Origin of the sequence: Stappia sp. WLB 29, from assembly GCF_023507705.1 — a bacterium.
In the GTDB taxonomy this organism is placed as follows: Bacteria; Pseudomonadota; Alphaproteobacteria; order Rhizobiales; family Stappiaceae; genus Stappia.
Window position 1 is genome coordinate 113,023 of record NZ_JALBGD010000008.1, and the last position, 115,343, is coordinate 228,365.

The window sequence follows — 115,343 nt, forward strand, 5'->3', positions numbered from 1 at the left end:
TTGCCGGCGTATGGTGCGTCACGGCAAGCGTCGTCGGCTATATTCGCGAACCCGCCGGTCCGCTGTCGCGCCTGATCATCTTCGCGTGCGGTGCGGCATTGCTGATGCCGACCGACCTGTTCCCGGGCGCGCTGCTGGTCAACATCGCCGGCCTAGCGGCGATGGTCGCGATGCTCCTGTGGTCGAGCAGGAGCAAGGCCGTGTCGGTGCCCGCCCGATAGGCGGATGCGGGGCCGGCTGGTCTCATTCGGGCTGTTCGGGATCGGGGGCGACCCCGGCCCGCTGCAGGACGGCGCGCAGCTGCTTGATGAACGTGTAGCCTGCCGGGCTCAGCGAGCGGCTGGCGGGGTAGACGCAGGAGATCTTGCGCACGATGTGCGGCTGACCGAGAGGCAAGGCAACGACATGCGTGTTGTGAACTCCGAGAATGGTGTAGCGCGGCAGGATCGCGATACCCAGGTTCTCGGCCAGCATGCCGAAAATGGTGGTGATTTGCTCCACCTCCCACTGCGGCTGGAAGTCGACGCCCGCGCGGGCGAAGCCCAGCTCCACCAGTTCGCGCAGGCCGCTGCCCCGCACCAGCGTGATGCAGGGAAACCGGACGGCCTCGCGCCAGTCGGGAGCCTCGCTCGCCGTGAGCGGGTGGTCCTTCAGGCAGAATATCATCATGTCTTCGCTCAAGAGCGGCATCGACCGCAGGTCGGTCTGGCCCGGCGTCATGGTTCCGATGCACAGGTCGACCCGGCCGTCCATCAACCGGATCAGCATCTCGTCGTTGGTGACGTCGGAGATTTCCACCTTGATGCCGGGATGGAGCTTTGAGAAAGCGGCGATCGCGCGCGGCAGGATGGTCGCGGCAAGGAAAGGGGGCGCGGCGAGGCGCAACCGGCCTTCCCGCAGTTCGGTCAGGTTGCGCACATCCGAAAACGTCTGCTCCAGTTCCTCGAACGTGCGCAGCGCACCCTTGCGAAAGGTCCGGCCGGCTTCGGTCAGCTCGACCCGGCGCGTGGTCCTGTCGAACAGGCTGGTGCCCAGTTCCGTTTCGAGATCGCGGATGATCTGCGAAAGCGTCGGCTGGCTCAGGCCGATGCGTTCCGCCGTCCGCGAGAAATTGCAGGTGTCGGCCAGGACGAGGAAGGCGTTGAGCTGTCGGAATGTGATCTTCATGCCGTCCCACTTTATCAGACAATCACCAGGGATGTGGCGCGGCCCGTCGCACGCCTGCCGAAGGAAGGAGCCAGGATGACCCTCGAGGCAAGGGACGCGGAAATTATCTTGCACGGCGCGCGGCTCGTCGACCCTGCGGGGGACGATCCGGCCGGCGATGCGATTGCCGTCGGCGGCGGGCGCATTCTCGCGCTGGGCCCGCACGAGCAGCTGAAGGCCCTGGCGACGCCCGCGACCGTCTCGCTTTGCTGCAAGGGCCTGTCCCTGATGCCGGGCATGATCGACGGCCACGCCCATCTCGACCGGGAGGGGCTGAAGACCGTACTGCCGTCCATTTCCGGCGCGCGGTCGATTGCCGAAATCCAGGCGGTCTTGCGGGAGGTGGCCGCGCGCACGCCGCCGGGCCGGTGGATCGTGCTGTCGCCCTTGGGCACGCCGCCGCTGTTTCTCGACGGCTGGTCCGGCCTTGCCGACGGGCGCTGCCCGGATCGGCACGATCTCGACGCGGCCGCGCCCGATCACCCGGTCTGGATCCGCCCCGCCTGGGGCTACTGGAGCAACAAGGCGGATCTGGTCTGCGTGGCCAATACCGCCGCCCTGAGCCTCGCCGGCGTCGGCAGGGACACCCCGTCGCCGCATCCGCTGGTCGAGATCCACCGCGAAGCGAACGGAACGCCGGACGGGCGCTTCAGCGAGGCGACGCGCATCTCCATCGTCGAGACGACGCTGATGTCCGCCGCACCCGGCTTCGACGTGGCGACCAGAACCGATGCGCTGGCCCGCTCGATGGATACCTACGCCCGCTTCGGCACGACCGGCGTCTACGAGGGACACGGCGTCGCGCGGGAGGTCATCGCCGCCTACGGCGCCTTGCGCGGACGTTGCAAGCCCGGCATGCGGGCGACACTGGTCGTCAGCCCCTCCTGGTCGAATGTCGATGCCGCCGCCGACATGGCTGCGCTGATCGCGGACTGGACGCGATGGGCGAAGCGGGACCTCGACGACGACGACCGCCTGCGCATCGAAGGCATCTACGCCGAGATCGACGAAACCGGCGAGGGGCTCGTCCGGGCGAAGGGCGGATGCTGTACCGGCTGGGCGGGCTTCCATCTCGACAGCGGGGCACCGCGCGCGCGGATCCGCGAGCTGCTGCTGGAGGCAGCCCGGCAGCGCCTGCGCGTCTCGACCATCTTCGACGACGTCATGGGGCTGATGGAGGAGGTGAACCGCTCGCAGCCGCTCGCCGGGCTGAACTGGGTCCGCGGCCATGTCGCGACCCTGGACGACCGTACCCTCGGGGCCATTCAGGACATGGGCCTGATGCTCGTCACCCATACCAACCGGCACATCGCCAAGGGCGGCTCCGCCCATCTTGCGCGCCTCGGGCCCGATCGCTGCGACGAGATCGTGCCCATGCGCAAGATCCTGGATCGCGGCATTCCGGTCGCCCTCGGCTCGGACAATCTGCCCCCGTCCTTGCTGCATCCGGTGGCCGACCTGGAGCTGCGGCGCGACCACGGCACGGGCGAGCGCATTGCCCCGGATCAGGCCCTGACCCGCCGCGAGGCGCTGGCGCTGGCGACCGCCGGCGGGGCGAACCTCCTGCTTCGCGGAGACGAGCTCGGGCGGCTCCAGCCCGGCCATCTCGCCGACATCGTCGGCTTTCCCGGCGACATCCTGACGATGGAGGCCGACGAGTTGAGGCATCTCGAGGCGCGCCTGGCCCTCGTCGGCGGCCGGATCGTCTTCAACGACGGCTAGCTGCGGAGGCTATGAAGGTTGTTCGCCCGCGTGCATCGCCCCGGCTGCGAGGCTAGTCCGCGTCCGCGCCGCCGGGCCCGCCTGCCTTGCTCGCCTTGCGGATGCGGCTGAAGCTCATGGCGATATGCGCGCGCCGCACATGGCCGGCGGCGGCGAGGTCGCCATGCTCCACCGCCTCGGTGATGTCCGTCACCTCGCGCTGGAAGGTGGTGAACTCGGTATGGATCAGCTCTTCGAAATTCTTCAGTCGTGAGGCCGCCTTCAACCAGATCCGCGCCGTCTGGTAATAGAGCCGCTCGCTGATCTCGCGCAGCGGCGCATTGGTCGTCAGAGAGTTGAACAGGTGGAAGAAGTCCATGTTGATCCGCGAGAAGGTGCGCGGATCGCCCTCATGCACCATCTCGTCGCAGCGCGCGCGGATCTCGCGGAAGCGGGCGATCAGCGCCGCGTCCACCGGGGTGGGCGACAACTTGCCGACCAGTTCGGCCAGCTCCACCCGCAGCTCGTAGACCTGCGCCAGCGCGTCGACCTCGATGTCGGTGACGATGGTGCCGACCCCGTGCACCGAGCGCAGCAGCCCCTCCGCCTCCAGCTTCACCAGCACGCGGCGCACCGGCGTGCGCGAGACGCGGAATTCCTCGGCCAGATCCTCCTCGCGCAGCCGGCTGCCGGGCGCATAGTCGAGCAGGCAGATCCGCATTCTCAAGGTCTGGTAGATCCGCTCGAACCGGCCGCGCGCGCCTTCTTCCGCCGGCCGTCCGGCACCCTGGTCCACCGTCATCAGGCCTGTCCGCTCCCGTCGCATCTGTGCGCGCCGCCTGTCCGGCGGGGCCGCGTCTTGTCCGGCATTTCCGCTCTCCCGGCAAGCGTCTTGCCGTCGCGTAGCCTTGCGGGAAAGGCGAGCTTTCCACAATCCGTCCAAAGCCTTGGTTGCGACCCTGGAGGGGGCGTCGTTCCCTGTAATGTGTACATCTGGCGGCGTCCTTGAAAGGATCGCAAGGAAGCCGCTCCGTCATTTATGCAAATTCCGTTGACACAGTCTGACGCAGCATGATGTTGTGCACAACATAAGAAGCAAGAGTTGGTGGAACAGAGGAGCTCAACCATGAAAAACACGATCTTTAAAGGCCTTGCCACGCTTGGCATGGCCGCGCTCGCCTTTGGCTTTGCCGGCAGCGCAAACGCCCAGTCGCTGCTGGAGCGCGCCGAGAAGGGCGAGCCGATCCGCATCGGCTTCGCCAACGAGGTGCCCTTCGCCTATCCGGGCGAGGACGGCAGCCCCAAGGGCTTCGTGAACGCCTATACGATCGGCGTTCTCAAGACGATGGGCTTCGAGAACATCGAGCCGGTGCAGACCGAGTGGGGCGGCCTCATTCCGGGCCTCAACGCCAACCGCTTCGACATCGTCACCGGCGGCATGAACATCCTGGCCAGCCGCTGCGAGAACATCGCCTTCTCCGAGCCGATGGCCAAGGTCGGCGACGGCTTCATCGTCGCTCCGGGCAATCCGAAGAACATCAGCGACTATGCCAGCCTGGTGGAAAGCAATGCGGTGATGGTCACCGGCGCCGGCTATTCCAACATCGAGGCCGCCAAGGCCGCGGGCGTGCCGGAATCCAACATCATGCAGGTGCCCGGACCGACCGAGATCCTGGCCGCCGTGCGTGCGGGCCGCGCCGATGCGGGCGCCGGCACCTACTTCACCATGAAGCAGCTCGCCGACAGCTCGAACGGCGCCGTCGAGGCGTCCGATCCGAACGCCATGCCGGAAGACTCCTTCAACTGGGCCGGCATCGGCTTCCGCAAGGCCGACCAGGCCTTCCTCGACAAGTTCAACGAGGCTCAGGCCAAGTATCTCGGCTCGGAAGAGATGCTCGCCGCCGTCGCCGAATATGGCTATGGCGAGGGCTCGCTGCCCGGCGATCGGACCACCGAGTGGGTCTGCGCCAACCGCTGACATGACGACGACGGCGTGCGGCGGGCCGGCTCTGCCAGCCTTCCGCCCCGTCTCCCGCATCCGGGCAGGGGATCCTGCCCGGGCTTTGCGGCCTTGAACAAGGTCTGACAGCAAGGGCTGGGCGGCATGTCCTATTTCGAATTCCTCGGCCAATACGGCGACCGGATCGCCAGCGGCACGCTCATCACCATGGCGCTGACGGTCCTGTCGGCGCTGCTGGCGGTGGCGATCGCCGTGGCCGCGGGCCTGATGCGCATGGCGCCCAACATGGCGGTGCGCGGCTTCGCCACCGTCTATATCGAGATCTTTCGCGGCACGTCGCTGCTCGTCCAGCTCTACTGGATCTTCTTCGTGCTGCCGCTCTTCGGCATCACGCTGGAAAAGTTCACGGCCGGCTTCGTGGCCGTGGGCATGAACCTCGGCGCCTACGGCGCGGAGCTGGTGCGCGGCGCCATTCTCTCCGTGCCCAAGGGGCAGTGGGAAGCGGCGCTGGCGCTCAACATGTCGCCGGCCAAGCGGATGATCCGGGTGATCCTGCCGCAGGCCGTGCTGATCATGCTGCCCTCCTGGGGCAACCTCCTGATCGAGCTGCTGAAGGGCACCGCGCTGGTCGCGCTGATCTCCGTCGCCGACCTGATGTTCCAGGTGAAGCAGATCAACGGCACCACCTTCATGTCGGCCGAGAGCTTCGGCACCGCGCTCATCATCTACTACGTGTTGGCCCGCTTCATGATCACCCCGTTCATGCGCTGGCTGGAGCGGGTCATGATGCGCAAGATGGGGAGGGCCTGAGCCATGTTCGACTGGCGCTGGGACTTCACCTTCGAGATCCTGCCCCGGCTGATCGTCGCCACCGGCAACACGCTGCTGGCCGCCGGCCTCGGCTATGCCATCGCGGTCGTGCTCGGCCTCGTCTTCGCGCTGGCGCAGCGCACGCCGTTCCGTCCGCTCACCATGGTGGTGCGCGAGGCGGTGGAGTTCATCCGCTCCACGCCGCTCGTGCTGCAGATTTTCTTCGTCTTCTATGTCGGCCCGCAATTCGGCATCCGCCTGTCGCCCTGGACGGCCGGCATGATCGCCATCGGCCTGCACTATGCCGCCTACCTCTCCGAGGTCTATCGCGGCGGCCTGGAAAGCGTGCCGAAGGGCCAGTGGGAGGCGGCCAAGTCGCTCAACCTGTCGACGGCGCGCACCTACTTCCGCGTCATTCTTCCCCAGGCGCTGCCGCCCTCGCTCGCCGGCATGGGCAACTATCTCGTCGGCATCTTCAAGGACACGCCGATGCTGTCGGTGATCGGCGTCGCGGAGCTTATGCACACGGCCAACGCCATCGGCTCGGAGACCTACCGCTTCCTTGAGCCGTTCACGCTGGTCGGCATCATCTTCCTCTGCATTTCGCTGCCAACGGCGGCCTTGATCCGGGTCTTCGAGACCTGGGTGCGCCGCAAACTCGGATTGGGCTGATGGACACCACAGACGTTTCCGCCTTTCCCTTGAGGCTCGAGGGGGACGCGATCCCGATGGTCAGCTTCAAGAAGGTCACCAAGTCCTACGGCAACCTGGTGGTGCTGGACTCGCTCGACCTCGACGTCGCCGAAGGCGAGATGGTGACCGTCATCGGTCCCTCCGGCTCGGGAAAGACCACCGTGCTGCGCATGCTGATGACGCTGGAGACCATCAACGGCGGCGTCATCTATGTCGACGGCGAGCCGCTGACGCACATGGAGCGCGACGGCAAGCTGGTGCGCGCCGACAGCCGCCACTTGCGCAAGATGCGCTCGAAGATCGGCATGTGCTTCCAGCACTTCAACCTGTTCCCGCACATGACGGCGCTGGAAAACTGCATGGAAGGTCCCGTGCATGTGCTCGGCATGTCGAAGAAGGAGGCGCGCGAGCGCTCGGAGGAGCTGCTGGCGATGGTCGGCATGGCCGAGAAGCGCGACCAGCACCCCTCGCGCCTGTCCGGCGGCCAGCAGCAGCGCGTGGCCATCGCCCGCGCGCTCGCCATGCGGCCCAAGGTGATGCTGTTCGACGAGGTCACCTCGGCCCTCGATCCGGAGGTGATCGGCGAGGTGACCAACGTCATCCGCCGGCTGGTCGCCGAGCACAATCTCACCATGCTGATGGTCACGCACCAGATGGGCTTCGCCAAGGACATTTCCGACCGCATCTGCTTCTTCTACAGCGGTCGGATCGAGGAGCAGGGCTCGCCGGAAGAACTGTTCGGCAATCCGCAGAAGGAGCGCACGCAGCAGTTCCTCAGCGCGGTCAAGGAGGCGAGTTGAGCATCCAGCTTGCCGACATTCTCGCCGCGCGGCGCACCATTGCCGGTGTCGCCGCGCGCACCCCGATGGTGCCCTCGCTCGCCGTGGACGGGGAGCTCCTGCTGAAGCTGGAGACGGCCCAGCCCATCGGCGCATTCAAGCTGCGCGGCGCATTGAACGCCGTCGCCGCCGTGCCGGCGGGCGCGCCCGGCGTCACCTGCTGCTCCACCGGCAATCACGGCCGCGGCGTCGCCTTCGCCGCGCGCGCCGCCGGCCTTCGCGCCGTCGTGTGCATGTCCGAACTGGTGCCCGGCGCCAAGGTCGAGGGCATCCGTGCGCTGGGGGCGGAAGTCCATATCGCCGGCCGCAGCCAGGACGATGCCCAGGGCGAAAGCCTGCGGCTGGTGCGCGAGGAGGGGCTCATTGAGATCCCGCCCTTCGACGATCCGCTGGTGATCGCCGGCCAGGGCACCATCGGCCTCGAAATGCTGGAGGACCGCCCCGACCTTGCGGCGATCCTGGTGCCGCTGTCCGGCGGCGGGCTTGCCGCCGGCGTTGCGCTTGCCGCAAAGGCGATCAAGCCGTCGATCCGCCTCATCGGCGTTACCATGGACCGCGGCGCGGCGATGCACGCTTCCATCCGCGCCGGCCGTCCGGTCGAGGTGGTGGAGGTGGCGAGCCTTGCCGATTCCCTCGGCGGCGGCATCGGGCTGGAGAACCGGCTGACCTTCGCCATGTGCCGGGATCTGCTGGACGACTGCATCCTCGTCACCGAGGACGAGATCTACGACGCCATGCAGGCGCTCTACTACGAGGACCGGATGGTGGCCGAGGGCGCCAGCGTCGTCGGCATCGCCGCGATGCGCTCGGGCCGCCTCCCGCCCGTTTCCGGACCGCTCGCCACCATCCTGACGGGCCGCAATGTCGACATGACCACCTTCACCGAGATCGTCGCCGGGCGCGGCGTCCGCCTCGGCGAGGTGGAACTGAAAGGGCGCAGCTATGGCGCATGAAGTGACCGTCCTGACCGCCGGCGAGCTGCGCGGGCTGGTGCAGCTGGATCTTGCCGCCGTCGATGTGGTCGAGCGGGCCTTCGCCGCGCTCGCTTCCGGCACGGTGGTGATGCCGCCGATCCTGTCGATGGCGATCCCCGAGGCCAATGGCGAGGTCGACGTCAAGACCGCCTATATCCCCGGCTTCGACGGTTTCGCGATCAAGGTCAGCCCCGGCTTCTTCGACAATCCGAAGCTCGGCCTGCCGAGCCTCAACGGGCTGATGATCCTGTTTTCCGCCAAGACCGGCCTTGTCGAGGCCCTGCTGCTCGACAACGGCTACCTGACGGATGTGCGCACGGCCGCCGCCGGTGCCGTCGCCGCGCGCCATCTTGCGCCCTCGAAGGTCGAGACGGCGACCGTCATCGGCACCGGCATCCAGGCGCGGCTGCAGATCGAGGCGGCCCATCTGGTGCGCCCGTTCTCCCGCGTTCTCGTCTGGGGCCGCGACATGGCCAAGGCGGAAGCCTGCGCCGCCGACATCGCCGAGCGGCTGAAGATTACCGCCGAGGCCGTCGCGGACCCGGCCCAGGCCGTGGCGCAGAGCCAGCTCGTCGTCACCACCACCCCGGCCGAGCACCCGGTCTTCAAGGCCGAATGGCTGCATCCCGGCCTCCACATCACGGCGATGGGCTCGGACCAGGCCGGCAAGAACGAGATCGACCCGGCAGCGCTCGCCACCGCCGATCTCTATGTCTGCGACCGGGTCAGCCAGTGCGAGGCCCTCGGCGAGCTGCGCAGCGCCATTGCTGCGGGCCTGTGGCAAGGCGGCACGCCGCCGGAGCTCGGCGAGATCGTCACAGGCCGCCATCCGGGCCGCCGCTCGGACGACGAGATCACCCTCTGCGATCTCACCGGCACGGGCGCGCAGGACACCGCGATCGCCACCTCGACCATCGCTGCCGCCCGCAAGGCCGGCGCCGGCTCGACGATCCTGACCTAGGTCGTGGACTCATAATTGTGCTGGAAACGGCGCCCTTCGGGTATGCCGGAACCCGCCGGCAACAGCGTCGCAAGCCCTTGAAAACCTGATGGTTTCCTGCGGCCTTGCTCCTTGTATCCGATCGGGTTCGGGCATACCGTTTCTCGCCAGAATTATGAGTTCACGACCTAGCCGGCTGCGGTGGAAGTGGCAGCCGCCGGCCGCAGCAGCTCGGCCAGCACCAGCGCGCTCGCCACCACCACCAGGATCGGCGTCGCTCCGAAGGCGGCGGGCAGTAGGTAGAACGAGCCGACCAGCGCCGCACCGAGCAGCAGCGCCATCTGCAACCCGGCAATGGTTGCGACCGGCATGGTCTCCAGTCCCCGGGCGGCGTCCGCCGGGCGCACGGGCACGCGCAGATAGGCCTTGAGGAACAGCGGCACCAGCAGCGCGGTCAGCACGAAATGCGCCGCGTGGAGCGGCCAGCCCATGGCGCCGACCTCGTCCGGCAGCACCGACCACACCAGCAGGACCAGATAGTTCGCTGCGGTGCTTGCCAGCACCGGCGGCCACAGCAGCAGGGTCAGCCAGGCGGACGGTGCCGCGCCGGTCTGTCGCGCCGTCGTCTGCAAGCCTCTGGCGACGGTGATCGCCGCAGCCGTTGCCACCGCGACGAAGGCGAGGGGGACCAGCAGGTCCATCGGCAGGCCGGACTGCAGGAACATGCCGGAGCGGTACTGCGCGAAGGCCATCTCGAGTTCCGACGGCAGGCTGGCGATCATGGGAAAGACCATCAGCAGCAGGATGCCCTGTCCGGCCCCCGGCAGGCGGAGGCGTCCGGCCAGCCAGATCAGCACCGCGGTCGCGCCGCAATAGGCGGCAAGGCTGGCGACCAGTCCGCCGGTGGACAGGTCCCGCAGCAACCGGCCTGCCTGCATGGCCTGCAGCGCGCCGGCGCCCTGCGCCAGCGTCATCAGCAGGGCAATCAGGCCGGTGATGGCGACCAGCACCTGCGCGTTGCGGGCCGAGGCCGCCTGCCAGCGCGCCAGCGGCGGGATCAGCAGGCGGGCGATCTCCACATGGACGATGGCCACCAGCAGCGGCCCGGTCCACAGGGCGAAGATCGAGGCCGTCCGGATCGAGCCGCCGCCCATGAAGCCGTCGTGGTAGTCGAGCCGCTGCGCATCCACCCCGGGAATCGGGATCCACAGTCCCATCAGATAGATGGCCAGCGCGGCGGCAAGCGGCCACAGCACCGGCCAGAGCGTCCGGGAAGGCGCGGTGGCGGACGGGGAGGGCGGGGCAGACGAGATCTCGCTCATCGTGATCCTGTGTGCGGACGGGGCCTTTGCGAAGTGCTTGCGCCCGTTCTCGGGCACAATCCTAGTGTGGTGAATTTGAAATACGCCTCATTTTGCGGCAACCGTCGGAGCGTATTTCAAATTCGAAAACCACACTAGAAACATAAACATGCTAGTCACCCTTTTGAATCTGAAGTTCGTACAGAGCTTGCTGCCAAATGTGACGAACTTCAGATTCGGGTGACTAGCGGTCCGCTTGCCGCACCTGCAAGGGGTGCGAGTGCGCTCTCAGCCTGCCCCGCCTCCCAGTTGCGCCTCCAGCGTGTCGAACGCCTTCTGGAAGACGTTGCCGTGCACGTTCGGGATCAGTTCCAGATCGTCCTGCGGCGAGGCGGTCCAGTCGGCGGTCCACACCGCGAAGGTGTGGTCCCGGTCGGTGACCGGATAGAGCCGCGCGCCGGCATGGTAGTTCAGCCAGGGCATCGGGCTTTTCAGGATGCGGTAGCGGAAGGCCCGCTCCGTGTCGGACAGATAGGTCAGCTGCTCCCACAAGGCGCCTTCGCCGAACAGGAAGTCGCGCACGCCCGACACCTTGTCGGAGCGGGCGCCCTCCAGCATGTGCATCTTGGTGATGTCCTCGTGCCAGCCGCCCATGCCGGCAAAGTCCCGCATCTTCGCCCAGACCCGGTCGACCGGCGCGGTGATGGTGCTGGAGGTGAACACCTTGGCCGGCCGCAGGCCCTGCCAGCGCTCGGCGCCGTCCGGCGCGCTCGCCCCCGAAAGCTTCTTGGCAAGCGCGGCAAGGCCGGCGGCGAAGACGTCGCGCGAGACGATCTCGGCGAAGCGCCCCGCATCCTCCGGCTTTTCGTCGAAGGTTGCCCACCACTGGACATAGGTGCGCTCGCCCTTCGTCTCGGGGATCAGCTCCATGCCGGCGACATAGTTCTCCACCGGAAAGGCCGGCGTCTCAAAATTGTAGGTGAAGCTGTAGCGGCTGTCGTCGAGCGACAGCAGCCGCTCGCGCACGAAGGTGCCGTCGGAAAGCGTGAAGGCGCGCACGCAGCCGACCACGTCGGCGGCGAGCCCGTCCTCGATGGCGCTTTCGCGCACGCCCGGGTTCCAGTCCGGCAAGCCGTTGAAGTCGCGCACGCATGCCCAGACCGTCTCCACCGGCGCATCGATCATGGTGCTTGCGAAAGCCCTGGCCATGGATGGTCCTCCCAATCAGAAGTTGAGTTGCTTGAAGCGCCGGGTCTGGTCGATCAGTGCCGATTCCGCCGGCAACCGCTCCATCGAGCTGGCGCCGTAGAAGCCGTTGCAGCCCGGCGTGTTGCGCAGCACGTATTCGGCGTCCTCCGGGTTGGCGATCGGCCCGCCATGGCACATCACCAGGATGTCCGGACGCACGCTGCGCGCCGCCTGCGCCCAGGCGCCGATGTCGCGCACGCAGTCCTCCAGGGTGCGCGCGGTCTCCGCGCCGATCGAGCCGCCGGTGGTCAGGCCCATATGGGCGACCAGGATGTCGGCGCCGGCCTCGGCCATCGCGATGGCTTCTTCCGAGGAGAAGACATAGGGCGTCGTCAGCAGGTCCTTTTCGGCGGCCAGCCGGATCATCTCCACCTCGTGGTGGAAGCCCATGCCGGTCTCCTCCAGGTTCTGGCGGAACATCCCGTCGATCAGCCCGACGGTCGGGAAGTTCTGCACCCCGGCGAAACCGAGCGCCTTCAGCCGGTCGAGGTGGTCGTGCATGATCACGAAGGGATCGGTGCCGTTGACGCCGGCCAGCACCGGCGTGTGGTCGACCACCGGCAGCACCTCGCGCGCCATGTCGAGCACGATCTCGTTGGCATTGCCGTAGGCCAGCACGCCGGCCAGCGAGCCGCGCCCGGCCATGCGATAGCGGCCGGAATTGTAGATGACGATCAGGTCGATGCCGCCGGCCTCTTCGCATTTCGCCGAAAGGCCGGTGCCGGCGCCGCCGCCGATGATCGGGACCCGGCGCCGGGCCATGTCCTGGAACCGGTCCAGAAGCTCGCGGCGCGTCGGCCGGGCGGGGCGCGGGGAGGTCTTGGGGGTGGGTGCTTCGTTCATGACGCGATCTTTCGGAATTCGGCGACCGCCGCATCGGCGAAGGCCGGATCGTTGATGTTGAAGGGCAGTTCGATCAACTGGCGCTTGGGGGTGGCGATGAAGGTGTCCCGGATGGCGGCGAACAGCGCCGCATCGGCCTCCGGGTCGTGGAAGGGCATGCCGGGCGCGTCGATGGCCGAGACGCCGCCGAGCGGCAGCAGGAAGCGCACCTCGCCCTCGCAGCGGTTCAGCCGTTCGGCAATCCACCGGCCGATGGCCGCGTTCTCCTGCGCCGTGGTGCGCATCAACGTCACCTGCGGATTGTGGACATAGAGGTTGCGGTCCCGGTACTTCTCCGGAACCGTTTCCAGCGCGCCGAAATTCACCATGTCCACCGCCCCGACCGAGCCGACATAGGGCAGGCGGGTGCGCGCCACCGCGCCGAAGCGGTCCTGCGTGCAGGGAAACACCCCGCCCATCAAAAGGTCGGGAACCTCGGTCGTGGTGGTGTCGATCATCCCTGCGAGCAGGCCGGACTCCGCCAGCTTCTCCATCGACTGGCCGCCGGTGCCGGTGGCGTGGAAGACGTAGCACTCGTAGGTGTCGTCCAGTCGCTGGCGCAGCTGGTCGACGCAGGTCGTGGTGACGCCGAACATGGTCATGCCGACGCCCGGCCGGTCGCCGCTCGCCTTCGGCGCCTGCCACTGCGCCATGCCGGCGGCGGCATGGGCGGCATTGGCGATGATCTGCCGGCTGATGGCGTTGAGCCCGGCGACATCGGTGACCGAATACATCATGGCGATGTCGGTCGGTCCGACATAGGGCGCCACATTGCCGGAGGCGACGGTGGAGACCATCAGCTTGGGCACGCCGACCGGCAGCGCCCGCATCGCCTGCGTCACCAGCGCCGTGTTGCCCGACCCGCCGAGGCCGAGCACCGCGCCGATGTCCTGCCGGGCGGTGAGCCAGACCGTCAGCGCCTCGGCCATCGCGCCGACGGCCGCGCCCCGGTCGGTGCCGCCGAGCACGGCATCCGCCCCGCCCGGATGCTGCGCGGCGACCTCGCGGGCGGGCACGTCGGCCACGTCCGTCTCGCCGCGGGTTCCCACGTCCACCAGCACCGCATCGACACCGGCGGCCCGGATCAGCGACCGCGCATAGGCCAGCTCCTCCGCCTTGGTGTCGCAGGTGCCGACAACATAGACCGTCCTGCCCATCAAGCTGCCTCCCGCTTCTCAGTGTCCATGGCTGACGCCGAGATAGCGGCGCTGGGCGTCGCGGTCGGCCTCCAGGTCTCGCGCGGGCATGGTCGTGGCGATCCGGCCGGTGACCATGATCGCGACCTGGTCGGAGACCGAGGTCGCAACCCGCATGTTCTGTTCCACCAGCAGCACGCCCATGCCTTCCGCGGCGATGGCGCGCAGCGTCTCGATCAGGTGGTCGACGATCACCGGCGCCAGCCCTTCGGAGGGCTCGTCCATGATGACGATGCGCGGGTTCATCAGGAGCGCCCGCGAGATCGCCAGCATCTGCTGCTCGCCGCCCGAAAGCTGGTTGCCGCCGTTGCGGCGCCGTTCGGCAAGGCGCGGGAAGGTCTCGTAGACCCGCTCCACCGTCCAGGCGCCCCTGGTCCGCCCGGCCACCAGCAAGAGGTGCTCGTGCACCGAAAGGGAAGGGAACATCCGCCGCCCCTGCGGCACCAGGGCGATCCCGCCGCGCGCCACCCGGCTGGGGCCGAGGCCCAGCAGCGGCCGCCCGTCCAGCGTCACCGAGCCTTTCTTTGCGGCCACCATGCCCATGATCGCGTGGCACAGGGTCGACTTGCCCATGCCGTTGCGCCCGACCAGCGACAGCGGCGCCCGGTCGAGCGACAGCGTCACGCCCTGCAGGATCACCGCCTGGCCGAAATTCACATGCAGGTCGTCGATCTCCAGACGGCCGCCCATCAGTGTTCGCCTCCAAGATAGATCGCCTGCACCAGCGGATCGTCGGCGATGCGGTCGGGCGTGCTTTCCACCACCACCTCGCCGTCCTTCATCACCGTGACCTTGTCCGAGTTGGGCAGGGCGACATCCATGTCGTGCTCGATCAGGATCAGGGTCAGTTCGCGCGGCAGGTCGCGGATCAACTTGACCAGCTCCGGCCGCTCTGCCGCCGAAAGGCCCGCCGCCGGCTCGTCCAGCATCAGGAGCCGCGGATCGGAGGCGAGCGCCATGCCCACCTCCACCTGCCGGCGCTGGCCGTGCGAGATGGAATCGATGCGCGCCCCGGCGATGGTGTCGACGCGCACCTGCTCGGCCAGGCGCCGGGCCTTGGCCAGCGCCGGGTCGCCATGCCCCGCCTTCCATAGCGACAGGCGCCCGGGCATCGCCCCGCGCACGGCGAGATAGAGGTTCTCCAGCACGCTCAGCCCGGTGAACAGCAGCGAGCTCTGGTACGTGCGGCCGATGCCCAGCCGCGCGCGCCTGTGCGGCTGCAGGTGGGTGATGTCCTCGCCGAACAGCAGGATGCGCCCGGCGGTCGGCGGATGGTCGCCGCAGATCGTGTTGAACAGCGTGGTCTTGCCGGCCCCGTTGGGGCCGAGGATCGCGCGCCTCTCGCCCGGCGCGATGGTGATCGACACATTGCTGACGGCCTTGAGCGCGCCGAAGCTGCGGGCGACGTTTTCCGTCACCAGGGCAGGGGTCGCGGCATCCGTCGGCGCCGCCGCCTCCGTCCGGCCCTTGCGTGTCGTCGTGTCCAGCATCTGGTGTCTTTGCCTGTTGGTCTCGAAAGGGAGCCTCCTCCCGCAGCAGGCGGGAGGAGGCAGCTCGGGAGGGGCCTCAGTTGGCCGGCGGGCAGTCCGGATTGTCGCGCGAGGGTGCGCCGAGCGCCAGGAACGCCTCCCGGTCCATGCCCATCGTCTGGGTCACGCCCTCGGTCTTGCCGAAGGCCTCAGTCCGCAGCGTGCCGCCGTCGTCGACGATCCGGGTCAGGAAGATGTCGGAGATCGCCTGCCGGTTCTCGTCGAGCCGGACATTCGCCCCCATCGGGTTCTTGAACTCGACCTTGGCCAGCGCCTCCTGGAAGGCCTTCTGGCCGTCCGACAGGTCGCCGTCCACCTCGTCCAGCGCCAGCAGCACCGCCTTGGTGTTGGTGTAGTAGTTGAAGGCATGGATCGAGGGCGAGTCGAAGCCGTCGGGGAAGCGCTCGCGATAGGCGGCGACCCATTCGACCCACATCGGATCCTCGTTGAGATCGGCGATCGGGCCGGCCGCCAGCATGCCCTCCATCAGCCGCTGGTGCGGGCCGCGGGCGCTGAGCAGCGTCTGGTCGGCGGTGATCGAGCCGCCGATGATCGGCAGGTCGCCGCCGGCCTCGGCGTACTGCGTCAGGAAGGCGAGGGCGTCGGTGCCGCCCTGGATCAGCACGATGGCGCCGGCATCGCTCGGGATGTTGGCGATGATCGAGCCGAAGTCGGTGGTGTTGAGCGGCGACCACAGCTTGGTCACCGCGCCGCCCGCCTCGCAATATTCGAGCATGAAGCCCATCGCCTGCGCATAGGGGAAGGCGTAGTCGGCGGCGACCAGCGCGACGTGTTCGACCTTCATGTCGTTGTAGACGTGGTTGCCGAGGCCGGCCATCCACTGGGTGCCTTCCGTGCTGAAGCGGAAGAAGTTCGGCGACGCATCGCGCAAGGTCGTGTCGGCGGCGCCCGACGAGCCGTTGACGATGGTCTTGCCCTCCAGCGTGCGCGAGTAGTCGCGCAGCGCGATGCCTTCCGCGCCCGACAGCGGGCCGACGATGATGTCGACATTGTCCTGCTCGATCAGCTTGCGGGCGCGGGCCAGCGCCACGTCGGCCTGGGCGTTGGAGGATTCGCGGATCCACTCGATCTTCTTGCCGTCGATCGTGTAGTCGACCTCCTCCAGCGCCATTTCCATGGCGCGGTAGGCGTCCTGGCCGCCGGTGGCGAAGGGGCCCTCCAGCGTGGTGATCGAGCCGAGCCTGATGACGTCCTGCGCGGCGGCGGCACCGATCCCCGCCAGTGCGAACAGGCCGGCGGCCAGCGCCGTCGCGGTCTTCAGTGCCAGTTTCTTCCTGAGCATGGTCTTCTCCCCTTGTGGTATTTCCGGCTTGGTCTTCTCGGCCGTTTCTCCTCCGCGGCCGGGCTCCGGTGGTGCCGGCCTTGCGGCCGGTGTCTGCCTGCGGCGCCGGAGCCGGGCTGCCGCAGGAATTCCTCAGTGCGGCGTGCCGCCGTCTCCCGCGTCCTTGCGCTTGCCCCGGCCGGCCAGGCGCTTGCCGAGCCCCAGCACGCCGTCGGGCGAGGCCACGACGATGCCGAGGAAGACGAGGCCGATCAGCGTGTTGAAGCGGTCGCGGTCGTAGATCGTGGCGGCGAACGTATCGATCAGCGTGAAGATCACCGCGCCGATGAACGCCCCGACCGGATGCCCCAGCCCGCCGATGACCGACATCACCAGTACGTTGACCGTCGCCGTCATGCCGATGGAGCCGGGCGTGATGCCGATATTGTAGAAGGTGATCAGCACGCCGCCGCAGCCGGCGATGAAGCCCGCCATGGCGAAGGCGGCGATCCGGTGGACGGCGACGTCGAAGCCGAGCGCCGCCACCCGGCGCGGGTTGTCGCGGATGCCCTGCAGCACCAGGCCGAACGGCGTGCGCACCACATAGAGCACCATGAGATAGAGCAGCGCGGCGAGCGTCAGCGACACGTAATAGAACACCGTATGGGCGCGGAACGGCTGGCCGAAGAGCTCCGGCCCGACGACATTGCGGATGCCCTCGTAGCCGTTGAACCAGTCGATGTTGGACTGGGCGAACAGGCTGAAGCCGACCGCCAGCGCCAGGGTGATCATCAGCAGGTAGATGTCGCGGGTGCGGATCGCGATCAGCCCGACCACGGCGCCGGCGAGGGTCGCGGCCAGCACGGCCAGCGGCATGGCGAGCCAGTAGCTGACGGCGCTCTGGCTGGCCGGGATCGCCGTCGGCGCCAGGATCGCCACCGTGTAGCCGGCGATGCCGGCGAGCATCGTCTGGGCCAGCGAGATGAAGCCGCCATAGCTCGCCAGGAAGGTGATCGACAGCGCCACGATGCCGTAGATCAGCGAGCGGCCGAGAATGCCGCTCAGCCAGAAGTCGGGCAGCAGCAGCGGCATCGAGACGAGAATCGCCAGCACCAGCGCGGTGAGGGTCCAGTGGCTGCGGGACATCAGGCTCATCGGCCGGTCCTCCCGAGCAGGCCCTGCGGGCGGACCGCCAGCACGGCGACCATGATCGCGAAGGTCAGGATGACCGAATAGGTCGGAAACAGCGCCTGGCCCCATTGCTCGGCGACGCCGATCAGGATCGCGCCGATGGCCGTGCCGCCGATGGAACCCATGCCGCCGACGATCACCACGACCAGCGAGGTCAGCAGGAACTTGACGTCGACCCCGAGCGCGACCGGCTGGGCGGTGGCGCCGATGACGCCGCCGAGGCCCGCGAGCCCCGCGCCGAGCGCGAAGGTCGCCACCGCGATCAGCGGCACGTTGACGCCGCAGGCGGCCAGCATCTGCCGGTCGTCGACGCCGGCCCGCACCATGATGCCGAGCCGCGTCTTGTTGAGCAGCAGCCACAGCCCGACGCCGACGGCCAGCGCAAGGCCGATCTGGAACAGGCGGAAGGTCGAGTAGCGGCCGATCACCGGCACCGGCGTCGGGCCGAACAGCGCGTCGGGCGCGAAGAACTGGAACGGATTGCCGCCGAAATGCGCCAGCAACTGGTCGGCTATGATGATCGACAGGCCGATGGTCACCAGCGCCTGCCGCAGTTCCTGTCCCTGCATCCAGCCGAGGAACACGACCTGCATGACGACGCCGGCCACCGCTGCGGCGGCGACGCCGGCCAGCAGCCCGGCATACCAGGCATAGCCGGCCGTGGCGTTGGAGGCGTAGAGGCTGTCGAAGACGGCGAACCCGACATAGGCGCCGATCATGTAGAGCGAGCCATGCGCCATGTTTACCGTGCGCATCAGGCCGAATATCAGAGAGAAACCGCTGGCGACGATGAAGTAGAGAGCGGCCAGCGTCAGGCCGTTCAACGTCACCGTGATCATGAACTGAAGCGACAAAAATCCCTCCCGCGCGAAAGATCGTCGATCTTCCGCCCAAAGTTTTTGTTTCTTGTGAGGGAAAGTTCCGGCTCCTCCCAAAACCTCCCGTTCTGCCGAGGATATTTACAAGAGAGGAAGATCCGTGCCAGAAGCATATTTCGATGATTTTGGGTAAGAATGGGTAAGATGGGTCAGCGATCATGCCGTTGAAACTGCCGATCCTGGCCCGCCCGCCGGCCGGGGCGTTAGAGGGAGACGTCCTGCTCGCGCCCTTCATGGACGAGGTCGCGCCGGCCCATCGCGAGCTTGCCGGCGTCCTGCCGGTGGGCGACGTCAATGCCGCCATGCTGGAGGTGCTGCGGCCAGGGGCCCCGGCGCCTCGGGGCGGGCGGACGATTGCCGGCCTGATGCTGGTCGATCCGTTCCTGCGCCTGCGCGACATGACGCTGGCACTGTCCGCCGCCGGTGTCACCGCGGTCGCCAACTATCCGACGGTACAGCTCATCGACGGCGAGACGGCGCGCGTCTTCGACAGCGCCGGGGCGGGCGTCGCGCGCGAGATCGCGGTGCTGGCCGCCTTCGCCGAGGCCGGCTTCGAGACCGTCGCCTTCGCCGCCTCGCTCGACAGCGCCCGCGCCATGCTGCGCCACGGCCCTTCGCGGCTGGTGCTGCATCCGGGTCTCGCGCTTGCCGACTGGCGCGAGCGGGCCGCCTCCAGCCTTGCCATCGCCCACATGATCCCGACCTTGCGCGACCAGTGCGACACGCCGCTTCTGGTCTATCGCCCGCATGGCTTCGGCAACGAGCTCGACCAGGCGGAGGCGCTGGCCGACGGGCTTGCCTGGAACGCCGACTGAGCGGTTCTCAATCCAGCAGGCCGGCGCGTCGCATCTTGTTGTAGAGCGTCTTGCGCGAGATGCCGAGAAAGGTCGCCGTCTCGCCGCGGCGGAAGCGGTGGCGGCGCAGCGCGTCGAGGATCCAGTCCTTTTCGGCGAGCGGCGTCGTCGCGCCTTGCGCCCCGTCCGAGGCCTCGATCACCGCCCGCAAGACCTGCGAGCCGATCACCCGTCCCTCGTTCATCACCGCCGCCTGTTCGACGACGCGGCGCAGTTCCCGCGTGTTCTCCTGCCAGTCGTGGGCGAAGAGCACCCGGTAGCCGTCGGCCGAAATCTCCAGCGGCCCGAGCTGCCGCGCCTCGCCGATGGCCTCCAGATAGGCGCGCGCATGGGCGGGAATGTCCTCGGGCCGGTCGCGCAGCGGCTGAACGTCGATGCGCCCCGGCTGCAGCCGCGCGGCGAGGGCCTCCGCCAGCCGGCCGTCCGCGAGATCCTCAGGCGCCGCGATCAGCACCAGCCGGCCTTGCGGTGTATGGCTGCGGGTGCCGCCGACGCGCTCGGTCTCGCCGCGCTCCAGCCAGGACAGGATGTGCTGCTGGGCCGCCTCGTCCAGCGCGCCGGCATTCTCCACCACCACCGTCGCCTCGCGCGCGTCGAGCGCGCCGTTGCGGCGCACCCGGCCGAAATCCGCCTCCGCGCCGAACAGCATCTCGGCCGGCGGCACCTCGCGGTCGGCGCCGTTCAGCACGCTCAAGCCGCCCTTGCGATTGGCCAGCGCATGCAGGCTGCGGGCGAGGGTGGTGCGCCCCAGGCCCTTTTCGCCGACGATCAGGATCGGCAGGTTGGTGCCGGCGAGCTTCACCACCTGCTCCAGCAGCCGGGCGACGGCCTTCGACTGGCCGGCAATCCCGGTCAGCCGTGCCGCGCGCATCGTCTCGCGCGACTGCGCCGCATCCGCCTGCTGCAGCACGCTGAAGGCCTTGAACGCCGAGGTCTTCTGCATCACCGAGATTTCCAGCGGCATGCGGTCGAGCGTCGAGCCGCCGACATAGCCGTCGGCGCGCGCGTCCCGGCACACCCGGTACATGTCGTCCGGGCTGACGATCGGCCCGCCCTCGACCACGCAGATCGTCTGCGGGCTCTCCTGCCGCACCTCGGAAAAGATGCGCCGGGCCCGGTCGGCCGCCTCCTCCAGCGTGAAGGCCTGCGCCAGCGCCCGCGTGCCGCCGGCGTTCCAGCCGAAATTCAGGCACAGGATGTCGACGCCGGTCTGCAGCAGCTGCTGGATCTCCTTGCGGCTCTTGGCATAGCCGAAGGTCGCGAGGCCTTGGTGCTTCGCTTCCCTGAGCAGTTCGACCTCGCGCGCGTAGCCCAGGCCCGCTTCCTCCAGCGCCCGCCGGAAGCGCCCGTCGTAATGGATGCTGGTCGGGAAATTGGCGATGCCGTGATAGCCGGCGGCGGCGAGCTCTGCGACGAAGGCACGCAGGTCGAGCCTCGGGTCGAAGGCGGAGGCACCGAAGAACACCGGCACGCCGACCCGGTCGAGGATCTCTCGCCGGGCGAAATGGTCGGTGAAGCGGTTGGCATTGTCCAGCGGCAGCATGGCGGCGATGGAGGTCGCGCCCATCACCCGGTAACGGCCGGCATTCAGCGCCAGCAGGAAGTCCGCACCGCCCCGCTCGGCCGCCTCGGCGGTCATGCCGACGCCGATGGCCGCCCCCACCAGGGGCTCGACGCTGCCTTTCGAGCGCAGCTGCTCATGCCAGGAAAACATGCCGCCGGACCGGATCGATGGATGAACGCAGGATCGTCGTGCAAACGGTAGGGGCGAACGCGCCGGCACACAAGCCGCGCGGCGCCCGCCATCTGCGCCTGCGCGGGCCGGCCGCCGGCCAGCCTCGCCGGCCTCGTGGCCAGCGAGCGGCGCTGCCGGCGGCGACCATGGAGGCCGCACACGCCGTCAGGTCCGGGGATATCTTCAAACGGGCGCGGGGATATCGGGAAACGCCGGGCGGGGACAAGTCGGCACGGCGCCCGGGTATATCTCGAGAGTCTCGCCGCGCGCGGGGCGGTGCCGGGCGAATCCCTCGGCCGGAGGCCGCCAGATGGGGAGTGGGCGGGGACAAGTGCCCGCGCGCCGTCCCGTTCCGCCGGTCTTTTCGCCAGCGCCGACCCGCTGTCTCCACCGCCTCGGCGATTGCCGATTTCGAGACGAGATTCCCAATTTCGAGCGATTTCGAGACAGGATTTTGCAAAATCCGTCTCAATTTTCGAGACGGCCGTTACACCGGTTTTCGGCGCCTCAGACGCCGCTGCCGCGCAGCGCCTTGTAGACCCGGCTGGTCGGGCGGATGCCCATCTCGTGCTCGATGAAGGCGACCGCGTCGAGCAGCGGTTCCATCGAGATTTCGCAGTCGTAACAATCGCCTAGGAGCAGGTAGAGCACGTCCTCGGTCGCAACGTTTCCGGCCGCTCCCGGCGCGAAGGGGCAGCCGCCGAGCCCGCCGGCCGCCGCATCGACGGTCCGAATTCCGAGCCGCAGGGCCTCGGCGACATTGGCGATGCCCATACCGTAGGTGTCGTGAAAATGCGCGGCGAGCTCTGCGACAGGAACGTGTTCGGCCACCGCCTCGACGACCGCGGCGATGCGCGCCGGCGTCGCCTTGCCCAGCGTCTCGCCGAGCGAAATCTCGCCGCAGCCCATGTCCTTCAGCGCCCGCGACACCTCCGCCACCGCCGCCGGGACGACCCGCCCCGCATAGGGGCAGTCGGTGATCGTCGAGACGTAGCCGCGCACGAAAAGCCCGGAATTCCTCGCCTTTTCGACGAGCGGGCGGAAGCGGGCGAGCGACTCGGCAACGGTGCAGCCGATGTTCTTTTCCGCAAACGCGTCGCTTGCGGCGGTGAACACGGCGACCGAGCGGGCGCCGTGCTCGATCGCCTGGTCGAGGCCGCGTTCGTTGGCGACCAGCACCATGTCGCCGTCCCGCTCGCGCGAGCCGGTCGCGGCCATCACCTCGGCGGTGTCGGCCATCCGCGGCACGGCCTTGGGCGAGACGAACGAGCCGACCTCGATGCGCCTTGCGCCGGCCCGGCGCAGATGCTCGACGAGGCCGATGCGCGCCGCCGTCGCGATGGGCTCCTTGCGGGCCTGCAGCCCGTCGCGCGGGCCGACTTCGACGATCTGAACGCGCTCGCCCATTTTGCTCTCCTTGCCCCGCGCGGCTTACTTGCCGGCGCGAAGCCGCGCCAGGATCTCCTCGGCGACGTCCTGGCGAACCTTGCCGAGCGCCTTGAGTTCGCTCGCCACCTGGTCGATCTCGTCCCCGACCGCGCCCACCAGCAGGGCAACGTTCTGGGCGTGCAGCGCCATGTGGCCCTTCTGGATGCCGGTGGTCGCCAGCGCCCGCATCGCGGCGAAGTTCTGGGCGAGGCCGATGGAGACGATGATCCGCGCCAGCTGGTCGGCGGTCTCGACGCCCAGCAGCTTGAGGCAGGCCTGCGCAGTCGGATGGATCTTGGTGGCGCCGCCGATCAGGCCGACGGCCATCGGCATTTCCAGGATGCCGACCAGATTGCCGTCCGCGTCCTCCTCCCAGCGCGACATCGAGCCGTAATGGCCGTTGCGCGCGACGAAGGAATGGGCGCCGGCCTCGATGGCGCGGGTGTCGTTGCCGGTGGCCAGCACTACCGCACTGACGCCGTTCATGATTCCCTTGTTGTGGGTCGCGGCGCGGTAGGGGTCCGCATCGGCGAAATGGTAGGCCGAGATCATGTCGTCGCGGACCTGTTCGCCGCCGATCTCCTCCAGCGGCCACACGGCGCGGGCGCGCACCACGCGGCGGTCGGCCAGATTGGTCAGGATCCGCAGCAGGCTGCGGGCGCCGGTCCACTCCACCAGCCGCGGCGCCAGCGCCTCGGCCATGCTGTTGACCGCGTTGGCGCCCATCGCGTCGCGCGTGTCGACGATGATGTGGACGATGGTCATCGGCCCTTCGGCCGTCTCGATCACCCGCACCTCGATGTCGCGGAAACCGCCGCCGAACTTGACCAGCAGCGGGTCGGTCTCGTTGCAGATGGTCCGGATCTCGTCCAGCCGCTCATAGACCTTGAGGCGCACCTGCTCGGGGTCGCTGGCACCCAGCAGCTGGATCTGCGCGGCCATCACCGGGCCGGACGAGGAGGTGAAGAAACCGCCCGTCGGCCGGCAGCGCTTGGCCGCGTTGCACACGGCGGCGATCACGGAGGACTCCTCCGTCGCCATCGGCACCAGCACTTCGCGGCCGTCGACGATCATGTTGGTCGCGACGCCGATGGGAATGGCGATGCTGGAGATCGCGTTCTCCACCAGCCGGTCGGCGAGCTCGATCCGCCCTTCCGCCGCCTGGGCGAGGCTGGCGATCGCCTCGTTGCCGAGACCCGCCTTGGCGGCGACCGCCTGCAGGCGCTCAGTCGGCGTCATCTTGTGAAGACCTTCGATACGGGAGGATCGAGCGTCGCTCATGGTCAGTCCTGTCCTGGGTGAGTTCTTACTGGATCATGGATCGCGGCAGCCACAGCACCAGTTCGGGGAACATGGCGCAGATCAGGATGCCGAGGGCCTGGAGGAGCATGAAAGGGATGATGGCGCGGTAGACCGTACCCATGCCGATGCCGGCGGGCAGCACCCCCTTCATGTAGAAAAGCGTGTAGCCGAAGGGCGGCGAGATATAGGCCATCTGCGCCGACACGAGAAACAGGATGCCGAACCACAGCCGGTCGAAATCGAGAAAGTCGATGACCGGCAGGAACACGGGCACGCACAGCAGGATGATGCCGATCTCGTCCAGGAACATGCCCAGGAAGAACAGGATCGCCAGCATCACCACCAGCACCACCCAGCGATTGGCGTCGAGGTCCTGGATGAAGCCGAGCAGGAAGTCGGCCCCGCCCGTGCCGGTGAAGATCGCCACGAAGGCGCGCGCGCCGATGGTGATCCACAGGATCATCGTCGTCACCTTGACCACGTCGAGGGCGACGCCGGTCAGCAGCTCGCCGTTGAAGCGCCGCTCGATCAGCGCGGAGACGAAGGCGAGCGCGACGCCGACGGCGGCGGCCTCGGTCGGGGTGGCGATGCCCATGTAGATCGTGCCGAGCACGCCGACGATGATCAGCATCGGCAGGATCAGCGACTTCAGCGCGCCGATCCGCATGGCCCAGGTGATGTCGTCGCCGTCGGTCTGGCGCGGGGCGATCGACGGGTTCAGCGCCGAGCGCAGCACGATGTAGCCGATATAGAGCGAGGCCAGCAGCAGGCCCGGCACCACGCCGGCAATGAACATCTGGCCGATGGAGGCCTGCGCCGTCACCGCGTAGACGATGGTGATCACCGACGGCGGGATCAGGATGCCGAGCGTGCCGCCGGCGCAGATCGTGCCGATGGCCAGTTCCGGCTGGTAGCCGCGCTTCAGCATCGACGGCAGGGCCAGCATGCCCATGGCCGCGACGGCCGCGCCGACGATGCCGGTCATCGCGGCGATGATCGTGCAGATGGCGACGGTGCCGACGGCAAGGCCGCCCGGCAGGCGCCGCGACCAGATCTCCATCGCCTTGTAGAGGCTTTCGATCACGCCGGAGCGCTGCAGCACGCTGGCCATCATCACGTAGAGCGGGATCGCCAGCAGCGATTCCGACCGCATCGTGTCGTAGAGGTTCAGCACCGTCACGGTAAGGGCCGAGGGGCCCCACAGGACGACCGTAAAGAACAGCGCCAGCGAGCCGAGAACGAAGGCGAGCGGCAGGCCGGTGAGCAACAGGCCGACCAGGCCGCTGAACATCACCAGGAGGACGAGTTCGGAGCTCACGGGCGGGCCTCCTTGGCGGTGGCCGCGGGCGGCGGCGTGCGCAGCGCCATGGCCGCTTCCACGAGCGCCTGGGCGAACAGCATCAGGAAGGCGAAGGGCACGATGAACTTGATCCACCAGATCGGCGGGTTCCAGGCGGAGAAGCTGGTCTCGCCGAGCTGGAAGGCGTTGAGCGCCAGCGGCCAGCTCACCCAGCCGAGGACGGCGGCGAAGACGGCGATCACCAGAAAGCCGAAGATTTCAAGAGCCTGTCGGGTGCGCGGGGAGGCGTGCTCGGAGACGATGTCGACGGCGACATGCCCGCGCAGGTGCAACAGGTATGGTCCGGCCAGCATGAAATGCGGCCCGAACAGGAGCGTGCTCGCCTCCATCGCCCAGACGGTCGGGGCGTTGAAGGCGTAGCGGGCCACCACCTCGTAGAGCAGCATCGGCACCACGGCGAAGATCGCGAGTGCGGCAATGCCGAAGAGGATCCGGTTGAGCCCGGTGACGACGTTGAAGAGTAGGTTCATGGAGAAAGCCTGCTGTCGGTGACCGTCTGCTGTGGGTCAGGCAGGACGCAGCAAACGGCGGGCGACGCAAGCGCGCCGCCCGCCGGGGAGGAAGGGCTCAGAGAAGCCCCAGAGACTGCATGAAGGCGGTCTGGCTCTCGACGATTCGGGTGGCGAGCGCGTCACCCTTGGTCGCCTTGTTCCACGACTCCACGGCCTTGCTGCGCGCTTCGGCGATGTCGGCCGGGTCGAGCTGGATGATCTCGACGCCTTGCTCGCGATACTTGTCGAGGACGATGGTGTCCTGGACGATGATGCGCTGGCGCAGCGAGCCGGAGATCTCGCGGGCCGCGACCGCCAGGGCCGCCTTGAACGAGGCCGGCAGCGCGTCGTAGGCGGCCGTGTTGGCCACGTAGCTGGTAGCGGTGGTCGGCTGGTGCACGCCGGGCAGGATGATGAACTTGGCCACTTCGCCGAGACCCGCCTCGAAGTTGGCGGTCAGGTCGCCGCGGTCGGCAAAGTCGATCAGGCCCTTCTCCAGGCCCGAATAGACGTCGGCGGTCGCCATCGGCGTCACGGCAACGCCGAGGTCGCCCATCACGGCGGAGGCAAGGCCGACGAAACGGCCCTTCTTGCCGGCCATGTCGGCAATGCTCTCGATCTTGACGGTCGAGTGCATCGGCTCCTCGCCGTAGACGGTCGGGGCGATGTAGAACAGGCCCGCCTTGCCATAGGCTTCGCGCGCCATGTCGAGACCGCCGAGCTCGTAGAACCACGCCTCGTACTGGTCCGGGTTCGGGAAGCCGAACGGAATGGTGGAGGTGAAGGCGAAGGACGGAATCTTGCCGGCCTCGTAACCGTCGAAGGTCTTCATCATCTGGAAGGCGCCGCTGCGCACGGCGTCGAACGCCTGTGCCGCCGGGACGAGCTGGCCGGCCGAAAACAGCTTGATGTCGAACTTGCCGTCGGTCAGCTCCGCAACGCGGGCGACGAAGGCCTTCTCGAACTCGAACGGCGTGGTGCCGCCGTCCCACAGCGCCTGCATGCGCCACTCGACGGCTTCCTGCGCGCGGGCGACCGCGGGCATGGCAAGCACGCCGCCGCCAATGGCGGAAGCGGCCAGGAAACGGCGTCTGGAAACATCCTTCATGTGCATCCTCCCGGATAGTCGGTTTGTTATATCTCCAAACTGTCCTAAGAATGACTGGGACAATCAAGGGACAGTTCCTGTCAATTTTGCGATGACTGTCCCAGTAAATCGACTGGGACAATATCCGGGAAACGCAGCATGCCGAGGCTTTCGAGAGCAGACACGATCGTCCAGCATGTCAGCGGGTTGCTGTCTGCCGGTGCCTACAAGGCGGGCGAGCGGCTGCCGTCCGTGCGCCAGGCCGCACGCGAGCACGGCGTTTCCAAGAACACCATGGCCGAGGCCTATGACCGGCTGGTGGCGCGGGGCCTGCTCGAATCCCGGGCCGGCTCCGGATATTACGTCGCCCAGTTCCAGCCGCCGCGCCAAGTGCCGCCGGCCGCCCATGTGGCCGCCGCCGTCGACGTGGTGTCGCTGCTGCGCGAACAGCTCGACCAGCATTACGAGGTGCGCCCCGGCGACGGCCGCCCGCCGCCCTTCTGGATGGAGGGCTCGGAGCTCAAGCGCTATTTCTCGGTGTTCAAGGCGGCGGGTCCCGCCTCCGTCGACTTCGGCTACGGCAGTTCCTGGGGTTATGCGCCCTTGCGCGAGCGCCTGCGCGTCCTGCTGATGGAGCGGGCCATCGCGGTGCAGCCGGACGGATTGCTGCTCACCCACGGGGTCAATCACGGCGTCGACCTGATCATCCGCCACCTGATCGAGCCCGGCGACACGGTCTTCGTCGACGATCCCGGCTACTATCCGCTGTTCGGCAAGCTGACGCTGGCCAAGGCGAAGATGGTCGGCATCCGTCGCCTGCACGACGGCCCGGACCTGGACGACCTTGCCGCGAAGCTTGCGATCCACCGGCCGAAGATCTTCTTCACCCAGTCGCTGGCCCACAATCCGACCGGCGGTTCGCTGTCGCCGGCGGTGGCCTTCGGGTTGATGCGCCTTGCCGAGCGCTGGGGCTTCCTGCTGGTGGAAAACGATGTGCTCGGCGACATCCTGCCGGCGACGCTGCCGCGCCTTGCTGCGCTCGACCAGCTCAACCGGGTGCTCTATGTCGGCACCTTTTCGAAGACCTTGTCGGCGAGCCTGCGCTGCGGCTTCGTCGCCGGCCACCCGTCGATCATCTCCTCGCTCGGCAATCTCAAGATGCTGACGACGGTCGCAACCTCCGACTATGTCGAGCGGTTCGTCTTCAAGCTGATCCAGGACGGCCACTATCTGAGGCACCTGCGTCGGCTGCGGGCGCGGGTGGAGGAGGCGCACAAAGCCTCGCTGGTGCAACTGGAAGCGCTGGGGCTGACGGTGCGCGCCAGCGTGACGCCGGGCTTTTATCTGTGGACGGAGTTTCCCGAAGGCATCGACGAGATGGACCTCTGCCGCAAGGCGGCGGAGCGCAGCATCTTCCTGGCGCCGGGCAGCGTCTTCACGCCCGACCGCTCGGCGCCCGAACGGGCAGGGCGCGGCCGCGCGGCAATCCGCATCAACGTCGCCTACGGCACCAATCCGCGCTTCATCGACTTCCTGCGCGACATCATGGCCGGGCGCTGACGGCGACCGGAACGGCCTCGTGGTCGGCCAGCGCGGCGCGCAGGGCAACCGGGTCGACTTCGGCGCCGGTGAAGTGGCGGAACGCGTCGATGCCCTGGTGGAAGAACAACTCGTAGCCGCTGATGATCGTCGCTCCAGCCGCCTCCGCACCCCTCAGGAAGTCCGTGTCGATGGGCGTGTAGACCGCGTCGAACGCCCAGGACGCGCCGCGCATCAGGCCCGTGTCGATGGGGCTTCCCGGATTGCCGGTCATGCCGACAGGGGTGCAGTTGAGGAAGCCGTCGGCTCCCTCCGCCGCCTCTTCCGCCGTCTCCACGTGGCGTGCGCCGGGCAGGATGCCGCCCTCCTGCAAGGTGCGGGCAAGGGCTGCCGCGCGGGCCGTGTCCCGGTCGAAGATCCGCAGGTCCTCGGCACCCAGCGTGGAGAGTGCGAAGGCGATGGCCTTGCCCACCCCGCCGGCGCCGATCATCGCGACGCGGCCGGGAGAAGCGGCTCCGAACCCGGCGCGGAAGGCCGAGATGAAGCCGGAATGGTCCGTATTGTGCCCCTCCGGCCGCCCTCGTCCGAACAGCACCGTGTTGCAGGCGCCGATGGCGCGGATTCGGGCGTCGGGGACGAAAAGCTGCGCCACCACCTGCTCCTTGTACGGATAGGTGATGTTGATGCCTCGATAGCCCTCCTCGGCGCAGCGCCGGAAGACCTCGTCGAAGGGATGCCCGAGATCGCGCGGGATCAGCCGCTCATAGGTCACATCGAGCCCGCAGAGCCGCCCTGCCTCCACATGCAGGCGGGGCGAATGCGAGCGGGCGATGTTGTCGCCGATGAGGCCGAGCCTGATGACGGCCATGATGCTTCCCTCTGGCGCTGTCCATGACGAATGGCCGGAGGGTAGTCGCTGGCGGGCGAGCTATCAACGAGTGTTTTTATTTTTATCGGATATTTTCAATTTCGTGTGTTGAGTCTATCGGATCGTTCCGGTCGCCAGCGCGTGTTCGACGCCGCCCTCCACATGGCGGACCAGCACGGCCCGGGCCTGCTCGGCATCGCGGGAAATGGCGCATTCGCGCAAGATCCGGTGCTCCTCGGCGGCGATCTCGCCGCGGAAGGAGAGGGCGATCATCTGGTAGCGCAGGTATTTGTCGAAAACGCCGGCATGGGTCTCCATCAGCACGGCCGAGCCGCAGGCGGAGATCAGCGCCTGGTGGAACTCCCAGTCGTAGCGCTTCCAGACCTCGGTCTGGCTGCGGTCGCCGCCCTGCATCCGCTGCTCCAGCGTTGCCAGCTTGTGATGCGCCGCGACCACCCGGCCTTCCCATTCCATGTCGCCGGCGGCAAAGGACAGGGTCAGCGCATGGCTTTCCAGAAGCAGGCGCAACTCCGCGATTTGCTTGAGGTTTTCGGCCGAAACGGGGGCGACTTCGAAACCCCGCTGGCCTTCCGCGACGACGAGGCTTTCCGACGACAGGCGGTTCAGGATCTCGCGCAGGGTGCTGATGCTGGCGCCATAGGCATCGCGCAGCCGGTCGAGTTTGAGCTTCTGGCCGGGAGCCAGGCGGCCGAAGATGATGTCGGTGCGGATCCGGCGATAGGCGTTCTCGCCGATCGTCTGGGTCTGGTCGCCGTCGTTGGCGGAAGCGTCGTGTTTCATAGGATCGTGATAATGTCGGATCGTCTGCATGGCAACGAGCTTGCTTCTTCGCAGGACAGGGCAGCAACGGCATGGCGTGCGGCTGCGCAGGATTCGGCGGTCGCAAGCGGGTCCCGCTCGACAGGAAAACGCATTTCTCAGCTCGAAGCGAGAAATGATGTAATCGAAAATGTCATATATTTTTGCAATTGCCTATTGATGCGAGGTCCCTCTAGTGGCATGACTCCCGTACGACGGGCCGGCGACGCGGGCCGCCGTCAAAAAAAATGGCTTGGGAGGAGTGCCATGTTCACTTTGACACGACGGTCGCTGATCGCGGCCGGCACTGCGCTGGCGATTGCCGGGTTTGCCGCCACCACAGCGACGGCCCAGGACAAGGTCCAGCTTCGCTTTTCCGCCGTCTTCTCGGACCAGGACATCCGGGCCGGGATGATGCAACGCTTCGCCGAAGGCATCGGCGAAGGCTTCGATTACCAGGGCTATTACGGCGGTACGCTGTTCAAGCAGGGCACCGAGCTCGTCGCCCTGCAGCGCGGCAACCTGGAGATGGGCAACATCGCGCCCCAGGACATTTCCAACCAGATCCCCGAATGGTCGGCGCTGACCTCGGCCTATCTCTTCCGCGACGCGGATCACCTGCGCACCTTCTTCGCCAGCGATGTCGGCAAGGAGATGTCGCAGATGGTCGAGGACCGTCTGAAGGTGAAGATCCTCGGCCCGACCTATTTCGGCTCCCGGCAGGTCGGCCTGAAGAGCGACAAGAAGATCGAGACGCCGGCCGACATGGCGGGTATCAAGCTGCGCATGCCGCCGGGCGAGGCCTGGCAGTTCCTCGGTCAGGCGCTCGGCGCCAACCCGACCGCGATGGCCTATGCCGAGGTCTATACCGGCCTGCAGACCGGCGCCATCGACGGCCAGGACAACCCGCTGCCGAATGTTCAGAACATGAAGTTCTACGAAGTGATGTCGCAGATCGTTCTGACCTCGCATCTGGTCGGCTACGACCTCTTGACCATCTCGCTCGACACCTGGAATGCCCTGTCGCCCGAACAGCAGGCGAAGGTACAGGAATCCGCCGATGCGGCCATCGCCTGGAGCACGGCGGAGCATCTCAAGCGGGAAGAGGAGCTTGTTGCCTTCTTCAAGGAGCAGGGCCTGCAGATCAACACGCCCGATGTCGACGCCTTCCGCGCTCATGCTCAGAAGATGTATCTGGAGTCCGACCTTGCGAAGGACTGGCCCGAGGGCCTGATCGATCGTATCAACGCACTTTGACCGGTGCTGCGGGGGAGGGCACGTGTCCTCCCCTTGCCTGTGTGCCGCGCCGTCGACCTCGCCCCGAACAGTCCGGAGGCTCGCATGCGGATCGCCCAGATCGGCCGCTTCCTGTATCGCCGCGCGGAGAACCTGCTCGCCTTGATGCTGGCGGTGATGTTCATCGCCTTCCTGTTGCAGATCGCCTTCCGCTACCTTCTCAACCTGCCGACCGGCTGGACCTCGGAACTGACCGTGGTGATGTGGCTGTGGCTGGTTCTGTGGGGCGCGGCCTTCGTCCTGCGGGAGGATGAGGAGATCCGTTTCGACCTGCTGCAGTCGGGCGTCGGGCCGCGGGCGCGGCGGATCATGACGGCCGTTGGCGCCCTCGCCCTGATCGGGCTCTACCTGTTGTCGCTGCCCGCCGTCGTCGACTACGTGACCTTCATGAAGGTGCAGTCGACCGCCTATCTGAAGATCCGCTTCGACTATCTGTTCTCGATCTATGTGATCTTCGCGGTTGCCGTGCTCGTCCGCTACCTGTGGATCCTCTGGCGCATCCTGGCAGGGGGCGGCAAAGGCAGCGGCAATGGCGACAGCGGCGGCGCCGCGCCGACGTCGGAGGGGCAGGCGTGATCGATCCCTTTGGCGCCTGCATCGTCACGATCCTCGGGCTTGCCCTGCTCGGGCTGCCCATCGGCCATTCGATGATCGCCGGCTCGATCCTCTATCTCTATCTCGCCGGCCTCGACATGGGCACGGCGGCCGAGCAGCTGCTGAACGGCATGTACACCAGCTACGTGCTGCTTGCCGTGCCGCTGTTCATCCTCTCGGCCGAGATCATGAATTCCGGCTCGATGACGCTGCGCCTGCTCGACTTCTGCAACGCGCTGGTCGGCCGGTTCCGCGGCGGCCTGGCGCAGGTCAACGTCATCCAGTCGATCATCTTCGCCGGCATGTCGGGCTCGGCCATCGCCGATGCGGCCGGCGTCGGCAAGATGATGCAGAAGATGATGACCGAGGGCGGGCGCTACCCGGCGAGCTTTGCCGCCGCGCTCACCGCCGCGACCTCCGTGATCGGGCCGATCATTCCGCCGTCGATCCCCGTGGTGCTCTACGCGCTCGTCTCCGATGCCTCCATCGGCTACCTGTTCCTCGGCGGCATGGTTCCCGGTCTGCTGATGGGCGGCACATTGATGCTGCTGGTGGTGCTGACGGCGCGCCGCCGTGCCTTTCCGGTGGAAACGCCGGTCCCCTTGCGCGAGATCCCCGGCATCACCGTCAAGGCGTTGCCGGCCTTGATGATGCCGGTGGTGCTGCTCGGCGGCATCTATTCCGGCATGACGACGCCCACGGAAGCCGCCGCCATCGCCGCCGCCTATGCGTTCCTGATCTCGGCGCTGGTCTACCGTTCGGTGACGCCCGCCAGCGCCTATCGCTCGGTCCTGTCGAGCGCCCGCACCACTGCCTCCATCGGCATGCTGATCGCCGGCGCGCTGGTTTTCAACTATGTGGTGACCGTCGAGAACATCCCGCGCACCCTGACCGTGTTCATCCAGGGCCTGGACCTGTCGCCGCTCGCCTTCCTGATCCTCGTCAACATCCTGCTGCTGCTGCTCGGCTGCCTGCTGGAGGGCACGACGATCATCCTGATCGTGCTGCCGGTGCTGATCCCCACCGCAAAGGCGCTCGGTATCGACCTGGTGCATTTCGGCATCGTCAGCGTCGTCAACATCATGATCGGCCTGATCACGCCGCCCTACGGCCTGCTGCTCTTCATCATGACCAATATCGGCAAGGTAAGCCTCGGCTCGCTGGTGCGCGAGGTGATGCCGTTCCTCTACGCGCTGCTCTTCGCGCTGGGGCTGATCACGCTCTTCCCCGATCTCGTCCTCTTCCTGCCACGCCTCTTCGGATACCAGGGCTGAACCCATGTCTGCACCGATCTACGTTCTCAATGGTCCCAACCTGAACCGCCTCGGCACGCGCGAGCCTGAAATCTACGGCCGCACCACGCTCGCCGAGGTCGAGGCGATGTGCCGCGAGGCGGCCGGCGGCCATCCGCTGGAGTTTCGCCAGTCCAACCGCGAGTACGAGATCATCGACTGGGTCCACGAGGCAATCGACCGGGAGGCGGCGGGCATCGTCATCAATCCGGCGGCCTTCACCTTCACCTCCATCGCCATCCTCGATGCGCTGAAGATGTTTCCCGGGCCGCTCATCGAGCTGCACATCTCCAACATCCACCGGCGCGAGGAGATCTATCACCGCTCGCTGGTCTCGCGCACGGCGACCGCCGTCATCGCAGGGCTGGGGGCGCAGGGCTACCCGGTCGCGGTCGGGGCAGTGCTGGAGCTCGCAGCGCGGCGCAAGGCCGCCTGAGCGATCAACAGCTCAGGCCGTTTCCAACAGTTTGGCGAGGCGCCGCAGGTTACCGCCGAAGGGCGACAGCACCGCGCTGATGCGCGAGGGCGACGCCTCGTCGAGGTCCTGCCGGATGATGGCCGCAAGGCTGCCCGTGGCGCTGAGGTCGACGTAATGGGCGCCGCCCTGCGCCTCGATGGCCGCAACGCTGGCACCGAGCCGCATCGGCTCGCGGACGATCCGCCAGGCGAGATCCGGAACGCCGGGCTTCACCGGCGCACTGAGGCAGGCCGACCAGACCGGCCAGAACGGGCTTTCCAGCCGCTCGGCCGCCGCATCGCCGACGACGGCCGCCCGCGCCGGCTCGATCCAGCTCGAGTGAAAGGCAAACGGCACCGGCAGGCGCTGGAACGGCGCATCGAGCCGGGCGAGGATCGCCTCCACCTCGGCGACGTTCTCGCCCGGCATCGCCAGGACGTGGTGGCGTTCGGCATTGATGCCGGCAAGCTCGCTCAAGGCGCCGAGACGGGGCTCGCTCTCGCGCAAGGACGGCGGGCCGAGCACGGCGATCAGTGCGCCGGGCGTGCAGCTTTCCAGGAACAGGCGCGGCTGGCGAGCGACGGCGGCAAGGGCCGTTTCGAACGGCACCATCCCGGCAACGCTCATGGCGGCGAATTCCCCGAGGCTGACGCCCAGCAGCATGTCGGGGCGGATCCCCTTGTGCTGCAGCAGCTTGGCCATGGCGAACTGGGTCATGAAGATCGCCGGATGGGTGTGCTCCAGCCGATCGAACGGCTCGCTGGCGCGCCGTCCGCTCGCATGGACCTCGGCAAGCGGCGAGATGCCGTGCCGGTCGCGCACGATGGCGTCGCCGATTTCCATCCATTGCCTGAACACCGGTTCTTCGGCAAGAAGGTCGGCGGCCATGTGGTAATACTGGGAGCCCTGGCCGGCGAAGCAGAAGACGAGCGGCAGGGACTTGGGAGCAGGCGGCATGCAGCAATCCTGGCAGGGCGGTGCGAAGCAGGAGGGATCTATCTCGCACGGCCCGCCCTTTCGCGACAAGCTCGAGGCGGGCGTCGATCACGTCACCGTCTGGTGGCTGGACCTGAAGAGCATTCGCGAGGACGACTGGCAGATGCTGGAAAGCCTGCTGGAAGACAGCGAGCTGGAGCGCTCGACCCGCTTCCACTTCGACCGCGACCGGGACGTCTATATCGCCGCTCATGCGCTGACGCGCGGCCTCCTGACCTGGTGGACCGGCTTGCCCGCGCGCGACTGGCGCTTCACCGCCGGTGATCACGGCAAGCCGGAGGTGACGCCGCCGCCCGGCCTGCCGCGGCTCCGGGTCAACCTTTCGCACACGCGCGAACTGGCGGCCGTCGCCTTGACGGTCGACAACGATGTCGGCGTCGATGTGGAGTGGCTGCAGCGGGTCAACGACGTCGACCAACTGGCCAAGCGCGTCTTCGCCGCCGACGAGCGCGCGCTGCTGGCCGCAACGCCGAGCGAGCGCAAGACCGAGATCTTCCTCACCTTCTGGACGCTGAAGGAAGCCTATGTGAAGGCCATCGGCAAGGGGCTGTCGCAGCCGCTCGATGCCTTCGCCTTCACTCTGGAGCCGCCGGTGATCCGTTTCGACGACATCGAGGCGGACGACGCGGCGCTCTGGCGTTTCCGGCACCTGCGGCCGACGGACCGCCACAAGTTGGCGGTCGGCGTGCGACACCCGCATCCAGAACGGCTGTCGATGGAGATCGGCGAGGCGCCGCTCGACTACTTGCGGAACCTCGGCGCGGCGAACTCGTCCTCGACCTGATCGGGACCGGGCAGCACCTCGCGGATATAGGCGGCCATGCCGCGCGACTGGTCCCACTGGCGCGGATAGCCGAGCGAGACTTCCTCGAAGCGCGTGCCGTCGCGCCAGTCGGTGCGCCGCACATGCAGATGACCGGAGACCACGGCGCGCGCGTTGAACCGCCGGTGCCAGTCGGCGGTCGCCCGCGTTCCGCACCAGGGCGTGAAGCGCGGCGCACGCGGAATGTGGATGAGGTCCTCGCGCAGCGGATAATGGTTGATCAGCACCGTCGGCATGTTCGGGGGCAGGGCGGCCAGCCGCGCCTCCGTGTGCCGCAGGCGCTCCGCGCACCAATCCTCGCGCGAGGCGAAGGGGGCGGGATTGAGGAACATCTCGTCGGCGCAGACCGAGCCCATTTCGCGCGCCCAGCCGACGACGCCGTCGCGGCTGACATATGCCGGGCGGAAACTGTAGTCGTAGAGCAGAAACAGCGGCGCGATGGCGCAGGGGCCACCGTCGCCGGTCCAGATCTGGTACGGGTCCTCCGGCGTGACGACGCCGTGCGCGCGCGCCGTCTCGACGAGGCGGCGGTAGCGCTCCTCGCCGACCAGCGCCGGCAGGCCGGCCTCTTCCGGGATCGCCCACAGGTCGTGATTGCCCGGAACCCAGAACACCCGCGCGAAGCGGCGCGTCAACTCGGTGAAGGCGAGCCGCATGTGCTCGAACCGCTCGCCGACATCGCCGGCGAGAATCAGCCAGTCGTCGGGATAGTCCGGCAGCGCGACCAGGGCCTCGCGGTTGGCCGGGCTGGCAAGATGCAGGTCGCTGATGGCGCGGAGTTTCATGCGGGGGCCTTGGCGGGAACCATGTCCGGGATCGTTCCTTGACCCCTGTTTTCACATGGGGAACACTCGCTGCCGACGTCAACCCCTTGAGGCACGTCGTGATTCCCCTTCGTGGACGGACGGCCCCCGTGACCTTGAAGACTGCCCATCTGCCCGACGGCCGGGAAATCGCCTGCATCAACCCTTACGAGGTTGATTTCGCGGTGCACGAGATCTTTTCCCAGGATCTTGCAGTGCATGGCCTGAGCCTGCCGCAGGACGGCACGGTTTTCGATGTCGGGGCGAATATCGGCCTGTTCTCGCTCTACACGCTGCAGCAGGGGCCGTCCGCGCGTGTCTTCGCCTTCGAACCCGTGCCGCAGGTCTTCGCCGCGCTGGAGCGGAACCTCGAGGCCGCCGGGGCTCAGGCCGTTGCCGTGCCGCTCGGTCTCGGCGCCGCGGCCGGGGAGGTGGAGTTCGACTATTTTCCCGGCGTTGCGGCCCTGTCGACGGCGCATAGCGATGTCGGCGAGCGGATGGCCGGCGGCATCCGCCACCTTCTGACCGGCAACGCCGGCGAGGCGGTGCGCGCGGTGATCGAGCGGACCGGCGCGGGCGAACTGGCGCAGACGGACGGCTTTCTCGATACGCTGCTTCGGGTGGAGCGGGTGCGGGCGCGCATCGACACGGTCTCGTCGCAGATGGCGGCCTACGCTGTAGAAGCGATCGATCTTCTGAAGATCGATACGGAAGGCGCCGAGGAGGAGGTGCTGGCCGGCATCGACGAGGCCGACTGGCCGCGCATCCGCCAGTTGATGGTCGAGGTGCATCTGGGCCGGCCGAAGCTGGAGGAGATCGCCTCCGGGCTGATGGCGCGCGGTTACCGGGTGACGACCGACACGCATCCGCTTGCCGAGGGCGGGGCGGCGGTTTTTCATCTCTACGCGGCACGATAGGAGCAGGCGGGGCGCATGAGCGAGCAAGGCACTGCCGCGACGGGCGAGGGGATCGACTGGTGGTCGATTCTGACGGACCGGGCGTTCCTGGAAAATCCCTATGACGAGTTGAAGCGGCTGCAGGCTCTCGGCCCCGTCCATCTCGATGCGGCCTCCGGCGTCTATTTCGTGCTCGGGCACCGCGCCTTCCTGAAGGTCGCGAAGTCCTCGGAGCTCGGCCGCGACACCCGCCACTGGAAGAACGGTTGGACCGCGCCCGATTACCGGGTGCACGATCCCGTCGGCTACCGGCTGTTCAGCGAGTTTCAGCCGCAGATGATCAATTGCGACGGCGCCGAGCACGCCCGCATGCGCAAGGTCTACGAGCCGGCCTTCCGCTCGCAGGCGGTGCGCGACGTCGGCGCTCTGGTCGAGGCCGAGGCCGCGCAGCTGCTCGATGAGATGCCTCGCGAGGGCACGGTCGATTTCATCGAGGCCTTTGCCGGCCCCTTACCCCTGCGGGTCCTGTGCAAGCTTTTCGACATTCCGCAAAGCCTCGACGAGACGGTCGCGCGCTGGAGCGCCTCGCTGATCCGCATCGGCGATATCCTGATGACGCCGGACCAGAAGAGCGAGGCGCTGGAGGCGCTGACCGAGTTCAAGGCCTTCCTGCGCGAACACATCGCCGCCCGCCGCGCCCGGCCGGGCGACAGCCTGATGGACCTTGCGATCCGCGCCCATGACGACGGCACGCTGGACGAGGAGGAGACGCTGACCAATCTCGTCTCCATGCTGGTCGCGGGCCACGAAACCACGGTGACGCTGATCGGCAACGGCCTGCTGCTGCTGCTTCGGCATCCCGGTGAGATGGCGCGACTGCGCGCCGACCGGAGCCTGCTGCGCACCGCCATCGAGGAGTTCCTGCGCATGGAGCCGGGCGGTAACATGATCCTGCGGGTGGCGCGCGAGGATGTCGACGTCGAGGGCACGCTGATCCCGGCCGGAGCCCCTGTGCTCGGGCTCGTCGGGGCGATCAATCGCGATCCTGCCCGCTTCGAGCGTGCCGACGAGGTCGATATCGGCCGCCCTGCCAACGCCCAGCTCACCTTCGGGTCTGGCCCGCATGTGTGTATCGGTGCGCCGCTGGCGCGGCTCGAGGCGCAAATCGCCTTTTCCGCGCTGCTGGACCGCTATGGTTCCATCGAACTGGCGGGCGAGCCCGAGTGGCGGCTCGACCGGCTGAATGCCCGCGGGCTCGGCCGCCTGCCGATCCGCGTTGGAGGTGCTGCATGACCCGTGCCGTCGGGATCGAGGCGATGAACGTCTATGGCGGCATGGCATGCCTCGACGTGAAGGAACTGTGCCTGCATCGCGGGCTCGACATGCCCCGGTTCGAGAACCTCTTGGTTCAGGAAAAGACGGTGGCGCTGCCTTACGAGGACCCGGTTACCTTCGCGGTCAACGCCGCCCGGCCTCTGATCGATACGCTGGCGCCGGAAGAGCGCGCCCGCATCGAGATGGTGGTGACCTGCACCGAGTCCGGCATCGACTTCGGCAAGTCGCTCAGCACCTATGTGCATGCACATCTGGACCTGCCGTCCAATTGCCGGCTCTTCGAGATCAAGCAGGCCTGCTATTCGGGCACCGCCGGCTTGCAGATGGCGGTGAATTTCCTGCTCGCCCAGACGTCGCCCGGCGCCAAGGCCCTGGTGGTTGCGACCGACATTTCCCGCTTCGCGCTGGCCGATGCCGGAGCGGTGGAGGAATGGGCCTATTCGGAGCCGAGTTCCGGCGCCGGCGCGGTGGCGATGCTGGTCTCCGACACGCCGCATGTCCTGCGCATCGATGCGGGAGCCTACGGCAATCACGCCTTCGAGGTGATGGATACCTGCCGTCCGGGTCCCGACACGGAGGCGGGCGATGCGGACCTGTCGCTGATGGCTTATCTAGACTGCTGCGAGGGTGCGTTCCGCGACTACAGCCGCCGGGTGGAGAATGCGGACTTTCGCGACAGCTTCGGCCAGCTGTGCTTCCACACGCCGTTCGGCGGCATGGTCAAGGGCGCCCACCGGCACCTGATGCGCCGGCTCTACAAGGCGCCGCCCAAGGAGATCGAGGCCGACTTCCAGTCGCGTCTTGCGCCGAGCCTTGCCTTCGGCAAGCGGGTCGGCAACACCGCCGGCGGCTCGGTCTTCGTGGCGCTCGCCGGCATGCTGGAGACGGTGGAGATCGACGCGCCGATGCGGGTCGGCCTGTTCTCCTACGGCTCGGGCTGCTGCTCGGAATTCTACAGCGGCGTCGTGACGCCGGAGAGCGGCGCGCGGCTGCGCGCGATGCGCATCCCGCAGGCGCTGGATCGCCGCCATCGCCTCACGATCACGGAATACGAGACGCTGCTCCGCGGCGAGAGCGTCGTGCGCTTCGGCACCAAGGACGCGGAGCTGAACCATCAGATCGTGCCGGACGCCTGGCCGGTTGATGCGGCCGGTGATCGGCTTGTGCTGGATGCGGTCGTCGGCTACCACCGCAAGTATATCTGGATCTGAGCCGGGCCACCGAGACAGCGGCGGGCCTGGAAAGGGGGCGAGTTGGACAGCGACCGGATTGCCGAGATCATCATCGCCGAGATTCGCAGCACCGTGCCGGAGCTGGAGGCGCAGCCGATCACCCGCGCCGATTCCATGACCGATCTCGGGGTCGATTCCATCGAGCGCAGCGAGATCATCCTGGCGACGCTGGAGGCCATCGGCCTGAAGGTGCCGATGGTCCAGCTGCACGGCCCGCGCAATATCGGCGAACTGGCCGATCTCCTGCATGCCAAGTCCGCAGCCTGACTCGCAGCCGCTTGTCGTTACCGGCATCGGGGTCGCAAGCGGTCTCGGCCACGGCAAGGACGCGTTCCGCGCCGGACTTTTCGAGGGGCGGGGCGTCTTTGCGCCGCTTGCCCGTCCCGGCCGACAGCGCGACGACGGCAGCCCGGAGTTCTTCGGCGTCGAGATGCCGGATCCTCCTGCCATCCTGCCGCGCCGGGTCGAACGTACCGCGGGCCTGAGCGGGCGCGCGGCGGTCGCCGTGCTGGACGAGGCCTGGCGCGAGGCGGGCCTGGACCGCATCGTCCCTGAGCGTATCGGCCTTGTCGTCGGCGGATCGAACCTGATGGCGCGCGAGCAGTTCCTGAGCCTGCGCGACTACGCCGAGCGGCTCGATTTCCTGCCGCCGCGCCACGGCCATGTCTTCCTCGACACCGATATCTGCGGCCTGTGCGCCTCGCAGTTCCCGATCCGCGGCTTCGCCCACACGATCGGCGCGGCCTCGGCGAGCGGCGCGGCCGCCATCGTAGCGGCGGTCGAGGCGGTGCGCAGCGGCAGGGTTGATGCCTGCATCGCCCTCGGCGCGTTGCAGGACGTTTCCGCGTTGGACCTGCAAGGCTTCCGGGCGCTCGGCGCGCTGGGCGCGGGACCGGTCTGCCGGCCGATGGACACGGGCCATGGCGGCTTTCTTTACGGCGAGGCCTGCGCCGCGCTGGTCGTCACCCGGCCGGAGCACGCCGGAAGCACGGTCTATGGCCGCGTGCTGGGCACTGGCTTTTGCACCGATGGCAGCCGAGGCCCGGAGCCGAATTCCGACGGGCAGGTGCGTGCCGCGCAAGACGCGCTGGCCGCGGCCGGACTGACCACCGCCGACATCGACTATGTCAACGGCCATGCCACGGGCACGCCGTCCGGCGACGACGCCGAACTCGAGACCCTGCGCCGGCTCGGTCTCGGTCACGCGCGGGTCAACGCCACCAAGTCGATCATTGGGCACGGGCTGAGCGCGGCCGGCACTATCGAGGCGGCGGCCGTGCTGATCCAGATGCGCGAGGGCCTGCTGCACCCGACGCTGCATCTCGAGGCGCCGCTGGACGAGGCTTTTCGCTGGGTGCGGGGCGCGGCGCAAGAACACCGCGTCCGCCACGCGCTGAAACTCTCCTTCGGCTTCGGCGGCAGCAACGTCGCGCTGGTCTTCGGGACGCCCGAGGAAGAGACGGCATGAGCGGGTTTTCGACGCTCTCCTGCAGCATCGCTCAAGGCATCTGCCGCATCCGCTTTGCCCGGCCGGAGGCCGGCAACAGCATCACGCCGCAGATGGTGGCGGAGCTGCACGCCGCCTTCGACCTTTGCGCGGCGGGCGAGGGGCCGGATGGCCGCGCGGTCACGGTCGTGGTGCTGGAGGGCAGCGACGACGTCTTCTGCATGGGCGGCGACTTCGACGCTGTCGCCGAGGACGCCGCGCCCATGGACCCGGCCCCGCTCTACGACCTCTGGCTGCGCATGGCGCGCGGGCCCTTCGTCACGGTCAGCGTGGTGCGCGGCAGGGCCAATGCCGGGGGCGTCGGACTGGCGGCGGCCGCCGATATCGTGCTGGCGGACGAGACCGCGAGCTTTGCCCTGTCGGAGCTGCTGTTCGGCCTGTATCCGGCCTGCGTGCTGCCGTTTCTGACGCGCCGTGTGGGTGTGCAGCGCGCCCGCTACATGACGTTGATGACGCGGCCGGTGGGCGCGCGCGATGCCCTGTCCTTCGGGCTTGTCGATGCGCTTGGCGAGCGGGCCGACGAACTGCTGCGCCAGCACCTGATGCGGCTGAGGCTGCCGGGGCGGGCGGGCATCGCCCGCTTCAAGGCGCATGCGGGCGCGGGGCTCGATGACCTCGAGAGCCAGCGCGAAGCGGCGCTCGCCGCCAATCGCGAGATGTTCGCCGATCCGCAGATCCGGGCCGATATCCGCCGCTATGTGAGGGACGCCAAGTTCCCCTGGGAGGCGTGAGGCGCCGCCTCCATGCGCAGATCCACCGCGCGTTGCAGGGGCGGCAGAGCGCTTGACCCGACTGCCTGCCCGAGCCCTTGCCGCTGCACGAAGAAGCGGTCGAGCAGGGCTATGGACAGCAGGAACAGGAAGGTCTGGTTTTCCTTGGTGCTGACCTCCTCGGCCGGCTTGGTCAGCACTTTGGTGGCAAGGCGCTGGGCGAATTTCGCATTGAGGAAGGGCAGGTTCGCCAGCTCGCTCTCCGACAGGACGAGATCGAGATAGTCGGGCCGGCGCGCGGCGAAGGCCGCCGCGTCCGGGGCCCGGTACGGGAACTTGCGCTTGTCGGCGACGGCGCCCGGCAGCCGGTCGCGGAAGGCATCGCGCAGCAGCCGCTTCTCGGTGAACCCGTCATCGAAGCGCAGGTTGACCGAGGAGGCCAGCCCGATCACCGAGGGGTCGAGGAACGGGCAGCGGTTCTCCACCCCGTGGGCAAGGCTCATCCGGTCGCCCTGGGTCGACAGCAGGTAGCCGGGCAGCAGCGTCTTGTATTCCAGCCATTGGGCCTTTTCGACCGCGCTCATCGAGCCGAACGCCGGACTGCCGGCGACAAGCGCGGAAATCTCGGCGAAGGGATCGCCCGGCGCGTTCAGCAGGCGGGCCGAGAACTGGCCGTTCTGAAAGCGCAGCTCGTGCGAAAAGAGGCCCGGCATCTTCTCGGCCGAGAACTGGTGGTAGAGCCCGGTGACGGCGGCGATGTCCTTCGGCCCGTAATGGGCCAGATGCGGATACAGCCGCTCCAGCCGGCTCCGGCGCATGTCTTCGGGAAGCTCGCTCCACGCGGCGCGCAGCAACGTTTCCTTGAAGAGGTCGTAGCCCAGGAACGCCTCGTCGGCGCCTTCGCCGCTGAGAATCACCTTGATGCCGGCCTCGCGGGTGCGCTGCGACAGCAGGAACATCGGGATGAAGGCGCTGCGGAAGGCCGGCACTTCCGCGTGATAGACCGCATCGGGGCAGGCCTCGGCGATGTCGGCATGGCTGATGCGGCGGGCGTGATGGCGCGTGCCCAAATGCTCCGCGACGAGGCGCTGCTCAGCGGATTCGTCGAACTCCGCGTCCTCGAACTCGACCGAGAAGGTGGAGAGCGGATGCGGGGTCAGCTCGCGGGCGAGCGCGGCGACGATGGCAGAATCCACTCCGCCGCTGAGATAGACGCCGACCTCGACGTCGCTGCGCAGCCGCAGCGACACAGCATCCGTCAGCTGCGCGCGGATCCGTCTGACCGCTGCGCCCTCGCTGGCGACGGCCTCGGTCGGCGCGAAGGACAGCTCGTCATAAACGAACCGCTCGATCCGGCCTTCGCGCACCCTTGCCCATTCTCCCATCGGCAGGCTCTCGATACCTCGGAAGCCCGACTGGTGCGGCAGCGGTGTCCACTGGCCGAGAATGGAGGCGAGCTGCTGCGGATCCTGCTCGAACCGGAAGTCGGAAACGGCGAGGAAGGCCTTCATCTCGGAGGCGAAGAGGATCGTTTCGCCGTGCCTGGCGAGGAAGAGCGGACGCTTGCCGTAGCGGTCGCGGGCCATGAACAGCTCCTGCCGCTGGCGGTCGTAGAGCGCGAAGGCGAAGCCGCCGTTGAAGCGCGTCAGGCAGTCGGGGCCCCAGGCGATCCAGGCCCGCAGCACGACCTCCGTGTCGCAGGCTGTGCGGAAGACGTGGCCGAGGCCGACAAGCGTTTCGCGCAGTTCCCGGTAATTGTAGACCTCGCCGTTGTAGCAGAGCCAGTAGCGCCCGCTTTCGTCGCTGATCGGCTGCAGGCCGGCGGCCGGATCGAGGATCGCCAGCCGCACCGTGCCCATGGCAAACCCGTCGTCCACCACATAGCCGGCGCCGTCCGGCCCGCGATGGGCGATTGCCGCCAGCATGCCGGTGACCTGTTCGGACGGATCCTCGCAGGAACCGTCGAAGCGGAATAAGCCGGCAATGCCGCACATGACGTCGCGTGCCCCCTGGTCGGTCCCTGCTTGCTGGCTATGACGTGGTGCGATCAGCCCGTTGCGCGAGCGGCGACCTTTCGGGCAACCGTCTCGCGGATCTGGACAAGGCTCACCAGCACGTCGCCGGTCATTTCCTGCTCCGTGAAGCGGATGTCGAATTCCTGCTCCAGGAATCGGATCAGCTGCACGTAGCCGAAGGAGTCCATCACGCCTTCCTTGAACAGGTCGGAGTCCTCGGGAAACGAGTCGTCGAACTCGATCAGGAACTGTTCTTCGATGAAATCCCGAATTTTGTCCATGCGTCCTGATCGCCTGCAGTCGGGCTGGGAAGCCGTTCGGTGTCCTGTGGAGATCGGACATGCCGGGCGCCTGCCATCTGCACCCCTGTCGTCTCCCGCAAGTGCTCCGCACGACGCGGAACGCCCTTACGGTAGCGAATAAGTGTGCGCCGCAACAGTCTTTCCGCTACCTGTAAAGGATGGCTTGTGGGAAAGGCCTCAATGCATGCAGGGTGTGAAATCCCGGACGCGCCGACAAGGCCCGCACTTGCAAGCGGCGAGCGTGCTGAATAGCATTCAGCCCGGCGGTCGTGCTGCCGAAAATGGCGAAACACCAGTGACATCGGACCCGTGACCATGGCGCTGCCGGCAGGCCGGATACGCTGTGTGGCGGGGTATGCGGCATCGGGACAAGGGCAGTCACCGTGGTTTCATCTGCATGAACATCTTGCGGCTGCTCAGAACCGGCCCGCCGGTGAACCGCCGGTCGATCCTGCTGATCACCAGCTTGGCGGGGCTTGGCAACGCCGGCCTTGTCGGTCTCATCAATGAGGCGGCGGAAAAGGCGGTTCTGGCCGAGCCCGTCGGCGCCCAATTGCTGCTCGTCTATGTGACGATGCTTGCCTTCGTGCTGCTGTCGAGCCGCGCCTCGCTGCATGAGGCTAACCGTTTCGTGCAGTCCCGGCTGGAGGCGACGCGGCGGCGAATCGTCAGCAAGATCCGCCGGGTCGACCTGCGGACGCTCGAGCGGCTCGGCCATGGCGACGTCTTCGTCACCGTCTCGCAGGAGACCGACCACCTGTCGCAGACCCTGCCGTTGCTGATCGGCGCGGCTCAGAACGCCTTCCTGCTGGTCTTCCTGCTGCTCTACGTGGCGACCCTGTCGTCGATCTCCTTCCTCGTCGTGACCGTATTCCTGGCCGCCGGGCTCTATCTTTTCTGGCGGCGCCAGAGCGCTCTGACCGGTGCGCTGGCAGAGGTTCATCACCGGGAAGCGGACATGCTCGACAGCCTGTCCCATTTCACGCTGGGCTTTCAGGAAATCCGCCTCAACGCCGACAAGAACGACGCGCTGCAGGCGCATTTCGCGGACGTCACCTCGCGGTTGCGCCAGGTCGTGGTGGGTTTGGGCGACCGTTGGGTCGCCCTGCTGCAATTCGCCAATGCCTTCATCTTCCTGCTGGTCGGCGTCGTCGTGCTGGTCCTGCCGGTGTTCTTCCAGGGCTATACGGACACGATCTACAAGATCACAGCTGCGACGGTCTTCGCGCTCGGCCCCATCGCGGCGATCACCTCCGTCGTGCGGCTGATCGCGCGCGCCGAGGCGGGCCTTGCCCATGTCTACGACCTGGAGCGGCGCCTCGATTCCGGCCTGACGCCGGAGCCGAAAGGCACGGCGCGGGCGCCCTCGCGTTACCGGTCGTTCCGCACCATCGAAATGCGCGGCGTCACGTTCAGCTATCTCGACGACCAGGGAACTGCGCTCTTCACCGCAGGCCCCTGGAACCTGACGCTCAAGCGCGGCGAGATCCTGTTCCTGACGGGAGGCAACGGCAGCGGCAAGTCGACGGCACTGAAGCTGCTGTGCGGGCTCTACACGCCGGACGGCGGCGAGATCGCCTGCGACGGCGCGTTGGTGAGCGCCGAGACGCGGCGGGACTACCGGGAGATCTTTTCCAGCATCTTCACCGACTTCCATCTGTTCGACCGGCTCTACGGGCTGGAGCACGTCAAGCCGCGCGAGGTCGAGAGGCTGATCGCCCGCATGGAGCTCGACGGTAAGGTGCGCTTCGAGGACGGGCGCTTCTCCACCACGGATCTGTCGACAGGCCAGCGCAAGCGGCTGGCGATGATCGTGGCCTTGCTGGAGGACCGCGAGGTCTATCTCTTCGACGAGTGGGCCGCCGATCAGGACGCCCATTTCCGCGAGGTCTTCTATACCGAGTTGCTGCCCGACCTTAAGGCGCGCGGCAAGACGGTGGTGGCGGTGACCCATGACGACCGTTTCTGGTCGTGCTGCGACCGGCGGCTGGAGCTGGATCTCGGGCACCTTGCCGATGTCAGCGGGGAGGCGTGAGTATGGAACTCGTCGCCTTCATCCGCGCATCCGGCCGCCGCAGGCTCCAGCTGATGTTCGCCCTCAGCCTGCTGGCGGGAATCGCCAACGCCGCCCTGATCGTGGTGATCACCACCGTCGCGGAACGGGTGGCGCGGGCCGAGCATCCGGGCCTGATCGCCTGGGCGGCCTTCGGTGTGCCGTTCCTCGTCTATTATCTTGCCAACCAGTTCGCCCTGGTACGTGCGACGACGCTGATCGAGGACAGGCTGAACGAACTACGGCTGGAGCTGACGGAAAAGCTGCGTCAGTCGGAGCTGCTGACCGTGGACCGTATCGGCCGGGGCCGCCTCTACGGGCTGATCGCCAAGGAAACCAACCACCTGTCGGTGACTTTCCCGCTGATCATGGACGCGATCCAGCAGATGGTTCTGCTCGCCGTGGCGCTGCTCTATCTGCTCTATCTGTCGCCGCTCGCCTTCCTCTGTTTCCTGTTGGCGGTGGTCGGCGGTGTCTACGGCTACAAGGCGATCAACAACCGTTTCGGCCGCATCCTCGGCCTGGTCGAAAAGCTGCAGGCGCAGATGCTCGACGCGATTGCCGATATCATCCATGGCAGCAAGGAACTGCGCCTCAATGCCCAGCGCAGCGAGGCCGTCTCAAAGGCCTATCGCAAGCGCTCCAATGTGCTCGAGTTGATGCTGGTGCGCACCATCGACCATTGGGTGTCGCTGATCCTGCTCGGCAGCCTTGTCACCTTCGTGCTGCTCGGCGTCGTCGCCTTCGGCTTTCCCGCGCTCGTGTCCGGCCACACGGTGATCGTGTTCCAGCTGGTGCCGGTGCTGCTTGTCTGCCTGGGGACGCTGACGAAAACGGTCGCCCAGTCGCCGATGTTCATGCGTGCGGAGTTCGGCCTGCAATCGATCATGGCGGTGGAACGCGAGCTCGATGCCTCGAAAGGGATCTCGACGCACGAGGCGCGGCAGAACGCCCATGCCTTCCAGTCCTTCGAGACCATCGATTTCCGGGAGATCGGCTTCAGCTATCCGGCGGAGCAGGGGACGGGCTATCACGTCGGGCCGCTGTCGCTGACCCTGTCTCGGGGCGAGGTCGTCTTCCTGGTCGGAGGCAACGGCAGCGGCAAGTCGACGGCGCTGCGGATGATGTGCGGCCTCTATCCGCTGTCGAGCGGACGCATCGACGTGGACGGCCACGCGGTCGAGGGGCCGGCAATCGGCGGCTACCGCGAGCTGTTCTCGGCGATCTTCGTCGACTTCCACCTGTTCGACCGGCTCTACGGGCTGGAGCGCGTCGATCCGGACCGCGTCAACGCGCTGATCGACGAGATGGGGCTTGCCGGCAAGGTCCGTTTCACGGACGGCCGCTTTTCCCAACTGCACCTGTCGACCGGGCAGCGCAAGCGCCTGGCCCTGATCGCCGCGGTCCTGGAAGACCGGCCGGTCTACGTCTTCGACGAATGGTCGGCGGAGCAGGATGTTCATTTTCGCGAATATTTTTACGAGACGTTTATCCCGAAACTCAAAGCGGCAGGAAAACTTGTCATCGCGGCAACACACGATGAGCGATATTGGGGCGTGGCCGATAGGGTCATCAAGATGGATCTCGGTCAGATCGAATGGGTGAAGGACCAGGCCGGGTTGGAGGAGCAATGAAGGCCTTCATGTTTCCAGGGCAGGGCGCGCAGCGCGTTGGCATGGGCGAAGGCCTGTTCGAGGCCTTCCCGCAGTTCGTTGCCGAGGCCGACGCGGTCCTGGGATATTCGGTTGCGCAGCTGTGCCTGGAAGGGCCGATGGACCGGCTCACCCGGACCGAGTTCACCCAGCCAGCGCTTTATGTGGTCAACGCGCTGACCTATCTTCGCCATGTCCGCGAGAGCGGCGAGCGGCCGGACTATGTCCTCGGCCACAGCGTTTCCGAGTATGTCGCCCTGTTCGCCGCAGGAGCGGTCGACTTCGCCAGCGGCCTGTCGATGGTGGCACGGCGCGGCGCGCTGATGGGCGAGGCGAGCGGCGGGGGTATGGCCGCGGTCATCGGTCTCGATGCCGACGGCATTGCGGCGGTGATCGAGCGCAACGGCCTCAGGGACGTCTTTGCCGCCAATTACAACACGCCGCACCAGGTCGTCGTCTCCGGCAAACGGGAGGCGGTGGTCGCTGCCGAGCCGCTGTTCCGCGAGGCCGGCGCCAGCCACTATGTCGTTCTGCCGGTGAGTGGCGCCTTTCACACGCCCTATATGGAGGCCGCACGCACAGCGTTTGCCGAGCATCTTGCGGGCCTGACCTTCAACGCGCCCCAGATCCCGGTCATTTCCAACGTCACGGCACGACCGCACGAGGCTGGAACGCTGCGCGAGCGGATGATCGAGCAGATCACCGCACCGGTGCGCTGGGCCGAGAGCATCCGCTATCTGCTGGCCAAGGGGGTCACCTTCGCCGATGTCACCGAACTGGGGCCGGCCGGCAGTGCCGTCGTCAAGCCGATGGTGAAGCGCACGGAACTGGAGGCCGGGCCGCTTGATGCCGGCATGCTGGCGCGCGAGGAGGCGGAGGCGGCGGTTGCCGCAGCCAGGATCGCCGAACCGAAGCCTGAGGCCGTTCGCAAGGCGCGGGATGAGAGCGAGCCGCCCCGGGTCAACGGCCATGCGTCTTTCCGCTTTCGCCCGGAAAACCTGGGCTCGCGGGCCTTTTGCGAGGTATTCGGGCTCGAATACCCTTACGTCGCCGGCGCGATGTACCAGGGTATCGCCTCGGTCGCTCTGGTGGAGCGCATGGCCCGCGCCGGGTTGCTCGGTTTCTTCGGGGCGGGCGGCCTGCCGATGGCGGAGGTGGAGCGCGCGATCCTACGCCTGCGCGACGCGCTTCCCGAGGGTGCGCCCTACGGCGTCAACTTCATCGCCCATGTGAACCGTCCCTATCTGGAGGACGACCTCACCGATCTGCTGATCCGGCACGGCGTCGATATCATCGAGGCGTCCGCCTTCATGGAGGTGACGCCGGCGCTCGTGCGCTACCGCGCCGCCGGGCTCGAAGACCAAGGCGGTGGCCGGATCGCCGCGCGCAACCGCATCATCGCCAAGGTTTCCCGGCCCGATGTCGCCTCGCAGTTTCTGGCGCCCGCGCCCGAGCGGCTGCTCGGCAAGTTGCTCGCCAGCGGTGCAATCACCCCTGACGAGGCCAGCCTGCTGCGCCGGGTGCCGATGGCCGATGCCATCTGCGTCGAGGCGGATTCCGGCGGCCATACCGACCAGGGCATGCCCTTCGCGCTGATCCCGGCAGTGCTCAAGGTGCGGGACGAGGCTCAGGCGCGCTTTGCGAAATTCGGCCCGATCTTCGTCGGATCGGGCGGCGGCATCGGCACGCCGGAAGCGGCGGCTGCCGTCTTCATGCTGGGCGCCGACTTCATTGTCACCGGCTCCGTCAACCAGTGCACCGTCGAGGCCGGGACCAGCGATGCGGTCAAGGACCTGCTGGAAGGCATCAATGTCCACGACACGGCCTATGCGCCGTCGGGCGAGATGTTCGAGCTGGGCGCCAAGGTGCAGGTGCTGAAGAAGGGTCTGTTCTTCCCCGCCCGCGCCGAGAAGCTGGTCTCGCTCTACCGCCAGCACGAGAGCCTCGACGAGATCGACCCGAAGCTGCGCCAGCAGATCGAGGAGCGCTATTTCCGCCGCAGCTTCGACGAGGTGTTCCGCGATGTGGCGAAGAGCTATCCGGCAGCGGAGATCGAGCGCGCGGAGCGCTCGCCCCGCCACCGCATGGGCCTTGTCTTCCGCCGCTATTTCAAGGACACGACCACTTGGGCGCTCACCGGCGATCTCGACCACAAGGTCGACTTCCAGGTGCATTGCGGCCCCGCGCTCGGCGCGTTCAACCAGTGGGTCGAGGGCAGCGAACTCGCCTCCTGGCGCAACCGCCATGCGGACGCCATCGCGGCGCGGCTGCTGGAGGGAGCGGCCGACGTGCTCGGCCGCCGGCTCTCAGTGATGATCGGCGGAGGAGGCGGTAGCCGATGAGCCGTGAGGGGGGAAGGAAACCGGTCGCGATCATCGGCGTCGGGCTGCGGCTTCCGGGCGCGGACCGGCTGGCGACGTTCGGCGCGCATCTGGCCGCCGGCCGCTCGCTGATCTCGCAGGTGCCGGCGAACCGCTGGAATGCAGAGGAACTGCTGGGCGACCCGGCGCGGGGCAACCGGACCAGCAGCATCTGGGGCGGCTTCGTCGAGGATGCGGATTGCTTCGACGCCTCGTTCTTCGGCATCTCGCCGCGCGAGGCCGCCTGGATGGATCCGCAGCAGCGCTTCGCGCTGGAGATGGCCTGGCATGCGATCGAGGATGCGGGCTATCGCGCCTCCGATCTCGCCGGCACGCGGACGGGCGTCTACATGGGCGTCTGCCATTGGGACTATGCGGAGCTTCTGGAAAAGCACCTGCCGCATGTGGATGCCTATCTGCCGACCGGTATCGCCTTTTCGATCATTGCCAACCGGGTCTCGCATTTCCTCGACCTGCAGGGACCCAGCATCACCAACGACACGGCCTGCGCCGCGTCGATGACCTCCATTTATGAGGCAGTACGGGCGCTGCAGGGCGGCGAGTGCGACATGGCACTGGCCGGCGGCGTCAACCTGATCTGGTCGCCCAACCATTTTGTCGCCTTCTCCAAGGCCGGGATGCTGTCGAAGACGGGGCGCAGCAACGCCTTCGACGATGCGGCCGACGGCTACGTTCGGGGCGAGGGCGGTGCCGTGCTGCTGCTGAAGCCGCTGGGGCAGGCGCTGGCAGACGGCGATCCGATCCATGCGGTCATTCGCGGCATAGGCGTCAATCACGGCGGGCGGACGAACTCGCTCACCGTCACCAATCCGCGCGCGCAGGCGGCGCTGATCAAGGCCGTGCACCGCGAGGCGGGCGTTGCGCCGGACAGCGTTTCCTACGTGGAGGCGCACGGCCCGGGCACGCCGCTGGGCGACCCGATCGAGATTTCCGGCCTGAAGGAGGCGTTCGCCGACCTGCACGCCGAGGCGGGCACCGCCCCGCGCGAGGCAAGCTGCGGCATCGGCTCCGTCAAGACCAATATCGGCCATCTGGAAGGCGCGGCGGGCGTCGCCGGCATCGTCAAGGTGCTGGTCGCGCTGGCCCGAGAGGAACTGCCGGGCAATGTCGGCTTCACGGCGCAGAACCGGCTGGTCGACCTGGCCGGCACGCCGTTCCGCATCCAGAAGGAGGCAAGCCCTTGGCCGCGCACCGAGGGCGCGCCTCGGCGTGCCTGTGTCAGTTCCTTCGGCTTCGGCGGCAGCAACGCGCATGTCTTGATCGAGGAAGCGCCCGAAGCGGCGGCCGCTCCGCTTGCCAGCGAGGCAGAGGTGCACCTGCTGCCGCTGTCGGCGACGGATGAGGAGCGCTTGCAGGCGCTTCTGGGTGAGCTGCTGGCGGCCGTCGAGGCGCCGGAGGCTCCCGCTCTTGCCGACCTTGCCCATACGCTGCGGATCGGGCGGGCACCGCTCGAGGCCCGGACCGCGTTCCTCGTCCGCGACCGTCAGCAGCTCGCAGATGCCCTTCGTGCCCGTCTCGGCGGGAGCGATCATCCGGCCGTGGTGGACGCGTCGGCAGAGGCAACCGGCGAGCCGCTGCATGATCTCGCCTTGCGCTTTGTGTCGGGAGAGGATGTCGACTGGCTGTCCGCCGGACTGCCGAAGGGCAGGCGGGTACGCGCGCCGCTCTACCCGTTCGCGCGCGAGCGGCACTGGATGGACGAGTCGCTCGGCGTGAAGGACGACCGGCCGGTGCCGCATCCGATCATCCACCGGAACATCTCCGGCTTCGCCGGTCCGGTCTTCAAAAGCTCCTTGCGCGGGCCGGAGCTCTTCTGGGCCGATCACAAGGTGCGCGGGCGCCAGATCCTGCCGGGCGTCGCGGCGTTGGAGATGGCCCGCGCCGCCGCCGATCTCGCCGGAGCGGAACTCGGCGGCACCTTCGCGCTGGAGGATGTGGTCTGGTCGCGGCCGATTGCGGCGCGCGAGACGCCGGTGACGGTCGAGACGCATCTGACGCGGCAGGCGGATCGTTGCATCGGCTTTACGATCCGCGCCGCAGAAGGCGAGGGGCATAACGTGCGCGGCACGATTTCGCCGATGGTGGAGGCTACCCCGTCCGAGCCCGTGCTGGCGGAGCTTCAGAGCGAGCTGCGCGAGGATGTGCCAGTCGCCCTTTGCTATGAGCGCCTGCGGGCAAGCGGTGTGGATCACGGTCCCGCGTTCCGGGCGCTGGCACGGGTTACCCGAGGCGGGGGCCGCGTTCTTGCGCAGCTGAAGCTGCCGCGGCGGCTGCATCCGACGCTCGCCGCCCTGCCGCTGCATCCGGTGATGCTGGATGCCGCGATCCAGGCCTGGATCGCGCTGGACGATGCGCCGCCGAGCGGCGCGGCCGTGCCGTTCGCCTGTCGCCGGGTGGTGGTGCACGGGGCCTGCGAGCCGGTTATGTGGGCGCTTGTCGCCGAGCGCGGAACGCCAAGTGCGACCGCCGCCGTGCGCCATCTCGATATCCATATGCTGGACCGCGACGGCAATCCGCGGGTGAGTTTCGAGGACTTGGCGCTGCGGATCGTTGCCGCTGGCGAGGCAATGGCGGAGGGGCCTGCGACGACCGAGACCGCCGACGACCTGCCCCTGGTGCTGGCCGAAAGCCGCTGGCGGCCCGCGCCGGCCGGCACCGGCCGGGCTGGCGAGCGGGATGTCTCGGTGCTGCTTGCGGGCTTCGAGGAGGCGAACTTCGCCAGAAACCTGTCGGAGGCCAGCGGGCAGAGCGTGAGCGTGCTCGCCGGCGTTCCGGACGCCGATGATCCGGCGGCGGCCGCCATCGGTCTCTTCAAGGCCCTGCACGCGCGGATCGTCGAGACGATGCGCGACAAGCCGCGCCGCCCGCGGCATTTCCTTGTGCTGGCACCGGAGAGCCTGCCCCAGTCGGTCACGGCTCCGCTGGCCACGCTCCTGCGCACGGCCGCGACCGAGAACCCGAAGATCTCGGGCGCGCTGGTGCGGATCGAAGGCCCGGCGGATGCCGGACGGCTCACCGGGATCCTGCGGCAGGAGGCGCTGGCCGCCGACACCTTCACCGAACTGCGGTACCGCGCCGACGGCACGCGCGAAGCGCTGCGCATCGATCCGGTGGACCTCTCCGCTTCGCCGCAAGAGATGCGGTGTGAGCCGGCGGGCGTCTACTGGATCACCGGCGGCGCCGGCGGTCTCGGGCTGATTCTCGCCGGCTGGCTGGCCGAGCGGGGCGCACGCAACATCGTCCTCAGCGGACGCAGCGCGCAGGACGACAGCCGTTTCGAGGCGCTGCGGCAAAGCGGTGCGACTGTCACTTATGCCGTGTGCGACATGGGGGATGCGGCGGCGGTCGAGCACCTGGCGCAGCGGATCGCCGGCGAGATCGGCCCGCTCAGGGGCGTCATCCATGCGGCGGGGCTGCTCGACGACGGCTATATCCTGACGCAGGCGGGGCGGGATTTCGCGCCCGTTTTCGCGCCGAAGCTCGCCGGCACGCTCAATCTCGACCGGGCGACGCGGGATGCGCCGCTCGACTTCCTAGTGCTGTTTTCCTCCGTCGCGGCCCGGTTCGGCAATGCCGGACAGGCGGCCTATGCCGGCGCCAACGGCTTCCTCGACGGCTTTGCCACTGAGCGTGCGGCGATGGTCGGGCGGGGCGAGCGGCACGGGCGGACGCTTGCCGTTGCCTGGCCGCTCTGGGCCGAGGGCGGCATGAGCGTCGACATGCCGACGCTGGAGGCGATGGAGCGCCGCTTCGGCATGGTGCCGCTCCCGAGCGAGGCCGGCCTTGCGGCTCTGGAGCGGCTGCTTGTCGCCGGGCAGGCGCCTTGCGCCACCGTGCTTTACGGCGATACGGCGCGGATTGGGGCGTTCCTCGCCGAGCGCGAGGGTGCGGTGGAAAGGCAAGACGCACCGGCCCCCTCGGGCGCACCGCAGGCAGCCGGCGACGATGCGGCTCTCGCCCGACAGGGCGCGCTCTTCGTCCGCGATATCCTGGCCGATGTCCTGGAACTCGATCCCGCACGCATCCGCCTCAACCGCAAGCTCGAGGAATACGGCCTCGACTCCATCTCCATCGTCGAGACGACGAACCGTCTGGAGGAACGTCTGGGCTCGCTGTCGAAGACGCTGTTCTTCGAATATGTCGACCTGGAGGGGGTGGCCGGCCATCTGGTCGAGAACCACCGCGACGCCCTTGCCGCAGCCCTTGCCGAGGAAGGGCTGGGTGAGGCTGCACCGGCCGAGCCGCTGGCGCCGGCTCCCTCCACCGTTGCCGCGATGCCGGCGCGTACTCAAGCGGGACCGAGCGTCTCGCAGCCGGAGAGCGGGACCGATGCTCACGCCATCGCCATCGTCGGCCTGTCGCTGCATGTCTCCGGCGCGGCGACGCAGGACGAGTTCTGGGAGATGCTGGCCGGTGGCATCCACGGTTTCCGGCCCTATCCTCAGGAGCGCTGGGACCATGCGGCCCTGCGGCATCCCGAGCGCGATGTTCTCGGCAAGACCGTGGTCCGCACGGGCTGCTTCCTCGACGATATCGACCGGTTCGATCCGCGCTATTTCCGCATTTCCCAGACGGAAGCGGAGCTGATGTCGCCCGAGGTGCGCCTGTTCCTGCAGGCGAGCGTCGAGGCGTTCGAGAATGCCGGCTACTCGCGCGAGACGCTGCAGCGGCGCCATGGCGGCGAGGTTGCGGTCATCGTCGGGTCGATGACCAACGAGTACGACCTCTACGGCTTTCAGAACATGCTGATGCGCGGCTCGCCCGCCAGCGGCAGCTATACCGGCACCGTGCCCAATATGGTGTCCTACTATTACGGCTTCACCGGCCCGTCCTATTTCCTCGACACCATGTGCTCGGCCGCCTCCACCTGTGTGCACGAGGCGGTGCACATGCTCCGCTCGAGGCGCTGCGAGATGGCGCTGGCCGGAGGCGTCAGCCTGCTGCTGCATCCGCAAAAGCTCATCGCCACCTCGCAGGAGCACTTCACCACCAAGTCGGCCGATGTGATCCGTGGCTACGGCGTCGGCGCGGAGGGAACCATCCTCGGCGAGGGCGTCGGTGCGCTGGTGCTGAAGCGGCTCTGCGATGCGGAGCGCGACGGCGACCATATCCACGGCGTCATCATCGGCACCGGCATCAGCAATGCCGGCGTGCGCAACGGCTTCACGGTGCCCAATCCGCACCAGCAGGCGGTCGCAATCGAGCGGGCGCTGGACGATGCCGGCATCACCGCCGATACGGTGAGCTATATCGAGGGGCACGGATCGGGTACGGCGCTCGGCGATCCCATCGAGGTGAAGGCCCTGACGCAGGCCTTCCGCAAGCACACCGATGCGGTCGGCGCCTGTCCCATCGGTACCGTGAAGAGCAATGTCGGCCATCTGCTCGGCGCCTCCGGACTTGCCGGCATCGCCAAGGTGGTGGTTCAACTGGGCAAGGGCATGCTGGCGCCCTCGCTGCATGCCGAGACGCTGAACCCGGACATTCCGTTCGCGTCCTCGCCGTTCCGCGTCCAGCGGGAGCTTGCGCCCTGGCAACGCCCGCTCGGGCGCGACGGGCGGGAGCTGCCGCGACGTGCCGGCGTGACCTCCATCGGCGCGGGCGGCATGAACTCGCATATCCTGATCGAGGAATACAGGCCGCGCCCCAGATCGAGCGGGCAGGCCGGACCGGAATTGCTGGTGTTCTCGGCGATGAACCAGGAACGCCTCGTGGCGCTGGTCCGCCGGCATCTTGCCTGGATGGAGCAGCATCCGGATGCGGATCTCTCCGACATTGCCTTCACGTTGCAGGTCGGGCGGACCGAGCTGCCGTGCCGGTTGGCCTTGACGGCGAGCGATCTGGCCGACGCGCGCCGACGCCTTGCGGATTTCGCTGCTGCGCCCGGTGCGCAGGGGGCCTGGCACCATGTCCGCTCGATCCTCGATGTCGATCCGCCGGAGGACATGGAGCAACTGGCGGCTGCCGTCGCCGCACGTGACCTCGATCAGGTCGCCCGCGACTGGACGCATGGCGCTTCCATCGACTGGTTCGCTCTTTGGTGGGACCGGGAGCCGCGCCGCGTGCCGCTGCCGACCTACCCGTTCGAAAAGGTCCGCTGCTGGTATCCCGAGCAGCCGGACGCGCCCTCGGTGGTCAATCCGCTGGGATCGCGGCTGAAGCTGCATCCCTTCGTCGGGCGCAATGTCTCGACGCTGTCCGGCCTGCGCTACGAGACCGATATTCATCTCGGCGAGCTGCTGGACTATGTGCACACGCAGGGCCGCCGGCAGACGGTCCTGCCGATGGTGGCGGTGGAGACGGTCGCGGCCCTTGCGCGGATCGCCGGACTTGCCGGTCCCGTTTCGGTTGAGGGGCTACAGGTTCTCGGTCTGCCCGACTGGCCTGCAGTCAAAACTCTCGTCCTGACGCTGGAGCCGGCGGGCGACGGGTTCCAGGCTCGTGTTGTCGCGTGCGATAGAGAGGCGACTGAGACGCCCTGGCTGCAGGGGCGGGTTGCAACCGGCGCGGCGTGCGATGGGCAGGTCGATCTCGACGCCCTGAAGGCTGCCAGCACCGAGGTGCTGGATCACGCGCGGATCTATGGCGACCTTGCCCGCAATGGCCTCGGTTTCGGTCCCTATCTGGAGGGGATCGCGCGCGCCTTCCGTCTTGCCGGTGGCGGCCTGCTCTGCGAGCTGCGCGAGGACGCGCCGCAGCAGGACTGGTTCCGCAGGAACCTGGCCCTTCCCTCGACTGCTCTCGGTGCGGCCTGGCAGGCACTGCAGCTGCTGACCGGCGGCGGCGAGGCGCTGGTGCTGGCGGGCATCAGTCGCACACAGCTTGCGGGCGGCGATGTCGCTGCCGTGCTCTGCCAACCGGGCCGCGACAGGGTGTTCGACTTTTCATTCCTGGATGCGACGGGAGGCATGGTCGCGCGCTGCGAGGGCGTCGCGACCGTCCCTCTGGCTGAATTTGCTGCAGCACCGTCCACCCCGGCACCCCAGCCGGCAAAGTCCCTCGCACAGGGCAGCGGCGAGACGGCGGACCGGGTGGCGCAGGAGCTTCGCCGGATCGCCGCCGGGATCCTGAAGTTCAACCCGGATGATGTCGGGCTGCGCGAGCCCTTCCACGATCTCGGCTTCGATTCCATCTCGCTGACGCGCTATGCCGGCGAGATCGGCACCGACTTCGGGATAGAACTCTCCCCGGCGATCTTCTTCGAATGCGAGCACGTCGAGGCCTTGGCCGAGCATCTCGTGCGCCGGCATGGGATCGCACCGCCGGTCGAGACTGCTCCTGCACAGCCCGTCCGCGCCGCGCCCTTGGCTGCAGCCCCGGTCCAGACCGTCTCGCAACCGGCGGCGAGGTCGACGGAGCAGGGGACAGACAGCTGTGTCGCGATTGTCGGCATGGCCGGTCGCTTCCCCTGCAGCCCGGATGTCGACAGCTTCTTCGACAACCTGCTGGCCGGGCGTGACCTGACGGGTGACCTGCCGCTCGAGCGGTATGGCGAGGCCTATCGCGACCGCGTCTTGGCGGCGTCCTTCCCTCGGCGAGGTGGGTTCCTGTCCGATATCGACCGCTTCGACGCCGCTGCGTTCCGCATCTCGCCGGCAGAGGCCGAGCGGATGGACCCGCAGCAGCGGCTGCTGCTGGAGACCGCCTGGCATGCGGTGGAAAACGCCGGCATCGAACCGTCCGACCTGCCGAAATCGACGGGCGTCTTCGTCGGTGTGACCAGTCTCGACTATGCGGCGCTGCTGGCGGCTCACGGGGTTGCGGCGGATGGCTATGTCGCGACCGGAAACTCGCTCGCCATGGTCGCCAACCGCGTGTCCCATGCCTTCGACCTGTCCGGCCCGAGCGAGGCCATCGACACGGCCTGCTCCAGCTCGCTGGTCGCCCTGCTGCGCGCCGCACAGGCGCTGAAGGACGGGCGCTGCGAGGCGGCGCTCGTCGGCGGCGTCAATCTCTGTCTGGCGGCCGAAGGCTTCGAAGGACCGCACAATGCGGGCATGCTGTCGCCGGACGGACGCTGCAAGAGCTTCGGCGCCGGTGCGGACGGCTATGCCCGCGGCGAGGGCGTCGCGGTCCTCATGCTCAAGCGGCTGAAGGATGCCGAGCGTGACGGCGACCACATTCTCGGCACGATCATCGGCGGCGCGCAGAACCATGGCGGCCGCGCCGGTGCCCTGACTGCGCCCAATGCGAAGGCGCAGGCGGCGCTGGTCGAGGAGGCGCTGGCCGGCATCGACCCGGCAACCATCGGCTATATCGAGACGCATGGGACCGGCACCCATCTCGGCGATCCGGTCGAGGTCAACGGCCTAAAGCGGGCCTTCGCCGCCCTGACTGGGCACGAAAGCGTCGCGGAGCCGTATGTCGGCCTCGGTACGGTCAAGTCGTCCATCGGTCATCTGGAAGCGGCGGCGGGGCTTGCCGGTGTCGTCAAGGTGCTGATGGCGATGCAGCGGGGCGAGCTGCCGCCGACGCTGCATTGCGACGAGGCCAATCCGCATGTGGAACTGGCCGGCAGCCCGTTCCGTCTGGTGCGCAGCCGCGAGGCCTGGCCTCGGGCCTTCGACGCGACCGGCGCTCCTTTGCCGCGCCGGGCTGGCATCAGCAGCTTCGGCTTCGGCGGTACCAATGCTCATGTGGTGCTTCAGGACCACGTGGGAGATGGTCCGCCGAAGCGCCGGCCTTTGCCGCCGCGCCGCTTCGCCGCCACGCGTTACTGGATTCCCGGCGTCGTGCCCGTGACCGAGACGCTGACCTTCGTGCCGGAATGGCGGGAGCAGGAAGCTCCGGTCGGCGTCTTCCAGGGCCGGCGCATCGTCGTTGCCTGTGGGATCGATGTCGAGGCGCGTCCCGGATGCGAACTCGTCACGCTTGCCTCCAGCAGGGGCGGTCCCGGCACGCGCTATGCCCAGGCTGCCGCGCATCTGTTGGGCCTGCTGCGCGACCTCGCGAGGGAGCCGGGCGAGGGCAGGGTGCTGGTGCAGCTGGCGCTTTCGCCGGCGCGCGAGGGAGCCCTGCTTGCGGGCCTCGGCGCAATGCTGGACACCGCTGCCATTGAGGATCCGCGCATTCTCGGACAGGTGGTCGAGCTTTCCGAGGGTCTTGCGCCCGATCATGCCGCCCGCTTGCTGGCCTCCGAGGTCGGGGCGCCGGCGGGCGAGCGCATTCGTCATGCGAACGGCCGGCGGTTCGTGCGCGGCTGGCGGGAGGCCCCGGCAGCGGCGAAGCCGTTCGCCTGGCGACCGCGCGGCGTGGCGCTGGTCACCGGCGGCATGGGGCGGCTTGGCCGGCTGGTCGCGCGCGATATCGCAGAAACGGCGAAGGGGTCGGTTCTGGTGCTGACCGGCTCCCGGCCGCTCGACGCGGAACGCGAGGCGTTCCTTGGTGAACTGAGGGCGCTGGGCGCGGTCGGCGGCTACCGGCAGGTGGACATGGGCGATGCTGACGCGGTCGCAGACCTCGTGTCCCATGTGATCGAGGTGCATGGCAGGCTCGACACGGTGGTGCACTGCGCCGGTACGCTCCGCGACGGGCATCTGGCCTGGAAGCGGGATGCGGACCTTGCCGAGGTTCTCGCGCCGAAGGTGACCGGCACGCTCGCCCTGCGCGAGGCATGCAGCAGGCTGGATCTCGACGCCTTCGTGCTGTTTTCCTCGCTGGCCGGGTCGTTCGGCAATGCCGGGCAGGCGGATTATGCCGCCGCCAATGGGTTCCTCGACGCCCTAGCCGGGCAGTCGGGCGGCCGGATCGCCTCCATCGGCTGGCCGCTGTGGCGTGACGGCGGCATGGAGGCCGGCGGCGAGGTGCAGGCGGCGCTGTTCGAGCGCATGGGCCAGCGGCCGCTGGAGACGGAGGCGGGCCTTTCCGCGTTGCACGCCATTCTCGGCGCCGGCCATGCGCAGGCCGCTGTGATTGCCGGCGATGCGGCGCGCGCTCGCCGCTTCTTCGTGCAACGGGACGCTTCCGAAGCCCTGCCGGTTGAGCCTCGGGCCGTGACGGGCGGCGGCGCCGTGTCCTCGCAGCTTGTCTCACGCACGATCGCCCGGCTCGGCGAGCTGTTCGGGAAGATCAGCGGCCATCCGGTTGGCCGCATCGATCCGCAGGCGCCGCTGGAGGACTACGGCATCGACTCTCTTGTGATCACCCGGCTCAACAGCGATTTGGGGGGGATCTTCGAGGCGCTACCGAAAACCCTGTTTTTCCAGTATCGCACGCTTGCCGCGATTGCGGGTTGGCTCGCGGAGCGCCAGCCGGAAGCCTGCCGCCGCTGGACCGGTGTCACGGATGCTGCCGAGCCTGTACCCGCTATCGCACCGCCGGCAAAGGCAGTTGCCCCCTCGCGCGGTGCGCCGATGGAACGCAGCGAGCCGATTGCCGTCATCGGCCTTGCCGGTCGCTATCCCGGCGCCGAGACGCTGGACGCGTTCTGGGAGAACCTTCGGGACGGCCGCGATATGGTCGGCGAAATCCCGGCCGAGCGCTGGAGCCTTGAGGGCTTTTTCGAGCCGGATGTCGACGAGGCCGTCGCCTCGCAGCGCAGCTATTCGCGCTGGGGCGCGTTCCTAGAGGACTTCGCCGGGTTCGACCCGCTGTTCTTCCGCATTTCGCCGAGGGACGCGGCGGCGATGGACCCGCAGGAGCGCCTGTTCCTGATGTGCGCCTGGGCGGCCTGCGAGGATGCCGGCTACACCCGCGCGCGGCTGAAGGCTGTGGCCGGCGGCCGCGAGGGTGCCGATGTCGGCGTCTTCGCCGGGGTGACCAAGACCGGCTACGCGCTGTACGGCCCGTTCCGGGGCGAGGGCGGAGCAATGGTGCGCCCGGCCACGTCCTTCGCCAGCGTCGCCAACAGGGTCTCGCATGCGCTCGATCTCGCCGGGCCGAGCCTGCCGGTCGACACGATGTGCTCCTCGTCGCTGACGGCGATCCACGAGGCTTGCGAGCAGCTACGGGCCGGTCATTGCTCCATGGCACTGGCCGGCGGCGTCAATCTCTACCTGCACCCCTCGAACTATGTCGAACTCTGCGCCTCGCACATGTTGAGCCCGAGCGGACGCTGCCACAGTTTCGGCGCAGTGGCCGACGGCTTCGTGCCCGGCGAGGGCGTAGGCTGCGTGTTGCTGAAGCCGTTGTCGCGCGCGCTGGCCGATGGCGACCGTATCCATGCGCTGATCCGGGGAAGCGCGATCAACCACGGCGGGCGCGCGAACGGCTACACGGTGCCGAGCCCGGCGGCGCAGCGCGACGTGGTGCGCGCCGCGCTCGACCGTGCCGGCCTGTCGGCGCGCGATGTGAGCTATGTCGAGGCGCACGGCACCGGCACGGTGCTCGGCGATCCCATCGAGGTCGACGGGCTGACCCAGGCTTTCGCGCCGGATACGGCCGAGACGGGCTTCTGCGCGCTGGGGTCGGTGAAGTCCGCCATCGGGCACCTCGAGGCGGCCGCCGGCATCGCCGGGTTGACCAAGGTGATCCTGCAGATGCGCCACGGGATGCTGGCGCCGACGCTGCATGCGGAGACGCCGAACCCCAATCTCGACCTTGCCGCAACGCCCTTCTCGCTCCAGAGGCAGGCGGCGGAGTGGCGGGTGGACGGCCCGCGCATTGCCGGCATCTCCTCCTTCGGGGCTGGCGGCGCCAACGCGCATGTGATCGTCGAGGAATGGCGGGGCGAGCCTGCAAGCGCCGCGCCCGCACCCGCGCCGCAGGCCATCGTCCTGTCGGCGCGCACGCCGGAGCAGTTGCGCTCCCAGGCGGAGAACCTTTTGGCGGCGCTGCGCTCCGGTGCCGCGACGGGCGCGCCTGCCGCGCCGCAGACAGTTGCGGCCGGCATCGCGAACGATCTTGCCGCCGTGCTCGGCGTCGAGGTGGCAGATATCGATCCGGGCGAGAGCTTCGACGCGTTGGGGCTGGAGGGGCCGGAGCTGCTGGCGCTGCGGCGCCGGCTTGAGGAGCACTTTTCCGCCGCCCGGCTGCCGTCGCTCGACCGGTTCGCCAGCATCGAGACGCTGGCCGAGACTTTGGCGGGCCAGGGGCTCCCGGCGGAGAGCAGGACAGCCCTCCCGCTGGACGCGGTCGCCTACACGCTGCAGGTCGGGCGCGAGGCCTTCGCCCATCGCCTCGGCATCGAGGCGGCGAGCATCGACGAACTGGCCGCGCGACTGGACGACTGGCTGAAGGGCAAGGCGGGCGCCGGCATCCATACAGGAGAGGCGAAGGGCGTCGACGGATTGCTGGCGACCCTGCGCGGCGACGGCGTGTTGCAGGAACTCGCGGAGCGCGCCTGGCAGGAAGGCCGGCTCGACAAGCTGCTGGCCCTTTGGGTCGAGGGCATCGATATAGACTGGGCGCGCCTGCCGCGCAGCACTCGTCCGGCCGTCGTGTCGCTGCCGACCTATCCTTTCGCGCGGGACCGCTATTGGCTGCCGCAGACCGAAGCGCCGGCGGGCGGAGAGCTGGAACGGGCGATCACCGCAGCGCAGGGCGACGAGCGGCTGGAGGCCGAGCAGGACCGGCTCGACCGGCTTGTCGCCTCGGTGCTGGCGGCGCAGCTAGCCCGGGTGCCGGAGGGAGCTGTCACGCAGGATCTCCGCCGCTGGTATCGCGCCGCGCGCGATCTGTTGGCGCGCGAAGGTGGGGAAGCCCTCTCCGAGGAAGACGCCTGGAGCCGCTGGCACACCAGCCGCGAGGCGGGCGGTCTTGCACCGCAGATGCGCCTTGCCGAAGCCTCGCTTGAGGCCCTGCCGGACATCCTGACGGGGGCACGCAAGGCAACCGACGTGCTGTTCCCGCAGGGCTCGCTGGAGCTGGTCGAGGCAGTCTACAAGCAGAACGCGGTTGCCGCTCGGTTCAGCGAGGCGCTCGCGCAGGCGGCTGCGAAGGTTGTCGGCGCAAGCCGACCGGAGCGCCCCTTGCGCATCCTGGAGATCGGCGCCGGGACGGGCGGGACCAGCGAGCCGGTCTTTGCAGCACTCGCGCCGCTCGCCGGCCGCATCACTGAGTATTGCTACACCGATGTGTCGCGCGCCTTTCTGATCCATGCCGAGCGCAGCTATGTGGGCCGAGTGCCGGGTCTGCGGACGGCGCTTCTGGATATCGAAAAGCCGCTCGCCGGGCAGGAGGTCGAGCCCGGGCGCTACGATCTCGTCATCGCCGCCAATGTCCTGCATGCGACGGCCGATATCGTGCGTACGCTGAAGACAGTGCGCGAAACCCTCGCGCCGGGCGGCGTGCTGCTGGTCAACGAGACGAGCAGGGCGACGCTCTTCACCCACGTGACCTTCGGCCTGCTGGAGGGCTGGTGGCGCTTTACCGACGGCGAGCGCCGTATTCCCGGTACGCCGTCGCTGGCGCCCGAAAGCTGGGCCTCGGCCCTGCGGGAGGCGGGCTTCGACTGGATCACCGGCTCCGGCGAGGCTGAACGACGCCTCGGCCAGCAGCTCTTTGCCGCGCGGGCGATCGGAGCCAGTGCGTCGGCTGCGGCGCCTGCGGAAAAGCCGGCTGCTGCCTCGGTGCCGGCATTCCGTCCCCAGGCGCCCGTCAGCGAGGCGAGCCACGACCTGCGCGGCCTCTTGCGCAGTATCGTCGCGACGACGCTGAATGTCGCGCCCGAGAGCATCGACGTGATGCGCAGCTTCGCGGACTACGGTCTCGACTCGATCCTCGGCGCGGAGTTCGCCCATCGCCTGCGCAAGGCGCTCGGCATCCCGTTCGACCAGACGCGCCTGTTCGATTTCGCCAGCGTCGGCCAGTTGGAAGCCTTCCTGCGCCGCGAGCATGGCGAGGCGCTGGCCGCACTGAACAGGACGGATGCCGCGTCTGCCATGCCGCTCGCCGCGCCGGCCCCTGTTCCGGCACGCTCGGCGGAAAGCGAAGCCGAGCCGATTGCCATCATCGGCGCCAGCGGACGTTTTGCCGGGTCGGAGACCGTCGAGGAGTTCTGGCGGCACCTGATGGCGGGAGACGATCTCGTCGGCCCCGTCACCCGCTTCGATCTTGCCCCGCATTACCGGGATGTGCCGGAGGGCGGCTACGGCCGGCACGGCAGCTTCATCGAGGGCGTCGACCGCTTCGATGCGGTGTTTTTCGGCATCTCAGGCCTTGAGGCGACCTGGATGGACCCGCAGCAGCGGCTGTTCCTGGAGGAGGCCTGGAAGACGCTGGAGCATGCCGGTCATGCGGGACCCGATATCGTCGGATCGCGCTGCGGCGTCTTCGTCGGCTGCGCCCATGGCGACTATCAGGAACTGTTCCGCGAGCAGCCCCCGGGCCAGGCGTTCTGGGGCAACACCACGTCGCTGATCCCCTCGCGGCTCTCCTATTGGCTGGATCTCAGGGGGCCGGCGATTGCGGTCGATACCGCCTGTTCCAGCTCGCTCGTTGCCGTCCACATGGCCTGCCGCAGCCTGCGCGAGGGCGAATGCGACATGGCGCTGGCCGGCGGCGTCTTCGTCCAGAGCTCGCCGCGCTTTTTCCTCTATGCCAATCAGGCCAACATGCTGTCGCCGAGCGGCCGCTGCGCGCCCTTCGGGGCCGGCGCGGACGGCATCGTGCCGGGAGAGGCGGTGGCCGCCGTCCTGTTGAAACCGCTGTCGAAGGCGCTGGCCGACGGCGACACGGTGCACGGTGTCATCCTGGGCAGCGGTACCAATCAGGACGGCACCACCAACGGCATCACCGCCCCGAGCGCGCTGTCGCAGGAGCGCCTGATGCGCGAGGTCTACGAGCGCTTCGGCATTGATCCGGCGAGCATTACCGTCGTCGAGGCGCACGGCACGGGCACGCCGCTTGGCGACCCCATCGAGCACGCGGCCCTTGTCCGTGTGCACGGGGGCGGGCAGGCGGGTGCAAAGCTGCTCGGTTCGGTCAAGGCGAATATCGGCCACGCCACCACGGCCGCCGGTATTGCCGGCCTCATCAAGGCGCTCTGGAGCTTGAAGCACCGGACAGTGCCGCCGGTGCTTCATTTCGGCGGCGGCAACCCTGGCATCGATTTCTCGCAAAGCCCGTTCCGGGTGAACGGCGAGCCGCTCGCCTTCCCCGCACGTGACGGGACGCCCCGCCGGGCCGCGATCAGCTCGTTCGGCTTCGGCGGCACCAACGCGCATGCCGTCCTGCAGGAAGCGCCCGCCCAGCCGCAGGCGGCAAGCGGACTGCCGTCGTTCCTCTTCGTCTTTTCTGCGCGCAACGAGGCACTGCTGCGCCATCTCGCCGAGCGCATGGCCGCTCACCTGGAGATGACAGATGGCAGCGAGGCCGCCGACATTGCCCACACGCTGCTCGTCGGCCGGCGTCCCATGGCCGAGCGGCTGGCCATCGTTGCCGTTGGGACTCGCGATCTTGCCGCGAAGCTGCGTGCATGGGCGACTGGCGAGAGCGCGGAGGGGATCCACCGCGCATCGGCATCGCCTGCGGATGAGAGTGGCAATGCAGCGCTTGCGGACGATTGCCGCCGGATTGCCGGTGCCCTTGCCGTCTCGCAAGGAGCGGATCCGCAAGCGTGGCGCGACGGGCTGCAGCACCTGGCCGGCGCCTGGGTCCGGGGCGCCGAAATCGAAGGGGCGGGGTTGTTCGGTGGTGGGCGCCGCCGTGTCCCGCTGCCGGCCTCGCCGCTTGCCGGCAAGTCCTATTGGGTGACCGAGAGACCGCGCCAGGATCTCACGCAGCCGGCCTCTCGGGCCGTGGCGGCCGAAGCGCCTCGCACCGCGCAGCGATCCGCGCCTGTTGCCTCTGCCGTGCCGGGTATGCCGCTGCGCCTTGCCGATCCGGCTGCGCTGGCCGGCCCCTATGCCGCAAGCGCAACGGCCATGGCTCCGGTGGCGCTTGCGCCGCTGGAAGCCGCCATTGTTTCCCCTGCGGCGCAGCCTCCGCAGGAGACGGGCGGGGTGCGCCTTGCCGGCGATCGGGACGGCGTGCGCCGGCTGGAGCTGACGGGGCGCTGGAACGCTGCGACACGCCGCGATCTGGAGCGTGCCTTGCGCGAGGCGGGAGAGGACGAGACGCTCCGCGTTGTCGTCGTCCAGGGCGGCGAGGCGTGGAGTTCTTCCGGTGCAGCCGCCGGCGGTACGCTCACCACCGCGCTGCTCGACTGCCCGTTGCCGGTGGTCGCTGTCCTCGACGCCCGGCTCGGGGGAGACGGCACGGCATCCGCGCTGCTGGCGGATTTCGTCGTCCGTGCCGAGAACGCAACCATTTCGTCCTTGCCGGTTCTGCCCGAGGGGCTGCCCTGGCAACTCGCGGCGCGCCGGATCGAGACGGGAGTGGAGGCCGTTGCGGCGCAGAGCGTCGAGACAACGGCGAGGGAGCTTGCCGCATCCATCGCCGGTGCGCCGCGCGAGGCACTGGTGCTGCTGAAAGCGCATATGCGCAAGGCCCTGCCGCGGCTTGTCGGCGCGGGGCTCACGGGATCGCAGGAACGTAGCCGCCTGCGACAGCTCATGCGGCATGCGGACACCGCCAGTCCGGTTGCGATCCAGCCGCGCCGGGTGCCGCTTGCGACATCCGTGATGCAGCTGGAGGCGTTCCCCGATGGCGTCGTGCTGCTGCGCATGCTGGAGCGCGCGGGCCGCAACACCTTCACGACCGCCTTCATGGACGGGATCGAGGAGGCCTTTGCCGCCATTGCGACGATGCCGGAGGCCAAGGTCGTCGTCCTGACCGGCCATGACGGTTACTTCGCCTGCGGCGGGACGTCCGAGGGCCTCACCGAGTTGCAGGCCGGCGAAGCGCGCTTCACCGACCGACGGATCTACAGCCTGCCGCTGGCCTGTCCGCTGCCGGTGATCGCCGCCATGCAGGGGCACGGCATCGGCGCGGGCTGGTCGCTCGGGCTCTATTGCGACGCGGCGATCCTCGCCACCGAGGGCCTCTATCACAGCAATTACCTCTGGTACGGCTTCACGCCGGGCGCAGGCGCGACGCTGATCTTCCCGCACCGGCTGGGCGACGATCTCGGCCGGGAAGTGCTCTTCAGCGCGCGCGAGTATCGCGGCCGCGAACTGGCCGGCCGGGCGCGCCATCTCGATGTGCTGCCGGCCGCGCGCGTGCTGGACGAGGCGCTGGCGCGGGCGCATGCACTGGCCCGGCAACCGAAGGCGGAGCTCGTTGCCGTGAAGGCGGAAGGGGCGGCCGTCATCGCCCGGCATCTCGATCAGGTGCTGGAGCGCGAATTCGCCATGCACGAGACGACCTTCATCGGCAGTGACCGCGTCCGCGCCCGCATTGCGGAGAAATTCGGAGAAGCGTTGCCCGCACCTAGGCAGCAGCCGGCGCTCCCCTCTGCCGGGCGTGCCGACCCGCGGCCGAATGTCCGCGAGCGGCTCGTCGCCTCGCTCGCCGAGGACCTGATGATCGACGTGGGCGAGATCCGCGACGATGCCGGCTTCCTGGATCTGGGTCTCGACTCGATCCTCGCGGTCACCTGGATCCGCAAGCTGAACGCGCTGTTCGGGATCGAACTGTCGGCCACCGCGGTCTATGCGCACCCGACGGTCGGCGGGCTGGCCGATCACGTCGCAAGGCTTGTCCCGTCCTCGGCAATTCCGCCGCCCGAGCGGGCAGTGTCGGAGCCGGCAGCGCCTGTTGCCGAGGCGGCGGCGCCCGTGGCGAGCGGCGCCGGGGCGCATCATGCAGAGATCCGCGAGCGGCTTGTCGCCTCGCTCGCCGAGGACCTGATGATCGAGGCGAGCGAGATCCGCGACGACGCCGGCTTCCTGGAATTGGGTCTCGACTCGATCCTCGCGGTCACCTGGATCCGCAAGCTGAACGCGCTGTTCGGCATCGACCTGCCGGCGACCGTGGTCTACGCGCATCCGACGGTCGGGGCGCTCGCGGCCCATGTCGCCGGGCTCGTCCCGGTCAACGCTGCTGCGCAGCCCGTCGCCCCGGTCATGGCCCCGGCAGTTCCCGCGCCAGCCGGCGTCGCGGCGCCTGCCCGCAAGGTCGACGAGCCGCCCGCCGTCGCGATCATCGGCGCATCCGGCATCTTCCCCAAGGCCGCCGATCTTGAAGCCTTCTGGCGCAACATCCACGAGGGACGCGACTGCATCGAGGAGGTGCCGGCCTCCCGCTGGGATGTCGCGCGCTTCTATCATCCAGACCCGGCGCATCCCGGCTCGTCTTATTGCAAGTGGATGGGCGCGCTCGACGGGATCGAGTTGTTCGATGCCGGCTTCTTCGGCATCACTCCGCGCGAAGCGGAGCTGATGGACCCGCAGCAGCGGCTGTTCCTGCAGGTCGCCTGGCATGCGATCGAGGATGCGGCCATCGACCCGCAGTCGCTGGCGGGCCGAAACTGCGGCATCTATGTCTCATCCGGCCCGAGCGGCTACGAAGACCTGATCGAGGAGCGCAACGCCTACAGCCTGCTCGGCAGTTCCGGCTCGATCCTCGCCGCGCGCATGTCCTACCTGCTGGACCTGCGCGGCCCGAGCCTGTCCATCGACACGGCCTGCTCCAGCTCGCTGGTGGCTATTGCCGAAGCCTGCGAGAGCCTCATCGCCGGCACTTGCGACATGGCGCTGGCGGGCGGTGCCTGCGTTCTCATTGGCCCGAAGATGTTCATCGACACGTCCAAGGTCGCGATGCTGTCGAAGGACGGGCGCTGCTTCACCTTCGATGCGCGCGCCAACGGCTTCGTGCCGGGCGAGGGCGTCGGCGCCGTGCTGCTGAAGCGGCTGGACGACGCCTTGCGCGATGGCGATCCCATCCGCGCGGTCATTCGTGGGTGGGGAACCAACCAGGACGGCCGCACCAACGGCATCACCGCGCCCAACCCGCAGGCCCAGACTGCGCTGATGCGCTCGGTGCAGGCCCGCTTCGGCATCGATCCGGCAACCATCGGTCTCGTCGAGTGCCACGGTACCGGCACGCCGCTCGGCGATCCCATCGAGATCGAGGGCCTGCGAGATGCCTTTCGCGATGTGCCGGCGGACGCCGACTGCCGGATCGGCTCGGTGAAGAGCAATATCGGCCATCTACTGGCCTCCGCCGGTGTTGCCGGCGCGATGAAGGCGATGCTCGCCCTGGAGCAGGCCGAGCGGCCGCCGGTGGTGAATTTCGACAGCCTGAACCCGCATATCTCGCTTCAAGCCACGCCCTTCGCGCTGACCCATCAGGCGGAGCCATGGCCGGCGAAGGGGAGTGCGCCGCGCCGCGCCGCCGTCAGCGCCTTTGGCTTCAGCGGCACGAATGCGCATCTGGTCCTCGAGGAGGCGCCGACCCCGGCGCGCCGCTCCGCAACGCTGGGCCCCTGGCTGCTGGTTCTGTCGGCGCGCGGCCGCGAGCGCCTGCAGGACTATGCTGCAGGTCTCGAGCGCTTCGTCGCCGCGCATCCCGATCTCGATCTCGGCGCGCTGGCGCAGACGCTCCAGGTCGGGCGCACGGCCTTCGCCAGCAGGCTGGCCGTCGCCTTCGCTGGCCGAGAAGACCTGCTGCGCGCGCTTGCCTCGGTCGCGGCGGGGCATCCGCTTGACACCATTCACGTCTCCGATGGCGACCGGTCCGCGACCGCGCCGTTCGAGACGGACGACGATGCGAAGGCGCTTGTCGCGCGCTGGCTTGCGTCCGGCGAGATGGACCGCCTGTCGCGCGTCGGCGAGCTCTGGGCCAAGGGGCTTGCCATCGACTGGTCGATCCTGCCGCCAAAAGGCCGTCTCCGCCTGCCGGGCTATCCCTTTGCCCGCGAGCGCTATTGGGTCGAGCCGGGCGAGAACGCCGCGCCCGCCGCACCGGCAACCGTCGTGCCGCCCGCGCTGCAAGCCCATCCGATGCTGGACGGTGCGACTGCCCGGGGCGAGATCGCGCGCTTCTCCATCTCGCTCACCGGGGACGAGCCCTATCTCACCAGCCATCTGTCCGCCGACCGGCGGCTGGTTCTCGGGCTCTTCCTGCCCGAACTGGCACGCGCGGCGCTGGAGCGCGCCGGCAGCCGCCCGGTGCATGGGCTGCGGCATCTGCTGTGGGGGAGCCCGCTCGCCGTCAACGGCCACCCGAGGCATCTGACGGTTGTGGTCGGCGACGACGGGCAGGGGCTTTTGTATCGTGTCGTGGCGGACGGCGAGGAAGCCGACCCCTGGCATTTCGGCGCGGCTGTTGCGAGCGAAGAGCTTCTGGAACGACCCGGCCGGGCGGAAACGCCGGCCACCGGTGCCGGCACCGACCTCGGCGATGCCTATCGGGCCTTTGCCGAGCGCTGCGCCATCCATTCGGGACCGGCAGCCCCCGAGGCCGCGAGTGTCGGCAGGGTGAGCCTCGTCGGGGATCGCCTCGTTGCCGAGCTCCGGCGTCCGCGCGGCGAGGCGGGCACATCAGGCGGCATGTTGTTCGATCCGGCATGGCTGGATGCCGCCTGGCGGCTGCTGGCCTTCCGTCTCGGCGGGCATCTGGCGGCGCCGGCGACGGCCGGTGCCCTCCGTCCGCCCGTCGCCATCGAGAGCTTGGCCGCATGGGCGAGTGCCGGCGAGCGGGCCGTGCTTCATATGGAGGGCGGCGATGGTCGCCCATTGGTTCTTTCGCTCTACGACGAACAGGGTAATGCGTGCATGGTGATGCGGGACGTGCGGCTCGGGTCGCTGGAAGCCGGCGGCAGCCGGATTGCTCTGGCCGGGGAGGGTGTGCGATGAGCGGCAAGATCGCGATCATCGGCGGCGGCCCGACCGGCATCGGCGTCGCGCGCGAGCTGATCGAGGATGGGTTTGCGGTCGATCTCTACGAGGCCGAGGCCGATCTCGGCGGCGTGTGGAACGCGGAGGCTCCTTGCGGGCGCGCCTACGCCTCGCTTCACCTGATCTCGCCGAAATTCAACACCCAGGTGCCGGATTTCCCGATGCCGGAGGACTATCCACCATACCCCAACCATCGCCAGATGCTGGCCTATATCCGCGACTATGCCCGCGCGCACGGCATCTACGAGCGCGCCCGCTTCAACGCGGCCGTGGAGCGGCTCGATCCGGCGGCCGGCGGCTGGCAGCTGCGCTCCGCCGCGGGGCATGCGGAAACCTATCGCCTGGTCGTGGTCTGCAACGGGCTGCAGCGGGTGCCGCGCCTGCCCGATACGAGCGGGCTCGGGACCTTCACCGGCACCATCCTTCATGCCCGCGACTACAAGAGCGCCGAGCAGCTCAAGGATCAGTGCGTCCTGGTCGTGGGCGGCGGCAATTCCGGCTGCGACATCGCCGTCGATGCGGTCCGGACGGCCGCTTGTGTCCATCACAGCACCCGCCGTGGCTACTACTACCAGCCGAAATTCATCAACGGGAAGCCGACCCCGCAATGGATGATGGAGCTCGGCAACAAGTTCGCCACCCGCGAGGAAACGCTGGCCTATATCGAGGAGGTGTTCCGCTTCGCCGGCTATGACGGCGCCGACTACGGGTTGCCGCGCCCGGACTATCCGCTGGATGCGGCCCATCCGGTGATGAACTCGCTGATCCTCTACCACATCGGCCATGGCGACATCGTACCGAAGGGCGACATCGTCTCGCTGGAGGGGCGCAGGGTCACCTTCGCAGACGGCAGTGCGGGCGAGTTCGACACGATCCTCTACGCCACCGGCTACAGCCGCGATTTTCCCTTCCTCGACCGCGACCTGCTGGAGTGGAAGGGCGAGATCCCGGACCTCTTCCTGCATTCCACCCCGCGCAACCACGACACCCTGCTGTTTATGGGCTTCATCAACGCGGCCGGCGGGCTCGGCGACGGGCTCAAGACGCAGGGGCTCTTCGTGCGCAACTATGCCCGGGCCCTTTTCGCCCGCAGCGCCGGGCTCGAGCGCTTCCTGGCAGCGAAGAAGACCGACCGGCCGGACCTGGGAGAGGGCTATTTCATCGACAGCTACCGCCACCAGTGGGAGGCGGACCTGTGGAAGCTGCTGGCCCACATGCGCCGCTATCGCGACATGCTGGCGGAAGGCGATCCGGCGCCGGGCGGTACACTGACGGAGACGCTGGCCCAATGACGGACGAGCGGCGGCCCGAGGACCTGAAGGCGCGTATGGCGCGGCAGCTCGAACAGGAGCTGGTCGAGCGTGCCCGCGCGCGCGCCGCCTCGCGCCGGCCGGAGCCTGGGGATGTGAGCGCGCCGTCCGCGCCGACAACGCTTGCCGCCCGGCTTGCCGAGGACGTCCACCGGCTGGCATCGCAGGCGCTGCGCATCCCTCAGGACAAGCTCGATCCGACCGAGAACCTTGCCAATCTCGGCATCGATTCCATTGCGATCACCGAGGTGATGGCGCGCATCTCGCGGCACTTCGCGATCACTGTCGCGCCGACGACCTTCTTCGAGGCGAAGCACCTCGACGATCTGGCGGCTATCCTGCTCGCCCGCTACGGCAAGGCGGTGGAGGCTGCCTATGCGGCCCGTCCGTCCGAGCCGGTGGCGGCCCAGCCGGCTGCGACGGTCGCCCCGCCGCACTCGCCTCCGACGGCTGAAACCGATGGAACCGCCGATGTGCCGGAGGCATGGCTTGCCCGCCACCGCGCCTTTGCAAAGGGGGAGGGGATCGCACGCGTCGGCGAAGCGGTGCGGCCCGTCCAGCAGCCTCTGGCGACCGCGACCGGCCAGCAGGTTCCCATCGCGGTGATCTCGATGGAGGGGCGCTTTCCGCAAAGCCCGGATCTCGAGACCTTCGCCGCGCATCTGGCTGCCGGGCACGATTGCATCGAGGAAGTGCCGGCAGACCGCTGGGACTGGCGGGCCGTCCATGGCGATCCGAAGAAGGGACCCTTCACGGATGTGAAATACGGCGGCTTCACGCCGGGGCACGACCTGTTTGACGCCGCTTTCTTCAACATCTCGCCGCGCGAAGCCGAGCTGATGGACCCTCAGCACCGGCTGTTCATGGAATGCGTCTGGAGCCTGATCGAAAAGGCTGGCCATGCACCCGGCTCGCTTTCCGGGCGCAAGGTCGGGCTGTTCCTCGGCATCAACCTGCTCGACTATACCGACATGGTGAACCGGGCCGGCATCATGGATGCCCAGCAGCTCACCGGCCTCGGCCACGCCTTCTGCCCCAACCGGCTGTCCTTCCTGCTCGACATTCACGGGCCGAGTTCGGTCATCGACACGGCGTGCTCCAGCTCGCTCGTGGCGATCCATCGCGCGATCATGAGCATCCGCCATGAAGGCTGCGAGATGGCCATCGCGGGCGGCTCGAACCTGATGCTGTCGCCGATGCAGCACATCATGTTCTCGCAGGTCGGGATGATCACCCCCGACGGGCGCTGCAAGACCTTCTCGGCCGCCGCCAACGGCTATGCCCGCGCCGATGGCGTCGGTGCGGTGTTGCTGAAGCGGCTCGACGCTGCCGAGCGCGACGGCGACCCGATCCTCGGCGTCATCCGCGCTTCCGTCGAGCATCATGGCGGCGGGGCGACCTCGCTGACCGCGCCGAACCCGAAGGCCCAGGCCCGTCTGGTGGCGGAGGCGCATCGCCTTGCCGGCATCGACCCGCGCAGCGTCAGCCTGATCGAGTGCCACGGTACGGGTACGCCGCTCGGCGATCCGGTCGAGGTGGAGGGGCTGAAGACCGCCTTCGCCGAGCTCTACCGCGAGCAGGGTCTGCCCGCGCCGGAGGTGCCGCATATCGGCCTCGGCTCGGTCAAGTCGAACATTGGACACGCGGAAACCGCGGCCGGTGTTGCCGGGCTGATCAAGGTGCTGCTCGCCATGCGCGCCGGCACCCTGTTCCGGAGCCTTCATTGCGAGGAGCCCAACCCGCTGCTGGAGCTGGAGGGAAGTCCCTTCTACCTGCTGCAGGCTGCGCGGAGCTGGGACCGTCCCGTCGTCGACGGTGTCGAGCAACCGCGCCGTGCCGGGCTCAGTTCCTTCGGCGCGGGCGGCGCCAATGTCCATATGGTGATCGAGGAATATCGCGGGCCGTCGCCTGTGGCGGCGCCCACGTCGTCTCCAATGATCGTGCCCCTCTCGGCCCGCACGCCGGACGCGCTTGTCGAGGCCGTGCGCCGCCTGCGGCCGCATGTGGCCGGCGCGAATCTCGGCGATCTTGCCTGGACGCTGCAGGTCGGGCGCGACGCGATGCGCGAGCGGATCGCCTTCGTCGCCCGCGATGCCGACGACCTTCTCCGCCAGATGGATGCCGTACTGGCGGGGGAGGGCGGCGACGCGCTTCGCGGCACGGTTCCACGCGGCCGGCGTGCCGACGAAACGCTGCTTGACCCCATCGACCGCGATCCGCTCGAGATTGCGCGTGCCTGGGCCGGCGGCGCCGACGTCGACTGGCGGCAGCTGCATGCGGGCGCGCCGCGCCGGCGGCTGGCGCTTCCCTCCTATCCGTTCCAGCGCAAGCGCTACTGGCTGCCGCTAGAAGCCGCGCCGGCGGCTGTCGCGCCCGGCCTGTCGCCGCAACCGGCCGGCGCCGACACGTTCGAGATCGACCTGACGGGGCACGAGTTCTTTCTTGCCGACCACCGGATCGGCGGGCACCCGGTCCTGCCCGGCGTTGCCTATCTGGAGTTGGTGCGGGCAGCGGCGGTAAAGGCAGGGATCGGACAGCCGCTCCTGCGTCAGGTCGTCTGGATGAGCCCGCTTGCCGTGGAAAGCCCCGTGCGGGTGCGGGTCGTCTTCACGCAGGCTGCCGATGGTGCCCGCCGCGCCGAGGTGCTGAGCGTTGCCGCCGGCGAGGAGCCGCGCCTGCATGCGCAGATGCTGGTGGCCGATGGCGTGTCTCAAGCCCCGGCCGCTGCCGATCTTGCGGCTTTGAGCCTCGCACATCCGAGCGCCATCCCGGCGGCGCGGGTCTATGCTGCTTTCGATGCCATGGGTCTTGCCTATGGGCCGGGGCACAGGGCGATCCTGTCGCTTGGCCTTGGGCGGGACGCGAATGGCGAGCGCTCCGTGCTGGGCCATCTCCGCCTGCCGGATGCGGTGGCGGCGACGGCCAACGCCTTCGCCCTGCATCCGAGCCTGATGGACGGCGCCTTCCAGGCCGCCATCGGCCTCGTCATGGAGGAAGACGGCACGGCGCCGAAAGGCGCGGCGCTGCCCTTCGCCATCGAGGCTGTCGAGATCTTCGGCCCGCTCGACACCGACCTTTGGGTGCATATCCAGCCGCGCCCCGCATCCGGCGGCGATCCTCGTACCCGGCGCATGGACCTGCTGCTGCTGGACGGAACGGGCGCGGCGCGCGTTGCCTTGCGCGGCTTTGCGACCCGCAGCTATGTCGAGGCGCCGCCTCAGGAAACCCCCTGCTTCGTGCCGGTCTGGCGCAGCGTCGAGGGGGAGGGCGGAGCGAGCCGGCCCGCCCGGCACCTCGTGCTCGTCGCATCGGAGGCTGCCAACCGCGAGGAACTGGCCCGGCATCTCCCCGGCGCCGAGATCAGACCGCTTGCGGGCGCGCCCGGACAGGATCTTGCCGCACGCTTCGAGGCTGCGGCCCTCGACCTGCTCGACGTGCTGAAGGCGCAGACGGGCGGTGTGCTCGTGCAGGTGCTGGTGCCGGGCGGGGAGGGTCACGAGGCGCTCTCCGGCCTGGTCGGTCTGCTGCGCAGCGCCGCGCGCGAACAATCCGGGCTGACCGGCCAGTTGATCGCGCTGGCGACGGATCTCGATCCCGCGTCGGTCGCCGGGCGTCTGTTGCAGGCTGCAAGCCATCTTCCGCTCGACCGCTTCCGCGCCGGGCCGGACGACCTTGCGGTCGAGATGTGGGAGGAGACTGGGGAAGAGGCGAGCGGCAAGGGCCGCGAGAGCGCCTTGCCGCTGCGCGACGATGGCGTCTACCTGGTCACTGGCGGAACCGGCGGGCTCGGCCGGCATCTGGCGAGGGCGATCCTTGCCGCCGCTCCGAATGCGAAGGTGGTGCTTGCCGGCCGCAGCGCGGCCGCCGCGCATGCCGAAGGCAGATTGTCCTATGCGGGGGTCGACCTTTCTGATCCGCAGTCGACACAGGCTCTGGTGGACGGCGTCCGCGCACGGCACGGGCGTCTCGACGGCGTGTTCCATGCCGCAGGCGTGTTGCGCGACGAAGCGCTGAAGAAGAAGACGGCGACGCAGCTGCGGGAGGTCTTCGCGCCGAAGGTGCGCGGCCTCGTCACTCTCGACCGGGCCCTGGGTACCGATCCTCTCGACTTCCTGGTTCTCTTCTCGTCGATCTCCGGCGTGCTGGGCAATCCCGGTCAGGCCGACTATGGCGCGGCCAACGGCTTCCTCGACGGGTTCGCCGAGGATCGCGAGGCACGGCGTCGGCGCGGCGCATGTCACGGCCGTACGCTCTCCGTCGCCTGGCCGCTATGGCGCGATGGCGGCATGGGCATGGATGCGGCGACCGAGGCCTTGATGCGCCGGACCACTGGCCTCGTTCCGCTGGAAACCGGCGCCGGGATCAAGGTGCTGGCCGGACTGCTGGCCGACGAGATCGCGCCGGGCGCCGCCCGCCTGCTGGTCACGGCAGGCGAGCGCGAGCGCATCCGCGATCTCGTCTGCCGCGAGGTCACCCAGCCTACGGCGAAAGCGGAGCGCGCGCCGAAACCTTCCGTTGCAACGTCGGTCGATACGGGTGATCTCCGGCAGCGGGCCCTGCGCGCGGTCTCCGAGGAGGCCGGTGCGATCCTCAAGGTCGCGCTCGGCGATCTCGACCCGGATGTGGAGCTGACCGAATACGGCTTCGATTCCATCAGCTTCACCCAGTTCGCCAACCGGCTGAACGACCGCTTCGGCCTCGACCTCACGCCGACCCTGTTCTTCGAGCATCCGGTGCTGGAAACGCTCGCCGCACATCTGGCGGAGCGCCATGCCGAGGCGATGATCGCCGTCCTCGGCGGTGCGCCGGCACCGCAGCTCGCGCAGCCGGTTGCCCCAACGGATCCCGCGCCGGCACCTGTCGCCGCGACCGTCTCTCGCCCCGCTGCTGCCGCTGAGATTGCCTGCGGTGCCGTTGCCGTCATCGGCATGAGCGGCATCTTCCCCGGCGCTGCCGATGTCGCCTCCTTCTGGCACAACCTCCTCGAGGGGCGCGACTGCATTTCCGAGGTGCCGGCCGAGCGCTGGGACTGGCGCGACTGGTGGGGCGATCCGCAGCGCGAACCCGGCCGCACCAACGTCAAATGGGGCGGCTTCATCGGCGAGCGGCTTGCGGAGTTCGACGCCGCCTTCTTCGGCATTTCCGCACCCGAAGCCCGGATGATCGACCCGCAACAGCGCCTGCTGCTGACCGAGGCCTGGCGTGTGATGGAGGACGCCGGCTACGCGCCCTCGCGTCTTGCCGGCTCGCGCACCGGCGTCTTCCTCGGTACGGCGGATACCGGCTACAGCCGGCTGGTCGCGGCCTCCGGCAGCGGCGTCGAAGGCTACTCGATGACCGGCCTGGCGCCTTCGCTCGGGCCCAACCGGATCAGCTACTACTACGATTTCCACGGCCCCAGCGTTGCCGTCGAGACCGCCTGTTCCAGCGCGCTGGTCGCGGTACACCGCGCCGTCGAGGCGATCCGCTCCGGCCATTGCGATGCGGCGATTGCCGGCGGCATCAACGCTTTGCTTCTGCCGGAAGCCTTTGTCGGGTTCTCGCGCGCAGGCATGCTGTCGCCCGACGGGCGCTCCAAGCCGTTTTCGGATGCCGCCAATGGCTATGCGCGCGGCGAGGGCGTCGGCCTCGTGTTCCTGAAGCCGCTGGAGGCGGCCGAGCGCGACGGCGACGACATCATCGCCGTCATCCGTGCCTCGGCGGAAAACCACGGCGGCCACGCCGCCTCGCTGACGGCGCCCAATCCGAAGGCCCAGGCCGAACTGCTGCGCAGCGCCTATCGCGCCGCCGGCTTCGATCCGCGCACCGTCGGCTATATCGAGGCGCACGGCACTGGCACGCCGCTCGGCGATCCCATCGAGGTCGAGGCACTGTCCGCCGCCTTCGCCGATCTCGTGCAAGAAGCGGAAGGGCGTTTCGGCGCCGGCGTTGCGCCGTCCTGCGGCATCGGCTCGGTCAAGTCCAACATCGGCCATCTGGAGCTTGCCGCCGGCATTGCCGGGCTGATCAAGGTGCTGCTGCAGATCCGGCATGGCACGCTGCCCGCCACGCTTCATTGCGACCGACTGAACCCTTACCTCAAGCTGGAGGGCAGTCCCTTCTTCGTCGTGCGCGAGGCTCAGGAGTGGCCCCGCGCCCGCGACGCGTCGGGGCGCGAGCTGCCGCGCCGGGCGGGGGTTAGTTCCTTCGGCTTCGGCGGCAGCAATGCCCATGTGGTGCTGGAGGAGCATGTCGCCGCGCCGGTTGCGCAGCCGGCCGACACCGGAATGCCGGCCGTTCTGATCCTTTCCGCCCGCAGCGAGGACCAGCTGCGGACGATGGCCAGCGATCTGCGCCGCTATCTCGACGAGGCGGGAGAGGCGGTGTCGCTGGCCGATGCCGCGCACACGCTGCAGGTGGCGCGCGATGCCATGGAGCACCGGCTGGCCTTCGTCGCCAGCGGTCGCGCTGACGCAATCAGGCGGCTCGACGCTTTCCTTGCCGGCGAGGAGGTGGGCGGACTGCATCTCGGCCGGGTGCGGGCGAACCGCGCCGTCATTTCGGTGCTGGAGGGGGATGCCGACCTCCGGCAGGCGGCCGCCGGCCTCGTCTCGCGCGCCCGCCACGACGAGCTGCTGGCCCTGTGGGTGCGCGGGCTCGACGTGGACTGGACGCAGCTTCCCGGCAGCGCCGGGCGCAGGCGCGTGCGGCTTCCGGGCTATCCTTTCGCGGGCACGCGCCACTGGGTGCGCGGCACCGAACCCGTACCTGCGAACGCCGCAAGCCTGCTGCTCGAGGGGAGCGAGAGCTTCCTGCGCGACCATCTCGTCGGCGGCCGCAAGGTCCTCCCCGGCGTCGTCCAGTTCGAGCTTGTGCGGGCCGAGCTGAAGCGGCGCGGCCTTGCCGGCCTGCCGCTGGAGTTTACCGGGCACACCTGGCTGCGTCCGGTCGTGGTCGACGCGGCGCCCGTGCGGCTTCAGGTCGAGATGGACGAGACCGGCGACAGCTATCGTATTGTGACCTCCGGTCGCGAGGGCCGGCAGGTGCATGGCGAGGGCCGCGTCCGCGCGGCGTCGGACATCGTGCTGCCTCCGGTCGATCTCGATGCCCTGCGCGGGACCATGTCCGGCGCGGTCGATCCGTCCAGGCTCTATGCCCGGTTCGAGGCGCTGGGGCTCGGCTACGGCCCGGCCCATCGGCCGATCACCCGTCTTGCGACCGGCAATGGTCGCGTGCTTGCACGGCTGGAGCTTCCGGCAGCAGTGACGGACGATATGGCTCTCCATCCGTCGATGCTGGACGGTGCGCTGCAGTCGCTGCTGGTGCTGACAACGGGCGACGATGCGGCGCTCGCCGTTCCTTATGCGCTGCGCCGGCTTGTCGTCCTGGGCCCGACGGAGCCGGTGATGTGGGCGGTCGGCGAACGGGACGGTGCCACCCACACCGTCCGGCTGTGCGACGAAACGGGCCGTATTCTTGCGCTTTTCGAGGGCTTCGCCGCCCGCGCCGTCAGTGCGCCACCGTCCATCCGTCCGCCGGTGGAGGAGGCACCGTCCGCGAGGCCGGCCGAGATGTCTGCTGCGGCCCTCGACCGCGTCACTGCAATCGCTGCGCGCGTGCTGGAGGTCGACCCGTCCGTTCTCGACACGGAGACGGAACTGGGCGAATTCGGTTTTGATTCCATCACGATGACGGGCTTTGCAGCCGCCATCAACGACGAACTCGACCTCTCGCTGACGCCGGCGGATTTCTTCGAATTCGCAACGCTTGCCCGTCTCGCACGCCATGTCGCGGCCCTCGCCGGGCCCGATCTGGTGGCGGCCACCGGTGCGGCATCGGTTCCGGCGAAGCCGTTGCCCGCCGTCACAAACTTTCCGCCGGAGGTCGAGGCACCGCGTCCTATCGCTAGCGAGACCTTCGCCGAGGACGATCCGGTCGTCATCGTCGGGCTGAGTTGCGCCTTCCCGCTGGCGCGCAACGCCGACGCCTTCTGGCAGAACCTCGTGTCAGCGCGCGACTGCATCACCCGCATTCCGCCCGACCGATGGGACTGGCAGGAGGTCGACGGCGACCCGAAGGCGGATCCAGGCAAGACCAACATCCATTGGGGTGGTTTCATCGACGGCGTGTTCGAGTTCGACCCGCTGTTCTTCAGCATCTCGCCGCGCGAAGCGAGGCTCATGGACCCGCAGCAGCGGCTGATGATGATGCATGCCTGGAACGCCATCGAGGATGCCGGCCATTCGCCGCGCGATCTCGCCGGGCGCAAGGTCGGGGTCTTCGTCGGCACCTCGTCGAGCGGGTATCGGGAGATCATCGGCGAGGACACCGGCGGCGAAGGGTATGTCGCCACCGGCGCGGTGCCCTCGGTCGGGCCCAACCGCATCAGCTACTTCCTCGACCTGCACGGGCCGAGCGAGCCGGTGGAGACCGCCTGTTCGAGCTCCCTCGTCGCCCTGCATCGCGCGGTCCGCTCGATCCGCGACGGCGACTGCGAGATGGCGCTGGTCGGCGGCGTCAACACCATCGTCACGCCGGAAGCGCATATCAACTTCGCCAAGGCCGGCATGCTGTCGCCCGACGGGCGCTGCAAGACCTTTTCCGACAAGGCCAACGGCTACGTGCGAGGCGAAGGAGCCGGCATGATCCTGGTTCGCCGGCTGTCGGATGCGCTGCGCGACGGCGATCCGATCCTGGCTGTCGTTCGCGGCACGGCGATCAATCACGGCGGGCGGGCCAACTCTCTGACCGCGCCGAACACGCAGGCGCAGGCCGATCTGCTGCGCAACGCCTATCGGGATGCAGGCGTCGATCCGTCGACCGTGAGTTATATCGAAGCTCATGGTACCGGAACGGCCCTAGGCGACCCGGTGGAGATCAATGCGCTCAAGGCAGTCTTTGCCGGCGACCGCGCGCAAGGCTCCTGCGGCATCGGCTCGGTGAAAACCAATATCGGCCATCTGGAGCTCGCCGCCGGCATCGCGGGCGTTGCCAAGGTGCTGTTGCAGATGCGGCATCGCCGGCTGGTGCCGAGCCTGCATTGCGAGACGCTGAATCCGTATATCGAGTTTGCCGGCTCCCCGTTCGAGGTTGTCCGGCAGGGGCGGCCTTGGACGGCTTTGCGCGATGCTGCGGGCCGCGAGTTGCCGCTGCGGGCGGGCGTCAGCAGCTTCGGGTTCGGCGGCGTCAACGCTCATGTGGTGTTGGAGGACTACCCCTCCGCGCCGCCCTCCGCCGCCGCAGTGCCCACACCGCAGCTCATTGTCCTGTCCGCCCGCGATGCCGCGCGTCTGGAGGACCGGGCGCGGGATCTTGCGGAGGCACTCGAGAGCGGGCGCTTCACGGACGCGGATCTTGCCGATATCGCCTTCACCCTGCGTGCCGGCCGGGCGCCGATGAAGCAGCGTCTTGCGTTTGTCGCGTGCTCGCTGGCGGACGTGATCTCTGCGCTGAGGACGTTCCTGGAGGGCGCCCCGATGCGGGGCCTTCACCTCGGGCAGGCGCGTACGGAGGTTCGCCTCCCACTGCCGCAGTCGCTCGAGGAGTGGGCGCAGCACTTCGTGCAAGGCGGCGACCTTGCCGGTTTCGGCGAGGCTGCGGGCGCGCATCGCCGCGTCCGCCTGCCTGCCTATCCCTTCGCCCGCGAGGTCTACCGTGTCGCCGCACCGGCCGTATCTGCCGTGCCGACAGCGGCGCGCGACCCCGTAGTGTCCGAGCCCGCCCACAGCCACTTCACCCGCCGTTTGGAGGCATCGGCCTTCTACCTGCGCGATCACCGGTTCCGCGACATGCCGATCCTGCCGGCCGCGATGGGGCTTGAGCTTGCCCGAAGCGCCTTCGTGGCCGCCGGTGGGTGCGATCCCGTGCGTCTTGAGGGTGTGACATGGCGCCGGCCGCTGGAACTCGCCTCCGGTTCCGTAGAGGTGCGGCTGCCGTTGGACGAGGGCGAAGCTGGTGCCAAAAGCTTCCGTTTGCTTTCGGGCACCGACACCGAGCACATGCGCGGCAGCGTCGTCCCCCGGCCGGTCGGCTCTGCGCCGGCGCATCTCGACCTTGCCGCGCTGCGTGGCCGCTTCCCGCGCATGCTGGACCGCGACTGGCTCTACGCCAGCTATGCCGCGCTCGGCCTCTCCTACGGCCCGGCCTTCCGCTGTGTGGTGGAGATGCAGGCCGGCGAGGGCGAGGCTCTGGCGCGGCTGCGGCTGCCGGAGGCCGCCCGTGGCGGCGAGGCGTTCCATCTGCACCCCTCGATGCTCGATGCCGCCTTCCATGTCGCGCTCGGCCTGTTCCACGGCGAGTCCGGCGGCACGGCGGCGCTGCCCTTCGCGCTGGACCGGATGGACGTCTTCGGCCCGACCGACGAGGAAATGTGGGTGCATCTGCGCGAGCAGCCGGCCGCAAACGGTCTGCGCCGCATCGACATCGATCTTGCCGATATGGCAGGCGATGTCCGCGTCGCGATCCGCGGCTTCACGCTGCGACTGGTGAGAGACGCGCCGACGCCGGAGGAGACCCGCACGCCGGAGGGGGAGGAAGCTGCTGCCCCGCTGGCCGTAAAGGCCGAGCGTTACCTCGCGGAGGTCGTGGCGCGCGAGACCGGGATCCCGGTTGCGGAAATCGATCCGCAAGCCGCTCTCGAGGCCTACGGCATCGACTCCCTGCTGATCACCCGCCTGACCGACGAACTCGGCAAGGTGTTTGGTCCGCTCTCCAGCACCCTGTTCTTCGAGCACCAGACGCTGGCCGCGCTGGCTCGCCACTTCGCTTCCGCCCATCCGCAGAAGCTCGCCGAGATCGTGGGAGAGACGCCCACCGACGCGCGCCCGGCGATTGCCGCTCTCGCTGCTCCGCCCGCCCGTGAGCGCATGGGCGAGGCAAGGGACGAGCCCATCGCCATCATCGGCCTGGCCGGGCGCTATCCCGGCGCGCGCGATGTCGAGGCGTTCTGGCAGAACCTTGCCGCGGGGCGCGATTGCATCGCCGAGATCCCGGCCGACCGCTGGGACCATTCAAGGTTCCACAATCCGGAGGGGCGGGATGGGCTACCGCGCGGCAAGTGGGGCGGTTTCGTCGACGATTTCGACCGCTTCGACCCGCTGTTCTTCAACATCTCGCCGCGCGAGGCGCCTTACATTGATCCGCAGGAGCGGCTGTTTCTGCAATGCGCCTGGGAAACGCTGGAAGATGCCGGCTACACCCGCGCCAATGTTGCACCGGCCGCAGAGGGCATGGCGGGCGGCGATGTCGGCGTCTTCGTCGGCGTCATGTACGAGGAGTATCAGCTCTACGGCGCGCAAAGCACCGCCGCCGGCCGGCCGCTCGCCCTGTCCGGCAGCGCGGCCTCCATCGCCAACCGGGTCTCCTATTTCTGCGATTTCCACGGGCCCAGCATGGCCGTGGACAGCATGTGCTCCTCCTCGCTGACGGCGATCCATCTCGCCTGCGAGGCCCTGCGCGCCGGCGATTGCCGTGTTGCCCTTGCCGGCGGCGTCAACCTGACCCTGCATCCCAACAAGTATCTCGCGCTGGCGCAGGGGCGCTTCCTGTCGAGCACCGGGCGCTGCGAGAGCTTCGGCGAAGGCGGCGACGGCTACGTGCCGGGCGAGGGTGTCGGCGCGGTGCTGCTGAAGCCGCTGTCGCGTGCCGTCGCCGATGGCGACCGCATCCACGGCATCATTCGCGCCTCGGCGCTCAACCATGGCGGCAAGACCAACGGCTATACCGTGCCGAACCCGCTGGCGCAGGCCGCCGTCATCGGCCGCGCCATGCAGCGCGCGGGCGTGCGCGCCGGGGACATCGGCTATGTCGAGGCGCACGGCACCGGCACCAGCCTCGGCGACCCCATCGAGATCGCCGCCCTGTCCCGCGCCTATCGCCGGGAGACCGATGCTTGCGGCTTCTGTGCCATCGGCTCGGTCAAGTCCAATATCGGCCATGGCGAGAGCGCTGCCGGCATCGCCGGCCTCACCAAGGTGCTGCTGCAGTTCCGCCATGGCCGTCTGGCGCCTTCGCTGCATTCGGCAAGGCTCAACCGCGAGATCGATTTCGCCGCCTCGCCCTTCCGCGTCCAGCAGCGCCTGGAAGAGTGGCCGCGCCGCCGGGACGGGCAGGGTAACGAGCTGCCGCATCTTGCCGCTCTGTCCTCCTTCGGGGCCGGCGGCTCGAACGCCCATCTGATCATCGAGGACTATCCGGCGCCATTTCTCCAGGAGGTTGCCCCCTCCCGCGCGGTCTATCCGTTCTCCGCCCGCGAGGCAGGGCAGCTGCGGCAGGTGCTGGAGCGGTTCCGCGCCCGCCTCGACACCTTGTCCGAAGCGGATCTTCCTGCCGCCGCTGTGACCCTGCAGGACGGGCGCGAGGCCTTGGAGGACAGGCTTGCCGTCGTCGCTGGAGACAAGGCAGAGCTGGCCCGTCTGCTGGACGCGGCGCTGCAGGGAGGCGAGGGGGCCGGTATCTGGCGTGGCCGTGCCGCGCGCGGCCGCTTCGACGATATGCTGTCTGCATCGTTGGAGGCCGCCGCCGCAGCCTGGGTTACCGGCACGCGGATAAATTGGCAAAAGTTGCGCGGCGGCGCCCGCCCCGTTCGCATCGGCCTGCCGACCTATCCCTTTGCCCGGGAACGCTACTGGCTGCCAGAGCGCGCCGCCGTGGATCATCGAGCACCGACGCCGGCGCCGGCCCTGCCGCTGCTGTTCCGTCCGCACTGGCGGGAGACGGACCCGCCGTCCGCCGCAAGCGCCCCGGCTCGGCATGTCGTGGCGCTCTGCGAGGCGCCGGACGAGGTCGCCTCCCGCCTGCGCAGGCAGATGCCGCAAGCCCGGATCGTACAGCTGGAGAGCGGGAGCGTCGATCAAGGCGAGCGCTTTGCCGATCATGCCGCGCAGCTGCTTTCTCTGCTCAAGGAGGAGGTGACGAACCACTCGGGACCCACCGTCCTGCAGACCGTGCTTCCTCTCGAGGATACGCTCGCCGAAGGGCTTGCCGGCCTGCTGCGCTGCGCGCGGCTGGAGCATCGCGATCTTGCCTGCCAGGCGATTGCGCTCGATCCCGTCCGGCCCGATCTCGCGGGTCTGCTGGCGCGCGAGGCCGCCCTCGCACACACCGATCACGACATCCGCTACAGCCCGGACCAGCGCCTGGTGCGTGTGTGGCGGGAGATCGAGGCCGACGTCCAAGCGCTGGCCGTGCCGTGGAAGCCGAAGGGCGTCTATCTCGTTACCGGCGGGGCCGGCGGCGTCGGCCTGCACGTCGCCGCCGACATCGCTGACAAGGCGCCGGGTGCGACTGTCTGGCTCATCGGCAGGTCCGCGCGCTCGGCGGCGCTCGACGAGCCCCTTGCTCGCCTCGGGCCGCGCGCCGTCTATCGTCGGGCGGATGTCACCGACCGCGCGGCGTTGCGGGCGCTCGTTGCGGAAATCCGCGCGGCGCACGGCCGTCTCGACGGCGTCGTCCATGCGGCCGGCCTCACCCGCGACAGCCTGATCGCCAACAAGTCCGAGGCCGATCTGCGCGCGGTTCTCGCCCCCAAGGTCGCCGGCACCCTGGCGCTCGATGCGGCGCTTGGAAGCGAGTCGCTCGATTTTCTGCTGCTCTTCGCCTCCGCGTCCGGTGCCCTTGGCAATCCGGGTCAGGCCGACTATGCCGCGGCCAACGCGTTTCTCGATGCCTTCGCGCAGGAACGAAACCGTCGGGTCGGGAAAGGCGAATGCTGCGGCCATACGCTCTCAATCGACTGGCCCTACTGGCAGGACGGCGGCATGCGTCTTCCTGGTGCGGTGGTCTCCGCGATGGAGCGGCAGGCGGGCGCCATACCGCTTGCAACCGATGCGGCACTGGCAACGCTTGCCTTCGCCTTGCCGCGCAAGGGCGACGACCAGCTTCTCGTGCTCTCGGGCGACAAGAGCCGTCTGCGCGCGCTCGTCCAGCCGCCTGACGAGGGGACGGTCGCCCCAGCGCCGCCCGCCCGCTCGGCGGCGGTTCCCGTTCGAGCGGCAGCGGCGGAAACCGTCACCCTTGATGCAGCTCCCTCCGTGAGCGAAGCGGTTCTCGACGCAGTGCGGGCGTGTTTCTCGCAAGTCCTGAAGATCCCGGCCGAGCGGTTGGGGGCGGACGAGACCATCGACCGCTTCGGTGTCGATTCCGTTTCGGCGCTGGACATCGTGGCAGCGCTCGAAACCCGCTTCGGCCAGCTGCCGCCGACGCTTCTCTTCGAGCATCCGACCATCGCCCGGCTGGCGGCGGCTCTTGAGGAGATGGGGCAGGGTAAACTGGCCGCGACCGTCCAGGAGGCGCCGGCTCCCGCGCCTCCCCCCGCAGCCCCCGCCATCGCTTCCGACGGCATCGCCGTGATCGCCGTTGCCGGACGCTTCCCCGGTGCGCGAACGGTGGAAGAGTTCTGGCAGGCCTTGGAAGAGGGGCGCGACTGTGTCCGCGAGGTGCCCGCCGAACGCTGGGATGTCGAGGCGACCTGGTCGCCGCGCAAGGGCCAGCCGCTTGCCAGCCACTGCCGCTGGGGCGGTTTCATCGACGATGTCGACCGTTTCGATGCCGGCTTCTTCGGCTACAGCCCGCGCGAAGCCGCGCTCGCCGATCCGCAGGAGCGGCTGTTCCTGGAGACGACCTGGCACCTGCTGGAGCGCGCCGGCCATACGCGCGCCCGGCTGGGCAAGCGCTACGGCAACCGCGTCGGCGTCTTCGTCGGCGCCATGTACCAGCACTACAAGGCGCTGGAGATGGATGCGGAAAGCCGGGCGCTGCTGCTGCTCTCGTCCTATTCGGCGATTTCCAACCGCACCTCGTTCTTTTTCGACCTGCAGGGGCCGAGCGTTGCCGTCGACAGCATGTGTTCTTCCGGCCTTCAGGCCGTGCATCAGGCCTGCCAGAGCCTGAAGGCGGGCGAGTGCCGGCTGGCGATCGCCGGCGGCGTCAACCTGTCGCTGCTGCCGGAAAAATATGTTGGGCTCAGCCAGGCAGGCCTTGTCGGCAGCCATGCCGCCAGCCGCAGCTTTGCCGGCGGCGACGGCTATCTTCCTTCCGAGGGCGTCGGCGCGGTGCTGCTGAAGCCGTTGGCCGATGCGCTGGCCGATGGCGACACCGTGCTCGCCGTGATCCGCGCCAGCATGGCCAACCATGCCGGCCATTCCGCCGGCTATGCGGTGCCCAATGTCGATGCGCAGGCCCGACTGCTTGCGGAAAACCTCGATGCGGCCGGCATCGATCCGCGTTCCATCGGCTATGTCGAGGCCGCCGCCAACGGCTCGTCCATCGGCGATGCCATCGAGCTGAGAGCGCTGGGCCGGGTCTTCGCGGGGGGGCAAGGCATTCCGCTCGGTTCGGTGAAGGCCAATCTCGGTCATGCGGAGGCCGCCTCCGGCATGGCCCAGCTCACCCGGGTCCTGCTGCAGTTCCAGCATCGCCGTCTCGTGCCCTCGCCCGGCCTGCCGGCCCTTGAGGCCGCCGGCTCTCCCTTCGCCGGAATGCCGTTCGTGCCGCAGCTGCGGGCCGAGCCCTGGCGTCCGCGCATCGTCGATGGCGAGGCGCAGCCCTTGCGCGCGAGCGTCAGTTCCTTCGGCGCGGGCGGGTCCAATGTTCACCTGGTGCTGGAGGAGGCGCCACGGGCGGCCGCCGCCGCCAGCACCGACGAGCCCGCCGGTCCCTTCCGCTTCCCCGTCTCGGCCCGCACGCCGGACCAGCTCGCAGCGATGCTTCGGCAACTGGCCGACTTCGCGCGAAGCACCCCAAGCCTTTCGCTGGCCCGCCTGTCGCGCACGCTGCGCTTCGGTCGCGAGACGATGGCCTGTGGCGTCGAGCTGACCGCCGCCTCGGTGAACGAGCTTGTTGCCGGACTGGAGGCCGCCGCGTCCGACCCGTCGGAAGCGCCCCTGCCGCGACGGGAAGAGGAGGGCGACCGGCGCGACCTTCTCGTCCTACCCGGCTACCCGTTTGCCCGCGAGCGGCACTGGATCGGCAGGCTGCCTGAAACATCGTCTCCCGAGCCCGAAACACGCAGCACCGCGAGCGACGCCGCGCCTCTGGAGACGCTCCGGCAGGCGGTTGCCGCCCTTCGCGGCGTGTCGCCGTCGCAGGTTCCGGCGGATCGGCCGCTTCGCGATCTCGGCGTCGAGTCCATGGGCTGGATGCGGCTGGTCTATGCGGTCGAGGAGGCGCACGGGTGCGCGCTCACCCATGACGATCTCGATCGGCATCCGACGCTCGCAGAGCTCGCCACCCGCATTGCGTCAAACACGCTGAATGCGCTGCCGGCGGCGGTGCCGGCCGCGATGATCGGGCCTTGGCGGGTTCCGCTCGGCGAGGGGCAGAAAGGGCTCTGGGTCCTCCAGACGCTCTATCCTGATCGGACGGACTACAACGTGCCGCTGGCCTTTCGCGTCAGCGGCATCGACGAGCCGAGCCTGTCCCGCGCCTGCGACTGGCTGTGCGAGAACTTTCCCGTGCTGACCGCGCGCGTTGCAGGGCAGGGCGAAAGGCTGGAGGCCGGCGCCGCACCGCGCCTTGAGATCCTCTCCATCCCCAAAGAGATCGAGCCGGCCGAGTTCGCCCGCCGCCGGCTGGCGCGGCCTTTCGATCTTGCCAAGGACGCGCCGGTACGCTTCGAGTTGCTGCAGGGCGGAACGCTTGGCCCCGGCGAAAGCCTTCTCCTCGTGACCTTCCATCACATCGCCATTGATGGCGCCTCCGCCGCCGTCGCGGCCCGCCTGCTCTGGCAGGCCTATTCTGCCTTTGCCTCCGGCGGCGCGCCTGCCTCAGCTCGGGCCGCCAACCGTGCCGACTATGCCGACTTCATCGCCTGGGAACGGGACATGCTCGCCTCACCACGCGGCGAGGACCAGCTGCGCTACTGGCGCGAGACGTTGTCCGGCGAGCTTCCGGGTTTCGACCTGCCGGTCGACCGGGACGCTCTGGCGGCCGAGACCGGCCGTCGCCACGGCGCGGTGGAACACCGCCTGCCCAGGGCGCTGGTCGCCCGAATGCGGGACGTCCTGCAGGAGCGCGGCACCAGCCCGGCCGCCTTCCATCTCGCGGTTCTTACAGGGCTTCTCTATCGGCATACCGGCCAGGAGGACCTGATCGTCGGCGTGCCGACCTTGCGGCGGCCGCAGCGGCGGTTCGAGGAAACCGTCGGCTATTGCGCGAACATGATGGCGCTGCGCATCGCCGTCGACGGCGAGCTCCCTGCCGCCGCGCTGCTCGACACCGCGCAGCGCGCGCTGGGCGAGGGGATGGCCCGCGCCGATGTGCCCTTCGCGGCTGTCGCGCAAGGTCTCGGCGGTGCGGCGGACGGGCAGGCGCCCTGGCAGGTCGGCTATGCCTACCAGAACTTCCCGCAAGGCACCGGCATCGACCTGACCCCGGAGCTCGGCCGGGTGGAGCATCTGCCGCAGATCCGCCAGCCGGGCGACGCGCCCTTCGGCCTCGAGGTCTACGAGGAGGGCGGAGGCCTCCTGCTGGTCGCGACCTTCGACGGCGAGCGGTTCTCCGCCGCCCGGATCGAGCGCATGCTGGCGCACTATCAGGTGCTTGCCAGCGCGATGCTCGACGACCTCGAGACGCCGCTCGGCGAGCTCGCCATGCTCACCCGCGCCGAGCGCGAGCGGGCGCTCCACAGCTGGAGCGCGACGACGGAGGCCGCGCCCGCGGCCGGACTGGTTCACGAGTGGATCGAGGCGCGTCTGCGCCAGGCTCCTTCCGCCGAGGTTCTCGGCGGCCAGGGCGAAACGCTCACCGCCCGCCAGCTGCTGCGGCAGGTCGAGCGCCTGTGCCTCACGCTTTCGTCTTGCGGCATCCGGCAGGGAGATCGCGTCGCCGTGCTCGCCGGGCGCGAGGCTGGCGGCATCGCCGGCCTGCTGTCCGTGCTCGCCTCTGGTGCGGTCTGGGTGCCGCTCGATCCCGAGCATCCCGACGAGCGCCTGTCGCTGATCCTGCGCGATGCCGGAGCAACGCTCGTTCTGGCGCCCAAGGGGCTGGCCGCCCGTGCGCGCAAACTGGCTGCGGCCGGCGTGCGCGTCGTCCGGCTCGACCGCGACGGCTGGGACCTGCGCCCGCAACTGGCCCGCCGCCGTCCCGTCGTCCTGCGGCCGGAAGATCCCGCCTATATCATCTACACGTCCGGCTCGACGGGCACGCCCAAGGGCGTCGTCGTGTCGCACGGCGCGCTTGCCGGTCATTGCCGGGCGGTCGTCGATCACTACGGTCTTGGCGAGGGCGATGCCGTGCTGCAATTCGCCTCGCCTGGGGTGGATACTGCGCTGGAGCAGATCCTGCCGGCCTTGGCGAGCGGTGCCCGCCTCGTCATCGGCGGCACGGCGGTCCGTGCGCCCTCGGACTTCTTGAGACTGCTCGAGCGCGAGCGCATCACCGTCGCAGATCTGCCGCCGGTCTATTTGCGCGAGCTGTTGCAGGCCTGGAAGGCCGGCGGCTCCGACCTGTCCGGGCTCTCCCTGCGCCTGCTGATCTGCGGCGGCGAGGCGCTGGGGCCGGATGTCGTCGCCTTGTGGGCCGACAGCGGCCTCAAGCGGGCGCGCCTGCTCAACGCCTATGGCCCGACCGAGGCGACGATCACTGCCCTCTTACATGATGTGACACCGGACGACCGCGGCGCTCCCGTGCCCATCGGCCGCCCGCTGGCCGGCACCCGGATCTATATTCTCGATCCTCACGGCAATCCGGTGCCCGATGGCGTCGTCGGCGAGTTGCATATCGGCGGCGCCCGCCTTGCCATCGGCTATCATGGCCGCGACGACCTCACGCGCGAGCGCTTCGTCCTGCGCACCGTCGATCCCGGCGAGCCGCCCGTGCGCCTCTACCATACCGGCGACCTTGCGGCCTTCCTGCCGAACAGCGGCGGCACCGTCGCCTTTCATGGCCGCATCGACGACCAGGTGAAGATTCGCGGTTTCCGCGTCGAGCCGGGCGAGGTCGAGGCCGCCCTTGCCGCGGAGGGACTGGGCGAGGTCGCGGTGCTGGCGGAGGCGGACGGCGAGGGCAGGGCCTACCTCGCGGCCTTCGTGGCAGTGCCTGAAGCCGGTTTCGACGCCGCCGCCCTGCGGGACCGGCTCTCCGCCCGCCTGCCGCTGCACATGCTTCCCTCCATGATCCACCGCATCGATGCGCTTCCCGTCGCGCCTGGCGGAAAGATCGACCGACGGGCGCTGCGCAGGCTGGCCGCGCGGCCGGCCGTAGCCTGGGACGCCGCCGAGGCCGGACCGTTGGACGAGGTGGAAGCTCTCCTGCTGGACGTATGGGCAAAGGCGTTGGGCCGGGAGGCGGCTCAGTTGCGGCGCGGCGACAGGTTTTCCGACAGCGGCGGCGACAGTCTTGCCGCCGTGCGCCTCCTCGGCGGGATCGAGCGGGCCTTCGGCGTCACCCTGTCGGTCGCCGATCTCGGCGCGGCCGCAACGCTCGGCGAACAGGCAAGGCTTCTGCGCCGTCGCGTGCCGGAAGGCGACCTGCCTCACAAGGCCGATATGGGCACGCCTTCGCTCGTCGTGCCCCTGCGCATCGCGCGGCACGCCGATGCCCGGGCGCTCTTCCTGGTGCATCCGGTCGGCGGTACGGTTGCGTGCTACGACGGCCTTGCTGCCGAGCTGCCCGAACACTGGTCCGTCTATGGCATTCGCGCCTCCGGCCTCGTTGCCGGGGAAAGCCCAGAGGTCACCAGCCTGTCCGCGTTGGCCTCGCGCTATATCGAACAGCTGCGCGGCCAGCACGCGAGCGGGCCGTACCGCCTTGCCGGCTGGTCGATGGGCGGGGTCCTCGCCTTCGAGATGGCGCGCCAGCTGGAGGCCGCCGGTGAGCGCGTCGATTTCCTGGCGCTGCTCGACAGCTATACGCCGCAGGAACTCGCGCGCGTCGAGCCCTCGCTTGCCGGAGATGCCACCGCGCCCGGCGAAATCGCGGAGCAGGCCAATCGGGCGGCCTTCGTTCGCGAGCTGCTGGGCGGGGTAACGGTGGAACTTGCCGCAGGCGCCGACCTTGCCGATCAAGTGCTGGCAATGCCCGCCTTCGCCCGCCGCCATCCCGGCATGGGCGCTGCGGACTTGCGCCGCCTCTTCGCCGTCTTCGCCGCCAACCAGGCGTCACTTGCCGACTACGAGCCCGGCCCTTGCGCCGTGCCGCTGACCCTGGTCAGGACACGGCAGGGGCTGGAGCGGTTCGGCGCGGCGGACTGGCAGGCGCTTGCCCATGGCGGCTTTGCCCTGCACGAGGCCGCAGGCGACCATCACAGCTTCCTGCAACCGCCGCATCTTCGGGGCTGGGCCGGGCACCTGTCGCAGGCCCTGATGGATCTGAAGGAACGGGCATGAGTGCGGGGGCAACTTGTATGTGGGCGAAGGTGCGCACGGCCTTGCAATTGACGGCAAGAGACGGGCTTATAGCGGGCTGGAACCGCGGCGGGGCTCGCCCTATACTGCCGCCCTGTTCACTGTAAAAACTGGCGAGTCGGCCGAATGGCACTGGACGATGAGTTCGAAGATTATGAAGAATTTCTTCGCAGCGAACGCCAGCGTCGAGTCCAGATCTATACTTTGCTGGTTTTGCTTTTGTTCGGCGTCGGACTGGTAACGCTCTGGAACAGGGTGGTCGTCACCATTCATTCGGGCGAGGCCGGCGTGCTCTACCGCTGGGTTTCCGGCACGGACATGAGCAACATCTATGGCGAGGGGCTCCACATCATGTGGCCCTGGAATCGGATGTATGTCTACAACGTCCGCTTGCAGACCGAGCAGCGCCAATACAGCCTGCTGACCCAGGGCGGTCTTCCCGTCGATCTGGAAATCGCCGTGCGCTACAAGCCGGACTTGCGCCTGCTGCCGCTGCTCCACGTCACGGTCGGGCCCGAATACCTGGACAAGATCGTGTTTCCCGAGACCGAGGCGGTGCTGCGCCGGGCCGTCGGCCAGTATGCGCCGGAAGAGGTCTATACCAGCCGCCGCGGCTTCCTTGAATCGATCGTCGTCAACAGCCTGACCAATGTCGAGGATCGCTACGTCATCATCGACGATGTGCTGGTGCGCAATGTCGAGCTGCCGCCGGCCGTGCGCCTGGCGGTCGAACGCAAGCTCACTCTTCTGGAGGAAGAGAAGGCTTACGCATACCGCATCGGCATTGAGAAGCAGGAAGCCGAGCGCAAGGCCATCGAGGCGGAGGGTATCCGCCGCTACCAGGACGTCATCAAGCAGAGCCTGACGGAAGACCTGCTGCGCTGGCAAGGCGTGCAGGCGACAAAGGAGTTGGCATCCTCGCCCAATGCCAAGACGGTCGTGATCGGCTCGGGCAAGGACGGCTTGCCGCTCATTCTCGGCGGCGACAGGTAGGCGGATGGCCAGGAAGCCTTTCGCCAAGACCATCCGGCCTGCAGGCAAGGCTGCCTGGCTCCGGGTGGTTGCCGGTATCGCCCTGATCTGGCTGGCGCTTTTCGCCGTCATCGTCGCCTCGAGCGGTATTTCGGTGGGCGAGCGTGTGATGGCCTATGTGGACATCATGCGCGGCAAGACATCGAGCGCCGTCAAGATCGGTCTGGTCTATGCCGACGGGGACGAGGTCAACAGCTTCACCAACGGCGCGCGGCTCGCCGCAGCGCGGGTGAACGCCGAAGGCGGCATCCTTGGACAGGACCTGGAACTGCTGCTCTACCGCGAGGAAGTGTCCTTCGGCGAGGGCGGCTTCGAAAGGACGGTCGCCCGGACCATGCGTCTTGCCGGCGAGGTGGCCCGCCAGAACGGGTTGTTCGGCGTGATCGGCCACGAATGGTCCGACACGGCGATCACCGCGAGCGCGATCTACAATCAGAACGACATCCTGTATCTCGCCACGCATGCGACCGCCTCGTCGCTGACCAACCACGGATTTTCCCTGCTGTTCGCGCTGCAGCCGGACAATAGCGACAACACCGAGATGATCGCGCGGTATGCGCTGGCGACCGGCCTCAAGCGTTTCCTCGTGCTCACCGACAAGAGCGACTACGGCAAGGAGGCCGGAGACTTCTTCAGCGCGGTCGCCACCCAGCAGGGCGGGAACGTGGTGTTCCGTGGCTACCTGCCCGGTCATGGCCGGTCCGTGGACCAACTGCTCATGTTCATTCTCGACAACAACCTGTTCGGCAAGGGCGATTACGACGCCTTCTTCGTTGCCTCGGCCTTGACCCTCGACACGGCCGAGTTCATCCGCCGGGCGCGGGAACTCGGTCTCGACAAGCCGGTGCTGGGGCTCGAATACATGTTCTCCAACACCATCGAGAACCATGTCGGGCGGCAGAAGATGAAGGATGTGATCGGCGTCTCGCTCTTCGACAGCGAAAGCGTCAATGCCCTCTCCACCGGTTTCGTCAGTTCCTATCTCCAGCAATATAACGGGATGCCGGACTTGAGCGCCGCACTCGGTTACGATGCGGTGATGCTGCTGAAGGAAGTCACCGAGCGGACCGGCACCCGGGACCCCGGCAGAATTGCCGATGCGCTCAAGGTCGCGCGTTATGGCGTGCCGTTCGAGGGCGTTACGGGTAAGATTGTGTTCAATACGAAGGGACTGATCACGGACACCGATGTTTTCGTCGTGCGTCACGATGGAACGCGGTTCCAGACGGTGGCAAGCTACCGCAAGCCTCTGGAGTGGTCGCCCGACACGATTATCGAAAGGAGTGGGGACGACAGCGCGCTGATGCCTGATCCCGCTGCCAACAAGGAGCACACCGTGCCATGACGATCTTCGTCAACCCCTGGGTACTTTTCATCTGGGTCATCGCCAGCTGGATCATCGGCATGCTCGGCCGCGACACCCGCTTCGGCTTCGTCGGCAATTTTCTTGTTGCCTTCCTGTTCAGCCCGGTGGTCGGTATCATCGTGCTGCTGGCCTCCGACCGCTGGACGGGGCTGGGCGGCCGTCGGCGCGATCCGCGTCGTCGGTCCGGCGGCGCCTGAGCGTTTTGCCCGGCTGATCTGCGAGCACCGCCTCGGACACAGACCTTTGAAAACGAAAACGCCGCGAACGCTGGCTCCAGCATTCGCGGCGATCGTGTTTTTGACAGAGCCGAAGGCGGCGTCCCGATGGAGCCGCCCCGATCAAGTCGTCAGGATGCCTTGGCGGCCGTCTCTTCGACGGTCTCGGCCACCGCCTCGGCGCCGCTCTTGGTGCGGTCGCGTGCGCGCTTGGCCAGTTCCTTGCCCTTTTCGAACTGCTCCTTGTAGAAGGCGCGCATCTTGCTGGCGTCGAAGTCCATCAGCGAGCCGCCATCCTCGTAGTGGCGGGCGATGGAACGGCCGACAGCATAAGTCGACGCGCCGGCCACGACCGGCAGCGACACCATGCCGACCATCCAGCCGATGCCGGGGATGAGCTTTGTGGCGCTCGCCGCGACCGCATAGCCGGCCCCGTAGCCGAGCACGCCGCCAGCCAGCGCATAGATTACCTTGCGGCCCATCTTGTCGGAGAAGGGCTTGCCGTAGAGCTGCGAAAGCTTCTGGATCATGCGCAGCTGGATCGCCACCACTGCGGCGATGTCGAAGATCGCCACCGGCACGATGCTGGCCGCCACAGAGGCGAGCACATAGTCCTTGGTGAGGCTCTCGGCCGTGAGCTGGCGGGCGATGTCGTCGTCGGACAGCGTGGCCGCTTCCGGAGCCTCGCCCTCGATCGCGTTTTCCACGTCCGCCTCGATCTCGGCGTCGCTGGCCGCAGCGGTCTTCTCGGCAGTGCTCTTGGTTGCCATCCACACTCTCCTGATGCTGTCCGAAGGCGCCTGTTGCGCGAGGATCCGAAATGCTGCCGCCGGAAGCGGACTGAATGATTTCCGGGAAATTCCGAGGAAACGGTACTCTTTCGAATCGAAAAAGGAAAGACTTGCAACCTGTTGCAGCCTGCTTTCGGTGCGATTTTCGCCCCGGGTGGTCCGTTTCAGCCCTTGGTGCCCGCCCCCTCGACCGGCTCGCCGCGTTCCAGCCGCTCCACGAACACATCGCCGATCACCCGCGTCAGTGCGACGGCGGCGGCGGCGGTCACGGTCATGCCGACCAGGTTCGGACCCGGCGCCATCCTGAGCAGGCTGGTGGTGGTGAAGCTGGCGATGCCCGGCGCGCCGACGCCGGCCAGCAGCGACAGGGCAATCCGGCCGCTGCGGTCCCGGCCGAGCGGGATCCTGTAGCAGCGCGACAGTTCCCGCAGCATCCGCGCGACGAGGGCGGCGACGGCGGCAAGATCCACCCAGGGCAGCGGCACGAAACCGGCAAGTCCCGCCAGTGTCGAATGCCGCTCGATGATCAGTCGCGCCCGCGCCCGGCGCAGCGCACTGCCCGTCGGCGGACGCGTCGCAACCGCGCGGCCTTGGGGAGGGGATGTTTTCGCCTGTTCCGCCGTTTCCTCTGCCGCAGCGGCAGGACCGGCCACCGTCTCCGCTTCCGGGGAAGCGACGTCGGCTGCCGGGGCCACCTTGGCCTCCGTCTTCCTGGCCGGCTCGCTTGCCGGCGCGGCAGGGGCGGGCTGCGCCTGCGGCGTATCTTCTGCCTGTTCCGCCGCGTGCATCTCGCGGCGGATATCGTGGATCGTGTGCTGCAAGGTCCTGGGGAGTTTCCGGCTCACGCGCTGCGCACCTTTCGTGTCGCCAGCAGGGCCTCGACCTCGCCGGCCAGTTCCTGCACGTCCTGCGCCGCCGCGCCGTCCGGTTGGGTCAGCGTCGGCGTCGCGCCGTAGAGCGCGGCTTCGGCGTAGGAGACCCGGTTCTGCAGCTCCTGCCGCAGCAGCGGGAACCCGGCCTCTTCCAGCTCGGCGCGGATGTGGCGGGCGATCACGCTGCCGCGCGTGGTCTGCGTCAGCACGCAGCGGAAGGTCGGGGCCCAGCCCTGGACGCCGGCCATCAGCAGGCCGACCGTATCGGTCATCCGGTCGACATCCAGCGGCGACGGCTTGACCGGGATCAGCACCAGGTCGGCGACCGCAAGGCCTGCTGCGGTGATCTCGCTGTCGAAGCCCGGCGTGTCGACGACAATCAGGCCGTAGTCGCCGGCCTGTTCCTTCACCGCCTTCCACATGTCCCGGTCGGCGCGGGCGATCACCGGCAGCCCGCCGAGCGCCTGCTCGCGCGCCGCCAGCCGGAGCACCGAATGCTGCGGGTCGGCATCGACCAGCAGGACACGCCAGCCGCGCATCCGCCAGTACACGGCAAGGCAGCTGGCAAGCGTCGACTTGCCACTGCCGCCCTTCAGCGACGCGACGGTGATGACCTGCGCGCTCATGGCCAGTCTGCTCCCTTAAGCTGATTCCCCGTTTGCACTGCGTTAACTATAGCGCGTTTCGCAAGGACGGGATGCCCATCCCATGGGCGTTTCGGCAAGGGATGCCGGGCGGTTCGCCGGCTGCGCTTGCGCTTGCCGCTCGTCTCCGACATGAACGCACATGCCGGGGCGCGATCCCCGTTGCCGCACCGCTCCGGGACCCTCTCATGTCGCTCACCCTCGTCACCGCCGCCGATGCCGCCTTCGTCCCGACGCTGGCCCAGTATCTGGCAAGCGTGAAGGCGAGGGGGCTCGACAGGGACGCGCGCATCGCCGTCTACGATCTCGGCCTCGATCCGGGCGAGCGGGCACAATTGGCCGCCCGGTTTCCGTTTGCGGAGTTCCTGCCCTTCAGCCTCGTGCCCTATCCCGCCCATGTGGCGCCCTCGGCAGGCACCTACGCCTGGAAGCCGCTGGTGATCGCCGATGCGGCGGAGCGGTTCGGCGGTCGGATCTTCTGGTTCGACAGCGCGACGCTCTTCCACGACTCGCTTGCCGAGCCGCTCGCCGAGCTTGCCCGCTGCGGCGTCTATACCCTCTCCGGCCAGTCGAACCTGGCGCAGCGCTGTGCGGCGGACGTGCGCGCCCGCCTTGCCGTCGAGCCGGCCTTTCTCGACCGCCGCATCCGGGTCAGCGGCGTCGTCGGCTTCGACCTGGGGCAGCCCACGGCTCGCGACATTCTCATCGACTGGGCGGAGCTGGCGCTGGACCCTGCGGTCTTCACCCGCGCCGACCGGGCCAGCCACAACACCGACCAGGCGATCCTGTCGATCCTGCTGTTCCGGGCCGAGGCGGCCGGCCATCTGGTGCTGAACGAGGGCGACATCGACATCAGTTCGCCCCGCCCGGTGCGCTGGATGAGCTCGCGCAACAAGCTCGATCCCGCCCGCCCGCGCTGGAGCGACCCGCTCGCCCGCCTCTGGTATCGGCTCTACAAGGCCGGCGACCGGGCGAACCTGCGCTGGCAGGACTTCTACCGCCGCCGCATCCTCGGCCTGCATCGCTGGCCGAAGGAGAATTTCCGCACTTATGTGATGCGGGCAGGCGACCGGGCGCCGACGTCGGTGCCGTGCCCGGCGCTCAGCTATTATGCCGATCCCTTCCTGTGGCGGCGGGACGGGCGGCTCTGGCTCTTCGTGGAGGAATTCCGCTATCCCGAGCAGCTCGGCCGCCTCATTGCCATGGAGCTCGGCGAGGGCCTGCGGCCCGGTCCGCCCGTGCCCCTGACGATGCCCGTCCTGCCGCTGCGCGAGCATGCGTCCTATCCCTTCCTCTTCGAGGCGGACGGCGCGCTCTACATGCTGCCCGAGACCTGCTCGCTGCAGGCGCTCGATCTCTATGTCTGCGACCGCTTCCCCGACCGCTGGCGCCGGGTGCGGCGGATCTTCGAGCAGACGGACGCGGTAGACAGCGCGCTTTTCCGCCATGACGGCGCCTGGTGGATCCTCACCTGCGGCAAGCCTCTGGGGCAGGACGGCGCGCGCACGCTCGCCCTCTATCGCAGCGAGGATCTGCTCACCGGCACGTTCGAGCCGCACCCGGTCAATGCGGAGGGCATCTTCGCCGATGGGGATTACGGCTTCGGCCGCGGTGCGGGCAGCATCCTGCGCGACGAGACTGGTCTGTTGCGCGTGATGCAGAAGAACCTGACTTACTACGGGCAGGGCGCCGAGGTCCGCCGCATCACCCGTCTCGATGTGGACGGCTATCGCGAGGAGCCGGCCGAGCGCGACCATCCGCTGGCGCGTCTCGCGGCGCTGGCCTCGCCGCACCACATCGCCCTCCACGACGATGTGCTCGCCTTCGATGTCCGGACGCGGGTCGGCTTCGTCTCCGGCCTGCCGTGGATTGGCCGCCGGCTGAGCGCGCTCGATCCGGCGGCCAAGCGCTTCCTGTCGGGCGCGCCCGGGCTTGCCGGCGAGATCGCCGCGGCGGTCAGCGCGGCGTGTCGGCGCCTGCGGCCAGTCGATGGCCGCCCACCGTCCAGCGATCCGCCATGTGACGGATGACGATGGTGTTGTTGCGGCTTTCGGGCGTGCCTTCGCCGCTGTTGACCCGGCCGAGGCTGTTGGCCCGGTAGAACGACTGGCGGGTGATCATCTGGAAGCCCGCACGCGCCGCCGGCACCACGTATTTGCGCGCCGCGCAATGGCCGGAGATCCACACGTCGTCGACATAGAACGCTGCCGGCGGGGCGCCGCGATGGGTCAGCATCCCCTCCATGTCGGGGAAGAAGCGCGGCCGCACCAGATAGCCGGAAAACCCTTGCAGGATGTCGATCTCGCGGCGCTTGCGCAGACGGCGGGCGCGGATCGGCGCCGGCGGTTGCATGTAGAGATTGCTGCGGATCGTCGTCGGGCGGTCGGTCAGGTCGGCCGGCACCACCCAGCCGGAGAGGCCGATGGCCGCGTCCCGGTCCGCCTCCGCCTCGCGCGCCAGCACCTTCAGGAAATCCGGCGGATAGATCCGGTCGTCGTCCACCACCACAATGGCGGCATCCGCATCGAGGGCGGTGAGGCTGGGAAACAGCTTCGTCGCCGGGCCGAAATCCTCGCAGCGCACGACGGTGACGGTGGCAAGCCTCGACAGCCATTCGGGGATCTCGTAGCCGCAGTTTTCCCGGCGCGAGTGATACGGCACGTTGAGGCGGATTTCCGCCGGCGGCAGCGACTGGTCGAGCAGGCTCTTCAGAGTCATGCCGATATGCTCGATGCGGCTCGGGATCGTCGTCAGCGTCACCACCGGGCCGCGTGCGTCCGCCGCCTGCGCCTTTCGGTCCAGCTCGGCGATGTCGCGCCGCGCCAGCCTGCGCGCACGAAAAAGATCTGCGATCAGCGTCTCGCCTTCGAAGAAGTCATGGACGGCGATGGCCGTGGCCGCACCGCCGCCGATTGCGGCCAGCACCAGGCCTGTGACGAACGACATGGGTCCCTTTCCTTGGCCTTTGTTTGCTACGGCTGCTCAGAGCGCCTGCTGCCACTCGCGGATCGCGTCGACCGGCCAGACCAGCATCAGCACGTTGAGGGTGAGATTGTCGCGGATGACGGCCAGCGCCACCAGCTCCATGGCGACGGCCAGCAGCACCGTCGCCCAGACCGGCAGCCGCAACGCCAGCCAGAAACCGACCAGCATCCACAGCACGTCGAAGACCGAGTTAAGCACGCTGTCGCCGGTATAGCCGGCGGCGATGGTGCCTTCCCGGTAGCGGTCGATGATCCAGGGGCTGTTCTCGACAATCTCCCATGCCGCCTCGATGAAGATCGAGCCGACCGCCCGCCAGCCCATGGAGAGCCTCGGCGTCAGAAGGTGGAACAGGCCGTAGAACAGCATCCCGTGGATGATGTGCGAGGGGGTGTACCAGTCGGAGATGTGCTGCGAATTGTCGGAGGATGTGACGTCCGACGTCCACAGCTTGATTTCCCCGCAGGTGCAGATTGGCACCCGCCCCATGGCCAGCAGGATGACGGCGGTCAGCGCGATCAGTGCGAGCGCGACGAGAAGGGGGAGGGCGCCTTTTCGCGAAAGCGTCATCGAGGGGTATCCTGCATTGGGCCGTTTCGGGGGAGGACTTCGCTTGAGCCGCCAGCTATGGGCGGTAACGCGGCCATGCGCAAGCGGCACTGGAATTTGCCGGCGCAAGCGACTAGACCTCTGTCCACAAAAAGCGGGCCGCAATCGGCACCGCGCCACGAAATTCCATGGAGAGCGCATGAGCCTCACCGAAGCCCGGGCCGAAGGCGGCCGGGAGAGCGGGCCGGACGCGGCAAGCCACCTGTCGCGCCGGACCTTCGCCATCATCTCGCATCCGGACGCCGGCAAGACGACGCTGACGGAAAAGCTGCTGCTGTCGGGCGGCGCCATTCGCGCGGCCGGCCAGGTCCGTGCGCGCGGCGAGCGCCGCCGCGCCCGCTCGGACTGGATGAAGATCGAGCAGGAACGCGGCATCTCGGTCTCGTCCTCGGTCATGACCTTCGAGCGCAACGGCATCACCTTCAACCTGCTCGACACGCCGGGCCACGAGGATTTCTCTGAGGACACCTACCGCACGCTGACCGCCGTCGATGCGGCGATCATGGTCATCGACGCGGCCAAGGGCATCGAGACGCAGACGCGCAAGCTGTTCGAGGTCTGCCGCCTGCGCGACATCCCGATCGTCACCTTCGTCAACAAGATCGACCGCGAGGGCCGCCACCCGCTGGAGGCGTTGGACGAGATCCAGGAGGCGCTGGCCCTCGACGTGGTGCCGATGACCTGGCCGGTCGGCATGGGTTCGGACTTCTTCGGCGTCTACGATTGGCAGGCGAAGCGCTTCCTCACTTCCTCGGAAGGGCGCGGCAGCCGCTTCGACAGCATCATTGACGTCTCCGGCCTCGACGATCCGGCCTTCACCGAGCGGGTGTTCCCGAACATGCTTGCCGAGCTTCAGGAGAATGTCGAACTCGGGGCCGAGGCCTATCCGGCTTTCGATCGCGAGGCCTTCATGGAAGGCCACATGACGCCGGTCTTCTTCGGCTCGGCGCTGCGCGACTACGGCATCGAGGAGATCATCCAGTTCATCGCCCGTTTCGGCCCGGCGCCCCATGCGCAGCCGGCGACGACCCGCATCATCCGCCCGGAAGAGCCGAAGGTGACCGGTTTCGTGTTCAAGGTGCAGGCGAACATGGACCCCAAGCACCGCGACCGCATCGCCTTCGTGCGCCTGTGCTCGGGCACCTTCCGGCGCGGCATGAAGCTGAAGCATGTGCGCGCCAACAAGACCATCGCCGTCTCCGCGCCGATCTTCTTCTTCGCCGAGGAGCGCGAGCTTGCCGAGACCGCCTATCCGGGCGATGTCATCGGCGTGCCCAACCACGGCCAGCTGCGCGTCGGCGACACGCTGACCGAGGGCGAGGAGATCCACGTCACCGGCCTGCCGGCCTTCGCGCCGGAAGTGCTGCGCCGCGTGCGCCTGTCGGACACGATGCGCGTCAAGCAGATGCGCCAGGGCCTGATGGATCTCGCCGAGGAAGGCCTCGTGCAGATCTTCAAGCCGCAGATCGGCTCCAACTGGATCGTCGGCGTCGTCGGCGTGCTGCAGCTCGATGTGGTGGTCGATCGCCTGCGCAACGAGTATTCGACCGAGATCGGCTTCGAGGCCGCACCCTTCAGCACCGCGCGCTGGATCGAGTGCGACGACGAACTCAAGCTGCGCAAGTTCCTGGAGGCCAACCCGTCCAGCGTTGCCCAGGACCGCGACGACCGGCCCGTTTACCTTTTCAAGAACTCTTGGGAGGTAAACTACGTTGGAGAGAAGAACCCGGACATCCGCTTCCGCGAAACCCGCGAGATCGTGCATACGCCGGAAGGGTGAGTCTGGGGTGAGCCGGGGCGCTTCACGGCGCATGGAAGTGCAGGGCGATGAGGCGGAAGGCGTAATGAGTGCGCCTTTTCCTTGCATTGCACAGCAATGCATCCTATTTAATACCAATAGCCGTTTGTTCGACGGCTTCTTGATTCTGTGCGTTCCGTCAAAGGCTAAGTGATCGAAGGGGGCTTGTGCCATGGCCCTGGCATTCCCGACCGTACCGAAGGCATCGACCCGCGTCTCACGCGTGCTCGAAACCCTGCGCCTTTGGCTCGGCGGCAAGCCGGAGGCGGTGCAGGTCGCAGCTCTCCCCTGGCGGCGGGATGCCGGGGGGCGCCTCTTGGTGCTCCTCGCCACCAGCCGCGACACCGGACGCTGGGTCCTGCCCAAGGGGTGGCCGCAAAAGGGCCGTTCGCTCAGCGAGACGGCCGCGGTCGAGGCCTGGGAAGAGGCGGGTCTTTCCGGCCGCATCGGCAGCGATCCGCTCGGCAGCTATTTCTATCGCAAGCTTCTCGACAACGGGCTGCCTCGTCGTGTGCGCGTGCAGGTCTTTCCGCTGGCCGTCGCCGAGGAGGCGCAGGACTGGCCGGAAAAGGGCCAGCGCGAGCTGCGCTGGTTCTTCCCCGAGGACGCGGCCCGCAACGTCCACGAGCCGGAACTCGCCCGTATTCTCGGCAATGCCCGGCTTCTGGAGGAGTTGCGGTGATCTCCGTCTCCCTGTTCATCGGCAGGTGACGGACTTGCAGCCTTCGCTTAGGGCAGCCGTCGCCGGATCGTTACGTTTTGCGCGCAGCATGGCGCCATGAGCGACGGCAAGACCCCCCGCAACCGCACGACCATCGACAAGGACCTCGACAAGTTCACCTATGTCGAAGAGGCGACGACCTATCTGTCGCGCTCCTATGTCGCGCTCGGTTTCGGCTTCCTGTTTCTCGTGGTCGTCGGCAGCCTTGCCGGCCTGCTGCTGGCCGAAAATTCCCACTGGTTCCTGCTGACGGCGGCGCTGGTGCTCGGCGGCTACATGGCACTCAATATCGGCGCCAACGACGTGGCCAACAACATGGGCCCGGCGGTCGGTGCGCGCGTGCTCACCATGGGCAGCGCCCTTGTGCTCGCCGCTCTGTGCGAAAGCGCCGGTGCGTTGCTGGCCGGCTCGGGGGTGGTCTCGACCATCGCGTCGGGCATCGTTTCGGCCGACCAGTTCGCCCATCCGGCGGATTTTCCGCTGGCGATGCTTGCCGCCCTGGTCGCCGCCGCCCTGTGGATCAACCTGGCGACCGTGATCGGCGCGCCGGTGTCGACGACGCACGCCGTGGTCGGTGCGGTGGTCGGGGCGGGGATGATTTCCGCCGGCGCGGTGGCGCTGGACGGGTTCACACTGGTCGCCATCGCCTCCGGCTGGCTGGTCTCGCCGGTCCTGGGCGGCGTTGCCGCAGCCGTCCTCCTGTCGATGATCCGGCGCTGCATCCTCGCCGGAGACGACCGTCTTGCCGCCGCGCGGCGCTGGTTGCCGGTCATTTTCGCGACGATGGCCGGCACCTTCACCCTCTACCTGATCCTTGTCGGTCTGCCGCCGCTGCGCGGTGCCGGTCCGCTTCCGGTCGCAGCGCTTGCCCTGGCCGCTGCCGCCATCGCCTATGCCGTCTCGCGACCGGCGGTGATCCGAGCCTCACACGGGATGGACGACCGCAACCAGTCGCTGCGCAAGCTGTTCCGCCCGCCGCTGGTCGTCGCCGCCGCCATCCTCTCCTTCGCCCATGGCGCCAATGACGTCGCCAATGCGATAGGTCCGGTCGCCGCCATCTTCTCCGCTCTCGGCCAGGACGGCATCGCCGCGCCCGGCGGCGGGTTGCTGCTCCCCGTGCTCATGGTCGGCGCTCTCGGCATCTCGCTCGGCCTGCTGCTGTTCGGGCCGCGCCTCGTGCGCATGGTCGGCGAACGCATCACCCGGCTCAACCCGATCCGCGCCTTCTGCGTCCTGCTTGCCACCGCCGCAACGGTGCTGCTCGCCAGCGCCGCCGGTCTGCCGATCTCCTCGACCCACACCGCGGTGGGCGCGATCTTCGGTGTCGGCTTCTACCGCGAATGGACGATGAACCGGGAGCGCCGGCAGCGTCTTGCAGACAACCCTGTCGATCTCCTTGCCCAGCCCGACGTCAGCGAGCCCGCGGATATCCGCCGGCGCATGCTGGTGCGCCGCGCCCATGTTCTGACCATCGTCAGCGCCTGGATGGTCACCGTCCCGGCCAGCGGCTCGCTCGCCGCCATCGTCTGGCTGCTGCTGTCCGCTGCCCTTTGACCGCCGGTCCGGTCCTGGACCGAATTTCGGCGCAATCCTGCGCGATTCGTGACGGCTTGACGGGAGGCTCGATCCGTCCTCACTGGGCGGAACGAGAACCGTTGTGAGTCCCGCACGGGAAGGGCAGTGAATTGATGAACCGCGCAAGCTATCTGAAACAGCTGGAGGCGGACCTTGCCCGCTGGTCCGCCAAGGGGTGGATCGGCGCCGACGGGCTGGCGCAGATCCGGGCTGAGATCGGCGAGGCGCCTCCCGGCTGGTCGCGCCTTCCCGCGCTTTTCGCCGGCATCGGCACCATCTGCCTTGCACTCGCCGTCGCCGCCTTCGTCGCGGCCAACTGGGAGGCGATCCCGCGTGCGGCCAAGCTGACGGGCATTGCGGTGCTGCTGCTGGCGGCGCACGGCTTTGCCGCCGCCATGGCAGCGCGGGGGCTTCGCACCGTCGCCGACCTTGCCACCATGTTCGCGACGCTCGTCTTCGTCTCAGGTCTCGCCCTTGTCGGCCAGATCTACCACCTGCCGTCCGACTGGGCCGGCGGAGCGCTGCTCGTCGCCATCGGCGCCCTGGCCGCCGCCTGGCTCTGCGCCTCGAGGTCCTCGCTGGTGGTCGCCGCCGTCGCCTCCCTTGCCTGGCTGTCGTGGATCGGCGATCCGCCGCGCCCGACGCTGGCCGAGGTCGTCACCGCCCTGGCGCTTCTGGTCGCCTGCCTCGCCCATGTTCTGCGCATGACCTCCTTTGCCGGTCGCTGGCTGGCGCTGCTGCTGCTGGCCGGCGTCTATGGCTGGCTGTTCGCCGCCTGGCTCGACGTCAGCTATCTGCTCTCGTCGAGCGACATGGAGTTCTCCATCCTGCCCGTCGGCGCGACCTTCGGCGCGCTGCTGGCAGTCTGGGGCTATATCCTGTCCGGTTCGCAGACGCCGACGGCGGGCCGGTCGGAAGACTTTGGCGCCCTCGCTCACTCGGCGGCGAGCTTCGGCGTGATGATCATGGTCGGCACGGTGCTGCTGAGCCTGGTGATAGGGTTCGTCGAGACGGTGTCGGAAGAGGTCGCGAGCGAGATGCCGCATGTCTGGCCGCTGCATCTGACATCTGCCCTCGTGCTCGCCGGCCTTGTCTGGCAGGGGCTGCGCAGCCCGGCCTCGCGGCCCGTCCACATGCTTGCCGCTGCCGCCGTGCTGGCGATTGCCTGCCCGCTCGTTCTGGTCTTCCTGCCGGGCAACACGGTGGTGCTGGCCGCCGTCACCCTCGCGGCCCTCGTCGCCATCAGCGCGGCCGGATCGGCCGCCTCGCTGTCCGCCTGGAGCGTCTGGGGCAATCTCGGCCTTGCCGCCGCGCTGCTCTACCTGCTCTACGAGACGGTGGGCTCGCTGCTCGGACAGTCGGTCTTCTTCTTCGTTGCCGGCCTGCTGTTGGTGGCGGTTGCCATCGTCTCGGCACGGCGCTTGAGAAAACGCTCCGTCGCAGCCGGGGAGGGCGGGCAATGAAGGCGCTTCTTGCCTCTCCCTGGGTCCGCTGGGGCCTTGCCGGCCTGCTGCAGCTGGCGCTGGTCGGCCTGCCGCTGGCGGACCGGCTGCAGGTTCACTGGTTCGGCGAGGAGGTGACGCTGGCGCTGCGCCCGATCGATCCGCGCGATTTGCTGCGCGGCGACTACGTCATCCTCAATCCGGAGATCCAACTGATCGAAACCGGCATCGGCGTTCCGGCCGGCATCGCCGGCGGCGGCGACGTCTGGGTGGTGGTGGAACCGGACGAGGAGGGCATTTCCCGCGCTACCGCCGTGCTGTCGGCGCCGCCCGCCGACGGCAGCATCGCCCTCAAGGGCCGCGTGAGCAGCACGCCGGGCGCGTCCGATGCGACAATGCGCATCGACTACGGGCTCGATGCCTTCTTCGTGCCGGAGGGGCAGGGGCTGGAGATCGAGCGCCTGCCGCGCGACCGCGTGCGTCTGGTCGTTGCCGTTTCCGCGGACGGCCGCTCGGCGCCGCTGCGCCTTGTCGCCGATGGCGAGGTGCTGCTGAAGGACAGCGCGTTCTAGCGCAGACGGGCCCAGACGCCCCGGCCGCTTTGTCGCAGCCGCCCCGGCCCCTGCCGGAGCGGTATGCGTTGATGCTTCGCCTTGAAAGAAGTATATCAGATACTTCTTTTGAGGAGATCGGCATGCGCCTGACCCTTCAGACCGACTACGCCCTGCGGATGATGATGCACCTTGCCGTCATGGACGGCGTGCTCGTCACCATCGCCGATGTCGCCGACACGTTCCGCGTTTCCCGCAATCACCTGATGAAGGTCGCGCAGGCGCTGGCCCATGCAGGTCTCGTGGAGACCGTGCGCGGGCGCAGCGGCGGCCTCAGGCTCGCCCTGCCGGCGGATCGCATCCGGGTCGGGGCGATCGTTCGCCGGCTGGAGCTGCAGACCGCGCTGGTCGACTGCTTTCCCGGCGGCAACGGCGCCTGCCGCATCGCGCCGGCCTGCCAGCTGAAACCCGCGCTGTTCCGGGCGCGCGAGGCCTTCTTCGCCGTGCTCGACGAGTACACCATCCACGACCTCGTTGCCGGCAATGCCGGCCTCGAGGACATCCTCACGGGAGAGGCGGCATGAGCGACATCCGCATCCGCAGCGCCGACGAGCGCCGGGCCGAGATCCAGGCTGCCGCGGCCCGGCTCGGCATCGACGACGCCTATATCTCGGTGCTGGTCGACACGTTCTATGCCCGCGTGCGCCGCGATCCCGAGATCGGCCCGATCTTCGAGGCCGAGATCGCCGGCGACTGGGAGCCGCATCTGGCCAGGATGAAGGACTTCTGGGCCTCGGTTGCGATGAATGCCGGCCGCTACAGCGGCCGTCCGGTGCCCGCGCATGTCAAGCTGACGGCCCTCGAGCCCCGGCATTTCGCCATCTGGCTCGGTCATTTCGAACAGGTCCTGAAGGAGACGACCCCGCATCCGGAGGCCGTTCCCTATTTCATGGAGCGGGCGCGCCGCATCGCGCAGAGCCTGGAATTCGCCGTCTCCGGGCTGCCCCCGATCCTCGCTAAGGGAGAACGCACATGAGCACCGTCGGCCTTGTCGTCATCGGCGCGGAAGGCGGCACGTTCCTGCGCAACAGACGTCCCTGCCGGTGATCTTATCCCGGCTGCCGCTGCGGTTCGGGCGCGGGTTCAGCCCGCCCCGTCTTCCTCGGCCAGCATCTCCAGCTCCAGCCAGGTATCCTCGGCCTCGGCGAGCCTGGTCTGCAGTTCGGTGAGCTTGGCCATCAGCGTGTCGAAGCGCTTGGGGTCGCGGGCATAGAGGCTCTGGTCCTCCAGCTCGCCCTGCAGCTTGCCGATCTCCTTGCCCAGCTTCTCGATCTCCTTCGGCAGGGTCTTCAGCTGGTGCTGCTGGGTGAAGCTCAGGCGCGACTTCTTCTTCGGCCGCTCTTCGGCGGGCTTTTCCTTCGGCGCTGAGGGCTTGGCGCCGCCCGTATCGCCCGCGCCCTTGCGCGCCGCGACGCCTTCGCCGCGCTGCGCCACCATGTCGGAATAGCCGCCGGCATATTCGCGCCACAGCCCGCCGCCCTCGGCGAACACCGTCGACGTCGCCACCCGGTCGAGGAAGTCGCGGTCGTGGCTGACCAGCAGCACCGTGCCGGGATAGTCGGACAGCATCTCCTGCAACAGGTCCAGCGTCTCCAGATCGAGATCGTTGGTCGGCTCGTCGAGCACCAGCAGGTTCGACGAGCGCGCCAGCGCCCGCGCCAGCATCAACCGGCCGCGCTCGCCGCCCGACAGCGCGACGACGGGCGTGCGCGCCTGCTCGGGCGAGAACAGGAAGTCCTTCATGTAGGAGACGACGTGCCGCGGCCCGTCGGGCAGCATCACCGTGTCGCCGCCGCTGCCCGTCAGCACCTCGGCCACGGTCTCGTCGTCCTTCAGCGTCTCGCGCGATTGGTCCATCGTCACCATGGTCAGCGACGAGCCGAGGATCACCTCGCCGCTGTCGGGCTGCAATTCGCCGGTCAGCAGCTTCAGCAGCGTCGTCTTGCCCGCGCCGTTGGCACCGACGAGCCCGACCCGGTCGCCGCGCAGGATGCGGGTGGAGAAGTCCTTCACCACCGGCCCGTTGCCGTAGTCCTTGGAGATGCTGCGCGCCTCGATCACCCGCTTGCCGGAGACCTCCGTCTCGCCGACCGTCATCCTGACGCTGCCCTGCGGCCCGCGATGCGCCTTCTTCTGCGCGCGCAGGTCGGCGAGTTCGCGCACCCGGCGCATGTTGCGCTTGCGCCGGGCGGTGACGCCGTAGGTCATCCAGTGTTCCTCGCGCTTGATCTTCTGCGCGAGTTTCTGCTGGTCGCGTTCCTCCTGCTCGAACACCTCGTCGCGCCAGGCCTCGAAATGGGCGAAGCCCTTGTCGAGCCGCCGGGCGACGCCCCGGTCGATCCACACTGTGGCCCGGGTCAGATCCGCAAGGAACCGCCGGTCGTGGCTGATCAGCACGATGGCCGAGCGCATCGAGGCGAGTTCGCTCTCCAGCCATTCGATGGCCGGCAGGTCGAGATGGTTGGTCGGCTCGTCGAGCAGCAGGATGTCCGGCTCCGGCGCCAGCGTGCGGGCAAGCGCCGCCCGGCGCTTCTCGCCGCCCGACAGCCGTCCCGGCTCCTCGCGGCCCGTCAGGCCGAGCACGTCCAGCAGGTACTGCGCCCGGTACGGGTCGTCGCCCGGCGCCAGTCCGCCGCTCGCATAGTCGAGCACGGTCGCATAGGCGGAAAGGTCCGGCTCCTGCGGCAGATAGCGGATGGTCCGCCCCGGCTGCACGAAGCGCTCGCCGCTGTCGGCTTCCACCAGCCCTGCGGCGATCTTCAGCAGCGTCGACTTGCCCGAGCCGTTGCGCCCGACGAGGCCGATGCGCTCGCCCTCGCCGACCTGCAGCTCGGCCGAGGTCAGGAGCGGCGTGCCGCCGAAGGTGAGGGCGATGTCGCGAAGGTGGAGAAGGGGAGGGGCCATGTGTGTCCGGATCGGGGTTGTATCGGGAATGCCGGTGCGGGCGTGTGTCGGCAGCCTGCGGCCGCGCTGCCTCGTCGGCCTGCGCGGCTCGGCACCGTCCTAGGACGGAAAGCCGGTCTCAGTCCAGAGCCTTCACCCGGGTCAGCAGCGCGCGGGTCATCGCCATCAGCTTGCGCATCTCCTCGCGCGCCCGCTCCGGCTCGCGCGCCTCGACCGCATCCAGCACCTTGGCGTGCTGGCCGAGTGCGATCGGGTCGCTGACACCCGGGTCGGAGCTGATGCGGATCGAGGCCCGCAGCGCGTTCTCGATGCAGGCGCCGAGGCCCGACAGCAGCGCATTGCCGCCGGCCGCCAGCAGCAGCCGGTGAAAGCGCACGTCCGCGTCCTGGGTCGCCGGCGTGCGGTTGCCGTCGGCGATGCCCATGGCATCCAGCGCCTCGCGCAGGGCGGCGATGGTCTGCGCATCCGCGTTCCGGGCGGCCAGGGCCGCGGCCTCCGGCTCCACCATCTCGCGGATGGCGACCAGTTCGGCCAGCAACTGGCCCTGCGGCACCACCTTCTGCCGCCAGGCCAGCATCTGGTCGTCGAGGAAGTTCCAGTTCACCTCCGGCCGCACGCTGGTGCCATGCTTGGGTCGCGAGGTGATCAGTCCCTTGCCGACGAGGATCTGCAACGCCTCGCGCAGGCAGGTTCGGCTGACGCCGAGGCTGCCCAGCAGTTCGGCCTCCGTCGGCAGCGTCGTGCCCGGCTGGTAGGTGCCGTCGAGAATGCGCAGGGCAAGCGTTTCCGCCACTGCCGACTTGAGATTGCCGCGCATCGGCTGGGATGCGGCCGGCAGGCTGGTCTGGTCTTTCTGCATTGTCCCGATCAGGCTGGAGCTTCGCCGCCTATGCCTTCCGCTATTGCACCGCGCAAATCAAGCAAAAGCGCCGGATCCTTGCGCGGCTTGCCGTCGCGACAGGGCGATCACGCGACATTTATCGAATCTTCGGATGCGTTGCGCGCCTGCACTCGCGAAAGCTCCCCTGATCGGATATTCAGGCAGGAGCTTCGCGGTGCCAGGGCGAAGCACCATCGGGAGCTTGGATCGACCAGCATGGACGCTGATACCAAAGACATTCGCCAGATTGCGGGCCGGATCGCGGACCGGAGCGGGGAGCCGCTGCGGCTCAGCCGGCGCGCGCTCATCATCGGCGCCCCGCTGGTGCTGGCCGCCTGCCAGAGCTCGGGCATCGCCACGACAGGTGCCGCCGTCACGCCGGCGGTCGCCAAGGGCCCGCCGCTGCCGGGCGAGGATTTCGACTACGCCAAGGCCTATGCGGCGGTGACCGATTACGATTTCAAGGTGCCTGCGCTCGCCTACAAGAAGTTCGACCGCAAGTACTGGCGCCAGGTCGTCGACTACGACAGCCGCCATCCGGCCGGCACCATCGTCGTCGACCCCTATGGCAAGTTCCTCTACTGGACGCTGCCGGGCGGCAAGGCGCTGCGCTACGGCATCGGCGTCGGCAAGGCGGGCTTCGCCTGGTCGGGCGACGCCAAGGTCCGCGTCAAGCGGGTGTGGCCGCTCTGGCGCCCTCCGCGGGAAATGATCGCCCGCAACCCGCATCTCGAGAAGTACTGGAAGGACGGCTATCCGCGCGGCCCGCAGAACCCGCTCGGGGCACGCGCCCTCGACCTGTGGCAGGGCAGCGTCGACACGCTGTACCGCATCCACGGCACCAAGGAGCCGAACAGCATCGGCCGCAGCGTGTCGTCGGGCTGCATCCGCATGTGGAACCAGGACATCATGGACCTGTTCGAGCGGGTGCCGACCCACACCAACGTGGTGGTGCTCGGCAAGCCGTCCGCAAGTTCCTGATCGGCGCTTCGAGCGTGAGCCGGCGGCATGTCCGCCGGCGCCTCATCCCTTGAGCCGGCGCGCCTGTGCCGTATCCGCCCGTGCCAGCGAGGCGACGAAGTCGTTGAACCGCTCGCCCTGAATCAGGATATGCGAGCGCAGCGCGCCTTCGGCCTTGCGGTCGTCTCCCGCGATGATCGCATCGACGATCGCCTGGTGCTCGCTCAGCGAATTTCCCACACGATTGCGCACTCTCAGCTGAAGCCGGCGATACGGCTTCAGGCGGTTCTGCAGCGCCCGTGCCTGGTCGGCGAGGAAGCCGTTGCCGCTGCCGCGATAGATCGTGTCGTGGAACGTCTCGTTGGCGTAGAAATAGGCGTCCGGCTCGCCCGCATCCGCCGCCGCCGTGCAGGCCTCGTGCGCCGCCAGCAGGTCCGCGTGGTCCCCCGCCGTCATTCGCCGGCAGGCGAGCCTTGCGCACATCGCCTCCAGCTCCGCCATCACCTCGAACATCTCGATCAGCCGCGAGACGCCGATCTCCTGCACGAAGGCGCCGCGCCGGGGGCGGATCTCAACCAGCCCGGAAGCCGACAGCTCGATCAATGCTTCGCGGATCGGCGTGCGCGAAACGTTGAAGCGCTTGGCCAGCGACACCTCGTCGAGGCGCGTTCCGGGCGCGAAGACACCGGTCGCGATGTCGTATTCCAGCGCTTCGCGCAGGATCTGGGCAGTGCGCAGGGTGGGTCTTTGGGTGTTCGAAGGTGCATCCATCTTGCCATTTTATGCGACCGCTGAATTCTTGTATACAAAAACCGTTGACTTGAATGCATGGCCCGTGGTCACCTTCGAGCGAGGCGGGCTGCTCCAGGGAAGAGGGGGCGGCTACCGTCCGCACATGCAAGCCGGAGGCCGCGAAGATGGCCGGCCGGCACTGGGAGGAAACCGATGTTCAAGTCATTCACCAGGGCCGCTCTCGGCCTGACAACAGCCCTTGCCCTGGCCGTTCCGGCCGCCCATGCCGCCGACGTGGTGCTCAAGGCCTCGCACCAGTGGCCGGGCGGCAAGGGCGACGTGCGCGACGAGATGGTCCAGATCCTGGCCCGCGAGGTCGCCAAGGCCGATGTCGGCGTCGAGATCAAGGTCTATCCCGGCCAGTCGCTGTTCAAGGCGAACGAGCAGTGGGGCGCCATGACCAAGGGCCAGCTCGACATTTCCGCCTTCCCGCTGGACTACGCCTCGGGCCGTCACCCGCAATTCTCGGCGACCCTGATGCCGGGTCTGGTGCGCAACCATGACCGCGCCACCCGCCTCAACACCTCGCCCTTCATGGACGACATCAAGAAGATCGTGAACGATGCCGGCGTCGTCGTCATCGCCGATGCGTGGCTCGCCGGCGGCTTCGCCTCCAAGAAGCAGTGCATCACCTCACCGGAGACGATGCAGGGTCAGGTGACGCGCGCGGCCGGCCCGGCCTTCGAGCAGATGCTGGTGGGAGCGGGGGCCTCGATCTCCTCGATGCCGTCCTCGGAGATCTATACCGGTCTGCAGACCGGCGTGCTCGACGCGGCCAACACCTCGTCCGGTTCGTTCGTGTCCTACCGCCTTTACGAGCAGACCACCTGCCTGACCGCGCCGGGCGCCAACGCCCTGTGGTTCATGTACGAGCCGATCCTCATGTCCAAGCGCAGCTGGGACAAGCTGTCCAAGGAGCAGCAGGACGCGCTCATGGCAGCCGGCAAGGTTGCGCAGGATTACTTCGCGGGCGAAGCCAAGGGTCTCGACGACAAGATGATCAAGACGTTCAAGGATGCCGGCGTCGAGGTCGTGGAGATGTCGGCGGAGGACTACGACGCCTGGCTCGCCATCGCCAAGGAGACCTCCTACAAGAATTTCTCCGAGAACGTGCCGGGCGGCGAGGATCTGATCGCCAAGGCCCTGGCGGTCGACTGATCGCCTGACGTCGGCGGCGGCAACAGGCCGCCGGCAGTCGCCCTGCGCGGGGCCGGTCCGACCGGTCCCGCACCTTCCAACACCTGCGCTCGCCGATGCCGCCGGCCGTCCAGCCGGCCGGGGAGGGGCTTTGTCCCGGCGGGCGCCGATGCAACCGGAACCAAAAGGCGATGTCCTTCTACATAACCGCGGTCTCGGCCGTCTCGCGTTTCTTCGGACTGATCGCGATGGTGCTGACGGGAAGCGCCGCGCTGGTCGTCACGCATATGGTCATCGTGCGCTACTTTCTCGGCGGCTCGACGGTCTGGCAGACCGAGTACGTCATCTATGCGCTCGTCGCCGCCACCTTCCTCGGCTCCCCTTACGTGCTGCTCAACAAGGGCCACGTGAATGTCGACCTGCTGCAGCTGCGCGCCGCTCCTGCCGGCCGCCGGATCCTGCAGACCCTGTCGGCGCTGGCGGGCATCTCCTTCTGCGCCCTGCTGGCTTGGTCGGGCTGGGTCTATTTCCACGAGGCCTGGTCCTTCGGCTGGCGCACCAGCACCGTGTGGGCCATCCCGCTGTGGATCCCCTTGCTGCCGCTGCCGGTTGGCGTCGGCCTGATGGTCCTGCAATACATCGCCGAAATCATCAAGATTCAGGGAGGTGCGCGATGACGCCCATGCTCTGGGGCGCCGGCGTTCTCGTCGGGCTGCTCGCGCTTCTCGCGGTCGGAACGCCGATCGCCTTCGCCCTCGGCCTCGTGTCGATCCTGGCGCTGATCCTTGCCGACGGCTGGGGCAGCGTCTCGATTCTCGGCGAGACCTTCTTCGGCGGCCTGGCCTCCTTCGGCCTGGTGTCGATCCCCATGTTCATCCTGATGGGCGCCGCCGTCGCCTCCTCGCCAGCCGGCAAGGATCTCTACGAGGCGCTCGACCGCTGGCTCAACCGGGTGCCCGGCGGCCTCGTCCTGTCGAATCTCGGCGCCTGCTCGATCTTCGCCGCCCTGTCCGGCTCGTCTCCCGCCACCTGCGCCGCCATCGGCAAGATGGGCATCCCGGAGATGACCAAGCGCGGCTATCCGAACGAGATCGCCGCCGGCTCCATCGCCGCCGGCGGCACGCTCGGCATCCTCATCCCGCCGTCGGTCACCATGATCGTCTACGGCATCGCCACCGAGACTTCCATCGGCCGCCTGTTCCTCGCCGGCCTGCTGCCGGGCGTGATGCTGACGGCCCTGTTCATGGCCTGGACCATCTACGAC

73 protein-coding genes (2 of these 73 only partly in view) are annotated in these 115,343 nt (G+C 68.4%); 42 read left to right on the top strand and 31 right to left on the bottom strand.

The annotated features are described in order from the left end of the window. Nucleotides 1-221 carry the 3' end of a TRAP transporter permease gene (locus MNI96_RS15745; RefSeq protein WP_249694690.1) on the top strand. The gene continues 1,711 nt to the left of window position 1, outside the view, so 221 of the gene's 1,932 nt are visible here — the last part of the coding sequence; its start codon lies beyond the left edge, outside the window; the stop codon is at nucleotides 219-221. 22 nt (nucleotides 222-243) lie between these two features. On the opposite strand, the gene MNI96_RS15750 is transcribed toward MNI96_RS15745, so the two are convergent. Next, on the bottom strand, nucleotides 244-1,167 hold the full coding sequence (locus MNI96_RS15750; RefSeq protein WP_249694692.1) for a LysR family transcriptional regulator: 924 nt from the start codon (nucleotides 1,165-1,167) through the stop codon (nucleotides 244-246). A 75-nt stretch (nucleotides 1,168-1,242) separates the two neighbouring features. Between MNI96_RS15750 and MNI96_RS15755 the strand changes: the two genes are divergently transcribed. Further along, nucleotides 1,243-2,928, top strand: coding sequence for an amidohydrolase (locus MNI96_RS15755; protein ID WP_249694694.1), 1,686 nt, complete (start codon nucleotides 1,243-1,245; stop codon nucleotides 2,926-2,928). Nucleotides 2,929-2,980: 52 nt separating this feature from the next. On the opposite strand, the gene MNI96_RS15760 is transcribed toward MNI96_RS15755, so the two are convergent. Continuing rightward, nucleotides 2,981-3,709: a GntR family transcriptional regulator gene (locus MNI96_RS15760; protein WP_249694696.1), complete on the bottom strand. Its 729-nt coding sequence runs from the start codon at nucleotides 3,707-3,709 to the stop codon at nucleotides 2,981-2,983. Nucleotides 3,710-4,033: 324 nt separating this feature from the next. Between MNI96_RS15760 and ehuB the strand changes: the two genes are divergently transcribed. The 6 genes from ehuB to MNI96_RS15790 all read left to right on the top strand — a co-directional run bounded on the left by ehuB (nucleotide 4,034) and on the right by MNI96_RS15790 (nucleotide 9,144). Continuing rightward, nucleotides 4,034-4,885 carry an ectoine/hydroxyectoine ABC transporter substrate-binding protein EhuB gene (gene ehuB / locus MNI96_RS15765; RefSeq protein WP_249694697.1) on the top strand — a complete coding sequence of 284 codons (852 nt, stop codon included), beginning with the start codon at nucleotides 4,034-4,036 and terminating at the stop codon, nucleotides 4,883-4,885. Between the two features lie 126 nt (nucleotides 4,886-5,011). Continuing rightward, nucleotides 5,012-5,677 (top strand): ectoine/hydroxyectoine ABC transporter permease subunit EhuC, encoded by a 666-nt coding sequence (gene ehuC / locus MNI96_RS15770; RefSeq protein ID WP_249694698.1) that lies wholly within the window; start codon nucleotides 5,012-5,014, stop codon nucleotides 5,675-5,677. A gap of 3 nt (nucleotides 5,678-5,680) precedes the next feature. Continuing rightward, the gene (ehuD, locus tag MNI96_RS15775) at nucleotides 5,681-6,349 is read left to right on the top strand and encodes an ectoine/hydroxyectoine ABC transporter permease subunit EhuD (RefSeq protein WP_249694699.1); all 669 of its coding nucleotides are present in this window, start codon (nucleotides 5,681-5,683) and stop codon (nucleotides 6,347-6,349) included. After that, complete coding sequence (ehuA, locus tag MNI96_RS15780) at nucleotides 6,349-7,170, top strand: ectoine/hydroxyectoine ABC transporter ATP-binding protein EhuA (RefSeq protein ID WP_283776521.1); 822 nt, start codon at nucleotides 6,349-6,351, stop codon at nucleotides 7,168-7,170. Before ehuD ends, ehuA begins: the two co-directional genes overlap by 1 nt. Further along, nucleotides 7,167-8,162, top strand: a complete 996-nt coding sequence (gene eutB / locus MNI96_RS15785) for a hydroxyectoine utilization dehydratase EutB (protein WP_249694700.1) — start codon at nucleotides 7,167-7,169, stop codon at nucleotides 8,160-8,162. The genes ehuA and eutB overlap by 4 nt, the downstream gene beginning before the upstream one ends. Then, entirely contained in the window at nucleotides 8,152-9,144 is a 993-nt protein-coding gene (locus MNI96_RS15790) for a cyclodeaminase (protein WP_249694701.1), read from the top strand. The genes eutB and MNI96_RS15790 overlap by 11 nt, the downstream gene beginning before the upstream one ends. Nucleotides 9,145-9,311: 167 nt before the next feature. Here MNI96_RS15790 and MNI96_RS15795 read toward each other — a convergent pair whose 3' ends face one another. The 9 genes from MNI96_RS15795 to MNI96_RS15835 form a co-directional block, all read right to left on the bottom strand. Then, nucleotides 9,312-10,445 carry a hypothetical protein gene (locus MNI96_RS15795; protein WP_249694702.1) on the bottom strand — a complete coding sequence of 378 codons (1,134 nt, stop codon included), beginning with the start codon at nucleotides 10,443-10,445 and terminating at the stop codon, nucleotides 9,312-9,314. Nucleotides 10,446-10,712: 267 nt separating this feature from the next. Beyond that, nucleotides 10,713-11,633: an SRPBCC family protein gene (locus MNI96_RS15800; RefSeq protein ID WP_249694703.1), complete on the bottom strand. Its 921-nt coding sequence runs from the start codon at nucleotides 11,631-11,633 to the stop codon at nucleotides 10,713-10,715. A gap of 15 nt (nucleotides 11,634-11,648) precedes the next feature. Then, on the bottom strand, nucleotides 11,649-12,515 hold the full coding sequence (locus MNI96_RS15805) for a phosphoenolpyruvate hydrolase family protein (protein WP_249694705.1): 867 nt from the start codon (nucleotides 12,513-12,515) through the stop codon (nucleotides 11,649-11,651). Continuing rightward, nucleotides 12,512-13,711 carry a Tm-1-like ATP-binding domain-containing protein gene (locus tag MNI96_RS15810; protein ID WP_249694707.1) on the bottom strand — a complete coding sequence of 400 codons (1,200 nt, stop codon included), beginning with the start codon at nucleotides 13,709-13,711 and terminating at the stop codon, nucleotides 12,512-12,514. The genes MNI96_RS15805 and MNI96_RS15810 overlap by 4 nt, the downstream gene beginning before the upstream one ends. Before the next feature lie 18 nt (nucleotides 13,712-13,729). Next, on the bottom strand, nucleotides 13,730-14,440 hold the full coding sequence (locus tag MNI96_RS15815) for an ABC transporter ATP-binding protein (protein WP_249694709.1): 711 nt from the start codon (nucleotides 14,438-14,440) through the stop codon (nucleotides 13,730-13,732). After that, a complete protein-coding gene (locus MNI96_RS15820; RefSeq protein WP_249694711.1) occupies nucleotides 14,440-15,240 on the bottom strand; it encodes an ABC transporter ATP-binding protein in 801 nt (266 codons plus the stop codon). Before MNI96_RS15820 ends, MNI96_RS15815 begins: the two co-directional genes overlap by 1 nt. 76 nt (nucleotides 15,241-15,316) lie before the next feature. Then, nucleotides 15,317-16,582 (bottom strand): ABC transporter substrate-binding protein, encoded by a 1,266-nt coding sequence (locus MNI96_RS15825; RefSeq protein WP_249694713.1) that lies wholly within the window; start codon nucleotides 16,580-16,582, stop codon nucleotides 15,317-15,319. A gap of 132 nt (nucleotides 16,583-16,714) precedes the next feature. Further along, nucleotides 16,715-17,716, bottom strand: coding sequence for a branched-chain amino acid ABC transporter permease (locus MNI96_RS15830; RefSeq protein WP_249694715.1), 1,002 nt, complete (start codon nucleotides 17,714-17,716; stop codon nucleotides 16,715-16,717). Continuing rightward, the gene (locus tag MNI96_RS15835) at nucleotides 17,713-18,606 is read right to left on the bottom strand and encodes a branched-chain amino acid ABC transporter permease (RefSeq protein WP_249694716.1); all 894 of its coding nucleotides are present in this window, start codon (nucleotides 18,604-18,606) and stop codon (nucleotides 17,713-17,715) included. The genes MNI96_RS15830 and MNI96_RS15835 overlap by 4 nt, the downstream gene beginning before the upstream one ends. A gap of 182 nt (nucleotides 18,607-18,788) precedes the next feature. Here MNI96_RS15835 and MNI96_RS15840 point away from each other — a divergent pair, with 182 nt between their 5' ends. Continuing rightward, a complete protein-coding gene (locus tag MNI96_RS15840; RefSeq protein ID WP_249694718.1) occupies nucleotides 18,789-19,445 on the top strand; it encodes a phosphoenolpyruvate hydrolase family protein in 657 nt (218 codons plus the stop codon). A 7-nt stretch (nucleotides 19,446-19,452) separates the two neighbouring features. On the opposite strand, the gene MNI96_RS15845 is transcribed toward MNI96_RS15840, so the two are convergent. From MNI96_RS15845 to dctP, 6 genes are all read right to left on the bottom strand, one after another. Further along, a complete protein-coding gene (locus MNI96_RS15845; protein ID WP_249694720.1) occupies nucleotides 19,453-21,198 on the bottom strand; it encodes a phosphoenolpyruvate hydrolase family protein in 1,746 nt (581 codons plus the stop codon). A gap of 528 nt (nucleotides 21,199-21,726) precedes the next feature. Continuing rightward, nucleotides 21,727-22,626, bottom strand: a complete 900-nt coding sequence (locus tag MNI96_RS15850; protein ID WP_249694721.1) for a hydroxymethylglutaryl-CoA lyase — start codon at nucleotides 22,624-22,626, stop codon at nucleotides 21,727-21,729. Between the two features lie 24 nt (nucleotides 22,627-22,650). Further along, a complete protein-coding gene (locus tag MNI96_RS15855; protein ID WP_249694723.1) occupies nucleotides 22,651-23,928 on the bottom strand; it encodes a hydroxymethylglutaryl-CoA reductase, degradative in 1,278 nt (425 codons plus the stop codon). A 25-nt stretch (nucleotides 23,929-23,953) separates the two neighbouring features. Then, the gene (locus MNI96_RS15860) at nucleotides 23,954-25,267 is read right to left on the bottom strand and encodes a TRAP transporter large permease (protein WP_249694725.1); all 1,314 of its coding nucleotides are present in this window, start codon (nucleotides 25,265-25,267) and stop codon (nucleotides 23,954-23,956) included. Then, the gene (locus tag MNI96_RS15865; protein WP_249694727.1) at nucleotides 25,264-25,779 is read right to left on the bottom strand and encodes a TRAP transporter small permease subunit; all 516 of its coding nucleotides are present in this window, start codon (nucleotides 25,777-25,779) and stop codon (nucleotides 25,264-25,266) included. The genes MNI96_RS15860 and MNI96_RS15865 overlap by 4 nt, the downstream gene beginning before the upstream one ends. 97 nt (nucleotides 25,780-25,876) lie before the next feature. Then, the gene (gene dctP, locus MNI96_RS15870; protein ID WP_249694729.1) at nucleotides 25,877-26,908 is read right to left on the bottom strand and encodes a TRAP transporter substrate-binding protein DctP; all 1,032 of its coding nucleotides are present in this window, start codon (nucleotides 26,906-26,908) and stop codon (nucleotides 25,877-25,879) included. Nucleotides 26,909-27,046: 138 nt separating this feature from the next. Between dctP and MNI96_RS15875 the strand changes: the two genes are divergently transcribed. Further along, a complete protein-coding gene (locus MNI96_RS15875) occupies nucleotides 27,047-28,447 on the top strand; it encodes an aminotransferase-like domain-containing protein (RefSeq protein ID WP_249694731.1) in 1,401 nt (466 codons plus the stop codon). Here MNI96_RS15875 and MNI96_RS15880 read toward each other — a convergent pair. Both MNI96_RS15880 and MNI96_RS15885 read right to left on the bottom strand, forming a co-directional pair. Next, nucleotides 28,431-29,294 carry a shikimate dehydrogenase family protein gene (locus MNI96_RS15880; RefSeq protein ID WP_249694733.1) on the bottom strand — a complete coding sequence of 288 codons (864 nt, stop codon included), beginning with the start codon at nucleotides 29,292-29,294 and terminating at the stop codon, nucleotides 28,431-28,433. The genes MNI96_RS15875 and MNI96_RS15880 overlap by 17 nt on opposite strands. 114 nt (nucleotides 29,295-29,408) lie before the next feature. Next, nucleotides 29,409-30,095 (bottom strand): GntR family transcriptional regulator, encoded by a 687-nt coding sequence (locus MNI96_RS15885; protein WP_249694734.1) that lies wholly within the window; start codon nucleotides 30,093-30,095, stop codon nucleotides 29,409-29,411. A 285-nt stretch (nucleotides 30,096-30,380) separates the two neighbouring features. Here MNI96_RS15885 and MNI96_RS15890 point away from each other — a divergent pair, with 285 nt between their 5' ends. From MNI96_RS15890 to MNI96_RS15905, 4 genes are all read left to right on the top strand, one after another. Then, nucleotides 30,381-31,370, top strand: coding sequence for a sialic acid TRAP transporter substrate-binding protein SiaP (locus MNI96_RS15890; protein WP_249694736.1), 990 nt, complete (start codon nucleotides 30,381-30,383; stop codon nucleotides 31,368-31,370). An 84-nt stretch (nucleotides 31,371-31,454) separates the two neighbouring features. Next, the gene (locus tag MNI96_RS15895; protein WP_249694738.1) at nucleotides 31,455-31,985 is read left to right on the top strand and encodes a TRAP transporter small permease; all 531 of its coding nucleotides are present in this window, start codon (nucleotides 31,455-31,457) and stop codon (nucleotides 31,983-31,985) included. Beyond that, the gene (locus MNI96_RS15900; protein WP_249694824.1) at nucleotides 31,985-33,277 is read left to right on the top strand and encodes a TRAP transporter large permease; all 1,293 of its coding nucleotides are present in this window, start codon (nucleotides 31,985-31,987) and stop codon (nucleotides 33,275-33,277) included. The genes MNI96_RS15895 and MNI96_RS15900 overlap by 1 nt, the downstream gene beginning before the upstream one ends. Before the next feature lie 4 nt (nucleotides 33,278-33,281). Beyond that, nucleotides 33,282-33,731: a type II 3-dehydroquinate dehydratase gene (locus tag MNI96_RS15905; RefSeq protein ID WP_249694740.1), complete on the top strand. Its 450-nt coding sequence runs from the start codon at nucleotides 33,282-33,284 to the stop codon at nucleotides 33,729-33,731. Nucleotides 33,732-33,743: 12 nt separating this feature from the next. Here MNI96_RS15905 and MNI96_RS15910 read toward each other — a convergent pair whose 3' ends face one another. Further along, a complete protein-coding gene (locus tag MNI96_RS15910; RefSeq protein WP_249694741.1) occupies nucleotides 33,744-34,709 on the bottom strand; it encodes an acyltransferase domain-containing protein in 966 nt (321 codons plus the stop codon). On the opposite strand from MNI96_RS15910, the gene MNI96_RS15915 reads away from it, so the two are divergent. Next, nucleotides 34,708-35,532, top strand: coding sequence for a 4'-phosphopantetheinyl transferase family protein (locus tag MNI96_RS15915; RefSeq protein WP_249694742.1), 825 nt, complete (start codon nucleotides 34,708-34,710; stop codon nucleotides 35,530-35,532). The genes MNI96_RS15910 and MNI96_RS15915 overlap by 2 nt on opposite strands. On the opposite strand, the gene MNI96_RS15920 is transcribed toward MNI96_RS15915, so the two are convergent. Beyond that, complete coding sequence (locus tag MNI96_RS15920; RefSeq protein ID WP_249694743.1) at nucleotides 35,490-36,356, bottom strand: metallophosphoesterase family protein; 867 nt, start codon at nucleotides 36,354-36,356, stop codon at nucleotides 35,490-35,492. The two genes, MNI96_RS15915 and MNI96_RS15920, sit on opposite strands and share 43 nt — an antisense overlap. Before the next feature lie 128 nt (nucleotides 36,357-36,484). Here MNI96_RS15920 and MNI96_RS15925 point away from each other — a divergent pair, with 128 nt between their 5' ends. Genes MNI96_RS15925 through MNI96_RS15950 form a run of 6 tightly spaced genes read left to right on the top strand, consistent with a single transcriptional unit; the run spans nucleotide 36,485 to nucleotide 42,075 of the window. Next, nucleotides 36,485-37,291, top strand: a complete 807-nt coding sequence (locus MNI96_RS15925) for an FkbM family methyltransferase (protein ID WP_249694744.1) — start codon at nucleotides 36,485-36,487, stop codon at nucleotides 37,289-37,291. Nucleotides 37,292-37,306: 15 nt separating this feature from the next. After that, nucleotides 37,307-38,563 (top strand): cytochrome P450, encoded by a 1,257-nt coding sequence (locus tag MNI96_RS15930; RefSeq protein WP_249694745.1) that lies wholly within the window; start codon nucleotides 37,307-37,309, stop codon nucleotides 38,561-38,563. Further along, complete coding sequence (locus MNI96_RS15935; protein ID WP_249694746.1) at nucleotides 38,560-39,816, top strand: hydroxymethylglutaryl-CoA synthase family protein; 1,257 nt, start codon at nucleotides 38,560-38,562, stop codon at nucleotides 39,814-39,816. The genes MNI96_RS15930 and MNI96_RS15935 overlap by 4 nt, the downstream gene beginning before the upstream one ends. Before the next feature lie 42 nt (nucleotides 39,817-39,858). Then, nucleotides 39,859-40,104 carry an acyl carrier protein gene (locus MNI96_RS15940; RefSeq protein WP_249694748.1) on the top strand — a complete coding sequence of 82 codons (246 nt, stop codon included), beginning with the start codon at nucleotides 39,859-39,861 and terminating at the stop codon, nucleotides 40,102-40,104. After that, nucleotides 40,085-41,305 (top strand): beta-ketoacyl synthase N-terminal-like domain-containing protein, encoded by a 1,221-nt coding sequence (locus MNI96_RS15945; protein ID WP_249694749.1) that lies wholly within the window; start codon nucleotides 40,085-40,087, stop codon nucleotides 41,303-41,305. Before MNI96_RS15940 ends, MNI96_RS15945 begins: the two co-directional genes overlap by 20 nt. Next, nucleotides 41,302-42,075, top strand: a complete 774-nt coding sequence (locus MNI96_RS15950) for an enoyl-CoA hydratase/isomerase (RefSeq protein WP_249694751.1) — start codon at nucleotides 41,302-41,304, stop codon at nucleotides 42,073-42,075. The genes MNI96_RS15945 and MNI96_RS15950 overlap by 4 nt, the downstream gene beginning before the upstream one ends. Here the strand turns inward: MNI96_RS15950 and asnB are convergent. Together asnB and MNI96_RS15960 are read right to left on the bottom strand one after the other, a co-directional pair. Next, nucleotides 42,039-44,048: an asparagine synthase (glutamine-hydrolyzing) gene (asnB, locus tag MNI96_RS15955; RefSeq protein WP_249694754.1), complete on the bottom strand. Its 2,010-nt coding sequence runs from the start codon at nucleotides 44,046-44,048 to the stop codon at nucleotides 42,039-42,041. The genes MNI96_RS15950 and asnB overlap by 37 nt on opposite strands. Nucleotides 44,049-44,101: 53 nt before the next feature. Next, nucleotides 44,102-44,350: a phosphopantetheine-binding protein gene (locus tag MNI96_RS15960; RefSeq protein WP_249694756.1), complete on the bottom strand. Its 249-nt coding sequence runs from the start codon at nucleotides 44,348-44,350 to the stop codon at nucleotides 44,102-44,104. Nucleotides 44,351-44,768: 418 nt separating this feature from the next. Here MNI96_RS15960 and MNI96_RS15965 point away from each other — a divergent pair, with 418 nt between their 5' ends. The 9 genes from MNI96_RS15965 (at nucleotide 44,769) to MNI96_RS16005 (ending at nucleotide 95,343) form a co-directional block, all read left to right on the top strand. After that, nucleotides 44,769-46,406 (top strand): cyclic peptide export ABC transporter, encoded by a 1,638-nt coding sequence (locus MNI96_RS15965; RefSeq protein ID WP_249694757.1) that lies wholly within the window; start codon nucleotides 44,769-44,771, stop codon nucleotides 46,404-46,406. A gap of 2 nt (nucleotides 46,407-46,408) precedes the next feature. After that, nucleotides 46,409-48,058 (top strand): cyclic peptide export ABC transporter, encoded by a 1,650-nt coding sequence (locus MNI96_RS15970; RefSeq protein WP_249694759.1) that lies wholly within the window; start codon nucleotides 46,409-46,411, stop codon nucleotides 48,056-48,058. Beyond that, the gene (gene fabD / locus MNI96_RS15975) at nucleotides 48,055-50,418 is read left to right on the top strand and encodes an ACP S-malonyltransferase (RefSeq protein WP_249694760.1); all 2,364 of its coding nucleotides are present in this window, start codon (nucleotides 48,055-48,057) and stop codon (nucleotides 50,416-50,418) included. The genes MNI96_RS15970 and fabD overlap by 4 nt, the downstream gene beginning before the upstream one ends. Beyond that, a complete protein-coding gene (locus tag MNI96_RS15980) occupies nucleotides 50,415-71,075 on the top strand; it encodes an SDR family NAD(P)-dependent oxidoreductase (RefSeq protein ID WP_249694762.1) in 20,661 nt (6,886 codons plus the stop codon). The genes fabD and MNI96_RS15980 overlap by 4 nt, the downstream gene beginning before the upstream one ends. Next, nucleotides 71,072-72,409, top strand: coding sequence for a flavin-containing monooxygenase (locus tag MNI96_RS15985; RefSeq protein ID WP_249694764.1), 1,338 nt, complete (start codon nucleotides 71,072-71,074; stop codon nucleotides 72,407-72,409). The genes MNI96_RS15980 and MNI96_RS15985 overlap by 4 nt, the downstream gene beginning before the upstream one ends. Further along, complete coding sequence (locus tag MNI96_RS15990; protein WP_249694766.1) at nucleotides 72,406-92,730, top strand: non-ribosomal peptide synthetase; 20,325 nt, start codon at nucleotides 72,406-72,408, stop codon at nucleotides 92,728-92,730. Before MNI96_RS15985 ends, MNI96_RS15990 begins: the two co-directional genes overlap by 4 nt. Before the next feature lie 144 nt (nucleotides 92,731-92,874). Continuing rightward, complete coding sequence (locus MNI96_RS15995) at nucleotides 92,875-93,741, top strand: prohibitin family protein (protein WP_249694768.1); 867 nt, start codon at nucleotides 92,875-92,877, stop codon at nucleotides 93,739-93,741. Between the two features lie 4 nt (nucleotides 93,742-93,745). After that, entirely contained in the window at nucleotides 93,746-95,125 is a 1,380-nt protein-coding gene (locus tag MNI96_RS16000) for an ABC transporter substrate-binding protein (RefSeq protein ID WP_249694770.1), read from the top strand. Beyond that, complete coding sequence (locus MNI96_RS16005; protein WP_249694772.1) at nucleotides 95,122-95,343, top strand: hypothetical protein; 222 nt, start codon at nucleotides 95,122-95,124, stop codon at nucleotides 95,341-95,343. The genes MNI96_RS16000 and MNI96_RS16005 overlap by 4 nt, the downstream gene beginning before the upstream one ends. Nucleotides 95,344-95,492: 149 nt before the next feature. On the opposite strand, the gene MNI96_RS16010 is transcribed toward MNI96_RS16005, so the two are convergent. The 3 genes from MNI96_RS16010 to MNI96_RS16020 form a co-directional block, all read right to left on the bottom strand. Beyond that, nucleotides 95,493-96,131, bottom strand: coding sequence for a YcjF family protein (locus tag MNI96_RS16010; protein WP_249694775.1), 639 nt, complete (start codon nucleotides 96,129-96,131; stop codon nucleotides 95,493-95,495). 185 nt (nucleotides 96,132-96,316) lie between these two features. Continuing rightward, on the bottom strand, nucleotides 96,317-96,997 hold the full coding sequence (locus MNI96_RS16015; protein ID WP_249694778.1) for a DUF697 domain-containing protein: 681 nt from the start codon (nucleotides 96,995-96,997) through the stop codon (nucleotides 96,317-96,319). Beyond that, nucleotides 96,994-97,650, bottom strand: a complete 657-nt coding sequence (locus tag MNI96_RS16020) for an AAA family ATPase (RefSeq protein WP_249694780.1) — start codon at nucleotides 97,648-97,650, stop codon at nucleotides 96,994-96,996. Before MNI96_RS16020 ends, MNI96_RS16015 begins: the two co-directional genes overlap by 4 nt. A gap of 206 nt (nucleotides 97,651-97,856) precedes the next feature. On the opposite strand from MNI96_RS16020, the gene MNI96_RS16025 reads away from it, so the two are divergent. Next, nucleotides 97,857-99,698, top strand: a complete 1,842-nt coding sequence (locus tag MNI96_RS16025) for a glucosamine inositolphosphorylceramide transferase family protein (protein ID WP_249694781.1) — start codon at nucleotides 97,857-97,859, stop codon at nucleotides 99,696-99,698. Here the strand turns inward: MNI96_RS16025 and MNI96_RS16030 are convergent. Both MNI96_RS16030 and MNI96_RS16035 read right to left on the bottom strand, forming a co-directional pair. After that, nucleotides 99,625-100,614, bottom strand: a complete 990-nt coding sequence (locus tag MNI96_RS16030) for a hypothetical protein (protein WP_249694783.1) — start codon at nucleotides 100,612-100,614, stop codon at nucleotides 99,625-99,627. The two genes, MNI96_RS16025 and MNI96_RS16030, sit on opposite strands and share 74 nt — an antisense overlap. Nucleotides 100,615-100,650: 36 nt before the next feature. Next, nucleotides 100,651-101,220 (bottom strand): DUF2585 domain-containing protein, encoded by a 570-nt coding sequence (locus MNI96_RS16035; protein WP_249694784.1) that lies wholly within the window; start codon nucleotides 101,218-101,220, stop codon nucleotides 100,651-100,653. Between the two features lie 178 nt (nucleotides 101,221-101,398). Here MNI96_RS16035 and MNI96_RS16040 point away from each other — a divergent pair, with 178 nt between their 5' ends. The 7 genes from MNI96_RS16040 to MNI96_RS16070 all read left to right on the top strand — a co-directional run bounded on the left by MNI96_RS16040 (nucleotide 101,399) and on the right by MNI96_RS16070 (nucleotide 108,382). Then, nucleotides 101,399-103,039 carry a peptide chain release factor 3 gene (locus MNI96_RS16040; RefSeq protein ID WP_249694785.1) on the top strand — a complete coding sequence of 547 codons (1,641 nt, stop codon included), beginning with the start codon at nucleotides 101,399-101,401 and terminating at the stop codon, nucleotides 103,037-103,039. Nucleotides 103,040-103,229: 190 nt separating this feature from the next. Then, the gene (locus MNI96_RS16045; RefSeq protein WP_249694786.1) at nucleotides 103,230-103,739 is read left to right on the top strand and encodes an NUDIX hydrolase; all 510 of its coding nucleotides are present in this window, start codon (nucleotides 103,230-103,232) and stop codon (nucleotides 103,737-103,739) included. A gap of 96 nt (nucleotides 103,740-103,835) precedes the next feature. Next, nucleotides 103,836-105,332, top strand: a complete 1,497-nt coding sequence (locus MNI96_RS16050) for an inorganic phosphate transporter (RefSeq protein WP_249694787.1) — start codon at nucleotides 103,836-103,838, stop codon at nucleotides 105,330-105,332. A gap of 134 nt (nucleotides 105,333-105,466) precedes the next feature. Further along, the gene (locus MNI96_RS16055; RefSeq protein ID WP_249694788.1) at nucleotides 105,467-106,816 is read left to right on the top strand and encodes a DUF2157 domain-containing protein; all 1,350 of its coding nucleotides are present in this window, start codon (nucleotides 105,467-105,469) and stop codon (nucleotides 106,814-106,816) included. After that, nucleotides 106,813-107,367, top strand: coding sequence for a GDYXXLXY domain-containing protein (locus MNI96_RS16060; RefSeq protein WP_249694789.1), 555 nt, complete (start codon nucleotides 106,813-106,815; stop codon nucleotides 107,365-107,367). The genes MNI96_RS16055 and MNI96_RS16060 overlap by 4 nt, the downstream gene beginning before the upstream one ends. Nucleotides 107,368-107,489: 122 nt before the next feature. Continuing rightward, nucleotides 107,490-107,930, top strand: a complete 441-nt coding sequence (locus MNI96_RS16065) for an Rrf2 family transcriptional regulator (protein ID WP_249694790.1) — start codon at nucleotides 107,490-107,492, stop codon at nucleotides 107,928-107,930. Then, complete coding sequence (locus tag MNI96_RS16070; RefSeq protein ID WP_249694792.1) at nucleotides 107,927-108,382, top strand: group III truncated hemoglobin; 456 nt, start codon at nucleotides 107,927-107,929, stop codon at nucleotides 108,380-108,382. The genes MNI96_RS16065 and MNI96_RS16070 overlap by 4 nt, the downstream gene beginning before the upstream one ends. Nucleotides 108,383-108,489: 107 nt before the next feature. Here MNI96_RS16070 and MNI96_RS16075 read toward each other — a convergent pair whose 3' ends face one another. Together MNI96_RS16075 and MNI96_RS16080 are read right to left on the bottom strand one after the other, a co-directional pair. Next, nucleotides 108,490-110,310, bottom strand: a complete 1,821-nt coding sequence (locus MNI96_RS16075) for an ABC-F family ATP-binding cassette domain-containing protein (protein WP_249694793.1) — start codon at nucleotides 110,308-110,310, stop codon at nucleotides 108,490-108,492. Nucleotides 110,311-110,428: 118 nt separating this feature from the next. Then, nucleotides 110,429-111,169: a FadR/GntR family transcriptional regulator gene (locus MNI96_RS16080; protein WP_249694796.1), complete on the bottom strand. Its 741-nt coding sequence runs from the start codon at nucleotides 111,167-111,169 to the stop codon at nucleotides 110,429-110,431. Nucleotides 111,170-111,406: 237 nt separating this feature from the next. Between MNI96_RS16080 and MNI96_RS16085 the strand changes: the two genes are divergently transcribed. Further along, entirely contained in the window at nucleotides 111,407-112,171 is a 765-nt protein-coding gene (locus tag MNI96_RS16085; RefSeq protein ID WP_249694798.1) for a L,D-transpeptidase, read from the top strand. Between the two features lie 42 nt (nucleotides 112,172-112,213). Here the strand turns inward: MNI96_RS16085 and MNI96_RS16090 are convergent, their stop codons facing one another. Continuing rightward, complete coding sequence (locus tag MNI96_RS16090; protein ID WP_249694800.1) at nucleotides 112,214-112,921, bottom strand: GntR family transcriptional regulator; 708 nt, start codon at nucleotides 112,919-112,921, stop codon at nucleotides 112,214-112,216. A gap of 174 nt (nucleotides 112,922-113,095) precedes the next feature. On the opposite strand from MNI96_RS16090, the gene MNI96_RS16095 reads away from it, so the two are divergent. The 3 genes from MNI96_RS16095 to MNI96_RS16105 form a co-directional block, all read left to right on the top strand. Continuing rightward, complete coding sequence (locus tag MNI96_RS16095; RefSeq protein WP_249694801.1) at nucleotides 113,096-114,100, top strand: TRAP transporter substrate-binding protein; 1,005 nt, start codon at nucleotides 113,096-113,098, stop codon at nucleotides 114,098-114,100. A 170-nt stretch (nucleotides 114,101-114,270) separates the two neighbouring features. Next, a complete protein-coding gene (locus tag MNI96_RS16100) occupies nucleotides 114,271-114,756 on the top strand; it encodes a TRAP transporter small permease subunit (RefSeq protein WP_249694802.1) in 486 nt (161 codons plus the stop codon). Next, on the top strand, nucleotides 114,753-115,343 hold the start of the coding sequence (locus MNI96_RS16105; protein ID WP_249694803.1) for a TRAP transporter large permease. The gene runs 726 nt beyond the window's last position; only the first 591 of its 1,317 coding nucleotides appear in the window; it begins with the start codon at nucleotides 114,753-114,755; its stop codon lies beyond the right edge, outside the window. Before MNI96_RS16100 ends, MNI96_RS16105 begins: the two co-directional genes overlap by 4 nt.

Coding starts and splice junctions, on each gene's coding strand:
- MNI96_RS15750 (WP_249694692.1), bottom strand. CDS start 1,167: ATGAAGATCACATTCCGACAGCTCAACGCCTTCCTCGTCCTGGCCGAC.
- MNI96_RS15755 (WP_249694694.1), top strand. CDS start 1,243: ATGACCCTCGAGGCAAGGGACGCGGAAATTATCTTGCACGGCGCGCGG.
- MNI96_RS15760 (WP_249694696.1), bottom strand. CDS start 3,709: ATGACGGTGGACCAGGGTGCCGGACGGCCGGCGGAAGAAGGCGCGCGC.
- ehuB (WP_249694697.1), top strand. CDS start 4,034: ATGAAAAACACGATCTTTAAAGGCCTTGCCACGCTTGGCATGGCCGCG.
- ehuC (WP_249694698.1), top strand. CDS start 5,012: ATGTCCTATTTCGAATTCCTCGGCCAATACGGCGACCGGATCGCCAGC.
- ehuD (WP_249694699.1), top strand. CDS start 5,681: ATGTTCGACTGGCGCTGGGACTTCACCTTCGAGATCCTGCCCCGGCTG.
- ehuA (WP_283776521.1), top strand. CDS start 6,349: ATGGACACCACAGACGTTTCCGCCTTTCCCTTGAGGCTCGAGGGGGAC.
- MNI96_RS15790 (WP_249694701.1), top strand. CDS start 8,152: ATGGCGCATGAAGTGACCGTCCTGACCGCCGGCGAGCTGCGCGGGCTG.
- MNI96_RS15795 (WP_249694702.1), bottom strand. CDS start 10,445: ATGAGCGAGATCTCGTCTGCCCCGCCCTCCCCGTCCGCCACCGCGCCT.
- MNI96_RS15800 (WP_249694703.1), bottom strand. CDS start 11,633: ATGGCCAGGGCTTTCGCAAGCACCATGATCGATGCGCCGGTGGAGACG.
- MNI96_RS15805 (WP_249694705.1), bottom strand. CDS start 12,515: ATGAACGAAGCACCCACCCCCAAGACCTCCCCGCGCCCCGCCCGGCCG.
- MNI96_RS15810 (WP_249694707.1), bottom strand. CDS start 13,711: ATGGGCAGGACGGTCTATGTTGTCGGCACCTGCGACACCAAGGCGGAG.
- MNI96_RS15815 (WP_249694709.1), bottom strand. CDS start 14,440: ATGGGCGGCCGTCTGGAGATCGACGACCTGCATGTGAATTTCGGCCAG.
- MNI96_RS15820 (WP_249694711.1), bottom strand. CDS start 15,240: ATGCTGGACACGACGACACGCAAGGGCCGGACGGAGGCGGCGGCGCCG.
- MNI96_RS15825 (WP_249694713.1), bottom strand. CDS start 16,582: ATGCTCAGGAAGAAACTGGCACTGAAGACCGCGACGGCGCTGGCCGCC.
- MNI96_RS15830 (WP_249694715.1), bottom strand. CDS start 17,716: ATGAGCCTGATGTCCCGCAGCCACTGGACCCTCACCGCGCTGGTGCTG.
- MNI96_RS15840 (WP_249694718.1), top strand. CDS start 18,789: ATGCCGTTGAAACTGCCGATCCTGGCCCGCCCGCCGGCCGGGGCGTTA.
- MNI96_RS15845 (WP_249694720.1), bottom strand. CDS start 21,198: ATGTTTTCCTGGCATGAGCAGCTGCGCTCGAAAGGCAGCGTCGAGCCC.
- MNI96_RS15850 (WP_249694721.1), bottom strand. CDS start 22,626: ATGGGCGAGCGCGTTCAGATCGTCGAAGTCGGCCCGCGCGACGGGCTG.
- MNI96_RS15855 (WP_249694723.1), bottom strand. CDS start 23,928: ATGAGCGACGCTCGATCCTCCCGTATCGAAGGTCTTCACAAGATGACG.
- MNI96_RS15865 (WP_249694727.1), bottom strand. CDS start 25,779: ATGAACCTACTCTTCAACGTCGTCACCGGGCTCAACCGGATCCTCTTC.
- dctP (WP_249694729.1), bottom strand. CDS start 26,908: ATGAAGGATGTTTCCAGACGCCGTTTCCTGGCCGCTTCCGCCATTGGC.
- MNI96_RS15875 (WP_249694731.1), top strand. CDS start 27,047: ATGCCGAGGCTTTCGAGAGCAGACACGATCGTCCAGCATGTCAGCGGG.
- MNI96_RS15880 (WP_249694733.1), bottom strand. CDS start 29,294: ATGGCCGTCATCAGGCTCGGCCTCATCGGCGACAACATCGCCCGCTCG.
- MNI96_RS15885 (WP_249694734.1), bottom strand. CDS start 30,095: ATGAAACACGACGCTTCCGCCAACGACGGCGACCAGACCCAGACGATC.
- MNI96_RS15890 (WP_249694736.1), top strand. CDS start 30,381: ATGTTCACTTTGACACGACGGTCGCTGATCGCGGCCGGCACTGCGCTG.
- MNI96_RS15895 (WP_249694738.1), top strand. CDS start 31,455: ATGCGGATCGCCCAGATCGGCCGCTTCCTGTATCGCCGCGCGGAGAAC.
- MNI96_RS15905 (WP_249694740.1), top strand. CDS start 33,282: ATGTCTGCACCGATCTACGTTCTCAATGGTCCCAACCTGAACCGCCTC.
- MNI96_RS15915 (WP_249694742.1), top strand. CDS start 34,708: ATGCAGCAATCCTGGCAGGGCGGTGCGAAGCAGGAGGGATCTATCTCG.
- MNI96_RS15910 (WP_249694741.1), bottom strand. CDS start 34,709: ATGCCGCCTGCTCCCAAGTCCCTGCCGCTCGTCTTCTGCTTCGCCGGC.
- MNI96_RS15920 (WP_249694743.1), bottom strand. CDS start 36,356: ATGAAACTCCGCGCCATCAGCGACCTGCATCTTGCCAGCCCGGCCAAC.
- MNI96_RS15930 (WP_249694745.1), top strand. CDS start 37,307: ATGAGCGAGCAAGGCACTGCCGCGACGGGCGAGGGGATCGACTGGTGG.
- MNI96_RS15935 (WP_249694746.1), top strand. CDS start 38,560: ATGACCCGTGCCGTCGGGATCGAGGCGATGAACGTCTATGGCGGCATG.
- MNI96_RS15945 (WP_249694749.1), top strand. CDS start 40,085: ATGCCAAGTCCGCAGCCTGACTCGCAGCCGCTTGTCGTTACCGGCATC.
- MNI96_RS15950 (WP_249694751.1), top strand. CDS start 41,302: ATGAGCGGGTTTTCGACGCTCTCCTGCAGCATCGCTCAAGGCATCTGC.
- asnB (WP_249694754.1), bottom strand. CDS start 44,048: ATGTGCGGCATTGCCGGCTTATTCCGCTTCGACGGTTCCTGCGAGGAT.
- MNI96_RS15960 (WP_249694756.1), bottom strand. CDS start 44,350: ATGGACAAAATTCGGGATTTCATCGAAGAACAGTTCCTGATCGAGTTC.
- MNI96_RS15965 (WP_249694757.1), top strand. CDS start 44,769: ATGAACATCTTGCGGCTGCTCAGAACCGGCCCGCCGGTGAACCGCCGG.
- MNI96_RS15970 (WP_249694759.1), top strand. CDS start 46,409: ATGGAACTCGTCGCCTTCATCCGCGCATCCGGCCGCCGCAGGCTCCAG.
- fabD (WP_249694760.1), top strand. CDS start 48,055: ATGAAGGCCTTCATGTTTCCAGGGCAGGGCGCGCAGCGCGTTGGCATG.
- MNI96_RS15980 (WP_249694762.1), top strand. CDS start 50,415: ATGAGCCGTGAGGGGGGAAGGAAACCGGTCGCGATCATCGGCGTCGGG.
- MNI96_RS15985 (WP_249694764.1), top strand. CDS start 71,072: ATGAGCGGCAAGATCGCGATCATCGGCGGCGGCCCGACCGGCATCGGC.
- MNI96_RS15990 (WP_249694766.1), top strand. CDS start 72,406: ATGACGGACGAGCGGCGGCCCGAGGACCTGAAGGCGCGTATGGCGCGG.
- MNI96_RS15995 (WP_249694768.1), top strand. CDS start 92,875: ATGGCACTGGACGATGAGTTCGAAGATTATGAAGAATTTCTTCGCAGC.
- MNI96_RS16000 (WP_249694770.1), top strand. CDS start 93,746: ATGGCCAGGAAGCCTTTCGCCAAGACCATCCGGCCTGCAGGCAAGGCT.
- MNI96_RS16005 (WP_249694772.1), top strand. CDS start 95,122: ATGACGATCTTCGTCAACCCCTGGGTACTTTTCATCTGGGTCATCGCC.
- MNI96_RS16010 (WP_249694775.1), bottom strand. CDS start 96,131: ATGGCAACCAAGAGCACTGCCGAGAAGACCGCTGCGGCCAGCGACGCC.
- MNI96_RS16020 (WP_249694780.1), bottom strand. CDS start 97,650: ATGAGCGCGCAGGTCATCACCGTCGCGTCGCTGAAGGGCGGCAGTGGC.
- MNI96_RS16025 (WP_249694781.1), top strand. CDS start 97,857: ATGTCGCTCACCCTCGTCACCGCCGCCGATGCCGCCTTCGTCCCGACG.
- MNI96_RS16030 (WP_249694783.1), bottom strand. CDS start 100,614: ATGTCGTTCGTCACAGGCCTGGTGCTGGCCGCAATCGGCGGCGGTGCG.
- MNI96_RS16035 (WP_249694784.1), bottom strand. CDS start 101,220: ATGACGCTTTCGCGAAAAGGCGCCCTCCCCCTTCTCGTCGCGCTCGCA.
- MNI96_RS16040 (WP_249694785.1), top strand. CDS start 101,399: ATGAGCCTCACCGAAGCCCGGGCCGAAGGCGGCCGGGAGAGCGGGCCG.
- MNI96_RS16045 (WP_249694786.1), top strand. CDS start 103,230: ATGGCCCTGGCATTCCCGACCGTACCGAAGGCATCGACCCGCGTCTCA.
- MNI96_RS16050 (WP_249694787.1), top strand. CDS start 103,836: ATGAGCGACGGCAAGACCCCCCGCAACCGCACGACCATCGACAAGGAC.
- MNI96_RS16055 (WP_249694788.1), top strand. CDS start 105,467: ATGAACCGCGCAAGCTATCTGAAACAGCTGGAGGCGGACCTTGCCCGC.
- MNI96_RS16060 (WP_249694789.1), top strand. CDS start 106,813: ATGAAGGCGCTTCTTGCCTCTCCCTGGGTCCGCTGGGGCCTTGCCGGC.
- MNI96_RS16065 (WP_249694790.1), top strand. CDS start 107,490: ATGCGCCTGACCCTTCAGACCGACTACGCCCTGCGGATGATGATGCAC.
- MNI96_RS16070 (WP_249694792.1), top strand. CDS start 107,927: ATGAGCGACATCCGCATCCGCAGCGCCGACGAGCGCCGGGCCGAGATC.
- MNI96_RS16075 (WP_249694793.1), bottom strand. CDS start 110,310: ATGGCCCCTCCCCTTCTCCACCTTCGCGACATCGCCCTCACCTTCGGC.
- MNI96_RS16080 (WP_249694796.1), bottom strand. CDS start 111,169: ATGCAGAAAGACCAGACCAGCCTGCCGGCCGCATCCCAGCCGATGCGC.
- MNI96_RS16085 (WP_249694798.1), top strand. CDS start 111,407: ATGGACGCTGATACCAAAGACATTCGCCAGATTGCGGGCCGGATCGCG.
- MNI96_RS16090 (WP_249694800.1), bottom strand. CDS start 112,921: ATGGATGCACCTTCGAACACCCAAAGACCCACCCTGCGCACTGCCCAG.
- MNI96_RS16095 (WP_249694801.1), top strand. CDS start 113,096: ATGTTCAAGTCATTCACCAGGGCCGCTCTCGGCCTGACAACAGCCCTT.
- MNI96_RS16100 (WP_249694802.1), top strand. CDS start 114,271: ATGTCCTTCTACATAACCGCGGTCTCGGCCGTCTCGCGTTTCTTCGGA.